The sequence below is a fragment of the Streptomyces sp. NPDC093071 genome, from assembly GCF_044754545.1.
Lineage (GTDB): Bacteria > Actinomycetota > Actinomycetes > Streptomycetales > Streptomycetaceae > Streptomyces.
Genome location: NZ_JBIVPH010000008.1, coordinates 1 through 114,139, shown reverse-complemented (window position 1 = coordinate 114,139; position 114,139 = coordinate 1). Strand labels below are relative to the sequence as shown.

At 73.2% G+C, this 114,139-nt stretch carries 100 protein-coding genes, 2 tRNA genes and 1 pseudogene (1 of these 103 cut by a window edge); 38 read left to right on the top strand and 65 right to left on the bottom strand.

The genetic code is table 11. From position 1 onward, the window contains the following. Nucleotides 1-808 carry the 5' portion of an SMI1/KNR4 family protein gene (locus ACIQD7_RS26305; RefSeq protein ID WP_121833959.1) on the bottom strand. It extends 191 nt beyond the left edge of the window, so 808 of the gene's 999 nt are visible here — the first part of the coding sequence; it begins with the start codon at nt 806-808; its stop codon lies beyond the left edge, outside the window. Between the two features lie 272 nt (nt 809-1,080). On the opposite strand from ACIQD7_RS26305, the gene ACIQD7_RS26300 reads away from it, so the two are divergent. Next, nucleotides 1,081-1,593, top strand: a complete 513-nt coding sequence (locus ACIQD7_RS26300) for a YwqJ-related putative deaminase (protein WP_402444737.1) — start codon at nt 1,081-1,083, stop codon at nt 1,591-1,593. 10 nt (nt 1,594-1,603) lie between these two features. Continuing rightward, a complete protein-coding gene (locus ACIQD7_RS26295) occupies nt 1,604-2,092 on the top strand; it encodes an SUKH-3 domain-containing protein (RefSeq protein WP_121833961.1) in 489 nt (162 codons plus the stop codon). A gap of 116 nt (nt 2,093-2,208) precedes the next feature. Here ACIQD7_RS26295 and ACIQD7_RS26290 read toward each other — a convergent pair whose 3' ends face one another. After that, nucleotides 2,209-3,519 (bottom strand): sensor histidine kinase, encoded by a 1,311-nt coding sequence (locus tag ACIQD7_RS26290; RefSeq protein ID WP_402444734.1) that lies wholly within the window; start codon nt 3,517-3,519, stop codon nt 2,209-2,211. Between the two features lie 130 nt (nt 3,520-3,649). On the opposite strand from ACIQD7_RS26290, the gene ACIQD7_RS26285 reads away from it, so the two are divergent. The 7 genes from ACIQD7_RS26285 (at nt 3,650) to ACIQD7_RS26255 (ending at nt 9,327) form a co-directional block, all read left to right on the top strand. After that, complete coding sequence (locus ACIQD7_RS26285) at nt 3,650-4,522, top strand: helix-turn-helix domain-containing protein (protein WP_402444732.1); 873 nt, start codon at nt 3,650-3,652, stop codon at nt 4,520-4,522. A gap of 11 nt (nt 4,523-4,533) precedes the next feature. After that, a tRNA-Gln gene (locus ACIQD7_RS26280) sits at nt 4,534-4,604 on the top strand. Between the two features lie 109 nt (nt 4,605-4,713). Beyond that, nucleotides 4,714-6,162 (top strand): bifunctional UDP-N-acetylglucosamine diphosphorylase/glucosamine-1-phosphate N-acetyltransferase GlmU, encoded by a 1,449-nt coding sequence (glmU, locus tag ACIQD7_RS26275; protein WP_121831344.1) that lies wholly within the window; start codon nt 4,714-4,716, stop codon nt 6,160-6,162. A gap of 119 nt (nt 6,163-6,281) precedes the next feature. Further along, a complete protein-coding gene (locus tag ACIQD7_RS26270) occupies nt 6,282-7,256 on the top strand; it encodes a ribose-phosphate diphosphokinase (protein WP_030216703.1) in 975 nt (324 codons plus the stop codon). Nucleotides 7,257-7,504: 248 nt separating this feature from the next. Continuing rightward, nucleotides 7,505-8,119 (top strand): 50S ribosomal protein L25/general stress protein Ctc, encoded by a 615-nt coding sequence (locus tag ACIQD7_RS26265; protein ID WP_402444729.1) that lies wholly within the window; start codon nt 7,505-7,507, stop codon nt 8,117-8,119. Nucleotides 8,120-8,231: 112 nt separating this feature from the next. Further along, nucleotides 8,232-8,828: an aminoacyl-tRNA hydrolase gene (pth, locus tag ACIQD7_RS26260; protein WP_383415563.1), complete on the top strand. Its 597-nt coding sequence runs from the start codon at nt 8,232-8,234 to the stop codon at nt 8,826-8,828. A 55-nt stretch (nt 8,829-8,883) separates the two neighbouring features. Beyond that, complete coding sequence (locus tag ACIQD7_RS26255; protein ID WP_121831341.1) at nt 8,884-9,327, top strand: hypothetical protein; 444 nt, start codon at nt 8,884-8,886, stop codon at nt 9,325-9,327. A 120-nt stretch (nt 9,328-9,447) separates the two neighbouring features. Here ACIQD7_RS26255 and ppc read toward each other — a convergent pair whose 3' ends face one another. Continuing rightward, nucleotides 9,448-12,177 (bottom strand): phosphoenolpyruvate carboxylase, encoded by a 2,730-nt coding sequence (ppc, locus tag ACIQD7_RS26250; RefSeq protein ID WP_402444727.1) that lies wholly within the window; start codon nt 12,175-12,177, stop codon nt 9,448-9,450. Nucleotides 12,178-12,429: 252 nt separating this feature from the next. On the opposite strand from ppc, the gene ACIQD7_RS26245 reads away from it, so the two are divergent. The 4 genes from ACIQD7_RS26245 to ACIQD7_RS26230 all read left to right on the top strand — a co-directional run bounded on the left by ACIQD7_RS26245 (nt 12,430) and on the right by ACIQD7_RS26230 (nt 18,169). Beyond that, a complete protein-coding gene (locus ACIQD7_RS26245) occupies nt 12,430-13,422 on the top strand; it encodes an acyl-CoA desaturase (RefSeq protein WP_402444725.1) in 993 nt (330 codons plus the stop codon). Beyond that, a complete protein-coding gene (locus tag ACIQD7_RS26240; RefSeq protein ID WP_062757048.1) occupies nt 13,422-14,114 on the top strand; it encodes a TetR/AcrR family transcriptional regulator in 693 nt (230 codons plus the stop codon). Before ACIQD7_RS26245 ends, ACIQD7_RS26240 begins: the two co-directional genes overlap by 1 nt. A gap of 288 nt (nt 14,115-14,402) precedes the next feature. After that, on the top strand, nt 14,403-16,103 hold the full coding sequence (locus ACIQD7_RS26235) for an FG-GAP repeat domain-containing protein (protein ID WP_402444724.1): 1,701 nt from the start codon (nt 14,403-14,405) through the stop codon (nt 16,101-16,103). A gap of 350 nt (nt 16,104-16,453) precedes the next feature. Continuing rightward, the gene (locus ACIQD7_RS26230) at nt 16,454-18,169 is read left to right on the top strand and encodes an FG-GAP repeat domain-containing protein (RefSeq protein ID WP_402444723.1); all 1,716 of its coding nucleotides are present in this window, start codon (nt 16,454-16,456) and stop codon (nt 18,167-18,169) included. Between the two features lie 77 nt (nt 18,170-18,246). Here the strand turns inward: ACIQD7_RS26230 and ACIQD7_RS26225 are convergent, their stop codons facing one another. Then, entirely contained in the window at nt 18,247-19,080 is an 834-nt protein-coding gene (locus ACIQD7_RS26225; RefSeq protein ID WP_402444721.1) for a trans-aconitate 2-methyltransferase, read from the bottom strand. 163 nt (nt 19,081-19,243) lie between these two features. On the opposite strand from ACIQD7_RS26225, the gene ACIQD7_RS26220 reads away from it, so the two are divergent. Further along, complete coding sequence (locus tag ACIQD7_RS26220; RefSeq protein ID WP_030216727.1) at nt 19,244-19,741, top strand: MarR family winged helix-turn-helix transcriptional regulator; 498 nt, start codon at nt 19,244-19,246, stop codon at nt 19,739-19,741. On the opposite strand, the gene ACIQD7_RS26215 is transcribed toward ACIQD7_RS26220, so the two are convergent. The 16 genes from ACIQD7_RS26215 to rsmI all read right to left on the bottom strand — a co-directional run bounded on the left by ACIQD7_RS26215 (nt 19,700) and on the right by rsmI (nt 40,449). Then, complete coding sequence (locus tag ACIQD7_RS26215) at nt 19,700-20,512, bottom strand: LuxR C-terminal-related transcriptional regulator (protein WP_402444719.1); 813 nt, start codon at nt 20,510-20,512, stop codon at nt 19,700-19,702. The genes ACIQD7_RS26220 and ACIQD7_RS26215 overlap by 42 nt on opposite strands. A 228-nt stretch (nt 20,513-20,740) precedes the next feature. Next, nucleotides 20,741-21,880 (bottom strand): galactokinase, encoded by a 1,140-nt coding sequence (gene galK, locus ACIQD7_RS26210; protein ID WP_402444717.1) that lies wholly within the window; start codon nt 21,878-21,880, stop codon nt 20,741-20,743. Continuing rightward, nucleotides 21,877-22,848: a UDP-glucose 4-epimerase GalE gene (galE, locus tag ACIQD7_RS26205; RefSeq protein WP_402444715.1), complete on the bottom strand. Its 972-nt coding sequence runs from the start codon at nt 22,846-22,848 to the stop codon at nt 21,877-21,879. The genes galK and galE overlap by 4 nt, the downstream gene beginning before the upstream one ends. Next, on the bottom strand, nt 22,845-23,888 hold the full coding sequence (gene galT / locus ACIQD7_RS26200) for a galactose-1-phosphate uridylyltransferase (RefSeq protein WP_402444713.1): 1,044 nt from the start codon (nt 23,886-23,888) through the stop codon (nt 22,845-22,847). Before galT ends, galE begins: the two co-directional genes overlap by 4 nt. Nucleotides 23,889-24,211: 323 nt before the next feature. Beyond that, on the bottom strand, nt 24,212-24,895 hold the full coding sequence (locus ACIQD7_RS26195; RefSeq protein ID WP_121831346.1) for a LuxR C-terminal-related transcriptional regulator: 684 nt from the start codon (nt 24,893-24,895) through the stop codon (nt 24,212-24,214). Nucleotides 24,896-25,051: 156 nt separating this feature from the next. Then, complete coding sequence (locus ACIQD7_RS26190; RefSeq protein WP_402444711.1) at nt 25,052-26,857, bottom strand: PQQ-binding-like beta-propeller repeat protein; 1,806 nt, start codon at nt 26,855-26,857, stop codon at nt 25,052-25,054. A 13-nt stretch (nt 26,858-26,870) separates the two neighbouring features. Continuing rightward, the gene (locus ACIQD7_RS26185) at nt 26,871-28,721 is read right to left on the bottom strand and encodes a PQQ-binding-like beta-propeller repeat protein (RefSeq protein ID WP_402444709.1); all 1,851 of its coding nucleotides are present in this window, start codon (nt 28,719-28,721) and stop codon (nt 26,871-26,873) included. Nucleotides 28,722-28,834: 113 nt separating this feature from the next. Next, the gene (locus tag ACIQD7_RS26180) at nt 28,835-30,640 is read right to left on the bottom strand and encodes an ABC-F family ATP-binding cassette domain-containing protein (protein WP_402444707.1); all 1,806 of its coding nucleotides are present in this window, start codon (nt 30,638-30,640) and stop codon (nt 28,835-28,837) included. A 68-nt stretch (nt 30,641-30,708) separates the two neighbouring features. Then, a complete protein-coding gene (locus ACIQD7_RS26175; protein ID WP_402444706.1) occupies nt 30,709-32,007 on the bottom strand; it encodes an acyltransferase in 1,299 nt (432 codons plus the stop codon). A gap of 101 nt (nt 32,008-32,108) precedes the next feature. Beyond that, a complete protein-coding gene (locus ACIQD7_RS26170; protein ID WP_402444704.1) occupies nt 32,109-33,119 on the bottom strand; it encodes a 4-(cytidine 5'-diphospho)-2-C-methyl-D-erythritol kinase in 1,011 nt (336 codons plus the stop codon). Continuing rightward, nucleotides 33,116-33,988, bottom strand: coding sequence for a 16S rRNA (adenine(1518)-N(6)/adenine(1519)-N(6))-dimethyltransferase RsmA (gene rsmA / locus ACIQD7_RS26165; protein WP_402444702.1), 873 nt, complete (start codon nt 33,986-33,988; stop codon nt 33,116-33,118). The genes ACIQD7_RS26170 and rsmA overlap by 4 nt, the downstream gene beginning before the upstream one ends. Before the next feature lie 39 nt (nt 33,989-34,027). After that, nucleotides 34,028-35,368: a ubiquitin-like domain-containing protein gene (locus ACIQD7_RS26160; RefSeq protein WP_402444902.1), complete on the bottom strand. Its 1,341-nt coding sequence runs from the start codon at nt 35,366-35,368 to the stop codon at nt 34,028-34,030. Nucleotides 35,369-35,584: 216 nt separating this feature from the next. Continuing rightward, on the bottom strand, nt 35,585-36,454 hold the full coding sequence (locus ACIQD7_RS26155; protein ID WP_383414881.1) for a TatD family hydrolase: 870 nt from the start codon (nt 36,452-36,454) through the stop codon (nt 35,585-35,587). A 50-nt stretch (nt 36,455-36,504) separates the two neighbouring features. Further along, nucleotides 36,505-36,921 (bottom strand): hypothetical protein, encoded by a 417-nt coding sequence (locus ACIQD7_RS26150; protein ID WP_121833398.1) that lies wholly within the window; start codon nt 36,919-36,921, stop codon nt 36,505-36,507. Between the two features lie 249 nt (nt 36,922-37,170). Next, nucleotides 37,171-39,378 (bottom strand): FG-GAP-like repeat-containing protein, encoded by a 2,208-nt coding sequence (locus ACIQD7_RS26145; protein ID WP_402444699.1) that lies wholly within the window; start codon nt 39,376-39,378, stop codon nt 37,171-37,173. A 201-nt stretch (nt 39,379-39,579) separates the two neighbouring features. Then, complete coding sequence (rsmI, locus tag ACIQD7_RS26140) at nt 39,580-40,449, bottom strand: 16S rRNA (cytidine(1402)-2'-O)-methyltransferase (protein ID WP_202526808.1); 870 nt, start codon at nt 40,447-40,449, stop codon at nt 39,580-39,582. Between the two features lie 52 nt (nt 40,450-40,501). Here rsmI and ACIQD7_RS26135 point away from each other — a divergent pair, with 52 nt between their 5' ends. After that, the gene (locus ACIQD7_RS26135; RefSeq protein ID WP_402444697.1) at nt 40,502-42,244 is read left to right on the top strand and encodes a dolichyl-phosphate-mannose--protein mannosyltransferase; all 1,743 of its coding nucleotides are present in this window, start codon (nt 40,502-40,504) and stop codon (nt 42,242-42,244) included. Nucleotides 42,245-42,350: 106 nt separating this feature from the next. Here the strand turns inward: ACIQD7_RS26135 and ACIQD7_RS26130 are convergent, their stop codons facing one another. Continuing rightward, entirely contained in the window at nt 42,351-43,694 is a 1,344-nt protein-coding gene (locus tag ACIQD7_RS26130) for a hypothetical protein (protein ID WP_402444695.1), read from the bottom strand. A 241-nt stretch (nt 43,695-43,935) separates the two neighbouring features. On the opposite strand from ACIQD7_RS26130, the gene ACIQD7_RS26125 reads away from it, so the two are divergent. The 4 genes from ACIQD7_RS26125 to ACIQD7_RS26110 all read left to right on the top strand — a co-directional run bounded on the left by ACIQD7_RS26125 (nt 43,936) and on the right by ACIQD7_RS26110 (nt 47,430). Then, nucleotides 43,936-45,579: a penicillin-binding transpeptidase domain-containing protein gene (locus tag ACIQD7_RS26125; protein WP_402444693.1), complete on the top strand. Its 1,644-nt coding sequence runs from the start codon at nt 43,936-43,938 to the stop codon at nt 45,577-45,579. 67 nt (nt 45,580-45,646) lie between these two features. After that, entirely contained in the window at nt 45,647-46,132 is a 486-nt protein-coding gene (locus ACIQD7_RS26120) for a YbaK/EbsC family protein (RefSeq protein WP_402444691.1), read from the top strand. Between the two features lie 95 nt (nt 46,133-46,227). Beyond that, a complete protein-coding gene (locus tag ACIQD7_RS26115) occupies nt 46,228-46,713 on the top strand; it encodes a DUF6896 domain-containing protein (RefSeq protein WP_402444689.1) in 486 nt (161 codons plus the stop codon). A 99-nt stretch (nt 46,714-46,812) separates the two neighbouring features. Beyond that, complete coding sequence (locus ACIQD7_RS26110; RefSeq protein WP_402444688.1) at nt 46,813-47,430, top strand: YdcF family protein; 618 nt, start codon at nt 46,813-46,815, stop codon at nt 47,428-47,430. Nucleotides 47,431-47,442: 12 nt separating this feature from the next. Here ACIQD7_RS26110 and ACIQD7_RS26105 read toward each other — a convergent pair whose 3' ends face one another. The 5 genes from ACIQD7_RS26105 to ACIQD7_RS26085 all read right to left on the bottom strand — a co-directional run bounded on the left by ACIQD7_RS26105 (nt 47,443) and on the right by ACIQD7_RS26085 (nt 50,485). Then, nucleotides 47,443-47,907 carry a hypothetical protein gene (locus ACIQD7_RS26105; RefSeq protein ID WP_402444686.1) on the bottom strand — a complete coding sequence of 155 codons (465 nt, stop codon included), beginning with the start codon at nt 47,905-47,907 and terminating at the stop codon, nt 47,443-47,445. Between the two features lie 67 nt (nt 47,908-47,974). Beyond that, complete coding sequence (locus ACIQD7_RS26100; protein WP_402444684.1) at nt 47,975-48,505, bottom strand: DUF3618 domain-containing protein; 531 nt, start codon at nt 48,503-48,505, stop codon at nt 47,975-47,977. Beyond that, the gene (locus ACIQD7_RS26095; protein ID WP_402444683.1) at nt 48,502-48,921 is read right to left on the bottom strand and encodes a phage holin family protein; all 420 of its coding nucleotides are present in this window, start codon (nt 48,919-48,921) and stop codon (nt 48,502-48,504) included. Before ACIQD7_RS26095 ends, ACIQD7_RS26100 begins: the two co-directional genes overlap by 4 nt. A gap of 65 nt (nt 48,922-48,986) precedes the next feature. Beyond that, nucleotides 48,987-49,565, bottom strand: coding sequence for a DUF4291 domain-containing protein (locus ACIQD7_RS26090; RefSeq protein WP_402444681.1), 579 nt, complete (start codon nt 49,563-49,565; stop codon nt 48,987-48,989). Nucleotides 49,566-49,642: 77 nt separating this feature from the next. Beyond that, nucleotides 49,643-50,485: an SDR family NAD(P)-dependent oxidoreductase gene (locus ACIQD7_RS26085; RefSeq protein ID WP_402444679.1), complete on the bottom strand. Its 843-nt coding sequence runs from the start codon at nt 50,483-50,485 to the stop codon at nt 49,643-49,645. A 165-nt stretch (nt 50,486-50,650) separates the two neighbouring features. Here ACIQD7_RS26085 and ACIQD7_RS26080 point away from each other — a divergent pair, with 165 nt between their 5' ends. Then, nucleotides 50,651-51,268, top strand: a complete 618-nt coding sequence (locus ACIQD7_RS26080) for a LysE family translocator (protein ID WP_402444677.1) — start codon at nt 50,651-50,653, stop codon at nt 51,266-51,268. Nucleotides 51,269-51,286: 18 nt separating this feature from the next. Here ACIQD7_RS26080 and ACIQD7_RS26075 read toward each other — a convergent pair whose 3' ends face one another. The 4 genes from ACIQD7_RS26075 to ACIQD7_RS26060 all read right to left on the bottom strand — a co-directional run bounded on the left by ACIQD7_RS26075 (nt 51,287) and on the right by ACIQD7_RS26060 (nt 55,151). Then, on the bottom strand, nt 51,287-52,459 hold the full coding sequence (locus tag ACIQD7_RS26075; protein ID WP_402444675.1) for a serine hydrolase domain-containing protein: 1,173 nt from the start codon (nt 52,457-52,459) through the stop codon (nt 51,287-51,289). 121 nt (nt 52,460-52,580) lie between these two features. Further along, nucleotides 52,581-53,327 carry an energy-coupling factor ABC transporter ATP-binding protein gene (locus tag ACIQD7_RS26070; RefSeq protein WP_402444673.1) on the bottom strand — a complete coding sequence of 249 codons (747 nt, stop codon included), beginning with the start codon at nt 53,325-53,327 and terminating at the stop codon, nt 52,581-52,583. Nucleotides 53,328-53,347: 20 nt separating this feature from the next. Continuing rightward, complete coding sequence (cbiQ, locus tag ACIQD7_RS26065) at nt 53,348-54,112, bottom strand: cobalt ECF transporter T component CbiQ (protein WP_402444671.1); 765 nt, start codon at nt 54,110-54,112, stop codon at nt 53,348-53,350. A 1-nt stretch (nt 54,113) separates the two neighbouring features. Further along, nucleotides 54,114-55,151 (bottom strand): energy-coupling factor ABC transporter permease, encoded by a 1,038-nt coding sequence (locus ACIQD7_RS26060; RefSeq protein WP_402444669.1) that lies wholly within the window; start codon nt 55,149-55,151, stop codon nt 54,114-54,116. 144 nt (nt 55,152-55,295) lie between these two features. Between ACIQD7_RS26060 and ACIQD7_RS26055 the strand changes: the two genes are divergently transcribed. Then, complete coding sequence (locus ACIQD7_RS26055; protein ID WP_121830966.1) at nt 55,296-55,679, top strand: SsgA family sporulation/cell division regulator; 384 nt, start codon at nt 55,296-55,298, stop codon at nt 55,677-55,679. 36 nt (nt 55,680-55,715) lie between these two features. Here the strand turns inward: ACIQD7_RS26055 and ACIQD7_RS26050 are convergent, their stop codons facing one another. Together ACIQD7_RS26050 and ACIQD7_RS26045 are read right to left on the bottom strand one after the other, a co-directional pair. Continuing rightward, nucleotides 55,716-57,890 (bottom strand): MMPL family transporter, encoded by a 2,175-nt coding sequence (locus ACIQD7_RS26050; RefSeq protein WP_402444667.1) that lies wholly within the window; start codon nt 57,888-57,890, stop codon nt 55,716-55,718. A 120-nt stretch (nt 57,891-58,010) separates the two neighbouring features. Next, a complete protein-coding gene (locus ACIQD7_RS26045; protein WP_402444665.1) occupies nt 58,011-58,583 on the bottom strand; it encodes a TetR/AcrR family transcriptional regulator in 573 nt (190 codons plus the stop codon). 205 nt (nt 58,584-58,788) lie between these two features. Here ACIQD7_RS26045 and ACIQD7_RS26040 point away from each other — a divergent pair, with 205 nt between their 5' ends. Continuing rightward, nucleotides 58,789-62,091 carry a S41 family peptidase gene (locus ACIQD7_RS26040; RefSeq protein ID WP_402444663.1) on the top strand — a complete coding sequence of 1,101 codons (3,303 nt, stop codon included), beginning with the start codon at nt 58,789-58,791 and terminating at the stop codon, nt 62,089-62,091. Between the two features lie 24 nt (nt 62,092-62,115). On the opposite strand, the pseudogene ACIQD7_RS26035 reads toward ACIQD7_RS26040, so the two are convergent. From ACIQD7_RS26035 to ACIQD7_RS26015, 5 genes and pseudogenes are all read right to left on the bottom strand, one after another. Beyond that, a pseudogene (locus ACIQD7_RS26035) lies at nt 62,116-62,211 on the bottom strand (GNAT family N-acetyltransferase); the annotation flags it as partial. Nucleotides 62,212-62,327: 116 nt separating this feature from the next. Beyond that, nucleotides 62,328-62,513, bottom strand: a complete 186-nt coding sequence (locus ACIQD7_RS26030; RefSeq protein ID WP_402444661.1) for a hypothetical protein — start codon at nt 62,511-62,513, stop codon at nt 62,328-62,330. A 143-nt stretch (nt 62,514-62,656) separates the two neighbouring features. Continuing rightward, nucleotides 62,657-63,538, bottom strand: a complete 882-nt coding sequence (locus ACIQD7_RS26025; protein ID WP_121830960.1) for an SDR family oxidoreductase — start codon at nt 63,536-63,538, stop codon at nt 62,657-62,659. Beyond that, nucleotides 63,535-64,446 (bottom strand): alpha/beta fold hydrolase, encoded by a 912-nt coding sequence (locus ACIQD7_RS26020; protein WP_121830982.1) that lies wholly within the window; start codon nt 64,444-64,446, stop codon nt 63,535-63,537. Before ACIQD7_RS26020 ends, ACIQD7_RS26025 begins: the two co-directional genes overlap by 4 nt. A gap of 8 nt (nt 64,447-64,454) precedes the next feature. Beyond that, complete coding sequence (locus tag ACIQD7_RS26015; RefSeq protein ID WP_402444659.1) at nt 64,455-65,978, bottom strand: flavin-containing monooxygenase; 1,524 nt, start codon at nt 65,976-65,978, stop codon at nt 64,455-64,457. 413 nt (nt 65,979-66,391) lie between these two features. On the opposite strand from ACIQD7_RS26015, the gene ACIQD7_RS26010 reads away from it, so the two are divergent. Next, nucleotides 66,392-67,027 (top strand): MerR family transcriptional regulator, encoded by a 636-nt coding sequence (locus ACIQD7_RS26010; protein ID WP_402444900.1) that lies wholly within the window; start codon nt 66,392-66,394, stop codon nt 67,025-67,027. Nucleotides 67,028-67,038: 11 nt separating this feature from the next. Here the strand turns inward: ACIQD7_RS26010 and ACIQD7_RS26005 are convergent, their stop codons facing one another. Then, complete coding sequence (locus ACIQD7_RS26005) at nt 67,039-67,842, bottom strand: exodeoxyribonuclease III (RefSeq protein WP_402444657.1); 804 nt, start codon at nt 67,840-67,842, stop codon at nt 67,039-67,041. A gap of 50 nt (nt 67,843-67,892) precedes the next feature. Between ACIQD7_RS26005 and ACIQD7_RS26000 the strand changes: the two genes are divergently transcribed. Continuing rightward, nucleotides 67,893-68,372, top strand: coding sequence for a GNAT family N-acetyltransferase (locus ACIQD7_RS26000; protein ID WP_402444656.1), 480 nt, complete (start codon nt 67,893-67,895; stop codon nt 68,370-68,372). Between the two features lie 13 nt (nt 68,373-68,385). Here the strand turns inward: ACIQD7_RS26000 and ACIQD7_RS25995 are convergent, their stop codons facing one another. From ACIQD7_RS25995 to galU, 9 genes are all read right to left on the bottom strand, one after another. After that, a complete protein-coding gene (locus ACIQD7_RS25995; protein WP_402444655.1) occupies nt 68,386-68,604 on the bottom strand; it encodes a hypothetical protein in 219 nt (72 codons plus the stop codon). 102 nt (nt 68,605-68,706) lie between these two features. Further along, nucleotides 68,707-68,780, bottom strand: a tRNA-Ala gene (locus ACIQD7_RS25990). A gap of 61 nt (nt 68,781-68,841) precedes the next feature. After that, complete coding sequence (locus ACIQD7_RS25985) at nt 68,842-69,333, bottom strand: HEAT repeat domain-containing protein (RefSeq protein ID WP_402444653.1); 492 nt, start codon at nt 69,331-69,333, stop codon at nt 68,842-68,844. Nucleotides 69,334-69,363: 30 nt separating this feature from the next. Then, nucleotides 69,364-70,482 carry a gephyrin-like molybdotransferase receptor GlpR gene (glpR, locus tag ACIQD7_RS25980; RefSeq protein WP_402444651.1) on the bottom strand — a complete coding sequence of 373 codons (1,119 nt, stop codon included), beginning with the start codon at nt 70,480-70,482 and terminating at the stop codon, nt 69,364-69,366. A 137-nt stretch (nt 70,483-70,619) separates the two neighbouring features. Further along, nucleotides 70,620-71,231 (bottom strand): GNAT family N-acetyltransferase, encoded by a 612-nt coding sequence (locus ACIQD7_RS25975; protein WP_161373234.1) that lies wholly within the window; start codon nt 71,229-71,231, stop codon nt 70,620-70,622. Continuing rightward, complete coding sequence (locus ACIQD7_RS25970) at nt 71,228-71,794, bottom strand: molybdenum cofactor biosynthesis protein B (protein ID WP_402444649.1); 567 nt, start codon at nt 71,792-71,794, stop codon at nt 71,228-71,230. The genes ACIQD7_RS25975 and ACIQD7_RS25970 overlap by 4 nt, the downstream gene beginning before the upstream one ends. Continuing rightward, nucleotides 71,791-72,276: a cyclic pyranopterin monophosphate synthase MoaC gene (gene moaC / locus ACIQD7_RS25965; protein WP_030216918.1), complete on the bottom strand. Its 486-nt coding sequence runs from the start codon at nt 72,274-72,276 to the stop codon at nt 71,791-71,793. The genes ACIQD7_RS25970 and moaC overlap by 4 nt, the downstream gene beginning before the upstream one ends. A 59-nt stretch (nt 72,277-72,335) precedes the next feature. Continuing rightward, nucleotides 72,336-73,697, bottom strand: a complete 1,362-nt coding sequence (glp, locus tag ACIQD7_RS25960; RefSeq protein ID WP_402444647.1) for a gephyrin-like molybdotransferase Glp — start codon at nt 73,695-73,697, stop codon at nt 72,336-72,338. A gap of 3 nt (nt 73,698-73,700) precedes the next feature. After that, a complete protein-coding gene (gene galU / locus ACIQD7_RS25955) occupies nt 73,701-74,612 on the bottom strand; it encodes a UTP--glucose-1-phosphate uridylyltransferase GalU (RefSeq protein ID WP_161373231.1) in 912 nt (303 codons plus the stop codon). Between the two features lie 104 nt (nt 74,613-74,716). On the opposite strand from galU, the gene ACIQD7_RS25950 reads away from it, so the two are divergent. Continuing rightward, nucleotides 74,717-75,328: a 5-formyltetrahydrofolate cyclo-ligase gene (locus ACIQD7_RS25950; protein ID WP_121832773.1), complete on the top strand. Its 612-nt coding sequence runs from the start codon at nt 74,717-74,719 to the stop codon at nt 75,326-75,328. On the opposite strand, the gene ACIQD7_RS25945 is transcribed toward ACIQD7_RS25950, so the two are convergent. After that, nucleotides 75,318-78,062: a penicillin acylase family protein gene (locus ACIQD7_RS25945; RefSeq protein WP_402444645.1), complete on the bottom strand. Its 2,745-nt coding sequence runs from the start codon at nt 78,060-78,062 to the stop codon at nt 75,318-75,320. The two genes, ACIQD7_RS25950 and ACIQD7_RS25945, sit on opposite strands and share 11 nt — an antisense overlap. Before the next feature lie 260 nt (nt 78,063-78,322). Between ACIQD7_RS25945 and ACIQD7_RS25940 the strand changes: the two genes are divergently transcribed. From ACIQD7_RS25940 to mscL, 5 genes are all read left to right on the top strand, one after another. After that, complete coding sequence (locus ACIQD7_RS25940) at nt 78,323-79,861, top strand: potassium/proton antiporter (RefSeq protein WP_402444644.1); 1,539 nt, start codon at nt 78,323-78,325, stop codon at nt 79,859-79,861. Between the two features lie 367 nt (nt 79,862-80,228). After that, complete coding sequence (locus ACIQD7_RS25935) at nt 80,229-81,506, top strand: MFS transporter (RefSeq protein ID WP_402444898.1); 1,278 nt, start codon at nt 80,229-80,231, stop codon at nt 81,504-81,506. A 68-nt stretch (nt 81,507-81,574) separates the two neighbouring features. Further along, the gene (locus ACIQD7_RS25930) at nt 81,575-81,916 is read left to right on the top strand and encodes an FmdB family zinc ribbon protein (protein WP_402444642.1); all 342 of its coding nucleotides are present in this window, start codon (nt 81,575-81,577) and stop codon (nt 81,914-81,916) included. Between the two features lie 187 nt (nt 81,917-82,103). Then, nucleotides 82,104-82,715, top strand: a complete 612-nt coding sequence (locus ACIQD7_RS25925) for a hypothetical protein (protein WP_402444640.1) — start codon at nt 82,104-82,106, stop codon at nt 82,713-82,715. 72 nt (nt 82,716-82,787) lie between these two features. Beyond that, a complete protein-coding gene (gene mscL / locus ACIQD7_RS25920; protein ID WP_402444638.1) occupies nt 82,788-83,366 on the top strand; it encodes a large conductance mechanosensitive channel protein MscL in 579 nt (192 codons plus the stop codon). Nucleotides 83,367-83,385: 19 nt separating this feature from the next. Here mscL and ACIQD7_RS25915 read toward each other — a convergent pair whose 3' ends face one another. The 8 genes from ACIQD7_RS25915 to pflB all read right to left on the bottom strand — a co-directional run bounded on the left by ACIQD7_RS25915 (nt 83,386) and on the right by pflB (nt 92,408). Beyond that, nucleotides 83,386-83,607 carry a hypothetical protein gene (locus ACIQD7_RS25915; RefSeq protein ID WP_161373225.1) on the bottom strand — a complete coding sequence of 74 codons (222 nt, stop codon included), beginning with the start codon at nt 83,605-83,607 and terminating at the stop codon, nt 83,386-83,388. Between the two features lie 138 nt (nt 83,608-83,745). Then, complete coding sequence (locus ACIQD7_RS25910) at nt 83,746-84,150, bottom strand: hypothetical protein (RefSeq protein WP_121832767.1); 405 nt, start codon at nt 84,148-84,150, stop codon at nt 83,746-83,748. Then, complete coding sequence (locus ACIQD7_RS25905) at nt 84,147-84,860, bottom strand: Rieske (2Fe-2S) protein (RefSeq protein WP_402444636.1); 714 nt, start codon at nt 84,858-84,860, stop codon at nt 84,147-84,149. The genes ACIQD7_RS25910 and ACIQD7_RS25905 overlap by 4 nt, the downstream gene beginning before the upstream one ends. Continuing rightward, nucleotides 84,857-85,456, bottom strand: a complete 600-nt coding sequence (locus ACIQD7_RS25900; protein WP_121832765.1) for a 4Fe-4S dicluster domain-containing protein — start codon at nt 85,454-85,456, stop codon at nt 84,857-84,859. The genes ACIQD7_RS25905 and ACIQD7_RS25900 overlap by 4 nt, the downstream gene beginning before the upstream one ends. 7 nt (nt 85,457-85,463) lie before the next feature. Further along, nucleotides 85,464-87,800 carry a molybdopterin oxidoreductase family protein gene (locus ACIQD7_RS25895; RefSeq protein WP_402444633.1) on the bottom strand — a complete coding sequence of 779 codons (2,337 nt, stop codon included), beginning with the start codon at nt 87,798-87,800 and terminating at the stop codon, nt 85,464-85,466. Further along, entirely contained in the window at nt 87,797-88,939 is a 1,143-nt protein-coding gene (locus ACIQD7_RS25890) for an MFS transporter (RefSeq protein WP_402444631.1), read from the bottom strand. Before ACIQD7_RS25890 ends, ACIQD7_RS25895 begins: the two co-directional genes overlap by 4 nt. A gap of 78 nt (nt 88,940-89,017) precedes the next feature. Continuing rightward, entirely contained in the window at nt 89,018-89,761 is a 744-nt protein-coding gene (pflA, locus tag ACIQD7_RS25885) for a pyruvate formate-lyase-activating protein (RefSeq protein WP_402444897.1), read from the bottom strand. Nucleotides 89,762-90,104: 343 nt separating this feature from the next. Beyond that, on the bottom strand, nt 90,105-92,408 hold the full coding sequence (gene pflB / locus ACIQD7_RS25880; protein ID WP_402444630.1) for a formate C-acetyltransferase: 2,304 nt from the start codon (nt 92,406-92,408) through the stop codon (nt 90,105-90,107). 195 nt (nt 92,409-92,603) lie between these two features. Between pflB and ACIQD7_RS25875 the strand changes: the two genes are divergently transcribed. From ACIQD7_RS25875 to ACIQD7_RS25865, 3 genes are all read left to right on the top strand, one after another. Then, nucleotides 92,604-93,779: a low temperature requirement protein A gene (locus tag ACIQD7_RS25875; protein ID WP_402444628.1), complete on the top strand. Its 1,176-nt coding sequence runs from the start codon at nt 92,604-92,606 to the stop codon at nt 93,777-93,779. A gap of 110 nt (nt 93,780-93,889) precedes the next feature. Beyond that, the gene (locus ACIQD7_RS25870) at nt 93,890-94,969 is read left to right on the top strand and encodes a P1 family peptidase (RefSeq protein WP_402444627.1); all 1,080 of its coding nucleotides are present in this window, start codon (nt 93,890-93,892) and stop codon (nt 94,967-94,969) included. A 140-nt stretch (nt 94,970-95,109) separates the two neighbouring features. Next, entirely contained in the window at nt 95,110-95,886 is a 777-nt protein-coding gene (locus ACIQD7_RS25865) for a DUF6227 family protein (protein ID WP_402444625.1), read from the top strand. Nucleotides 95,887-95,970: 84 nt separating this feature from the next. On the opposite strand, the gene ACIQD7_RS25860 is transcribed toward ACIQD7_RS25865, so the two are convergent. After that, nucleotides 95,971-97,596 (bottom strand): MFS transporter, encoded by a 1,626-nt coding sequence (locus tag ACIQD7_RS25860; protein ID WP_402444623.1) that lies wholly within the window; start codon nt 97,594-97,596, stop codon nt 95,971-95,973. 63 nt (nt 97,597-97,659) lie between these two features. On the opposite strand from ACIQD7_RS25860, the gene ACIQD7_RS25855 reads away from it, so the two are divergent. Then, nucleotides 97,660-98,625 (top strand): YafY family protein, encoded by a 966-nt coding sequence (locus ACIQD7_RS25855; protein WP_121828308.1) that lies wholly within the window; start codon nt 97,660-97,662, stop codon nt 98,623-98,625. Nucleotides 98,626-98,683: 58 nt separating this feature from the next. Here the strand turns inward: ACIQD7_RS25855 and ACIQD7_RS25850 are convergent, their stop codons facing one another. After that, on the bottom strand, nt 98,684-99,685 hold the full coding sequence (locus ACIQD7_RS25850; RefSeq protein WP_121828309.1) for an RNA polymerase sigma factor RpoD/SigA: 1,002 nt from the start codon (nt 99,683-99,685) through the stop codon (nt 98,684-98,686). 473 nt (nt 99,686-100,158) lie between these two features. Here ACIQD7_RS25850 and ACIQD7_RS25845 point away from each other — a divergent pair, with 473 nt between their 5' ends. Continuing rightward, entirely contained in the window at nt 100,159-101,175 is a 1,017-nt protein-coding gene (locus tag ACIQD7_RS25845; RefSeq protein ID WP_402444620.1) for a questin oxidase family protein, read from the top strand. Here ACIQD7_RS25845 and ACIQD7_RS25840 read toward each other — a convergent pair whose 3' ends face one another. Beyond that, nucleotides 101,176-101,964 (bottom strand): dioxygenase, encoded by a 789-nt coding sequence (locus ACIQD7_RS25840; RefSeq protein ID WP_402444618.1) that lies wholly within the window; start codon nt 101,962-101,964, stop codon nt 101,176-101,178. It abuts the gene before it with no gap. Nucleotides 101,965-102,068: 104 nt separating this feature from the next. Here ACIQD7_RS25840 and ACIQD7_RS25835 point away from each other — a divergent pair, with 104 nt between their 5' ends. Continuing rightward, entirely contained in the window at nt 102,069-102,575 is a 507-nt protein-coding gene (locus ACIQD7_RS25835; protein WP_121828311.1) for a MarR family winged helix-turn-helix transcriptional regulator, read from the top strand. A gap of 55 nt (nt 102,576-102,630) precedes the next feature. Here the strand turns inward: ACIQD7_RS25835 and ACIQD7_RS25830 are convergent, their stop codons facing one another. Further along, complete coding sequence (locus ACIQD7_RS25830; protein ID WP_402444617.1) at nt 102,631-104,169, bottom strand: MFS transporter; 1,539 nt, start codon at nt 104,167-104,169, stop codon at nt 102,631-102,633. Nucleotides 104,170-104,257: 88 nt separating this feature from the next. Next, nucleotides 104,258-104,923, bottom strand: a complete 666-nt coding sequence (locus ACIQD7_RS25825; protein ID WP_402444615.1) for a TetR/AcrR family transcriptional regulator — start codon at nt 104,921-104,923, stop codon at nt 104,258-104,260. A 305-nt stretch (nt 104,924-105,228) separates the two neighbouring features. On the opposite strand from ACIQD7_RS25825, the gene ACIQD7_RS25820 reads away from it, so the two are divergent. After that, complete coding sequence (locus ACIQD7_RS25820) at nt 105,229-106,500, top strand: M6 family metalloprotease domain-containing protein (protein WP_402444613.1); 1,272 nt, start codon at nt 105,229-105,231, stop codon at nt 106,498-106,500. Between the two features lie 36 nt (nt 106,501-106,536). Here ACIQD7_RS25820 and ACIQD7_RS25815 read toward each other — a convergent pair whose 3' ends face one another. Continuing rightward, nucleotides 106,537-108,171 (bottom strand): class I adenylate-forming enzyme family protein, encoded by a 1,635-nt coding sequence (locus ACIQD7_RS25815; RefSeq protein WP_402444612.1) that lies wholly within the window; start codon nt 108,169-108,171, stop codon nt 106,537-106,539. Between the two features lie 225 nt (nt 108,172-108,396). On the opposite strand from ACIQD7_RS25815, the gene ACIQD7_RS25810 reads away from it, so the two are divergent. After that, nucleotides 108,397-109,107, top strand: coding sequence for a DsbA family oxidoreductase (locus ACIQD7_RS25810; protein ID WP_402444610.1), 711 nt, complete (start codon nt 108,397-108,399; stop codon nt 109,105-109,107). 133 nt (nt 109,108-109,240) lie between these two features. Here ACIQD7_RS25810 and ACIQD7_RS25805 read toward each other — a convergent pair whose 3' ends face one another. From ACIQD7_RS25805 to ACIQD7_RS25795, 3 genes are all read right to left on the bottom strand, one after another. Further along, nucleotides 109,241-110,707, bottom strand: a complete 1,467-nt coding sequence (locus ACIQD7_RS25805; RefSeq protein WP_402444608.1) for a DHA2 family efflux MFS transporter permease subunit — start codon at nt 110,705-110,707, stop codon at nt 109,241-109,243. Nucleotides 110,708-110,826: 119 nt separating this feature from the next. Next, nucleotides 110,827-112,053: a cytochrome P450 gene (locus ACIQD7_RS25800; protein WP_402444606.1), complete on the bottom strand. Its 1,227-nt coding sequence runs from the start codon at nt 112,051-112,053 to the stop codon at nt 110,827-110,829. A gap of 261 nt (nt 112,054-112,314) precedes the next feature. After that, a complete protein-coding gene (locus tag ACIQD7_RS25795; RefSeq protein WP_402444604.1) occupies nt 112,315-114,036 on the bottom strand; it encodes an AMP-binding protein in 1,722 nt (573 codons plus the stop codon). Nucleotides 114,037-114,139: the final 103 nt, after the last annotated feature.

The following is a 114,139-nucleotide window of genomic DNA, read 5'->3' as shown; positions in this document are numbered from 1 at the left end:
CCCGCGCGTCGTCGTACGCGCAGAACCACACCGAACCGACCGCGTCGCCCCGCACCTTCAGGGCGATCAGACCGCCCTGCACGAACGCGACGCCCAGGTAATCCTTCGTCAGGTGGTCGCGGAGGCACTTGTTCACGTACACGAGGTCGTTGATCCCGGCCTCCTCCCGCACCGTGAAGAACGGCTGGTCCACCAGGAGCCCCAGCTCCGCGTCGAGCGCCGCCCCCACCGGGGCGCACCCGCCCGCCGCCCGCAGGAAGGAGCGGTACGCCCCCGGAAGCCGGTAGCCCAGGTCCTCCTCGACGCCCTGGAGCTGCTGCTCCGAGACCGACACCCCGCCCTTCGGCAGCCCGAAGTGCGCGGGGCGGGTCTCCTGGAGCGGACGCGTGCCCCGCTTCGTCTGGTCCACGGCGGCCGTCGCCACCCCGCCGTGGTGCCGCAGCAGCGCCTTCACCTCGACCGGCACCAGCTCCATCCGGCGGCCGTGCGCCACGTGGTGCCAGGTCCAGCCGTGCGGCGTCGCCACCGCCGGGATCGTGTCCCACAGCTCGTGACCGGTCGCGGCCATCGCCGCGTTCGCCGACACGTAGTCCGTGAGCCGCAGCTCGTCGACGCCGAAGCCCTCCGGCGGATCCGCGATCTCCGCCGCCGCGCGCGCGTACGGCGAGAAGTCCGGGTAGCCGCGCCCGTCCACCCGCACACCCCTGGGGTGCCGGGAAGCACGGACCGGATCCGGGAAGTGCACGACCTGCCCGGCGTAGGCCGCGTTCGGTGGCGCGGTGTCCTGCCCGAGCCGACCTGTCGTCATGGCGGTTGCCCCCTGCATGGCGTCGCTGACTGCTGCTACCGACAGCCGGACCGCTGACTGCCGCCGACTGATGCCGCACAGCCTATGCGCTGCCACAAGAGGCCGACCCGGCCCGATCCGACGGTGACCAAACGTCACGGCCCCATGACAGGCGCACCATGATTCCGACACACCGAAAGCGCGTTTCGGCGCCCCAGCTTCCCCATATGGCTCCCCATTTGGCAGGCTGTCCCCGCAACTCGGGGGGATTGCAGGAGGGGAAGACCAGCACCATGCACACAGCAACGACGCCCACACAGGGTGACCCACGCCTCAACTGGAGCAGCAGCGCCGAGGCCGGCCGGGCCCCCTTACTGCGTCACCGCCGCGACGGAATCCTTCCCACCGTCGGGGCCGCCCTCTCCGTCCGCGGCGAGACCCTCACCGGCACCGCGGGCCGCGGCGACCGGCCGCCCGCCCTGCACCCGCTCGTCCAGGACTTCCTGGACACCCTCACCAGCGGCCAGCGGGAACGGTTCACCGGACGATGTCCCGAGGCGATCCTGCTCTCCCGGCACCTCGCCGCCACCGAGGGCGGACGCTCCAAGCGCGCCCAGCGCAAGCCGCTCACCCACGGCGAGGCCCGCCGCTCCCTGAAGCACGCCAAGCTCACCGCCCGGCACATCCGCGAGGACGGCGACCCGCTGCACGGGAGCTACGCGGCACCCTGCCGCTCCTGCACGGCGATGCTCGCCCACTTCGGCGTCCGCGCCGTCGACCCCACCACACCCGTCGAGAACGGCTGACCGCACCCCCATGCCCGACCACAGCACCACCCGCTTCCCGGTCAACGTCGACGCCGCCCTCCGCGAGGCCGGCTGGCAGCCCGGCCGCTGGGACATCAAGCTCGCCGAGGAGTGGGCCGACGCCCTGCGCGCCCACGTCTCCCCCGCCGGACACCGGCACAGCGTCTTCCCCGCCGTCGTCGAGGCCTGGGCCGAGTTCGGCGGCCTGCGGATCACCGCGCCCGGCCACGGCCGGCAGATAGCCCCCGCCGCCGTCCGCTTCGACCCGCTCGCCGGCCTCCACCTCTCCCGCACCCTCGCGGACCTCGGCCGCGCCCTGGAGACCGAGCTCGCCCCCCTCGGCGAGGAGGGCGACCACCAGGCGGTCCTGGCGATGGACGCGGAGGGACGCGTGTACAGCCTCGACCACGCGGGCGACTGGTACCTCGGCAAGGACATCGACGCGGCGCTCGCGGCGCTGGTGACGGGGGCGCAGCCGACCCGGCTGACGGCGGGATAGGGGCAGGCGGAGGGCCACACCGCCTCCGGCGCCCGCACCGGCGGAGGGCCACACCGCCTCCGGCGCCCGCACCGGCGGAGGGCCACACCGTCTCCGGCGTCCGCACCGGCGGAGGGCTACACCGTCTCCGGCGCCCGCACCGGCAGCACCGCCGACACCTTGAAGCCGCCCGCGTCCGTCGGACCGGACACGAACGCGCCGCCCAGCCGGGACACCCGCTCCCGCATCCCGACCAGGCCGTTGCCCCCGCTGGGCAGCCCGGCGTCCGCGGCACCCGCGTCCGAGGGGCACGGCCCGTTCTCCACCTGCATCGCGACCTCCGCCCCGCGGTGCGCGAGCCGCACCACGACCTCGGCGCCCACCGCGTGCTTGTGGACGTTGGTCAGGGCCTCCTGCACCACGCGGTACGCCGTGCGCTCCACCTCCGGCGGGTACGCGCGCACCTCCCCCAGCACCATCAGCTCCACGACCGTCCCCGCGAGCCGCGACTGCTCGCACAGCGCCTCCAGGGCGTCCAGGCGGGGCCCGTCGTCGGCGGCGGCCTCGGCAGCGGCGGCGGCGGCCCGCCCGACGGCGGCCAGCGGCACCGGCGCAGGGGCGGCGGGAACGGCCCCCTCCCTCAGTACGCCGAGCATCTCGCGCAGCTCGGTCAGCGCCTGGCGGCCCATGTCGCCGACCAGGGCGGCGTTCTTCACGGCCTTCTGCGGGTCCTTCAGGGCCACCGCCTGGAGCGCGGCCGCGTGCACCACCATCAGCGACACCCGGTGGGCGACCACGTCGTGCATCTCGCGGGCGATCCGGGTCCGCTCCTCCTGCCGCGCCCACTGGGCCTGCTGCTCGGCCCGGTCGGCGAGGAGCGACAGCTCCTGCTCCAGGCTGTCGGCGCGCTCCCGCAGGCTCTCCATGAGCCGGCGGCGGGCCCCTATGTAGAGGCCGAGGAGGAGCGGCGGCGCGTTGAGCCCGAGGGTCAGCAGGAGCGCCGTGCCCGGCACGTACCACGCGCTCGTCTCCAGACCGGCCCGGGCGATGTCCTGCCGCAGCGAGACCACCGTCACGACGAACACGGCCGTCGTCGACATGGCGGCCAGGACGGCGGTGATCCGGCGGGGGACGTCGGAGGCGGCGAGCGTGTAGAGCCCGACGATCCCCATCAGGAAGCCCATCTCGGCGGGCGCGACGGCGATCGACACGAGCACGACGGCGATGGGCCGGCGGCGGCGCGCGACCAGGACGGAGCCGACGACCAGCCCGAACACCACCCCCACGGGCACGGGCAGCGCGGCCTTCTCCGCGAACCCGATCCCCTCGAGCCCGCACTCCAGCGCGGACACGCCCGCGAGCCCCACGTCGAGAACGGCGCTCCGCCGTTTCCCCCACCACCGGCCCCCGACGCCCGCGGCGTCCCGATCTGCCCCCGTTACGGTCATGCCCACCACCCTACGGGCGGGCCAGGGCCCGACGCCCCTCTCGTCAACGCTGTGCACACCAGTCCCTCGAACTGTTGAATCGACAGGGTTTTCGACTTCAGGCATCCGCATTGCGGACGAGGGTGTGCGTATGACATCCGTTCCGAGCAAGTACGCGGACTTCGAGAACCTGCGCGAGCAGGCGACCGCACTCCGCCGCGAAGGCCTCAGCCGCCGCCAGATCAGAGACCGCCTCCATGTCGACAACAACGACATCCTCAACCGCCTCCTCGAAGGCGAACCCCCGCCGGACTGGACCAAGCGCCCCAACGCCAAGGACGACCTCCGTGCCCGCGCCCGCGAGCTGCGTCTGGAGGGCTGGACGTACGACCGGATCCAGGCCGAGCTCGGCTGCTCGAAGAGCTCGATCTCGCTATGGGTCCGGGATCTGCCGAAGCCGGAACGGAAACGGACCCGGGAGGAGGCGTCCGCGATCGCCCGACGAGGCTGGGAGGCGACGCTGCGGCGGCGCGAGGAGGAGCGGGAAGTGACCAAGCGCACGGCGGCCGAGGAGGTCGGAGCCCTCTCGGAGCGCGAACTCTTCCTGCTGGGCGTGGGGCTCTACTGGGCGGAGGGCTCGAAGGACAAGCCGTACGACCGCCGGGAGCGCGTGGTGTTCGTGAACAGCGATCCCGGCATGATCCGGGTCTTCAGCGCCTGGCTCGACCTCCTCGGGATCGAGCGCGAGCGCCGGAGGTACTGCGTGATGATCCACGAGACCGCCGACGCGGCCAGGGCCGAGCGGTACTGGGGCGACCTCGTCGGCGCCGCCCCCTCGGCCTTCAACAAGACGACCATCAAGCGCCACAATCCCCGGACCAACCGGAAGAACGTGGACGCCGGCTATCACGGCTGCCTCGTGATCCAAATCCTGGGGAGCGTCGATCTGTACCGTCGCATCGAAGGCGCCTGGTGCGGCATAGTAGGGGCCGTCCCGATTCCCTCGCCAGAGAATCGGACGTAGCGGGCGGACCATCCCGGATCGTCTAAGGGCAGGACAAATGGTTTTGGTCCATTGAATGAGGGTTCGAATCCTTCTCCGGGAGCCCCTTGTCGCGGGTCCCGACCTCCACGGTCGGGACCCGCGCTCATGTCCGCTCCCCGACCCCCCGGTATCCTTCGTGCGTCCACCACCCAAAGCCGAAGGGCATTCCCGTGAGCGCCAACCGCCCGGCAGCCGTCGTCGTCCTCGCAGCGGGTGAGGGCACCCGCATGAAGTCGAAGACCCCCAAGGTCCTGCACGAGATCGCCGGACGCTCGCTCGTCGGGCACGTCGTGTCCGCCGCGCGGGAGCTGGAGCCCGAGCACCTCGTCGTGGTCGTCGGGCACGCCCGGGAGCAGGTGCGGGGCCACCTGGAGGAGCACTACGCCGGCACCCGCACCGCCGTCCAGGAGGAGCAGAACGGCACCGGGCACGCGGTGCGGATGGCCCTGGAGGAGCTGGGCGAGGCGCCCGAGGGGACCGTCGTGGTCGTCTGCGGCGACACCCCGCTGCTCTCCGGCGAGACCCTGCGCGCCCTGGCGGACACCCACGCGGCCGACGGCAACGCCGTCACCGTGCTGAGCGCCGAGGTCCCCGACTCCACCGGCTACGGGCGGATCGTGCGGGACGCGGCGACCGGCGCCGTGACCGAGATCGTCGAGCACAAGGACGCCTCCGACGCGCAGCGCGCGATCAAGGAGATCAACTCCGGCGTCTTCGCGTTCGACGGGAAGCTGCTCGCCGAGGCCCTGGGCCAGGTGCGGACCGACAACAGCCAGGGCGAGGAGTACCTCACCGACGTGCTGTCGATCCTGCGCGAGGCCGGGCACCGGGTCGGTGCCTCCGTGGCCGCCGACCACCGCGAGATCCTCGGCATCAACAACCGGGTGCAGCTCGCCGAGGCCCGCGGCCTCCTCAACCTGCGCCTCCTGGAGCGCGCCATGCTCGCCGGCGTGACCGTCGTCGACCCCGCCTCGGTCCTCGTGGACGTGACGGTGACCTTCGAGCCCGACGCCGTGATCCTGCCCGGCACGCAGCTGCTCGGCGCCACGCACGTCGCCGAGGACGCCGTGGTCGGCCCGAACACCCGCCTCAAGGACACCACCGTCGGCGCGGGCGCCCGGGTGGACAACACGGTGGCGGATTCGGCCACCGTCGGCGCGGGCGCCTCCGTGGGCCCGTACGCGTACCTGCGTCCGGGCACGAACCTCGGCCCGAAGGCCAAGGCCGGCACGTACGTCGAGATGAAGAACGCGACGATCGGCGAGGGCACCAAGGTCCCGCACCTGTCGTACGTGGGCGACGCGACGATCGGCGAGTACACGAACATCGGCGCGGCGAGCGTCTTCGTGAACTACGACGGCGAGGCGAAGCACCACACCACGATCGGCTCGCACTGCAAGACCGGCTCGGACAACATGTTTGTGGCACCGGTCACGATCGGGGACGGCGCCTACACGGCCGCCGGGTCCGTGATCACGAAGGACGTGCCGGCCGGCGCCCTGGCCGTGGCCCGGGGCCAGCAGCGGAATATCGAGGGTTGGGTCGCCCGGAAGCGGCCCGGCAGCGCCGCCGCGCAGGCCGCTCAGGCCGGCCCGGAGGGGTCCGCGGTCGAAAGCTGACCGGAAACAGGTACGCCGAACTCGGCGTACCGTGATACGTGCACACAAATTCGGCTGGTTCGCCCACGCGCACGGGAGCGCGGATCGCGGCCAGAGAACACGTCTGAGGAGACAGTGCTGTGACCGGGATCAAGACGACCGGCGAGAAGAAGCTGATGCTCTTCTCCGGCCGCGCCCACCCCGAGCTGGCCGAGGAGGTCGCGCACCAGCTGGGCGTCGGCCTCGTTCCCACCAAGGCGTTCGACTTCGCCAACGGTGAGATCTACGTCCGCTTCCAGGAGTCGGCCCGTGGTGCGGACTGCTTCCTGATCCAGAGCCACACGGCTCCGATCAACAAGTGGATCATGGAGCAGCTGATCATGATCGATGCGCTGAAGCGGGCCTCGGCCCGCAGCATCACCGTGATCATCCCGTCGTACGGCTACGCCCGTCAGGACAAGAAGCACCGCGGCCGCGAGCCGATCTCGGCGCGTCTGGTGGCGGACCTGCTGAAGACGGCGGGCGCGCACCGGATCCTGACCGTGGACCTGCACACGGACCAGATCCAGGGCTTCTTCGACGGCCCGGTGGACCACCTGTCGGCGCTGCCGGTCCTCGCGGACTACGTGGGCGCCAAGGTCGACCGCTCCAAGCTGACGATCGTCTCCCCGGACGCGGGCCGCGTGCGGGTCGCCGACCGCTGGTGCGACCGGCTGGACGCCCCCCTCGCGATCGTGCACAAGCGACGCGACAAGGACGTCGCCAACCAGGTGACCGTGCACGAGGTCGTCGGTGACGTGAAGGGCCGCGTCTGCGTCCTGGTGGACGACATGGTCGACACCGGCGGCACCATCTGCGCCGCCGCCGACGCCCTGTTCGCGCACGGCGCCGAGGACGTCATCGTGACGGCGACGCACGGCATCCTGTCGGGTCCGGCGGCCGACCGCCTGAAGAACTCCAAGGTCAGCGAGTTCGTGTTCACGGACACGCTGCCGGTGCCGGGCGCCCTGGAGCTGGACAAGATCACGGTGCTCTCGATCGCGCCGACGATCGCGCGCGCGGTGCGCGAGGTGTTCGAGGACGGCTCGGTGACGAGCCTCTTCGAGGAGCACTGAGCCCCGGAGAAGTAGGGGAGAGGGCCGTTTCCCCGGTGGGGAGGCGGCCCTCTCCCGCGCTCCCGCCGATCCGTTGATCCATTTGGGCGCTCCGGGAGCGGCGGGTAGACTGCCGAAGTTGCTCGGCGAGGGAGGCCGTACCCGTAGGGGGTCACGGCGGTCCGTTATCGACGCGCTCTTCGTAGCAGGCCATCGCCAGTCGTGGCCGGGTGACTTCGTCTTCCGTCACCTTCTACGAGGAGTGCACCATGTCCGAGGTCAAGATCGCCGCCTCCGTCCGCTCGGAGTTCGGCAAGGGCGCCGCCCGCAAGATCCGCCGTGACAACAAGGTCCCCGTCGTCCTCTACGGCCACGGCACGGACCCGGTCCACCTGACCCTTCCGGGCCACGAGCTGCTGCTCGCCCTGCGTACGCCGAACGTCCTGCTCTCCCTCGACATCGACGGCAAGGGCCAGGAGCTGGCGATCCCGAAGGCCGTGCAGCGCGACCCGCTGAAGGGCTTCCTGGAGCACGTCGACCTGCTCCTCGTGAAGCGCGGCGAGAAGGTCACCGTCGAGGTCCCGGTCCAGGCCGAGGGCGAGCTGGCCGCCGGCGGCAACCTGCTCGAGCACGTGCTGAACACCCTCTCCGTCGAGGCCGAGGCCACCCACCTGCCCGAGTCCTTCACGGTCTCCGTCGAGGGCCTGGAGGCCGGCGCCTCCGTCCTCGCCAAGGACATCGAGCTCCCCAAGGGCACCACCCTGGTGACCGACGCCGACGCCGTCGTCCTCCAGGTCCTGGCCGCCCAGGCCGAGGAGCCGGCCGCCGAGGGCGAGGCCACCGAGGCCGCCGAGGGCGAGACCGCCGAGGGCGCCGAGGCCTGAGCCGTAGGCTCTGCCTGACGTGACGGGGTGACGGGCCGTGCGGCCCGTCACCCCGTTTCCCTTGTACGGGTACGGACACCACGGCTCACGAACACGAGGAGACCTGACGCACATGACGGACGACGCCGACGCCCCCTGGCTGATCGTCGGCCTCGGCAACCCGGGGCCCGAGTACGCGGCCAACCGCCACAACATCGGCTTCATGGTCGCGGACCTGCTCGCGGAGCGGATCCGCGGCTCGTTCAAGCGGGCGCAGAAGGCGCAGGCGCAGGTCGTGGAGGGCCGGATGGGCCCGCCCGGGCCTTCGAGCCGCCGGGTGGTCCTGGCGAAGCCGATGTCGTACATGAACCTGTCGGGCGGTCCGGTGACGGCGCTGCGCGACTTCTACAAGGTGCCGACGGCGCACGTGGTGGCGGTCCACGACGAGCTGGACATCGACTACGGGGTGCTGCGGCTGAAGCTGGGCGGCGGCGACAACGGGCACAACGGCCTGAAGTCGATGACGAAGGCGATGGGCGCCGACTACCACCGGGTGCGGTGCGGGATCGGGCGTCCGCCGGGCCGGATGCAGGTCGCGGACTTCGTCCTGAAGGACTTCTCGTCGACGGAGCGCAAGGACCTGGACTGGTTCGTGGACCGGGCGGCGGACGCGGTGGAGTGCCTGGTGGCCGAGGGCCTGGAGCGGGCCCAGTCCGCGTACAACTCCTGAGGCCGGTCATACGGGCGTACGGGCATACGGCCGTACGACTGTACGATCGCGGGTCATGACGCACGTCCGTAACGCCGCCCTGGCCCTGGTCGCCCTGTTCCTCGTCGTCGCGGGCGTGTGGGCCTCGTGGTCCTCGGCCCAGCACGTGCTGCTGGGCAAGGGGCGCGAGCACGGCACCCTGACGGTGACGGCCTGCGGCGAGGAGACGTGCAGCGGGCGCTACGTCCCGGGCGAGCCGGGTCCGGCGTCCCGGACGCTGTCCATAGGGCGCTCGGTGGCGGCGGGTCCGGGGATGACGATCCCGGTGGTGGTGAAGCCGGGCACGGACGAGGGCGTACGGGCGGGCTGGGGCGGCGGGCTGCACGCCTGGCTGCCGCTGGGCGGGGCGCTGCTCCTGGCGGCGCCGCTGGTCGGCGGGGGGCTGCGGCTGCCGCGGACGGCGTGGTCGCTGGCGGGGCTGGGCGCGGGGCTGCTGGTGGCGACGTTCTTCGCGCTCTGAGCTTCCGGGCCCGTGAGCTTCCGGGCCTCTGAGCTTCTGAGCCGCTGGGCCGTACTCATGGGGAAGCCCCCGTCGGGAGAGATCCCGGCGGGGGCTTCGCCGTGTGCGTGCGGGTGGGGGTCAGCCGGTGTTGCGCAGGCCCGCCGCCACGCCGTTCACCGTGAGGAGCAGGGCCCGGGCGAGCAGCGGGTCCGGGTCCTCCTCGTGCTCGGCGGCCGCGCGCTGGCGGGCGAGGAGGGCGACCTGGAGGTAGGAGATCGGGTCCAGGTAGGCGTCGCGGATGGCGAAGGTCTGCTGGAGGACCGGGTTGGAGTCCAGGAGCTTCTCGCCGCCGGTGACCTTGAGGACCTCGGCGACGGTCAGCTCGTGCTCGGCCTCGATGGCGTCGAAGACGTGCTTGAGGTCGTCGGGGACCAGGGTGTCGACGTAGTGGCGGGCGATCCGCAGGTCCGTCTTCGCGAGCGTCATCTCCACGTTGGAGAGGAAGTTGCGGAAGAAGTGCCAGTGCTCGTACATCTCGCCGAGGACCGGGTCGAGTCCGGCCTCGCGCAGGGCCTTGAGGCCGGAGCCGACGCCGTACCAGCCGGGGACGATCTGGCGGGACTGGGTCCAGCCGAAGACCCACGGGATGGCGCGCAGTCCGTCGAGGGAGACGCCGGAGCCGGGGCGGCGGGAGGGCCGCGAGCCCAGGTGCAGGTCGGCGAGCTGGTCGACGGGGGTGGAGGCGAGGAAGTACGCCGGCAGGCCGGGGTCCTCGACGAGCTTGCGGTAGGCGGTGTGGGCGGCGTCCGAGACGGTGTCCATGGCCGCGTCCCAGCGGGCGAGGGCCTCGTCGGACTGGCGCGGCGCGGTGTGCAGGGCGGAGGCCTGCAGGGTGGCGGCGACGGTCAGTTCGAGGTTCTCGCGGGCCAGGGACGGGATGAGGTACTTGTCGGAGATGACCTCGCCCTGCTCGGTGACCTTGATCTCGCCCTCCAGGGTGCCCCAGGGCTGGGCGAGGATCGCGTCGTGCGAGGGGCCGCCGCCGCGGCCGACGGTGCCGCCGCGGCCGTGGAAGAGGCGGAGGCGGACGCCGTAGCGGTGGGCGACGTCGCGCAGGCGCCGCTGGGCGCGGTGGATCTCCCACTGGGAGGTGGTGATGCCGCCGAACTTGGAGGAGTCCGAGTAGCCGAGCATGACCTCCTGGACGTCGCCGCGGAGCGAGACCAGGCGCCGGTAGGAGGGGTCGGCCAGCATGGCGTCGAGGATGACGTCGGCGGCCTTGAGCTCGTCGGTGGTCTCCAGGAGCGGCACGATGCCGATCTTGGCCCAGCCGGCGTGCAGGTCGATCAGTCCGGCCTCGCGGGCGAGGACGGCGGCGGCGAAGACGTCGTCGGCGCCCTGGCACATCGAGATGATGTACGACTCGATGACCTCGGGGCCGAAGCGCTCGAAGGCCTCCTTGACGGTGTGGAAGACGCCGAGGGTCTTCTCTCCGGCGGCGTCGAGGGGGGCCGGGGTCGGGGCGAGCGGGCGGCGCGAGCGCAGCTCCTTGGCGAGCAGCTTCTGCCGGTAGTCGCGGGGCATGTCCGCGTACCGCCAGGACTCCTCGCCGAGGCGGTCGAAGAGCTGGCCGAGGGCGTGGTGGTGGGCCTCGGCGTGCTCGCGGACGTCCATGGTGGCGAGCTGGAGGCCGAAGGCGGAGAGGGTGCGGATGACCCGGTCCATGCGCCCGTCGGCGAAGAGCGCGCCGCGGTGCTCGCGCAGCGAGGTCTGGATGAGGGTGAGGTCGTGGATCAGCTCGGCGGTGCCGAGGTAGTCGCGGCCGTCCTGGTGCGCGGTGCCGTTGGCGAGGCGCTCGCGGGTGTTGACGAGCTTCTGCCGGACGCAGGTGGCCTTGAGGCGGTACGGCTCCTCGGCGTTGAGGCGCTTGTAGCGGGGGCTGATCTCCGGGAGGAGGTCCAGGTCGCGCTGGAGGGAGTCCAGGAGCTCCTGGGTGGCTCCGGTGTAGCGGATGGAGTTGGAGAGGAGTCCGCGCAGGAAGTCGACCAGTTCGAGGGCGTCGGTGATGCCGTGCTCGTGCTGGAGGATCAGGACGTCGCGGGTGACCTGGGGGGTGACGTTGGGGTTGCCGTCCCGGTCGCCGCCGATCCAGGTGCCGAAGGTGAGCGGGCGGGTTCCGGCGGGCAGCTCGACGCCGACGCGCTCCAGCTCGGCGGCGAGGTCCTCCAGGACGTCGCCGACGGCGCCGGCGTGCAGCTCGTCGAGGTAGTAGATGGCGTTGCGGGCCTCGTCGGCGGGCTCGGGGCGGACCACCCGGAGCTCGTCGGTCTGCCAGATGAGGTCGATGTTCTCGGCGAGGCGCAGGTCGGTGCGGCGCCGGTCGGCCTGGCCGACCGGGGTCTCCAGGAGGGCGGCGATCCGGCGCAGCTTGTTGAGGACGGAGCGGCGGGCGGCCTCGGTGGGGTGCGCGGTGAAGACGGGCCGCACGTTGAGGTTCTTGACGGTCTCGCGGACGTGCTCGGGGTCGCCGTCCTTGAGCATGTCGACGGTGCGGGCGAGGAGGCCGCCCTCGGCGGCGCGCTTCTCGCGGAGTTCGCGGCCGCGGTGGACCTGCTCGGTGACGTTCGCGAGGTGGAAGTAGGTGGAGAAGGCGCGTACGAGCTTGGCGGCCGTCTCGAGTTCGACGCCGCGGAGCAGCTCGGCGGCGGCCTCGCCGTCCTCGCGGGTGAGGCCGCGGACCCGCTCGACGAGGTCGAGGAGTTCGTGGCCCTCCTGCCGGACGAGGGTCTCGCCCAGGAGGTCGCCCAGTCGGCGGATGTCGGCGCGCAGCTCGGCGCTGGCGGTGGAGGTCTGGTCGGCACTGCTCACAGGTGCGGCTCCTTGCAGTGTTTGAGCACGTCTGGAGGTGTTCTGGAGGCTTGCGGACCGCGCTGTCCGACGCACCAAGGATAGGTGGCCGTCCCTCCGGTGGCGGCCGGGCCCCTCTTGTGCCCTCTTGCCGCGCGCCACGACGCTGCCATACTTACGACACCGTAGGTTACGGAGCCGTAGCCACGGCGCTGTTTCCGTGCGCGTTTCCGCGCGCGTCACCCCTTTTTCCCTCACTCCCCAGGGAGACCCATGACCATGAGCCCCGAAGTGACCTCCGCGCCCGAGGCGCCGGACAGTCCGGACGGTGCCGGGCACCTGCCCTCCGCCACGCTGGGCGGCGACAGCAAGGGTTCGGTCGAGCAGGTGGCCCTGCTGCTGTTCATCACGGTGCCGTTCGTGGCGCTGCTCGCGGCGGTGCCGCTGGCGTGGGGCTGGGGGGTGAGCTGGCTGGACCTGGGGCTGATGGTGGCGATGTACTTCATCGGCTGCCACGGGATCACGATCGGTTTCCACCGCTACTTCACGCACGGCTCGTTCAAGGCGAAGCGGCCGCTGCGGCTCGCCCTCGCGGTGATGGGTTCGCTGGCGGTGGAGGGGCCGCTGGTGCGCTGGGTGGCGGACCACCGCAAGCACCACAAGTTCTCGGACGCGGAGGGCGACCCGCATTCGCCGTGGCGGTTCGGCGAGACGGTCCCGGCCCTGATGAAGGGCCTGTGGTGGGCCCACATCGGCTGGATGTTCGACGAGGAGCGGACGCCGCAGCACAAGTACGCGCCGGATCTGATCAAGGATCCGGCCATCCGGGCGATCTCGCGCCAGTTCGTGCTGTGGACGATCGTGTCGCTGGCGATCCCGCCGCTGGTGGGCGGCCTGGTGACGTGGTCGTGGTGGGGCGCGTTCACGGCGTTCTTCTGGGGCTCGCTGGTGCGGGTGGCGCTGCTGCACCACGTGACGTGGTCGATCAACTCGATCTGTCACGCGGTGGGCAAGCGTCCGTTCAAGTCGCGCGACCGCTCGGGCAACGTGTGGTGGCTGGCGGTCCTGTCCTGCGGCGAGTCGTGGCACAACCTGCACCACGCGGACCCGACGTCGGCGCGGCACGGGGTGCTGCGCGGCCAGATCGACTCCAGCGCGCGGCTGATCCGCTGGTTCGAGAAGGCGGGCTGGGCGTACGACGTGCGCTGGCCGGTGAAGTCCCGCGTGGAAGCCCGCCGCCGGGCCGCGTCCGCAGACGCGGCATGATGGAAGACGTGGCGATCGAGGGCAGGACCGGCGGCAGTGGCGGCAGCGGCGGAGAGCAGAAGCCTCCCCGGCGCGGGCGCCGGGTGCGGATGACGGGCGCGGAGCGCCGGGAGCAGTTGCTCGACATCGGCCGCACGCTGTTCGCCGCGAAGGGCTTCGAGGGCACGTCGGTGGAGGAGATCGCGGCGAAGGCCGGGGTCTCCAAGCCGGTGGTGTACGAGCACTTCGGGGGCAAGGAGGGGCTGTACGCGGTGGTGGTCGACCGGGAGATGCGCCAGCTCCTGGACGGGGTGACGGGGGCGCTGACGGCGGGGCATCCGCGGGAGCTCCTGGAGCAGGCGGCGTTCGCGCTGCTCGACTACATCGAGAACTACACGGACGGCTTCCGGATCCTCGTGCGGGATTCGCCGGTGGCGCAGTCGACGGGCACGTTCGCGTCGCTGATCAGCGACATCGCCACGCAGGTGGAGGACATCCTGGGCCTGGAGTTCAAGGCGCGGGGGTTCGATCCGAAGCTGGCGCCGCTGTACGCGCAGGCGCTGGTGGGCAGCGTGGCGCTCACGGGCCAGTGGTGGCTGGACGTGCGCAAGCCGAAGAAGGCGGAGGTCGCGGCGCACCTGGTGAACCTGGCGTGGCACGGCCTGGACGGTCTGGAGCAGAAGCCGCGGCTGATAGGGCACCGGAAGAGCTGAGGGGCGGGGCGCGCGGCGGGCGGCGGGCGGCAGGCGGCAGGCGGCAGGCGGCAGGCGGCGCGGAAACTGACCGGACAGTCGGATTCAGGCCGTAAACCCCTGGCCAGTGGCGCGTCCATGAGTAGAATCGTGTTCAACATCCGGGGGGGTGTTTCGAACCGTCGAACGACGCCGTCTCCGCGTGCCTCCGCGCGCGCTGACGCCGTTCGATGCCCGTGCGAACCCCCCTGTGTGGTTCTGTCGAACTTGCTGGTTCTCTCGAACCTCTGGATCCCTGGGGGGGATCTCTTGCTCTTCACGCGTTCCCGGCGCGCCCGTAGGGTCGCCGCCTGCACCGCCCTCGCCCTCTCCGCGGGCATGTTGCTCGCGGGCACCGCGTCCGCCGACACCCCGGCGCCGCGTCCGGCCACCGAGAAGCCGGCCCCGGCCGCCGAGCCCCTGAAGCGGGTCCTGCCGCCCTACGAGGGCACCGCCCACGCGACCGGCGCCTCGAACGCCGGCACCGCTCCGCGCTCCGACCTCGACGGCGACGGCCGGGGCGACCTCATCTACCGCGTCGGCGGTACGGTCTACACCACCACGACCCAGAACCAGGGCTCCGAGTTCTCGGGGTTCAACGAGTTCGCCCAGGACATCATCCCGCTCGGCGACCAGGACAAGAACGGCAGCGGCCCCGAGGTCCTGACCGTGTCGAAGTTCGGCGTGGCGACCCTCTACGAGGACGCCTCCCCGTCGTACGCCTACCAGCGCTGGTCCGGTGCCGGCTGGCAGATCTACAACAAGGTCTTCTCGCCCGGCGACATCAGCGGCGACGGCCGCGCCGACGTGCTGGCCCGCACGCCCTCCGGCGAGCTGTGGGTCTACGTCTCCACCGGCTCGTACGGTGCCCCGTTCCGCGCCCGCCAGAAGGTCGGCAACGGCTGGGGGGCCTACGACCACCTGATCGGTCTGGGCGACAGCGACGGCGACGGCCGGGGCGACTTCCTGGCCCGCACCCCCTCCGGCCTGCTCTTCTACTACGGGAGCACCGGCAGCCCGTACTCGGTGAAGGCGCGCAAGCAGGTCGGGCACGGCTGGCAGGAGTTCAACCAGGTCGTCGGCATCGACGACGACAACGGCAACGGGATCCCCGACCTCCTCGCGCGCGGCGCCGACGGCAGGCTGTGGGAGTACTTCGGCACCGGAAGCGGCCACTTCACGGCCCGCAAGCAGGTCGGCTCGCAGTGGGGCGGCGCGTACCAGATCGGCGGCGCGGGCAACGTCCCGGCGCACGGCAAGGAGGGGATGCTGGCCCGCGACAAGGCCGGTTCGCTCTACTGGTACAACACCCTGGGCACGGGCAAGCTGGCCCCGCGCGACCAGCTCGGAGAGACCGGCGACGCGCTCGGCGCCACGCTCTACGAGGTCAACTCGCTGGACCGGGACTCGATCTCCGACACCCTGCAGATCTTCCAGGGCGGCCTCTACAGCATGAACGGCTACCTCGGCGCCGGCTGGGGTTCGATCAACCTGATCGTGGGCCCGGGCGACCTGAACGGCGACGGCACCGGCGACTTCGTCGCCCGGGACAAGTCCGGCGTCCTGTGGCTGTACCGGAGCAACCGCGACGGCACGGCGCTCTCCTCGCGCGTCAAGATCGGCGCCGGCTGGAACGCGTACAACGCGATCGTCGGTTCGGGCGACTACACCGGCGACGGCCGGAACGACCTGGTGGCCCGGGACAAGGCCGGCAAGCTGTGGCTGTACCCGGGCACCGGCCAGGCGACCGGCAGCCCGTTCAAGGCCCGCGTCGGGATCGGCAGCGGCTGGAACGGCTACACCAAGCTGGCGGCGCCCGGTGACATCACGGGCGACGGCAAGGGCGACCTGGTCGCGGTGAACTCCGGCGGCGAGCTGTTCCGCTACAGCGGCACCGGCGAGGCGCGCGTCCCGTTCAAGCCGCGCGTCAACATCGGTCACGGCTACCAGATCTACAACACGCTGTACTAGTCGTACGGCGGGCGCCCCGCATCGGAGTTCCGGTGCGGGGCGCCCGCGCGTTCCGGGGTGCCGGGGATGCCGGGGGCGCCGGGCGGAACGGACCGCGCGGTCGGGTTCCGGCCCGGGGCCCGCCCGCGCGGAGGCCTCGCGTAGACTCGCGGCCGACGTCCAGGGGGGTTCCGGCCGCCGGGCGAGGCCGTCTCCGCGCACCCGCGCCGACGCCGCCCGGTCCCGTACGAGCCCCCGGGCCGCTCCTGTCCGTGCCCTTCCGTTCGCGTCCTCCGGTGCGCGCGGCGACCACGTCCGCGCGATCCGTCCGTGTGGTTCCGTCGAACCTCCGATCCCTGGGGGGGGATCCCTTGCTCTTCCCGCACTCCGCGCGCGTCCGGCGCGTCGCCGCCTGCACCGCGCTCGTGCTCTCCGCCGGCACGGTGCTCACGGGCATCGCCTCCGCCGGCACCCCGGCGCCGCGTCCGGCCGCCGAGAAGCCCGTGTCCGGCTTCGTCCCGCCGACCCTGGAGCGGCCCGCCGCCGGCGCGTCCCGCGCGGGCGCCGCGGGCACCGCGGGCGTCGGTGCCTCGCCCCTGCTGTCGGACTTCGACCGCGACGGGCTCGGCGACCTGATCTACCGCGCCTGGGACGGCAACCTCTACACCGCCACGGCCGCGGGACGGGGCGGGCTCTTCCTCGGGAAGACCTCACAGCCCGTGAAGGACGTCATACCGATCGGCAACCAGGACGGGGACGTCAGCGGCCCCGAGGTCCTGACGCTCTCGGCGCACGGCGTGCTCTCGCTGTACCGGAACGCCTCGCCCACCTCCGCCTCGTACGCCTGGCAGGGCCGGGGCTGGCAGATCTACAACAAGCTGGTCGCGCCCGGCGACGTGAACGACGACGGCCGCGCGGACCTGCTCGCCCGCGAGCACAACGGCGACCTGTACCTGTACTACGCCACCGGCGACCGCAACGCGCCGTTCTCCGCGCGCGTGAAGGTCGGCCACGGCTGGAACGGCTACGACCAGGTCGCCGGCATCGGCGACAACAACGGCGACGGCTGGGCCGACCTGATCGCCCGCGACCCCGCCGGCACCCTGTGGTTCTACGCGGGCCGGGGCGACAAGTCCGGCCCGTTCGCCGCGCGCGTCAGGATCGGCGGCGGCTGGAACGCCTACAACCAGTTCTTCCCCGTCGGCGACGACACCGGCGACGGCAACGGCGAGCTGATCGCCCGCGACCAGCAGGGCACCTTCTGGTACTACACCGGGCGGGGCGACGGCACCTTCACGGCCCGGCAGCAGCTCGGCAAGACGGGCGCGTGGAGCGGCATCACGCAGTTCGGCGGCGCGGGCAACATCCCGGTCACCCTCGAGAAGGACGGCGTGATGGCCCGGGACAAGGCCGGCACGCTCTTCTGGTACGGCGGCACCAACACCGGCCGGCTCGACGCCCGCGCCCAGTACGGCGACACGGGCGGCTGGGCGGGGGCCGACTTCACCTACCTGTCCACGCTGGACCCGGACGGCTCGTCCGACCTCGCGCAGCTCCTGCAGAACAAGCTCTACGTCGAGGGCCGCCTCATCGGCTCCGGCTGGGGCGTGTACAACGCGCTCGTGGGCCCGGGCGACCTGACCGGCGACGGCAAGGGCGACCTGCTGGCCCGGGAGAAGTCCGGCGTCCTCTACCTGTACCCGGGCAACGGCGCGGGCACCGGCTTCGCGGCGCGGGTCGGGGTCGGCTCCGGCTGGGGCGCGTACGACAGGATCGTGGGCGCGGGCGACTACACGGGCGACGGGCGCTCCGACATCGTGGCCCGCACCCCGGGCGGCGTCCTGTACCTGTACGCGGGCACCGGCAGCGCGAAGACCCCGTTCAAGACGCGGCAGCAGATCGGCACCGGCTGGCACACCTACTCCAAGGTGATCGCCCCGGGCGACCTGAACGCCGACGGCAAGGGCGACCTGCTCGGCGTGGCCTCCAACGGCGACCTGTACGCCTATCTGAACACCTCGCCGGGCAAGTTCACGCCGCGGGCGCGGATCGGCAACGGCTACGGGATCTACAACGCCATGTCGTGACGGCCTCCGCACGCGCGGGTGCCCCGCACCGGGACCTCCGGTGCGGGGCACCCGCGCGTTCAGGCCCGCCAGCGCGTTCAGGCCGGCTTGCGGGCGACGGCGAAGATCCGCCGGAAGGGGAAGACGGTCCCGTGCGGGCCGGGCGGGTAGGCCTCGCGCAGGAGGTCCCGGTACTGGCCGAGGAAGGCGTCGACCGCCTCCCGGTCGTCGCCCAGGGCGGTGAGGACGGGCCGCAGCGCGGTGCCCTTGACCCAGTCGAGGACGGGGTCCTCGCCCTGGAGGAGCTGGCAGTACGTGGTCTCCCAGACGTCCGCCTCGCAGCCGAGGCCGACGAGGCGGTTCAGGTAGTCGGCGGTGTCGAGGACGTGGACGAAGCGGCGGCCCTGCTCGCCGAGGCGGTCGCGCCACTCGGGGGCGTCGCAGAGGTCGCCGAGCAGGGCGTGGCTGGGCGAGACGAAGTTGCCGGGGACCTGGAAGGCGAAGGTGCCGCCGGGGCGCAGTCCGTCGATCCAGGGGGCGAAGGACTCGGGGTGGTTGGGGACCCACTGGAGGGCCGCGTTGGAGACGATCAGATCGTAGGGCTCGTCCGGGGTCCAGTGGGCGGCGTCGGCGGTCCGGAAGTCGATCCAGCCACCGCCCTGGGTGGTCCCCGCCCAGTCCTTCTCGGCCCGTTCCAGCATCTCGGGCGAGAGGTCGAACCCGGTGATGTGCGCGTCGGTCCACCGGTCGGCGAGGAGGACCGTCACGTTGCCGGGGCCGCAGCCGAGGTCGGCGATCCGGGCGGGCCGGCCTTCGGCCGGCAGCCCCGGTATTCGGGCGAGCAGGTCGAGGAAGGGCCGGGCGCGGTGTCCGGAGTGGCGGAGGTACTGCTGCGGATCCCACGTGGGCGCGGCGGATTCCACGGAATGCATGTTCGAAGCCCCCTTGCTGGAACGAATGACCGAAACGGAACGGTGTTCCGGCCGGGTCCCTTCCCCATAGTCCAGCGAAATATATCTTGGCCAAAAGAATCTTTAGGTAAAGAAACTTGACCTGAAGAGACTTTATGTCAACAGACCCTCTACACTGATCGTCATGGAGGACGAGGTCGACCGACTGGTCGCAGCATGGCGCCGCGAGCGCCCCGACCTCGACGTGGAACCGCTCGAGGTGCTCAGCCGCGTCTCGCGGCTCGCCCGGCACCTCGACCGCGCCCGTCGGCTCGCCTTCTCCGAGCACCAGCTGGAGCCCTGGGAGTTCGACGTCCTCACCTCGCTGCGCCGCGCCGGAGCGCCCTACCAGCTCTCCCCCGGCCAGCTCCTCACCCAGACCCTGGTCACCTCCGGGACCATGACCAACCGCATCGACCGGCTCACCAAGAAGGGCCTGGTCGAGCGGCTGCCCGACCCCAGCGACCGCCGCGGGGTCCTCGTCCGGCTCACCCCCGAGGGCCGCGACCGCGCCGACGAGGCGCTCGCCGGACTCCTCGCCCAGGAGCGCGCCATCCTGGCCCGGCTCTCCGGCGCCCAGCGCGCCGAACTGGCCGCCCTGCTACGCCGGCTGACCGCCCCGTTCGACAACGTCCCCGGCTAGTACGGGCGCCGGCACCGACGCCTTCGCCGGTACGGCCTCCGCCGGGCCGACGCCCGCGCGGCGGGCCAGGGCCACCGCCGCCAGGGTCGAGTGCACGCCCAGCTTCCCCAGCACGTTCTGCATGTGGGTGCGGACGGTGTGCGGGGAGAGGAAGAGGCGCTCGGCGACCGCCTTGCGGCCCAGGCCCGCGACCATGCAGCGCAGCACCTCCCGCTCGCGCGGGGTCAGCGACTCCACCAGGCGCTCGCTGTCCGTACGGTGCTTGCGGGCCGCCGTCAGCTCCCGCAGGACGCCCGTGAGCAGGGCCGGCGGCAGGTGCGTCTCGTCCCTGAGCACCCCCCGGACCACCGCGAGCAGCCGCTGGAGCGAGCAGTCCTTCGCGACCCAGCCCGACGCCCCGGCCTGGAGGGCGAGCGCGGCCCGGTGCGGGTCGTCCCGCTCCGCGAGGACCACGGTCCGGACGGCGGGCTGAATCCGGCGCACCCCGGCGACCAGGGAGATCCCGTCCACCGCGGCCTCGCCGTCGTCGGGCACCGCGCGGGCCGGGACCGCGCCGGACGGGCCCGCGCCCAGCTCGGCGTCGACGAGCAGCACGTCGAACCTGCGTCCCTCCGCCGCGCCGCGCTCCAGACAGCGCAGGGCCGCCGGACCGCTGCCGGCCGCGGCGACGTCGACGTCCGGCTCCGCCGCGAGGGCGGCGGCCAGCGACTCGGCGAAGATCCGGTGGTCGTCCACCACCAGGACACGGATACGTGCCACGGACACCCCCATGCGTCGAGGAACGGACCGGCGCGGGCACGGCGCCGGAGGCGGGTCCGTCGTGGGACACGGCCGCCGCCGTGCGTGGACAGATACCCCCGCTCACGGCGCCGTACCCGGCGGGCCTCGCCCCCTGAACGGCGCCGGCCCCCACCGGCGCTGTCCCTCAGGGTAGGGGCGGGGCGTCACGGCGGGGGCCGAATCGGGGAACTGTCGGGGGCGGAGGCCGGAAAGGGCTCCTCAGAGGCGGCGGGCTCCCGCCGACGGGACGGCCGGGAAGACGCCCGGGGCCGCGTGCCCGGCCAGGGCGAAGGCCTCCTCGACGGCGGCGGCGACCTTCTCCGCCCGGTCGGTCTCGACCAGGACGACGGCCGAGCCGCCGAAGCCGCCGCCGGTCATCCGGGCGCCGAGCGCCCCGGCCGCGTTCGCCGCCGCGACCACCAGGTCCAGTTCGGGGCAGGAGACCCGCAGGTCGTCCCGGAGGGAGGCGTGGCCCTCGGTGAGGACCGGGCCGACCGCCCGGGGGTCCCCGGCGTCCAGCAGCGCGATCACCCGCTCCACGCGCGCGTTGTCCGAGACGACGTGCCGCACGTACCGGCGGACCGTCCCGTCGTCCAGCCGTGCGAGCGCCTCCGGCAGATGCGCGGCCCCGACCTCGCGCAGGGTGCGCACGCCGAGCGCCCGCGCGCCCGCCTCGCACCCGGCGCGCCGCTCGGCGTACGCGCCGTCCCCGAGCGCGTGCTTCACGCGGGTGTCGACGACGAGCAGCGTCAGCCCCTCGGCGGCCGGGTCGAAGGGGACCTGACGGTACGACAGGTCCCGGGTGTCCAGGTGGAGGGCGTGGCCCTCCTCCGCGCAGGCGGACGCCATCTGGTCCATGACCCCGCAGGGCACGCCGACGAAGGCGTTCTCGGCGCGCTGGGCGAGCCGGGCCAGCTCCGGCCGGGAGAGGCCGAGGCCGAACAGGTCGTTCAGGGCGAGCGCGGTGACGACCTCCAGGGCGGCCGAGGAGGAGAGTCCGGCGCCGGTCGGGACGGTGGAGGCGAGGTGCAGGTCGGCTCCCGTCACCGGGTGCCCGGCCTCCCGCAGGGCCCAGACGACCCCGGCCGGGTAGGCCGCCCAGCCGCCGCCGGAGAGCGGCTCCAGGGTGTCCGCGTCGAGCCGGACGATCCCGCCGTCGACGTCGGCCGAGTGCAGCCGCAGGACGCCGTCGTCGCGGCGGGAGACGGCGGCGACGGCGGTGTGCGGCAGGGCGAGCGGCAGCACGAAGCCGTCGTTGAAGTCGGTGTACTCCCCGATGAGGTTGACCCGCCCGGGGGCGGCCCAGACCCCGTCGGGGGCGGTCCCGTAGAGGCTCTGGAATCCGGCGGCGACGTTCACGGGCGCTCTCCTTCTCTGCTCCGGGCGAAGGCCCAGGCGTCGGCGACGACGTCCGCCAGGTCGGGGCGGGAGGGGGTCCAGCCGAGCCGCTCGCGCGCGGTGCCGGCGGAGGCGACGAGGACGGCCGGGTCGCCGGGGCGGCGGGGGGCGACGACCTCGGGGACCGGGTGGCCGGTGACCTTCCGGACGGTCTCGATCACCTCGCGGACGGAGAAGCCGTTGCCGTTGCCCAGGTTGCAGATCAGGTGCTCGCCGGCCGTCACGGCGTCGAGCGCGAGGAGGTGGGCCTCGGCGAGGTCGGCGACGTGGATGTAGTCGCGGACGCAGGTGCCGTCCGGGGTCGGGTAGTCCTCGCCGTACACGGAGATCGCCTCGCGGCGGCCCAGGGCGACCTGGAGGACGAGCGGAATCAGGTGCGACTCGGGCTCGTGGCGCTCGCCGTACGGCCCGTACGCCCCGGCCACGTTGAAGTACCGCAGCGAGACGGCGGCCAGGCCGTGGGCGGTGCACTCGCCGCCGATCATGTGGTCCACGGCGAGCTTGGTGGCCCCGTAGGGGCTGGTGGGGGCGGTGGGCGCGGTCTCGGGAATCGGCACGGTCTCCGGCTCGCCGTAGGTGGCGGCGGTGGAGGAGAAGACGAGGCGGCGGACCCCGGCCGTGCGCATGGCGGCGAGCAGGGCCGTGGTGCCGCCGACGTTGTTCTCCCAGTACTTCTCCGGCTTCTCGACGGACTCGCCGACCTGGGAGGAGGCGGCGAAGTGCAGGACGGCGTCGTAGGAGCCGTCGAGCCACGCCGCGGCGTCCTGGACGCGGCCCTCGACGAACTCGGCGCCCTCCGGGACGGCTTCGGCGAAGCCGGTGGAGAGGTCGTCGAGGACGGTGACCCGGTGGCCCCGCTCCAGGAGGTGGGCGGCGACGACGCTGCCCACGTATCCCGCCCCGCCCGTCACCAGATACCTCTGCGTCATGCGTCTGCCACCTCTCGGAGTCGTCGGGCCGCGCCCTCCGGCCGTACGTCGTTCATGAACGCGCCCATGCCGGATTCCGTGCCCGCGAGGAACTTGAGCTTGCCGGGGGCCCGGCGGACGGTGAAGAGCTCCAGGTGGAGCCCGAAGTCCTCGCGCCGCCCGTCCGTGAACGGCGCCTGGTGCCAGGCGGCGATGTAGGGCGTCGGCGGGGCGTCCGGGCCGAAGATCCGGTCGAAGCGCCTCAAGAGTTCCAGAAGGACCTGTGCGCACTCTGTGCGGGCGTCGCCGTCGAGGGCGAGCAGGTCGGGCACCCGGCGCTTGGGGTGCAGGTGCACCTCGTACGGCCAGTGGGCGGCGTACGGCACGAAGGCGATCCAGTGGTCGGTCTCCAGGACCACCCGCTCGCCGTCCCTCTTCTCCCGGGCGACGACGTCGTCGAAGAGGTTCCGCCCGGTCGCCTCGCGGTGCTCGTCGAGGCGGCGCCGCATGGCGGCCGTCCGGGGGGTCACGTAGGGGAAGGCGTAGATCTGGCCGTGGGCGTGGGGCAGGGTGACGCCGATCTCGGCGCCCCGGTTCTCGAAGCAGTAGACCTGCTCGACGCCGGGGAGGGCGGAGAGCGCGGCGGTGCGGTCGGTCCAGGCGTCGAGGACGAGGGCGGCCCGTTCCTCGGTGAGGTCGGCGAAGGAGTCGGTGTGGTCGTCGGTGAAGCAGACGACCTCGCAGCGGCCGGCGCCGCCGGAGAGGGAGGGGAAGCGGTTCTCGAAGACCGCCACCTCGTAGCCCTTCTCGGGGATCTCGCTCTCGCGGCCGTCCCCCGAGGGACAGAGCGGACAGGCCTCGGCCGGCGGGAGGTAGGTGCGGTCCTGCCGGTGGGAGGCGACGGTGACCGGGTCGCCGGTCAGCTCGTCGTACCGGATCTCGGAGCGGGAGACGACGGGGGCGAGGGGGCGGGGGTCGACGGCGGTGCGGACGGTGTCATCGCGCGCGTCGTAGTAGATGAGCTCGCGCCCGTCGGCGAGCGTGGTGACGGTCTTCTTCACGGGATGCCCTCCGGGCAGAACCAAGCGCGATCAAACAGAACCACGCACAAAGAATCACATTCCAACATCGCCGTCAATGGCGAGGGCCGCTCTGGCGCGGGGCGGGGGCCTCGTGGATTCCGTGGGGCGGGTACGGGGCGGGCGCCTGGCGAGCGCCGTGCGGGTATGGGAGCGGGTGCCTGGCGGGCGCCGGACAAGCCCCGGATAGGCGCCGGACAGACGTCAGGCAGGCGCCGGACAGGCCGGCCGGCGGGTTCCGGGCGGGGGTGTCGACAGGCGGGTGCCGTGCAGGGGGGCGTCGGCAGGTAGGTGCCGGGCGGCCCCTAGGAGGCTCCCCTAGGCCCCGGCAAGGCTCTGTCCAAGAGGCCCGTGCGGGCTGCGAGGGCCGCGGCTTCCAGGCGGGAGCCGACTTCCAGTTTCATCAGGACCCGCTGCACGTGCGTGCGGGCCGTGCTCGGGGCGATGCCCATGCCCAGGGCGATCAGCCGGGTGTCCTCGCCCTCCGCGACCCGCACCAGGACCTCGACCTCACGCCGGGTCAGGAGCCGCAGCAGCCGCTGCCCCTCGTCGTCCGGCTGCTCCGAGGGGTGCAGCAGCTCCGCGAAGGCGCCCTGGAGCAGCTGCGGCGCCACCGCCGACTCCCCGGCCCTGGCCTTCACCAGGGCCCGCTCGACGCCCTCGATGCGCTCGTCGTGACGGACGTACCCGGACGCCCCGGCCGCGAACGCCGCCGCGATCCCGCGCGGCGACGGCACCGGGCCGAGCACCACCACGGCCACCTGCGGCCGCTCCCGCTTGATCCGCACGACCGGGTCGAAGACCCCCGGCCCGTCCGGCGCCGCCGTGCCCAGGAGGCAGACCTCCGGCGCCCGGCTCACCACCAGCTCCGCCGCGCCCGCCACCGGCGCGGCCGCCGCGAGCACCCGGTGCCCGCGCAGCTTCAGCGCCGAGGCGAGCGCCTCCGCGTGCAGCCGGTGGTCGTCGACCACCACGAGGCGTACGCCCATCCCGGTCATTCCCCCTCCTCCGGGCCCGCCGGAGATCCGGGGCGGGCCTGAACCCGGCAAGCTACACGCTCCCCCGCCCCGTATCGCGCCAATCCCGGACACGGCCGCGGGCCCCTCCGGATCACCGGAGGGGCCCGCGGCCGTGCCGATCCGCCGTCAGCGCGGGACGGCGAAGGAGACCAGCAGGTACTCCTTGGGGCCGGTGTCCGACTCCCGGGGCTTGCTGATCAGCCGGTCCGAGATGAAGAACCGGCCGTCCTGGTAGCGGAGTTCGGCACCGGTCAGGCTGAAGCTGCGCTCCGGGTTCTGGACCGACTTGTCCGCCGGGTTCTCCAGGAGCAGCGTCTCCTTCATCGTGGTGCCGTCGATCGAGACGATCCGGCTGCCCTTGTCGTACGGGGCCTCCTTGTAGGCGATGATGTTGGCGCCGTCCATCCGCATCGGGACGAAGGTGTACTTGTCGCCCGCGTCGGCCTTCTCCGGCGCCGTGCGCCCGGTGGCCAGGTCGAAGGCGATGACCTCGTTGGTCTCGGAGCCGTACTCGCCGGTGCTGCCCTCGTGCTCCTCGGTCGGCACGTACAGCTTGCCGTTGCCCACGAGCGCCTGCTCGCAGGACTCGACCTGGGTCGTGCGGCAGCGGGCCGCGTACTGGTCCGCGTCCGCCGTGATCTTCGCCTTCAGCTTCCCGGTCTTCTCGTCGATCGAGAAGAAGTCCGAGATGCCGCTGCCGTCGCCCGCGGTCTCGCCGACGTCGGCCGCGACGACCAGCGGCTTGGTGGAGACGACCGAGGCGTACTTCACGCCGGACGGCATCTTGAACTGCGAGAGCGGCTTGCCCGACACCGGGTCGAGGTTCTGGATCAGCACGCTCGGGTTGTCGTAGGTGCCGCACTTGCGGACCGCGACGAGGGCGGGGCCGCCGCCGTAGCCCAGGTCGTAGCAGCGGTCGTCCTCGGCCTTCGGCTTCCAGCGCGCGTTGCCGCTGTTCAGGTCGAAGGCCGCGCCGCCGTCGGTGCCGCCGGCCGCGACGGTCGCCCCGCTGAGCGTGACCTCGCTGAACCGCGCCTTGTCGTCGCCGGCCGAGACCGCCTCGGACCACACCAGCTTGCCGGTGTTCAGGTCGACCACGCCGACCTGGGTGCACTGCTGGTAGTAGCGCGGCGCGACCCGCTTGGCCGCCTCGAAGAGGATCGGCAGCTTGTTGTCGGCGCTGACGTGCCGCGAGGAGCCGCAGACCTGGCCGGTCAGCGGCAGCGTCCACAGGACGTCGCCCCCGTTCAGGTCATAGGCGACCAGCGAGTTGACGCCCGGCTTCACGAACGCCTTGTCGGTGATCCAGGAGCCGGAGACGTCGGTGACGTCCGGGACCTTCGGCTGCGCGATCTTGTAGGCCACCTTCGCCTGCGGGTCGGCGGGCGCCTTCTCCTTGCCGCCGCCCCCGCCACCGCCCTTGCCGCCGGTGTCGCCGCCGCCGGTGGAGCCCTGCGTGGTGCCGCCCGTGCCCTTGGCCTCGTCGGGGCCGTCGTCACCGGAGTTGGCGTACCAGATGCCGAAGCCGACGATCAGGGCGACCGCGACGGCCGCCGCGATCACGATCTGGAGCTGCGCCGACAGCTTCTTGCCGCCGCCGGGCGCCGGCGGCGGGGCGGGCTGCTGGTACCCGCCGTACTGCGGCTGGGTCGGGTAGCCGTACGGGGACTGCTGCGGCTGCTGGGGCTGCGTCGGGTAGCCGTAGCCCTGGTCGGGCGCGGGCTGCCCGGGGTACCCGTACGGGGCCTGCTGCGGGTATCCGTAGCCCGGCTCCGCCGGGGGCTGCTGCGGATAGCCGTACCCCTGGTCGGCCGGGGGCTGCTGCGGAGGGCCGTAGCCGGGCGCGGGCTGCTGCGGCGGAGGCGTCGGCGCGCCGAAGCCGCCCTGCGGGTCCGGCGGCTGGTTCGGCGGGGGCGGGGGTGGCTGCGTCATCGGTCCGTGTACCTCACTTGCTGAAGGCCATCATCGTCTTGACGAGCTTCTCTTCCTTGTCGTTCGTGGCGGAGACGCGTCCGCTCGCCACGACGAAGGTGCCGTTGCCGTAGGCGTATCCGGCGCTGTAGAAGCTGTTCTCGATCTCGGCGGTGGAGGCCGGGTGCTGGAGCAGGATCTTCGGCGCGCCGCCGGCCGGGGCGATGGTGGCGGTGGCCCCGCCCTTGTCGTACGAGGGCTTCACGTACGTCAGGACCTCGGAGCCCTCGATGCGCAGCGGGATCATGGTCTGCTCGCCGGGGGCCTTGGAGCGCCACTTGGGCTTGCCGGTGTTCAGGTCGAAGGCGACGACCTCGTTGGCCTTGCCGTAGCCGGTGTCGGTCGCCATGTAGAAGGCGTTCGCGTCGGCCGCGACGCCCGTGCAGCCCTGGAGGTTCTTGCCGAAGATGACGAAGCTGCCGCCGCACGAGGGGGCGAACTTGTCCGTGCCGCCCTGGATGGTGGAGCGGAGCTTGCCGTCCGGGCGGAGGGCGAAGACGCCCCACTTCTTCTGCTCGCGCTGGGTGGCCGAGACGACCAGCGGGTCGACCGAGTAGATCTTGTCGACCGTCCAGTCCGCCTGGAGCTGGAAGGTGAACTTCGGCTTGCCGGTGGTGGGGTCGACCTCGCCGACCGCCTCGATCTTCTTGGAGGCGTTGCCCGAGGGGCAGCTCATGGCGGCGATCAGCTTCTTGCCGCCCGCGTAGGCGAAGGGCTTGCAGCCGGTGGTGGCGCCCTTGAAGAGCTGGCGGCCGTCGGTGAGCGAGAAGCCGTACGCGCTGCTGGTGCCGGCGGCGGTGACCGTGTTGCCGCTGATGGTGAGGGTGTTGTCGGAGAAGGCGAAGAGGCCGGTGGCCTTCGGGACGGCCTTCTTCCAGCCGGCCTTGCCGGTCTTGAGGTCGATCTGCTGGAGCTCGGTGCACTTGGCGCCGTCCTTGGCGCTGTCCTCGTACCCGAAGACCATGATCCCGTTCGCGGAGGGCTCCGTCGGGGCCGCGCACAGCTCGAACGGCAGGGGGACGGTCCACTTCACGGCGCCCGTGGTGAGGTCGTAGCCCTCGACGCTCTTGTACATGGCCTTGACGACGGTGTCGCCGACGATCCAGGGGCCCTTGACGTCGGCGCCGTTGCGGGGCAGGTCGACGGTGTTCTTCGTCAGCCAGTTGACCTTGGCCTCGCCGTCCTGGCGGCCGGCGTTGAGGTCCTCCTCGCCGTTGCGCCCGTCGCCGGAGCCGTCGCCCTCGTCGACGGACCCGGAGGGCTTGGGGGCGCCGGAGGTGGGCCCGGAGGTGGCCGTGGCGGTGGGCTGGGCCACCGGGTCCTTCTCGTCGTCACCGCCGCCGACGACGGCCCAGGTGGTGACGGCGGCGACCAGGACGGCCGCGGCGGCCACACCGGCGACGAGCGCGGTCCGGTTCTTGCCGGGACCGCCGCCGGGCGGCGGGGTCGGGGCGCCGGGGTAACCGGGCTGGGTGGGGTAGCCGCCGTAGGGGTTGGGCTGCTGGCCGTACGGGCCGGTCTGCTGGCCCTGCTGCGGGTACCCGTAGGGCGGCGGCACCGGCTGCCCGTAGGGGCCGGGCTGGCCCGGCTGCTGTCCGGGCTGCTGCGGGTAGCCGTACCCGGGCGCGGGCTGCTGCGGGGCCTGCCCGTACGGGCCCGGCGCGGCCGGCGGCGGGCCCTGCGGGGCGGGCGGGACCGGCGGCGCCTGCGGCGGAACCGGCGGTACGGGCGGCTGCCCCGGCTGGGGGGATTGGCCCGAGGGCTGGTTCGGGTCCTGAGGGGCTCCGAAGCCCCCCGGCGGCTGGTTGCTGGGCGGCTGTGTCATCGGCTGGTTCCCCCTAGGCGTGAACGGGTTTTCTTTCTACCACTCACGCAATGGCGCAAAAGCGACCGGTCCACCCCTTGTTCCCAAGGGAGGACCGGCCTGTAATGCCCTCGTTATGCGTCCTCGGCCAGTTCCAGCCAGCGCATCTCCAGCTCCTCACGCTCCGCGACGAGCTCGCGCAGCTCCGCGTCGAGCTTCGCCACCTTCTCGAAGTCGGTGGCGTTGTCCGCGATCCGGGCGTGGAGCTGCGCCTCCTTCCCGGAGACCTTGTCGAGCTGCCGCTCGACCTTCTGGAGCTCCTTCTTCGCGGCGCGCGCGTCGGCGGCCGAGACGCCCGGCTTCGGCTGCGCGGGGGCGGCGGCGGGCGCCGGGACGGACGCCTCGACGGCCCTGCGGCGCCGCTCCAGGTACTCGTCGATGCCGCGCGGCAGCATCCGCAGCGTCCGGTCGCCGAGCAGGGCGAACGTCTTGTCGGTGGTCCGCTCGATGAAGAACCGGTCGTGGGAGATGACGACCATGGAGCCCGGCCAGCCGTCGAGGAGGTCCTCCAGCTGGGTCAGGGTCTCGATGTCGAGGTCGTTGGTGGGCTCGTCGAGGAAGAGGACGTTCGGCTCGTCCATGAGCAGGCGCAGCAGCTGGAGCCTGCGGCGCTCGCCGCCGGAGAGGTCGGCGACCGGCGTCCACTGCTTCTCCTTGGAGAAGCCGAACTGCTCGCAGAGCTGCCCGGCCGTCATCTCGCGGCCCTTGCCGAGGTCGACCCGGTCGCGGATCTGCTGCACGGCCTCCAGGACGCGCAGGGTGCCGGGGAGCTCGGTGACGTCCTGGGAGAGGTAGGCGAGCCGGACGGTCTTGCCGACGACGATCCGCCCGGCGGCGGGCTGGATCTCGCCGCCGCTGCGGGCCGCGTCCGCGAGGGCCCGTAGGAGCGAGGTCTTGCCCGCGCCGTTGACGCCGACCAGGCCGACGCGGTCGCCGGGGCCGAGCTGCCAGGTGAGGTGCCCGAGCAGCTCCTTGGGCCCGGCGGTGACGGTCACGTCCTCCAGGTCGAAGACCGTCTTGCCCAGGCGCGCGTTGGCGAACTTCATCAGCTCGCTGGTATCGCGCGGCGGCGGCACGTCGGCGATCAGCTCGTTGGCCGCCTCGATGCGGTAGCGGGGCTTGGAGGTGCGGGCGGGGGCGCCGCGCCGCAGCCAGGCCAGCTCCTTGCGCATCAGGTTCTGCCGCTTGACCTCCTCCGTGGCCGCGATCCGCTCGCGCTCGGCGCGGGCGAAGACGTAGTCGGAGTAGCCGCCCTCGTACTCGTGCACGTCACCGCGCTGCACGTCCCACATGCGGGTGCAGACCTGGTCGAGGAACCAGCGGTCGTGGGTGACGCAGACGAGCGCCGAGCGCCGGTTCTGCAGGTGCTGGGCGAGCCAGGAGATGCCCTCGACGTCGAGGTGGTTGGTGGGCTCGTCGAGGACGATGAGGTCCTGGTCCTCGATGAGGAGCTTGGCGAGCGCGATCCGGCGCCGCTCGCCGCCGGAGAGCGGGCCGATGACGGTGTCCAGGCCGTTCTCGAAGCCGGGCAGGTCGAGCCCGCCGAAGAGGCCGGTGAGCACGTCGCGGATCTTGGCGCTGCCGGCCCACTCGTGGTCGGCCATGACGCCGATGACCTCGTGCCGGATGGTGGCCTCCGGGTCGAGCGAGTCGTGCTGGGTGAGGACGCCCAGGCGCAGGCCGCCGCTGTGGGTGACGCGGCCGGTGTCGGCCTCCTCCAGGCGGGCGAGCATCCGGATGAGGGTGGTCTTGCCGTCGCCGTTGCGGCCCACGACCCCGATCCGGTCCCCCTCGGAGACGCCGAGCGAGACGCCGTCGAGCAGGGCACGGGTGCCGTACACCTTGCTGACGTTCTCGACATTGACCAGGTTGACGGCCACGTTGACTCCTGACGGGGTGATCGATCGACGTCCAGGGTAGACCGTGGGACCGACGGGCCTCGCGGCGCTCAGCCGGCCCGGCCCGCCCGCTCCACCGCCAGCCATCCCGCCAGGATCAGCGCCACGGCGGCCGGGGCCGTGAGCGGGAGGACGATCAGGGTCGCCGCGTGGCCGTCGAGGAGCCCCGCGAAGCCGGTCAGGGAGAGGCCGAGGACGCCCAGCAGGGCCAGGGTGATGCCGAGCGCGGCGAGCGGGCCGCCCCCGCCGGTCGACGGGGCGGGCGGCACGGGGGCCTCGAAGCGGCGGAAGGCGGCGACGAGCAGGGCGGTGAGCAGGGCCGCCGCCGCGAACCGGAGCGGCACCTGCGCCCACCAGGCGCCGGAGGCGGGGTCGGGCAGCCCCACGCCGGTCCCGAGCAGCGCCCCGTACACCCCGAGCATGGCCGTCAGGTGCCAGAGGAAGGCGGTCATCGCGATCCCGTTGGCGGCGACCACCGCCCGCCAGACCCCGGCGCGGGCGACGAGCCGGGCCCCGGGCCCCTTCAGGAGCTCGACCGCGCCGACCAGCCACAGGCCGTGGCAGAGCAGGGCGAGGGTCGGCGGGGCCATGTTCGAGACCTTCTCGCCGGGCATCCCGACCATGGAGAGGGGGTACGGCCCGAGGGCGACGAGCGCGGCCGCGCCGACGAGGCCCGCACCGGCGAGCAGGGCCGGGCGGCGGATCATGCCGTCGGCGCGCAGGAAGCCGAGCTGGTGGACCGCCAGCCACACGCACGCGAAGTTCAGGAACTCGACGAACGGCACGTGCGCCGCGAACCGCAGGACGTCGACGGCGACCGCGCCGCCCGCGAGCGCGGCGAACGCGCCCCAGCCCCAGCGCTCGTGCAGCCTCAGGAGCGGCGGGGTGAAGGCGACCATCGCCAGGTAGATCCCGATGAACCAGAGCGGCTGGGTGACGAGCCGCAGCGCGACCCCGGTGAGGCCGCCGTCGGCGCCGAGCAGCTGGAGCGCGAGCGCGGCCGCGCCCCACACCGCGACGAACGCCGTGGTGGGCCGCAGCAGCCGCTGGAGCCGGGCCCGCAGGAACTCCGCGTACCGGGGGCGGGAGCGGTGGGCGAGGGCGTGCGAGAAGCCCCCGACGAAGAAGAACACCGGCATGACCTGGAACAGCCAGGTCCCCGCCTGGAGCTCCGGCACAACCGCGAGCAGGTTCCCCACCTGCCCGCCCGGGCCGACCGCCGCCATCAGCCAGTGCCCGAGCACGACGACGGCGAGCGAGGCGACCCGGAGCAGGTCGACGTACCGGTCCCGGGTGGAGGGCGTGGCGGCGGCGAGGTCACGCGCGCGGAGGCGGTTGCTGCTTCCCATGCGGGTACGGTCCCGCGGGCGCCCGGTCCAGGAACAGGGCGCGGGTACTCAGGCGCGTACCCGAGTATCCGCGCCCGTGTGCGGGCCCGTGCTGTCCGTACCTATCCGTACGGGACGAGGCGCGCGCCCGGCGCCGGGGACGTCGCCGTGCGGGCCGTGCGACAGGTGCCGGAGGCGGTCAGGGCGGCGGCGACCGCCGTCGCCGTCTCCGCGTCCTTCACCAGGAACGCGGTCGTCGGGCCCGAGCCGGAGACCAGCGCGGCGAGCGCGCCCGCGTCCGTGCCGGCCGCCAGGGTCGCGGCGAGCGAGGGGCGCAGGGAGAGCGCCGGGGCCTGGAGGTCGTTGGCGAGGGCGCCCGCGAGGGCGGTGGTGTCGCCGGTGCGCAGGGCCTCCAGGAGGGCCGGGGAGGCGGCCGGTTCGGGGATGTCCGTGCCCTCGGTGAGCCGGTCGAACTCGCCGAAGACGACCGGGGTGGAGAGCCCGCCGTCCGCGACGGCGAACACCCAGTGGAAGGCGCCGCCGACCGGCAGCTCCGTCAGCCTCTCGCCGCGTCCGGTGCCGAGCGCCGCCCCGCCGACCAGGCTGAACGGCACGTCGGAGCCCAGCTGGGCGCAGATGTCGAGGAGTTCGGCGCGGGGGGTGTCCAGGCCCCAGAGCGCGTCGCACGCGAGCAGCGCGCCCGCGCCGTCCGCGCTGCCGCCCGCCATGCCGCCGGCGACCGGGATGTCCTTGGCGATGTGCAGGTGCACGTCCGGGGCGATGCCGTGCCGGGCGGCGAGGAGTTCGGCGGCGCGGGCGGCGAGGTTGGTGCGGTCGAGCGGCACCTTGTCGGCGTCCGGGCCCTCGCAGGTGACCGTCAGGGTCCCGGCGGGGGTGGCGGTCACCTCGTCGTACAGGGAGACGGCGAGGAAGACGTTGGCCAGGTCGTGGAAGCCGTCGGGGCGGGCCGCGCCGACCGCGAGCTGGACGTTGACCTTGGCGGGGACGCGGACGGTGACGGACCGCCGCCCCTCGTTCCCGGCACCCGTACCGCCCGTACCGGCGCCGACCGCGTCCGTGCCGCCGCGCACCGGCTCCGTACCGCCGTTCCCCCGCTCCGTACCGCCGCTCACGCCTTCGCCTCCGCGATCCGGGCGAACTCCTCCACCGTCAGGGACTCGCCGCGCGCCTGCGGCGAGATCCCGGCCTTCACCAGGGCCTCCTCGGCCGCCGCCGGGGAGCCCGCCCAGCCCGCGAGGGCCGCGCGGAGGGTCTTGCGGCGCTGGGCGAAGGCCGCGTCGACGACCGCGAAGACCTCCTGCCGGGTGGCGGTGGTCGCGAGCGGCTCGGTGCGGCGGACCAGGGAGACCAGGCCGGAGTCGACGTTCGGCGCGGGCCAGAAGACGTTGCGGCCGATGGCGCCGGCCCGCTTCACCTCGGCGTACCAGTTGGCCTTCACCGACGGCACGCCGTACACCTTGTTTCCGGGGCCGGCGGCGAGCCGGTCCGCGACCTCGGCCTGGACCATGACGAGGGTCCGCTCGATGGTCGGGAAGCGCTCCAGCATGTGCAGCAGGACGGGCACGGCCACGTTGTACGGCAGGTTCGCGACGAGCGCGGTGGGCGCCGGGCCCGGCAGCTCCTCGACCAGCATGGCGTCGGAGTGCACGAGCGCGAAGCGGTCGGCCCGCGCGGGCGTCCGGGCCTGGATGGTGGCGGGCAGCGCGGCGGCGAGCACGTCGTCGATCTCGACGGCGGTCACCCGGTCCGCGGCCTCCAGGAGGGCCAGGGTGAGGGAGCCGAGGCCGGGCCCCACCTCCACGACCACGTCGTCGGGGCGCACCCCGGCCGTGCGGACGATCCGCCGGACGGTGTTGGCGTCGATGACGAAGTTCTGGCCCTTCTGCTTCGTGGGGCGCACGCCGAGGGCGGCGGCCAGCTCACGGATGTCGGCGGGGCCGAGGAGGGCGTCGGAGGTTTCGGGACCGGTGGTGTCGCTCACCAGTACAGACTAGGCCTTACCTGTTGCCCGGCCCGCCGCTCACCCGCCCAGCCGGCGCCCGCAGTGGGGCCACGGGCTCGCCCCGCGCCGGACGTACAGCTTCTTCGCGCGGAAGGTCTGCTCGGCGGCGGGCGCGTCCTGGGCGGTGCCGGTGCCGCCGAGGGAGCGCCAGGTGGCGGGGTCGAACTGGTAGAGCCCGCCGTACGTCCCCGAGGGGTCGACGGCGTCCGGCCGGCCGCCGGACTCGCAGGCGGCGAGCGCGGCCCAGTCGAGGCCGTCGGCGCCGGCGACGGAGGCGGGCGGGCGGCGGGTGCCGACCCGGACCGTGCGGCTGACGGGCTCGCGGACGATCTCCTCGCCGATCCTGCGGGGCCGCCCCTGGGCGCCGTTGACCGAGCGCAGGGCGTACGTGACGCGGCGCAGGCCGTGGACGCCCTGCCGTTCGACGACCTCGGTCCCGGCGAAGAGCTCCGGGTCGCGGACCCGCTCGACGGCGTACGGCACGGTCTCCTCGCGCACCCGCCTGCTGTCGGTGATCCGCAGCACGGTGACCGTCTGGCCGTCGCGGGGGAAGGAGCCGGGGTCCACGGAGAGGGCGTCCTGCCCGGCGAGGGTGATCCCGGTCTCGGCGAGCGCCTCCCCGACGGTGGCGGCGTTGGTGCGGACGGTCCGCTCGCGCCCGTCGGCCAGGAAGGTGACGGCCCGCTCGGTGCGCACGTCGAGGGCGAGGCCGTGCCGGGAGATGGCGGCCGAGCGGGAGACCGAGAGGTACGCGCCCTCCGCCCGGACCCCGAGCTGCCGCAGCGCCTCCTCGACGCTCCGGGCGGTCGTCCACACCCGGTGGCGCCGGCCGTCGAGGGTGAGGGTGACCGGGCGTCCGTAGCGGACCACGACCTCGTCGCCGTCGGCGAGGGCGTGGCCGGGCGCGGGGGCGACGATGTCGTGCCCGTCGACGGCCAGGCCCTCGTCGGCGAGGAGCTCCCCGACGTCGTCGGCGAAGGTGTGCAGGGTGCGGGGGACGCCGTCGACGGAGAGCCGGACGGCCTTGTCGTCGGCGACGAAGGCGGTGGTGCCGCCGGCCAGGAAGGCGACGACGAGGGCCTGCGGGACGAGCCGCCGCAGGCCCTCTCCCACGGCCCCCGCGGGCCGTCCCCCGGATCCCCCGGACGCCCCGGATCCCCCGGAGGCCTTGCGGCGGCGGGCGGCGCGGCGGGCCCCGGCCCGGGTGCCCTGCCCGGGGACGGTGCCGGGGGCTCCTCCGGGCGCTCCCCCGGTGCCGGACGCGGCTCCGGTGCCGGGTGCTCTCCCGGGCGCTCCCCCGGAGGCTCTTCCGGGCGCGACCAGGGGCGCCGCCTGCGTGGGCTGCTCGTGGAGGGGCAGCTCGTGGAGGGGCGGGCCCGGGGGCGCGGAGGGGCCGGGAGGGGCGGGGAGGACGCCGGGAGCCGTGCCGCCGCTCCGGCGACCGGCCCGGTGACTGCCCTGGGAAGTGCTCACGAGGCCGGGACCCTAGCCCCGACCCCGGCCACCCTCCATGACGACCCGACTACTTCCCGTAACCGTTATGGATCGGTGACCGTCGGTGCGGCGCCCTCGCGCTCAGTAGTCGAACGCGCGGGCCGTGTTCACCGCGATGGCCTCCGCCAGCTCGTTCTCCCCGATCCCGCGCACCTCCGCCATGGCCCGGACGGTGACCGGGATCAGGTACGGGGCGTTGGGCCGGCCCCGGAAGGGCGCCGGGGTGAGGAAGGGGGCGTCGGTCTCGACGAGGACGAGCTCCAGGGGGGCGACCGCGAGGGCGTCCCGGAGCGGCTGGGCGTTCTTGAAGGTGACGTTGCCCGCGAAGGACATGTAGTAGCCCTTGGCCGCGCAGATCTCCGCCATCTCGGCGTCGCCGGAGTAGCAGTGGAAGACGGTCCGCTCGGGGGCGCCCTCCTCGTCCAGGACGCGCAGCACGTCGGCGTGGGCCTCGCGGTCGTGGATGACGAGCGCCTTGCCGTGCCGCTTGGCGATCTCGATGTGGGCGCGGAAGGAACGCTCCTGCGCGGCGACGCCCTCCGGTCCGGTGCGGAAGAAGTCGAGGCCGGTCTCGCCGACCCCGCGCACGTACGGCAGGGCGGCGAGCCGGTCGATCTCGGCGAGCGCGTCGTCGAGGGCCGCGTCCCCGCCGCCCTCGCGCGCCCCCTGGCGGGACCAGCCGTCGGGGTCCCCCAGGACGATCCGGGGGGCCTCGTTGGGGTGCAGGGCGACGGCGGCGTGCACGTTCTCGTGGGCGGCGGCCGTCTCGGCGGCCCACCGGGAGCCCTTCACGTCGCAGCCGACCTGCACGACCGTGGTGACGCCGACGGCGGCGGCCTTCACCAGGGCCTCCTCGACGGTCCCGGACTGCATGTCCAGATGGGTGTGCGAGTCCGCGACCTCCACGAGGAGGGGTTCGGGCAGCGGCGGCGGGGCGTCCTTGGCACTCATGGCCCCGATCGTACGAGGGCCGTACGTGCCGACGCCCGCCGCTTTTCCGGCTACCCGCGCTTCCGGAAGGGGTGCAGGAGGTCCGACAGGTGCCAGTGGTGCGGGACGGGCGGGACGTCCGGGCCCTCGGTCAGCTCCTGCCCGATGGGTCCGGCGGGCCCGATCGGCTTGGTCTCCCGGGATCCGTGCCCGTGCTTCTCCGTCGCGGCGATCAGGTCGAGCACCGAGGACACCTGCCCCGCGCGCATGATCCGGACGACGTGGCCGCCGCAGTTCATGCAGGTGGGACGGGACAGCGGGGACGGGACCCGCTCTCCCCCGGCCTTGTAGACGACGAATTCCTGGCCGGCGGCGTCGACGTGGTGCTCTATGTCGTACGCCTGCTCCCAGCCGTATCCGCAGCGCATGCAGGCGAAGGCGTACGCCTCGTGGGCGACGGATGTGCCGGTGCCGGTGATCTCGCTCATGCCAGCTCCTCTCCACTGATCAGTGGACGCCTTTTCGGGCCGGAGCGCATCAGCGGGGGAGGAACCATGGGAGGCTCTTGGCCCTTCCCTTGCCGAGGGCCCGGGGAAAATATCCCGGCGCCGGGTTCGGCTTTACCTTCCAGCGTAAGGCGGGGGAGCGCGGGCCGCGCGGGTCCGCCGGGGCGGATGCTCCGGCGGACCCGCGGGCGGATCCGTCGGCGGACCCGCGGGCGGATCAGTCGGCGGACCCTAGAAGACGTTGTCGAACTTCGTGCCCTCGCCCGCGTACAACGTCGTCGTCCCGCGCGTGAACGGGGCGGTGGGGGAGCCCGTCGAGCGGTAGACGTACGTGCCGCCCGCCCCGTACGCGATCAGGTCCGGGCGCCCGTCGTCGTCGACGTCGCCGGCGCCGACGAGCTGGCTGAAGGCGTTCCAGCCGCCGCCGATCTTCGTGCGGGCGGCGAAGGTGCCGTCACCCTTGCCGAGGTAGAGCCAGAGGACGCCGTCCTTGTCGCGGGCGACGAGGTCTCCGGCGGCCGCTCCCGCGATGTTGCCGACGGCCGTGATCTGGTTGTAGATCCCCCAGCCGAAGCCGATCTTCGTACGGGCCGCGAACGGCGCCGAGGCGTTGCCCGTGCCCTTGTACAGCCACAGGTCACCAGCCTTGTCGGTGGCGACCAGGTCGGCGCGGCCGTCGCCGTTCAGGTCGCTGCCGCCCGCGAGCCGGTCGTAGACCTGCCAGCCGCCGCCGACCTTCGTCCGGGCGGTGAACGTGCCGTCACCCTTGCCGAGGTAGTGCCAGAGCACGCCGGAGCCGTCGACGGCGACCAGGTCGCCGACGCCGCTGCCCGCGATGTCGCCGACGGCCTCGATCTGCGGATAGATCTGCCAGCCCCAGCCCGCCTTGGTGCGCCGGGCGCTCGCGGTGGTGCCGTCCGCGGGCCGGTCCCGCAGGTCGTCGCTCCACACCACGCCGTCCTTGTCACGGGCGAGGATGTCGGTGGAGCCGTTGTTCGTGTAGTCGTGCGGGTTGTACGCGCGGGACACCTTCATGAGCCAGCCCTGGTAGGCGGGCTCGCCGGTGCCGTCGAGCGTCGTCGCCTCGGCCTCCACCCCGTACGAGCCGTTCGGCGCGTCCACGCCGTCGATGGTGCCGTCCCAGGTGAAGGAGAAGCGGGTGCCCTCGGCGGGGGCGTTCACGCGCGTGCGGAACTCCTGGCCCGTGGCGGTGTGGGTGAGCGTGACGTCCAGGAGGGCGTCGGGGCGGGACAGCGTCCAGCCCAGGGTCACCTTGCCGCCGGTCCGGTCGAGGTCCACCGTGTCGGGGACGTGGACCTGGTCGACCGCCAGCTCGGGCAGCGGGGCCTCGTCCGCCACCTTGACGGCCTTCAGGGTGCCGTCCTGCGCGGTGTCGATCCGGAACAGTCCCTTGCCGTCGGCGGCCCGGGCGCCGCGCACCACGGCGGTGCCGTCCGGCGCGGTCAGCGCCGCGGAGCCGGAGTCCAGGAGGTCCTGGACCTCGCCCGTGGCCAGGGAGACGGCCCGGACCGGGGTCTTGGGGTTGCCGTAGACCAGGCGGTCGCCCACGAGCGAGGTGTACCACTCGGCGTTGTGCGGGCCGAGGACGGTCCGCTTCACCTCGCGGGTCCTGCGGTCGACGGACCGGATGATCCCGCCGGTGCCGGACTCGTACTCGTACCAGGCGACGTGCGAGGCGGAGAACTGCAGGCTGCCGAAGCCGCGCCCGGCCTCGGCGGAGGCGTACGTCTCGGTGGCCGTGCCGGCCGCCGTGTCGACCAGGGCGCGGCCGCCGGTCCGGGCGTTCGCCGGGCCCGTCTCGTATCCGACGAGGACGACGCCGTCCCGGACCTCCGAGCCGAAGAACTCGGTGGTGTCCGCGGGGAGCCCCGTGACCTTGCGGGTGTTCGTCGCGGCGCCGTCCTTGGTCACGACGTGCAGCTCCGCCGTACCGTCCGCCTTCTTCAGCTGCGCGAGGACGCTGGTCGGGCTCAGGACGGCCACGAAGGTGCCGTTCAGCGGGCGGAGATCGATGCCGACGGCGGGGGCGGACGGGGTGGCCATGTTCCGCAGGGTGAGCGACTGCATCTCATAGATCCAGTTGTCGTCGCCGAAGACGACCACATCACCGGCGCCCACGGTCCAGCCGCCGCCCTCCGCCACCTCCAGAAGGGTCCTCGGGCCCCCGCCGTACGGCGTCCAGAGCAGCTTCCGGGAGGTGTCGTCGGCGAAGAAGTACGTCAGGAAGCCGGAGGCGCCCACGCCCCCGGGGTCCGTGCCCTCCGGGTAGACGGGCAGATCGGCGGCCTTCTGGGCCGGCGCCGCGACCGGCCCGGCGGCCAGCGCGGCCGGAGCGGTCGCCAGCGTGCCGGCCCCGAGGGCCGTGACGGTGAGGACGGCGGTGACGGCCAGGGCGAGGCGGGTGGAACGGAACTGCAAGGTGAACCCCCACGAGAAGAACGGACACGGGGAGTGCCGTGCCTGTTCAGACTCATGATCGACGCGAGGGGTTGTACGAAAACTTCACCTGTTTGTTCGACCCGCGCACGGCTCCGCACCACGAGGCCCCGGCCCCGCCGCGCCACCTCGGCTCGGCGCCGCGCCGCAAGGCAAGGCCCCGGCCGCACCCCGCACCCCCGCTCAGCCCCGCGCAGCGGCCCCCGCGTTCTTCGCTGCCACCACCGCGTCGAAGACCTCGCGCTTCGGCAGCCCCGCGTCCGCGGCGACCGCCGCGATCGCCTCCTTGCGGCGTTCGCCCGCCTCCTCGCGGATCCGCACGCGGCGGACCAGTTCGTCCGCGTCGAGGGCGGCGGGGCCGGGCTCCGGGGCGCCCTCGACGACGACGGTGATCTCGCCCCGTACGCCCTCGGCCGCCCAGGCCGCGAGGTCGGCGAGCGGGCCCCGCTTGACCTCCTCGTACGTCTTGGTCAGCTCGCGGCAGACGGCGGCCCGGCGGTCGGCGCCGAAGACCTCGGCCATCGCGGCGAGCGTGTCGTCGAGCCGGTGCGGGGCCTCGAAGTAGACGAGGGTCCGCCGCTCGTCCGCGACCTCGCGCAGCCGCCCGAGGCGCTCGCCCGCCTTCCTCGGCAGGAAGCCCTCGAAGCAGAAGCGGTCGACGGGCAGCCCGGAGAGGGCGAGGGCGGTGAGGACGGCGGACGGCCCGGGGACGGCCGTCACCTTGACGCCCTCCTCGACGGCGGCGGCGACGAGCCGGTAGCCGGGGTCCGACACGGACGGCATCCCCGCGTCGGTCACGAGCAGCACCCGCGCCCCGCCGACCAGCGCCTCGACCAGCTCGGGCGTCCGGGCGGACTCGTTGCCCTCGAAGTACGAGACGACGCGCCCGGAGGTGTGGATGCCGAGCGCCCGGGTCAGGCCGCGCAGCCTGCGGGTGTCCTCGGCGGCCACGATGTCCGCGTTCTCCAGCTCGGTGGCGAGCCGGGGCGGGGCGTCCGCGATGTCGCCGATGGGGGTCCCTGCGAGTACCAGCGTTCCTGTCACAGGTGTCATCCTCCCAGCCCGGACAGGCGACGCGCACAGGCGCGTTCCCTACGATGGCGCGGTGACCAGTACCGCACCCGAGACCCTGGAGGGCCGGCAGTCCGTGGCAGAGCCCTCTTCGTGGCAGCAGCGGCTCCGGCGCTTCGGCTACGCGCCCCCCGCCGGAAGCGCCGCCCCCATCGGGCTGCGGGAGCGGCTCGACCCCCCGTACACCCGGCCCTCCGCGCGCGTGTGGTCGCTCCTCGGCGTCGGCCCCGACCGGGCCGAACGGCTGTGGCGGCTGCTCGCCTGGGGCGGCCCGCTCCTGGTCACGGCGGTCGCGGGCGTGCTCCGGTTCTGGAACCTGGGCAAGCCGAACGCGGTGATATTCGACGAGACGTACTACGCCAAGGACTCCTGGGCGCTGATCAACCAGGGGTACGAGGGGGCCTGGCCGAAGGACATCGACAAGACGGTCCTCGCCGACCCGGGCTCGGTGCTCGTGCCGACCGACCCGGGCTACGTCGTCCATCCGCCGATGGGCAAATGGGTGATCGGCCTGGGCGAGAAGCTGATCGGCTTCGAGCCGTTCGGCTGGCGCTTCATGGTGGCCCTGCTGGGCACCCTGTCGGTGCTCATGCTGTGCCGGATCGGGCGGCGCCTGTTCCGCTCGACGCTCCTGGGCTGTCTGGCGGGCCTGCTGCTGGCGGTCGACGGGCTGCACTTCGTGATGAGCCGCACCGCGCTCCTCGACCAGGTGCTGATGTTCTTCGTGCTCGCCTCCTTCGGCTGCTTCGTCCTGGACCGCGACCGGGTCAGGAAGCGGCTGGCGGCGGCGCTCCCGGAGGACGAGGAGGGGGTGCTGCGGCCGGACAGGGAGATCGCGGAGACGCTGCGCCTCGGCTGGCGGCCGTGGCGGATCGCGGCCGGGGTGATGCTGGGGCTCGCGGCGGCGACGAAGTGGAACGGCCTGTACGTCATGGTGGCCTTCGGCCTGATGACGGTCCTGTGGGACGTGGCGGGGCGGCGCACGGCGGGCGCGGTCCAGCCGCACCTGGCGGTGGCGAAGAAGGACCTGGTCCCGGCGTTCGTGTCGGTGGTGCCGGTCGCGATCGTGACGTACCTGGTGACCTGGACCGGCTGGATCGTCAGCGACAAGGGCTACTTCCGCTCCTGGGCCGCCGACCAGGACAAGCTGAACGGCGGCGGGACCTGGAGCTGGCTGCCGGAGTGGCTGCGCAGCCTCTGGCACTACGAGACCGAGGTCTACTCGTTCCACGTGGGCCTGACCTCGCCGCACACGTACGAGTCGAACCCCTGGTCCTGGATCGTCCTCGGCCGCCCCGTCTCGTACTTCTACGAGTCCCCGGCGCCCGGCGCGAAGGGCTGCCCGGCCGACGCGACCGAGAAGTGCGCCCAGGAGGTCCTCGCCCTGGGCACCCCGCTCCTGTGGTGGGCCGCCTGCTTCGCGATCCTGTACGTCCTGTGGCGCTGGGCCTTCCGCCGCGACTGGCGCGCGGGCGCGATCGCCTGCGGCATCGCGGCCGGCTGGCTCCCCTGGTTCCTCTACCAGGAGCGCACCATCTTCCTCTTCTACGCGGTCGTCTTCGTGCCCTTCCTCTGCCTGGCGGTCGCCATGATGCTGGGCGCGCTCATCGGCCCCCGGGGCTCCTCGGAGAAGCGCCGCACCTTCGGCGCGGTGGCGGCGGGCTGCCTCGTCCTGCTCATCGTCTGGAACTTCATCTACTTCTGGCCGATCTACACGGGCACGCCGATTCCGCTGGAGGACTGGCGGGGGCGGATGTGGCTGGACACGTGGGTGTGAGAGCGGTGTGAGACCGGACACGACAGGGCCGCGGGCCCCGGGGATCTGTCTCCCGGGGCCCGCGGCCTTTCGCACGAGAGGGCGTGCGGCCCGGAATCCGTGCGGCTCAGAAGAGGAGGTCGTACGCGTTCCAGCCGTTCCCGACGAGGGTGCGGGCGGGGCCGGGGGCGACGTTCTCGCCGGCGACGCCCTGGTAGAGCCAGAGCTTCCCCTCCTTGTCACGGGCCACCAGGTCGGAGGTCCGGTCGCGGCCGAGGTCGGTCGTGCCGACGACGGCGGTGTAGACGTTCCAGCCGCCGCCCACCCGGAACCGCGGATAGTAGGGCTGGTTGTCGGAGGAGCCCGCGAGGGGCCTCGGGTCGTACTTCCACAGCACGCCGTCCGTGTCCCGGGCCAGGGCGCCGTCCAGGCCCAGGGAGGTGAGCCGGTCGTACGCGTTCCAGCCGCCGCCCACCCGCACGGGGGGCGCGAAGGGGGCGGTGACCTTGCCGGTGGCCCTGTAGAACCAGAGGACTCCGGCCCCGTCCCGGGCGACGAGGTCGCCGGAGCGGCCCACGAGGGCGGTGTAGGCGTTCCAGCCGGCACCCACGCGGACGCGGGGCGCGAAGGGGGCGGCGGGGTCGCCGGTGCCCTTGTAGTACCAGAGGACCCCGGCCTTGTCCCGGGCGACGAGGTCGCCGTGCCCGCTCGCGCGGGTGGTGTCGACCGGAACGACGGCGCTGTAGACGTCCCAGCCGCCGCCGACCCTCTTGGGCTCCGCCAGCGGTCGGGCGGGATCGGCGGTGCCCTCGTAGCGCCAGAGGACACCGGCCTTGTCGCGGGCGTGCACGGCGCCCCGGTTCCAGGAGGCCGGGCGGCCCGGGACGACGTCGAGTCCGGCCTTGCCCTCGGCGACCACGGTGCCGGCGGCGTCCTTCAGCGTGACGGGCGCGTCGAGGGAGCCGATCCACCCGAGCGTCTCGGGCAGGTCGATCGTCACGGCGTAGGTGAGGGTGGTGGCGGCCTCGGTGGCCGGCAGGTCGAGGAGCACCCGGTAGGGGCCGGGCTCGTCGGTGAAGCTCGTTCCGACCCAGTCGCACCGCGCGGGCACGCCCCCGTCGATCGCGCAGGTGGAGTCGATCTGGGCCGCCGTCCGGTGGTCGGTCCAGCCACCGGGCGGCCAGTTGGTGATGGGCAGTTCCACCCGGGCCTTCACGGGACCCGTGACCCCGGCCGGGAGCGAGACCTTCAGCCGCAGCGTGACCGGCCCCTCCTCGCCGGCGGGAACGGTCAGCCGGCCCCCCTCCTGCTCGACCGTCCCCACCTCGGCCACGGCCGCCGGTGCGGCAGCCGGTGCGGTCGCCGGGACGGGAGCCGGTGCGGCGAAGGCGGAGGCCCCGCCCAGTGCCACCGGCCCGAGACCGGCCACCAGTGCCGTCGCGATCACGACGGCCTTGCGTACGCGTGCCATGCAATCCCCCTGTCGCGGCGTGTCTCTCACACATGCCGCGTCGTATGTCCGGAGGCGTGGGTGACGGGTCGTCACCCACGCTGTTCACCCCTTCGACACCTCCAGAAGTCGAAAGGTTGTACGACCGGTCGGGGGATGTGGCGGGCGGCCCGGCGGCCTGACGGACATGACGGAAGTTGCTCGACACACGCAGGAGGCGCTGCTTGACTGGACGGTCGTCTGGGGGAGGGGAAACGCAGCCATGCGCAGTGGAGCCAAGGTCGCGATCGTCGGAGGGGTCTTCGCGGTCGTCGCGGGCGGGGTCGGGTACGGGGGCTACAACCTGTGGAACGGGGTCACGGGCGGCGACTCGACCGTGAACACCCGGAGCGAGGCCGTACCGGAGAGGAGATCGGGGCCGGTCACGCCCGAGGAGACGACGGCCACCGCGAAGGACTTCCTGGCGGCCTGGGCGGCCGGGGAGTCGGACAAGGCCGCTCAGCTCACGAACGACCCGGTCACGGCCGGCCCCGCGCTGCTCGCCTACAAGGAGGGCGCGAAGGTCTCGAAGGCGGTGATCGTCCCGGGGACGCCGGTCGGCACGAAGGTGCCGTTCACGGTGAAGGCGACGGTCTCGTACGAGGGCGTGTCCAAGGAGCTGTCGTACGCCTCCGAGCTGACCGTGGTCCGGGGGACGTCCACCGGCCGGCCGCTGGTGCGGTGGCTGCCGGCCGTCCTCCACCCGAAGCTGACCGCCGGCGCGACGCTGCGCACCGGCACCGCGAAGGTCGCCTCCGTCCGGGCCGTCGACCGGAACGGGGTGGAGCTGACCAAGGAGAAGTACCCCTCGCTCGGCGTGATCATCGACACCCTGCGGCAGCGGTACGGGGCGGAGGCCGGCGGCACGACCGGGGTCGAGACCTGGATCGAGTCGGACGCCGGGACCGTCGCCGACACCACCCTCCTCGTCCTGCGGAAGGGCAAGCCGGGCACGATCGAGACCACCATCGACGCGGGGGTGCAGGCGGCGGCCGAGAAGGCGGTCAAGGCGTACTCCCAGGCCTCGGTGGCGGCGATCGAGCCGTCCACGGGCGCGATACGGGCGGTGGCGAACAGCCCGGCGGAGGGCTTCAACGCGGCCCTGGAGGGGGCGCAGGCCCCCGGCTCGACGATGAAGATCGTGACGGCGGCCATGATGATGCAGCAGGGCGTGGCCATGCCCGGCAGCGCCGTCGCGTGCCCGCCGACCGTGCAGTGGGACGGCTACACGTTCCACAACCTCGAGGACTTCGAGATCAACGGCGGCACCCTCACCGACTCCTTCCGCCGCTCCTGCAACACCGCCTTCATCAAGGCGATCACGCCGCTCAAGGCGAAGGGGATCCACAACACCGCCCTCGGCACGACCGCCCGCGACTCCTTCGGGATCGGGCTCGACTGGCAGGTCGGCGTCACGGCGGGGGACGGCAGCGTCCCCGCGTCGGAGTCGGTGGAGACCGCCGCCTCGTACATCGGCCAGGGCAAGATCACGATGAGCGCCCTGAACGTCGCCTCGCTCTCCGCGACCGTGAAGAACGGCGGGTTCCTCCAGCCGTACCTGGTGGCGAAGAAGTACGGCGACCGCGAGTTCGCCACCGCAGCCCCGCTCTCCCCCGGCGTCGCCAAGGGCCTGCGCGGGATGATGAACGCGGCGGCGACGAACGGCACAGCGGCGGAGGCGATGGCCGGGGTGCCCTCGCCGAAGGGCGCGAAGACCGGCTCGGCGGAGGTGGGGAACCAGGCCACCTCGAACAGCTGGTTCACCGGCTACTCCGGCGACCTCGCGGCGGCGGCCGTCGTCCAGTCCGGCGGGCACGGGGGCGACGCGGCGGGCCCGGTGGTGGCGAGGGTCCTGAAGGCGGGCTGATCCGCGCGGGTTTCCCGAGGGGCGAAACGGGTCGCGTGGCCCGTACACGGACCGCTAGCGTGCGCCCATGACGACCCACAGCACCGCCCACCCCCTGTTCGCCGCCGCGCTCGAAGAGCTGGGGCTCGACGTCGAGGTCCGCCGCTTCCCGGACGAGACCCGCACCGCCCGACAGGCCGCCGACGCGATCGGCTGCGAGGTCGCGGAGATCGTGAAGTCGCTGGTCTTCGCGGCGGACGGGGTGCCGGTGCTCGTCCTGATGGACGGCGCGTCCCGGGTGGACGTCGAGCGGGTACGGGAGGAACTGGGCGCGGAGAAGGTGACCCGGGCCGACGCGAAGCTGGTCCGGGAGACGACGGGGTACGCGATCGGCGGCGTCCCGCCGTTCGGCCACCGCACCCGGACCCGGGTCCTCGCGGACCGGGGGATCCTCGACCACGACGTGGTGTGGGCGGCGGCGGGCACCCCGCACACGGTCTTCGCGATCGACCCGAAGTCGCTGGTCGCGCACGCGGGCGGCGCGCTGGTGGACGTGCGCGAGCCGTCGGAGTGACTCCGCTCGTCACACGCTACGACCGACTGACCGGTTCGGGATGCCGCCCCGTGGGACCACCTCTGCGTCCGCGGGCTCAAGGGAGATGAGGCCGCATGGAACAGGTCGGCGCCGCACATGACCTCGTGCTCGGTCACGCCCGTGCTCTGGACGCGATCGACGAGGCCATGAGGGCGGCGGCCCCCTCGCTGGAGCGGCCGGCGGATGTCCTCGACCGGGCCCGGTCGCGCCGGATCAGCCGGAACGGCCGCATCGGTCCCTACGCGCACACGGTCCATGGAGCGGGGTGCCGCTTCGTGCACGACGACGGCACCGAGATCGATGTGGACTTCTCGACCGACGGGAGTGAAGTCTTCGACCTCTGGCGGCTGCGCCGGTACGGGCTGAGCCTTCCGGAGCCCCTTGAGGTCACGGACGAGAGCCTGCGGGCCGCGGTGCGGTCGCTGCATCCGCTCCTGACCGAGGTACGGCCGGGGTGGTGGGCCGTCAGGCGGCGCTCGGAGCCGGGGCGGGCACGCCCGCCGGGCGAGGGACCGACGTCGCCCTCCCCGTCCTCCCGCCCGGACGGGAGACTCGGGTAATCCTCCGGCGCGAACGCTCATGCTGCGCGCGCCGCTTCGAGACTCCTCAGGTCGATCTGTCTCTCGGCCAAGGCTCCGGGCCCGCCGGGCGAGTGGGTCGTGGAGCCGCGCCGGACCACGTGCACGGCGGACGGCACCGTCGTGGAGTTCGCCGTCGGGCTCGGGAGCCATGACCTCGGCGTGGCCGATGTGGCGGTGGAGCTGTACCGGCGGGGCATGGCGCCGCTGATCGTGTTCACCGGCGCCACCAGCCCGACCACGCGGGACCGGATGCCGCGCGGCGAGGCCGTGCACTACCGGGAGCGGGCGCTGGAGGGCGGAGTGCCCGAGGAGGTCGTACTCGTGGAGACGCGGGCGCGGAACACCGGGGAGAACGTCCGGTTCTCCCGGGAACTGCTCGCGGAGCACGGGGTGGACGTGTCGTCCGTGCTGCTCGTCAGCAAGCCGTACGAGGAGCGGCGGGCGTACGCGACCGCCCGGCGGCTCCGGCCGGAGGTGGAGGTGGTCAGCGCCTCCGCTCCCCGGGCGCTCGGCGCGTACGTCGAGTCCGTCGGGGACGCCCGGCTCGTCCTGGACATGCTCGTGGGGGCCGTCCAGCGGCTGATCGTCTGTCCGGCCCGGGGTTTCATGATCGAGCAGGAGATCCCCGGGGCCGTGGTCGCGGCCTACGAGCGGCTTCGGGACGCGGGGTTCACCGGGCGGCTCGTCCCCGGGTAGGGGCGCGGGTCGTCAGCCCGCGTGCGCGCAGAACGGCCCCGGATCCGCCGTCGGGATGCGCATCCGCCGCAGGAGGTCGCGGGTGGCGCGGAGGGTCAGGGTGCTGCGCCAGGCGGTTCCCGGGTGGCGGGCGCGGAGGTGGGAGAGGGCGCGGGTGCCCAGGCCGCTGCCGTGGAAGCGTTCGTCGAGGGTGACGCCGGTGATGACGCCCCGGGCGCACCGCGCGCACATCCGGTAGTCGATCTCGCCGACGACCTGGCGGTCGTGGACCAGGAGCAGGCACTCCTCGCCGGGGCCCGGGTCGTCGGGATCGTGCGTGGACAGGAACTCGATCGCCCCGTAGACCGCGATGCGGCGGCGGAGGCGGGTGCTGAGCCTGCCCGGTCGTGAGTGCCGGCCCGCGGTCCGGTCGGACGACGGGGCGGAGGTGGAGCCGAACAGAGTGCTGCTGCTGGGGCGCGCATGGTGTCCGTGCATGGACTCCGTGTGCCCCGCGCCCCGGGAGGCATACCCCCGGGGCGGCGGCGACCGGCCGCGACGGGGCTCAGCGGCGGCCGCGGCGGGCCCGGCGCAGGAGCAGGAAGGCCGCCAGGGCGGCGGCCCCGGCGAGCAGCGGGGTGCGATTGGCCTTCGCCTTCTCCGCGACCGCTCCGGCCTTCTCCAGGACCGGGTCGGGGGTCTTCTCCTGGACCAGGTCGGCGGTCTGCGCCGCCTTCTCCCTGACCAGGTCGGCCGACTGGACCGCCTTCTCCTTCACCAGGTCACCGGCGACCACCGCCTTCTCCTTGGCCTTCTCGGACGCCACCGCCGCCTTCTCCCGGGCCAGGTCGGCGGTCTGCGCCGTCTTCTCCTTCACCAGGCCGGCCGACTGCGCCGCCTTCTCCTTGGCCTTCCCGGTCGCGACCGCCGCCTTCTCCCTGGCCTCGGCCACCTTCTCCCCGGCCTGCGCCTTCACGTCCGCCTTGGCCGCCAACGCCTCGACCGTGCGGCCGAGTTCGTCGCGGGTGCGCTCCGCCTGGTCGCGCAGTTCCCCGAGGTCGGCCGCCGTCTTGTCGCGGTGCGGCTGCTGGTTCATCGGTGGGCCCTCTCCTTGATCTCGGCCACGTCGGCCTTGACGTTGTCGATGGTCTGCTCGGGGGCCGGTGCGCCCGCCTCGTCGATCTGCTTCTTGCCCGCCAGGGCCATGCCCGCCGCGCCCGCCGCGAGCAGGACGGCGACGATCAGGGCCGAGGCCCAGACCGGGAGGACCAGGGCGAGGGCCGCGATCACGGCCACCACGAGGGCCTGCGCGGCCAGGACGCCGACCAGGCCGGCGCCGCCGAACAGGCCGCCGCCCACGCCGTACCGCTTGCCCTTCTGGGTCATCTCCGCCCGTGCCAGGCGCATTTCGTCGCGGACCAGCTCCGAGATCTGCTGCGACGCCCGCGAGACGAGGTCGCCCACCGACGCGTCGGCGGCGCTGCCGTGGACCGGTCGTTGGATGGTGCTCATCGCGTCCTCTCTTCGTCCGTCTCCCTTGACTTCCCTTCTCCTCCGCCTGCTCGGTCGGAGCGATTTCACACGGGCCCGTTCGCCCCCGGCGTCAGGCGCGCCTCCAGGTGCCCCGGCAGCGGGTACCGCCGCTCCGGCGGGAAGTGCCGGCGGGCCCGGGCCGCGTCGCCCGCCCGGAGGAGGTCGGCGGCCTTGCGGACGCGGGGCGTGAGGTCCGTGAGAGAGACCGTCCAGTCGTCGGTGAGGGCGCGGACGCGGTGGCGGCCGACGCCGACCTGGATGCTGTAGTGGTTCAGGGCCGCTCCGCGCGGGGAGCGCTCCGGGTCCCACTGGACGTGGACCGGCGCCCGGGACAGGACGTCCGGGTCCGCCGTCGTCAGGACCGCCTCCGCGAGGGCCGCCTCCCAGCCCTCCCGGGTGATCCGCACCGCCAGGATCCTCTCCTGGCCCGGTTTGCGGCCCCAGTTGCTGCGGTGCATCAGCCACAGGAACGACGGCTTGATCCACGTCATCCGGTGGAAGGAGAACGGCGCCACGAAGCGGCCCGCCCGCAGCGCCGCGTCGGCGAGGGCGGGCGGGTACGCCTGGTAGACCACGATCGTGTCCGCGTCGTGGTCCGCGCGGATCTCGTACGGGGATGCCATGCCCCGCACCCTGTCACCGGGCTCCGGAGCGCCGCGAACGTTTTCCCCCGGCGGTCCCCTCCCTCCTCAGTCCCCCCTCAGTCCCCCAGCACCTCCGCGAAGTGCCGGTTCACCGCGAGGAGTCCGCCGTCGACGCGCAGGACCGTGCCGGTGATCCAGGAGGCGTCCGGGGAGGCGAGGAAGGCGACGGCGGCGGCGATGTCCTCGGGGGTGCCGACGCGGCCCAGCGGATAGACCCGCTCGGCCAGGGCGGCGAGCCCGTCCTCCCTGCCCTCCCACGCCCTGGTCGCGATCGTGCCCGGGTTGATCTGGTTGACCCGGACCCCGCGCGCCGCCGCGTCCCCCGCCAGGGTGCGGGTGAAGGAGGCGAGCCCGGCCTTGGCCGCGCTGTACGCGTGGTTGCCGAAGTCCGCCTCCGCGTTGACCGACCCGATGGTGACGATCGCCCCGCGCCCGCCCGCCGCCAGGTGCGGCAGGGCCGCCCGCGAGCAGCGCACCGCCCCCATGAACGTGACCTCGTGCTGGACCGTCCAGACCTCGTCCGGCTCGTCCTCGAAGCGGTCCCGGTCGGGGGCCACGGGCCCGAGCGCGTTGTTCACGAGGACGTCGAGACCCCCGAAGGCCTCCACCGCGTACGCCACGGCCGCGTCCACCGACCCCTGGTCGGACACGTCGCAGCGTACGGACTGCGCCCCCGGCAGCCCGGCCGCCGTCGCCCGGGCCGCCTCCTCGTCCACGTCCGTGACGAGGACCCGCGCGCCCTCCGCCGCGAGGCGCCGCGCGGTCGCCGCGCCGATGCCGCGCGCCGCGCCGGTGATCAGCACCCCGTACCCGCCGAGCCGTTCCCGGAGGTCCGTGCGCTCCGTGCGCTCCGTGCGTTCCCTACGTTCCGTGCGTTCCGTGCGTCCCGTGTGCTCCATGGGGTGATCACAGCACCGGAACCGCCGTCCGCACCAGGCCCGGGCGCGTGGCGGGAAACCGCCTCGCGCGGCGCGCCGGTGATCACCTACTGTCGCAAGCCCTGGCGTCCGGCGCGGATCCGCATCCCGTCCCGGTCCGCACGAGAAGACGGGAACGACCGGATCATGGGTCAGCTCATCGCCGTGGCGGTCATCACCGTCCTGGCCGTCATCAGTCCCGGCGCGGACTTCGCGATGACCGTCCGCAACAGCTATCTGTACGGGCGGACCGCCGGGGTCCTCGCCGCCGTCGGCATCGCGCTGGGCGTCCTCGTCCACGTCACGTACACCATGCTGGGCGTCGGGCTCCTGGTGTCCCGGAGTCCGGCCCTCTTCACGGCGATGAAGCTGGTCGGCGCCGCGTACCTGGTGTACATCGGCTACCGGACCTTCGTCACCAAGGCCCGGGTGGACGTCGACCTGTCGGACGGCGAGGGCCCGTCGAAGGCGGGTGCGCTGCGCACCGGCTTCCTGACGAACGCGCTCAACCCGAAGACGATGCTGTTCGTCCTGAGCACCTACACCCAGGTCGTCAGCGCCGACACCCCCGTCCCCCAGCAGATCGGCTACGGCCTGTTCATGTCGTTCGCGCACCTGGTGTGGTTCGCGCTCGCCGCGCTGCTCTTCTCCCAACAGGCCCTGCGGGACCGGCTGCTGCGACGGCAGACCGTGCTCAACAAGGCCATCGGCACCGTGCTCGTGGGCCTCGGGGTCGTGCTCGCGCTGACGCCGTCGGCGGTCTGATCCGCGACGGCGGGCCCGTCAGGCCGTCACCGCGCGGACCGCCCGGACGAGCGCCTGGGCGCGCGGGTCCGCCGTGACCGTCTTCCGCATTCCGTTGGTGACGTATCCGAAGGCGATCCCGGAGTCGGGGTCCGCGAAGCCCAGGGAGCCGCCCCGGCCCGGGTGGCCGAAGGAGGACGGGCCGAGGAGCGGCGAGGCCGGGCCGTGCAGCATGTGCCCGAGGCCGAAGCGGGTGCCGACGAGCAGCACCCGGTCCGTGCCCGCCGACTCCTCGGTACGGGCGAGGGCGAGCGTCGCCGGGGCGAAGAGGCGCTCGGCGCCGTCGACCGGACCGAGGACGGCGGCGTAGAAGCGGGAGAGCGCGCGGGCGGTCGCGACGCCGGCCGAGCCGGGGAGTTCGGCGGCCCGGTAGACGGGGTCGTTCTCGTCGGGCCGCGGGTCGATGACGCCGAAGGCGCGCCGGGTGAGCGAGTCCGGGTCCCCGTACGCCTCGGTGACCGCGCGCTTGGGGCGGAGCCGGAGCGCCCCGCTCCCGGCCGGTTCGACCTCCTCGACGGGGCCGATGCGGCCGACCCGGTGGGCCTCCGCGTCCGGCAGCCCGATCCACAGGTCGAGGCCGAGCGGTCCGGCGATCTCGTCGGCCACCCAGCGGCCGATGGTCCGGCCGGTGACCCGGTGGACCAGGCCGGAGAGCAGCCAGCTGAAGGTGTGGGCGTGGTAGCCGTGGGCGGTGCCGGGCTCCCAGACGGGGGCCTGGGCGGCGATCGCGGCCGTCGCCGTCGGCAGGTCGGCGGCCTCGGCGAGGGTGAGCGGCCGGTCCAGGACGGGCACGCCGGCCCGGTGCGCGAGCAGGTCCCGTACGGTCGCGCGGTCCTTGCCGGCCGCCTTGAACTCGGGCCAGTACGCGGCGACGGGGGCGTCCAGGTCGAGCAGGCCGCGCTGGTGGAGGAGCAGGGGGACGGCGGCGGCGACGCCCTTGGTGGCCGAGCGGACGACCTGGGCGGTGTCCTCGGTCCAGGGCTCCTCCCCGTCGACGTCCTTGACGCCCGCCCACAGGTCGACGACCTTCACGCCGTCGTGGTGGACGGCGACGGCCGCCCCGCGCTCGCCGCGCTGCTCGAAGACGCGCAGGAACGCGTCCCCGACGGGCTCCCAGCCCGCCGCCACCGTGCCCCGGACGTCCACGTCCACGTTCCCGCTCCTCGCCTTGCCGTGCTCCGACCCCCATGGTGCAACGCGGCACGCGGAGGGCCGATTCCGGGGCCCTCGGGGCAGCGGAGGACGGGACCTCGGACCGCCGGAGGACGGGGCCTCAGGCCACCGACTGCGGTACGAAGCCGAACGGCAGCTCCAGGCGGTGCCGGGCCATCAGCTCCCCGTCCGCGAGGAGTTCGCCGGTCGGGCCGTCGGCGGCGATGACGCCCTCGCTGAGGACCACCGCGCGCGGGCAGAGCTCCAGGGCGTACGGCAGGTCGTGGGTGACCATCAGGACGGTGACGTCCAGGGAGCGCAGGACGTCGGCGAGCTCGCGGCGCGAGGCCGGGTCCAGGTTGGAGGACGGTTCGTCCAGGACGAGGATCTCCGGCTCCATGGCGAGGACGGTCGCCACCGCGACCCGGCGGCGCTGCCCGAAGGAGAGGTGGTGCGGCGGCCGGTCCGCGTACTCCGCCATCCCGACCCGCTCCAGGGCCCGCCGCACCACGGCGTCGAGCTCGGCGCCGCGCAGTCCGGCGGCGGCCGGGCCGAAGGCCACGTCCTCTCGGACGGTCGGCATGAACAGCTGGTCGTCGGGGTCCTGGAAGACGATGCCGACCTTGCGGCGGATCTCGGCCATGTGCTTCCGGCCGACCGGGAGCCCGGCGACGGTGACGGTGCCCGCGCCGCCGGTGAGGATGCCGTTGAGGTGGAGGACCAGGGTGGTCTTGCCGGCGCCGTTGGGGCCGAGGAGGGCGACCCGCTCGCCGCGCCCGACGGTCAGGTTCACCCCGAAGAGGGCCTGGTGGCCGTCGGGGTAGGCGTACGCGAGGCCGCGGACGTCGAGGGAGGCGGGAGCGGTCATGGGAGAGGTCGCAGGAGGGGTCACAGGAAGGTCCGTCCCAGGAGGCAGATCAGGAGGGCGGCGAGCGGCAGCGCGGCGGCGCACGCCCACTGGGCGCGGGTGGCCGCCACCTCGTCGAGGACCGGGATGGTGCCGGTGTAGCCGCGGCTGACCATGGCCAGGTGGACCCGTTCCCCGCGCTCGTACGAGCGGATGAAGAGCGCGCCCGCGGACTTGGCGAGGACGCCCCAGTGGCGCACGCCCCGCGCCTCGAAGCCGCGCGAGCGGCGGGCGACGGACATGCGGCGCATCTCGTCGGTGATGACGTCGCCGTACCGGATCATGAAGGAGGCGATCTGGACGAGCAGCGGCGGCAGCTTGAGCCGCTGGAGGCCGAGGAGCAGGGAGCGCAGTTCGGTCGTGGTGGCGAGGAGTACGGAGGCGGCGACGCCGAGGGTGCCCTTGGCGAGGACGTTCCAGGCGCCCCACAGGCCGGGGACGCTCAGCGAAATCCCGAGGACCCGCGTCTGCTCGCCGGGCACCACGAAGGGCATGAGCAGCGCGAACGCGACGAACGGCACCTCGACGAGGAGCCGCCTCAGCAGGAAGCCGGCCGGGATCCGGGCCTTCGCCGCCACGGCCGCGAGGAGCGCGGCGTAGAGGGCGAAGGCCCAGACGGCCTCGCGGGGCGTCGAGACGACGACCAGGACGAAGCCGAGGACGGCGACGAGCTTGGTGTGCGCGGGCAGCCCGTGGACCGGCGAGTGTCCGTGCCGGTAGAGCTTGTGGGCGTGGCCCGCGCCCACGTCAGGCGCTTTCCGGTGCGGCGGGGCGGCGGCGGCGGACGACCAGGAAGACGCCGGTGCCGACGGCCAGGGTGGTGCCCACGCCGATGACGCCGGCCAGGCCGCCGGAGAGGCGCTCGGCGTCGACGCCCCGGACGCCGTAGTCGGCGAGCGGGGAGTCCGCGGTGGCGTGCTCGTACTCCTCGGCCTTGGCGTCGATGCCCTGGTCGGCGGCGACCTTCTCCAGGCCGTCGGGGCTGGCGGAGGCGTAGAAGGAGACGAAGCCGGCGAGGACGAGGGCGGTGACGACGCCGCCGATCCACAGCTTCTTGGGGGAGCCCTGGGCGGGGGCGGCCGGGGCGGCGGGCGCGGCGTCGACCAGCTCGCCGTCGACCCGGAGCTTGAGCGGGGCGGTCAGGCCGCGCGCGCCGTACACCAGGTCGGGGCGGACGGCGAGGACCGCGCCGACGGTCAGCATGGTGATGACGGCCTCGCCGATCCCGATGAGGACGTGGACGCCGGCCATGGCCGTGAGGACCTTGCCGACGGGGACGTCGGTGGTGCCGCCGACCGCGTAGACCAGGGTGAAGGCGACGGCCGCGGCCGGTACGGAGACGAGCGCGGCGACGAAGGAGGCGGCGGTCACCGAGCGGCGGGTGCGCGGCAGGACCAGGACGAGGCCCCGGAAGAGCGCGTAGGCCACGACGACGGTGACGACGCCCATGACGTCGATGTTCACGCCGAGCGCGGTGAGGCCGCCGTCCGCGAAGAGGACGCCCTGCATGAGCAGGACGACCGATATGCACAGGACGCCGGTCCAGGGGCCGACGAGTATCGCGGCGAGCGCGCCGCCGAGGAGGTGTCCGCTGGTCCCGGCGGCGACCGGGAAGTTCAGCATCTGGACGGCGAAGACGAAGGCCGCGACGAGCCCGGCGAGCGGCGCGGTGCGCTCGTCCAGTTCGCGGCGGGCTCCGCGCAGGCTGACGGCGACGGCGCCGGCGGCGACGACACCGGCGACGGCCGATACGGGGGCGTTGATGAATCCGTCAGGTACATGCACGTCGGAATGATGGGCGCTCCTGCGAAGGGCTTGCAAGAGCGCATGGGTCACATCATGGCCGCACCCTTCCCCGCATGAGCCGTGCGATCACGGGGAAGAAGTGCCACATTGGCCTATAAGAGGACAAAAAGTCAGGAGCCACCGATGGCCACCGCACCCGCCCCCGCCGTCGACGACCGTGCCAAGGGTCGGATCATCACCGACGCCCCGCTCTCCCGACCCGTCCCGGTGGCCCTCCGCTACGACCCCGGATACTCCCCGGCGACCGTCCGCTTCGTCTTCCCCGGCGCCGTCGAGTGGTCCTTCCCGCGCGCCCTCCTGGAGACGGGCCTGCGGAATCCGACCCGGCGCGGCGACATCGGCGTCTGGCCGTGCGGCCGGGTGCAGACGGTGGTCGAGTTCCACACGGAGGAGGGGGTGGAGGTCGTCCAGTTCGACACCGCCGCCCTGGTCCGCTTCCTGCGCCACACGTACTCCTCCGCCCCCTCGGACGTGTCGGGCACGCGGACGCCGTCGGCACGTCGCTGACGGGCGACGTGCCGACGGCGTCGGGCGCTCGGCGGATCAGACCTTCACGAGGTCCGGCTTCTCCTCCGTGCCGGTCCCGCCGACGTGGTCGGCGAGGCCCTCGCCCTCCACGTCCACGTTCGGCAGGGCGCGGTCCAGCCACTTCGGCAGCCACCAGGCCTTGTGGCCGAGCAGCGCCAGGACGGCCGGGACGATCGCCATGCGGACCACGAAGGCGTCGAAGAGGACCGCGACGGCCAGGCCGAAGCCGATCATCTTGATCATCTGGTCGGTCATCCCGATGAAGCCGGAGAAGACCGCGATCATGATCACCGCGGCGGCGGTGACCACCCGGGCGCTGTGCCGGAAGCCGGTCACGATCGCCTCGCCGGGACGCTCGCCGTGGACGTACGCCTCCCGCATCCGGGTGACGAGGAAGACCTCGTAGTCCATCGCGAGGCCGAAGACCACGCCCACCATGAAGATCGGCATCATCGACATGATCGGGCCGGTCTGCTCGACCCCGAAGAGGCCGCCGAGCCAGCCCCACTGGAAGACCGCGACGACCGCGCCGAGGGCCGCGACCACCGAGAGCAGGAAGCCGAGGGCCGCCTTCAGGGGGACGAGGACCGAGCGGAAGACCAGGGTCAGGAGCAGGAAGGCGAGGCCGACGACGAGGGCCAGGTAGGGCACCAGGGCGTCGTTCATCTTCTGCGAGAAGTCGATGTTCATCGCGGTGGCGCCGGTGACGAGGACGTCGTCGCCGGTGGCGTCGCGGATGTCGTGGACGAGGTTCTCGGTGGCGACGGAGGACGGGCGGTCCTTCGGGACCACGGTGATCATCGCGGCGTCGCCGGCCTTGTTCGGGGTCGCCGGGGTGACGGCGGCCCAGCCTTCGAGCTTCTTGATCGTGGAGACCGTCGTGTCGGCGGCGGCCTTGTCGCCGTCGACGACGACGAGCAGCGGGCCGTTGAAGCCGGGACCGAAGCCGTCGGACAGCATGTCGTACGCCCGGCGCTCGGTGGTGGAGACCGGCTTCACGCCGTCGTCCGGCAGGCCCATCTCCAGGGAGGCGGCGGGCACGGCGATCGCGCCGAGGCCGAGGACGCCGACGAGGAGCACGAGCACGGGGCGGCGGATGACGAAGCGGGCCCAGCGGGTGCCGCCGTTCGGCTTCTCCCCCTTCTCGTCGCCCTCGGAGGCCGCGCCCTTGCGCTGCTTGCGGCCGACGACCTTGTCCCCGGCGAAGCCGAGCAGGGCCGGGATCAGGGTGAGCGCGATGAGGACGGCGATGACGACCGTGCCGGCGGCGGCGAAGCCCATCTTCGTCAGCATCGGGATGTTGACGACGGCCAGGCCGACGAGGGCGATGACGACGGTGAGCCCGGCGAAGACGACGGCGGAGCCGGCCGTGCCGGTCGCGCGGCCCGCGGCCTCCTCCTGGTCCCGGCCCTCGGCCAGCTCCGCGCGGTAGCGGGAGACGATGAAGAGGGCGTAGTCGATGCCGACCGCGAGGCCGATCATCATCGCGAGGGTGGAGGTGGTGGAGCCGAGGTCGAGGACGTTCGCGAGCGCCGTGATCGAGGAGACGCCGATGCCGACGCCGATGATCGCGGTGAGCAGCGGGAGTCCGGCGGCGACGAGCGAGCCGAAGGTGATGACGAGCACGATGCCGGCGATGACCACGCCGACGACCTCGCCCGCGCCGGTCTCGGGCATGGTCTGGAGGGCGTCGCCGCCGACCTCGACCGTCAGGCCCTTGCCCTGCGCCTGGTGCCCGGCCTGCTTCAGGGCCTCGCGCGTCTCGTCGGTCAGCTCCATGGCGTTGACCTTGTACGCGACGGAGACGTAGGCGGTGGAGCCGTTCTGCGAGACGGCTTGCGCGGTGTACGGGTCGGCGACCGAGACGATCTGGTCCGAGCCGGACTTGAGCGCGGCGACGGTCTCCTCGACGACGGCCTTGTGCGCCGGGTCGGTGACCTTCTGGCCCTCGGGGGCCTTGAAGACGACGCGGGCGGTGGCCCCGTCGGCTCCGGCGCCCGGGAAGCGCTCTTCGAGCAGGTCGAAGGCGCGCTGGGCCTCGGTGCCGGGGATCGAGAAGGAGCTGGAGGTGGCGGTGGGCGCGGTCGCGGCGCCGACGCCGGCGAGCGCGAGGAGCGCCACCCAGAGGAGGGCGACGAGCCGTCGGCGCCGGAAGGCGGAGCGACCCAGTTTGTACAGGAACGTGGCCACGGGGGCGTACTCCCGGTGTTGAGGGACAAGGGCATGGGGAGCCGGCCCGACGGCGTGAGCGGCGCGACGTCAGGTGGAGAGGGTGGTGCCGGGGCCTCCGGAGAGGCGGCCCCGTGGGGCTCAGACGCCGAGTGAGGGGAGCACGACGGCGTCGACGTAGGCACTGAGGAACGCGTGGTCGACCGGCTGATCCTCGATCAGCGGGCGGGCGACGAACGCGCCGATCAGCATGTGCGGGACGAGCTTCAGCGCCGGGTTGTCGGCGTCGACCTCGCCCCTGCGGACCGCCCGGCGCAGCACTTCCTCGAAACCGTTCATCTCGGGTTCGACGAGCAGTTCGCGCAGCGCCCGGTACAGGTCGGGGTTGTCGTGGACGGCATGGGCCAGACCCCGCATCAGCGCGGAGTCCTTCTCCATCTGGCAGTCGTCGGTCCGTTCGAGCATGGCCCGGAAGTCGCCGCGCAGCGAGCCGGTGTCGATCTCGGCGAAGCCGGCCGGCTTGTTGGCGCGCAGCGCCCGGGCGACCAGCTCGGGCTTGCTCCCCCACTGGCGGTAGAGGGTGGCCTTGCTGGAGTGGGTGCGGGCGGCGACGGCGTCCATGGTGAGGGCGTCGTAGCCGACCTCTCGGAGGAGGTCGAGCACGGCCGCGTACAGCTCGGACTCCCGCTCGGGAGTGAGTCTGCTGCGTGCCATGCCGTGTCTCCTGTCCGGGGATCGCCCGCTCGTGGACCGACGGAGAGCGAACGAAACGGTTTCGTACCGTATGAAGGTACCCCCGTCCCCAGCGAAACGAAACCGTTTCGTACGTGTTCTGGCCCACACCCCGGATCGCCTACCCGAAGACGCCCGCATACACGTACGAGTTGCCACGCCCCCGCCGCCCCGAAAGCATGGGGAGGTGAGTGACGACGTCGCGTATCTCCGTTTTCCGCACCTCCACGACGACCTGCTGTGCTTCGCCGCCGAGGACGACCTCTGGGTCGCCCCGCTCGCGCCCGAGGGCCGAAGTCCCGGCCGGGCCTGGCGGCTCACCGTCGACCGGACCCGGGTCGGGCACCCGCGCTTCTCGCCGGACGGGCGCCACATCGCGTACACGAACTGGCGCAGCCTCGACCCCGAGATCCACCTCGTCCCGGTCGACGGCGGGGCCGCCCGGCGGCTCACCCACTGGGGGTCCACCGACACCCGGGTCTGCGGCTGGACGCCCCCCGACAAGGACGGCCGCTCCGAGATCCTCGCCGTCTCCTCGCACGGACAGCCCTTCTCGTACTACTCCTGGGCCTACACCGTGCCCACCGACGGCACCCCGGGCCGCCGGCTGCCCTGGGGCCCGGTCTCCGACATCACGGTCACGGACGGGATCGCCGCCCCCGGCAACGAGGCCGAGCGGTGCACGCTGCTGCTCACCGGGAAGCCGCCGCACGAGCCCGCCGCCTGGAAGCGGTACCTGGGCGGCGCCACCGGCCGCCTCTGGCTGCACGGCAGGCGGCTGCTGCCCGACATCGGCGGGCACCTGGACTGCCCGATGGCCGTGGGGGGCCGGATCGCGTTCCTCTCCGACCACGAGGGCGTCGGCAACCTGTACTCCTGCCGGCCCGACGGCACCGACCTGCGCCGCCACACCGACCACGCCGACTTCTACGCCCGGCACGCCTCCAGCGACGGCCGGCGGGTGGTCTACCAGTGCGCGGGCGAGCTGTGGATCGTCGACGACCTCACCCCCGACTCCCGCCCCCGCCGTCTGGAGGTGCGGCTCGGCGGCCAGCGCGTCGGCCGGCGGAGCTACCAAGTGCCCGCCGCCCACCACATCGACTCGCTCTCCGTGGACGAGACCGGCCGGGCCAGCGCCGTCTCCGTCCGGGGCAGCCTGTACTGGCTGACGCACCGCGACGGACCGGCCCGCACGATCATCGACTCCCCCGGCGTCCGGGTCCGGCTGCCCGAGATGCTCGGCAGCGGCGGCCAGGTCGCCTACGTCACCGACGCCGACGGCGAGGACGCCGTCGAGGTCGCGCACCTGCCGCGCGCCAGCGGCGACCGGCCGCCGCGCCGGCTCGCCTCCGGGGACCTCGGCCGGGTCGAGGAGCTGGTCGCCGACCCGGACGGCGAGCGGATCGCGCTCGCCTCCCACGACGGTCGGCTCCTCCTCCTGGACGCGAGCGAGGAGTCCAACGGCGAGGTCACCGAGCTGATCAGGTCCGTCAACGGGCCCGTCCGCGACCTCGCCTTCTCCCCCGACGGCGCCTGGCTGACCTGGTCCCACCCCGGCATCGGCCGCTCCCTGCGCTCCATCAAGATGGCCCGGATCTCGGGCCCCGGCGCCCGCACGGTCGTGGACGTCACCAACGGGCGCTTCGAGGACGAGAACCCGGTCTTCACCCGGGACGGGCGCTACCTCGCCTTCCTCTCCTGGCGCGGCTTCGACCCGGTGTACGACGTGCACACCGGCGACCTGTCGTTCCCGCTGGGCTGCCGCCCCTACCTCGTACCGCTCTCCTCCGCGACCCCGTCCCCCTTCGCGCTGCTCCCGGACGGGCGTCCGGCGGCCGGCGGCCTGGACCCGGCCGACGACGACACGGCACCGGCCGAGGGCACGGTGACGGTGGAGATCGAGGGCCTGGCCGAGCGGGTCACGCCCTTCCCGGTGGCCGCCTCCAAGTACTCCGCGCTGCACCCGGTCAGCGGCGGCGGGCTCGTCTGGCTGCGCTGGCCCATCTCGGGCGCGCTCGGCGAGACCTTCGCCAACCCGGCCGACACCTCGGGCCGCCCCACCCTGGAGCACTTCTCCATCACCAAGGCCCGCAAGAGCGAACTCGCCTCCGACCTCGACTGGTTCGCGGTCAGCGGCGACGGCACCCGGCTCGTCGTCGCCGACGAGGGCGAGCTGCGGGCGGTGCCCGCGACCGAGGCAGGGGACGGCGATTCGACCGTCTACCTGGACCTGCGGCGCATCCTGCACGAGGTCGACCCGGGCGCCGAGTGGCGCCAGGCCTTCGACGAGGCCGGGCGGATCGTCCGCGCCTACTTCTGGGAGCCCGGCATGGGCGGGGTCGACTGGACGGCGATCCTCGACCAGTACCGGCCGCTGGTCGAACGGGTCTCCTCCCCCGACGAGTTCGCCGACCTGCTGCGCGAGGTGATGGGCGAGCTGGGCACCTCGCACGCGTACGTCACCCCGGCCCGCCGCAACGAGGGACCGCCGCACTACCAGCGGCCGATGGGCCTGCTCGGCGCCAACCTCGTGCTCCGCGAAGCCGGTTGGACGGTGAAGCGGATCCTGCCCGGCGAGTCCTCCGACTCCAAGGCCCGCTCCCCGCTCGCCGGCACCGGCATCCGCGAGGGTGCCGTCCTCACCCACGTCGACGGGCGGCCGGTGGACCCGGTCACGGGTCCGTACCCGCTGCTCTCCGGCACCGGCGGCACCACCGTCGAGCTGACCTTCACCCCCGCCGAGGGCGAGGGGCGGGCCCGCCGCGTCGCCGTCGTCCCGCTCGTCGACGAGCGCCCGCTGCGCTACCAGGACTGGGTCGCCAAGCGCCGGACCGTGGTCCGCGAGCTCAGCGGCGGGCGCTGCGGCTACCTCCACATCCCCGACCTGGGCGGCTCCGGCTGGGCGCAGTTCAACCGGGACCTGCGCATGGAGGTCTCCCGGCCGGCCCTCATCGTGGACGTGCGGGGCAACGCGGGCGGCAACATCAGCGAGCTGGTCATCGAGAAGCTGACCCGCCGGATCCTCGGCTGGGACCTCACCCGGAACGCCCAGCCCGTCAGCTACGCCTCCAACGCGCCGCGCGGCCCCGTCGTCGCCCTCGCCGACGAGGCCACCTCCTCCGACGGCGACATGATCACCGCCGCCTTCAAGCTCCTGGGCCTCGGGCCGGTCGTCGGCCAGCGCACCTGGGGCGGGGTCGTCGGCATGACCGGCCGCCACCGGCTCGGGGACGGCACCCACATCACGGTGCCGATGAACGCGGCCTGGTTCCCCGAGTACGGCTGGTCCCTGGAGAACCACGGCGTCGAGCCCGACCTCGCGGTCCTGCGCACCCCCCTGGACTGGGCGGAGGGCCGCCACGCCCAGCTGGACGACGCCGTCCACGTCGCCCTCGCGCTCCTGGAGGAGACCCCGGCGGCGAGCCCCCCGGCGTACGAGGAACTGCCGGACCGCTCCCGCCCGAAGCTCCCGCCGAGGCCGCGGGAGTAGCCGCTACCCGCCCCCGTACGCCAGATCGGGCACGTACGCGGCGAAGTAGGCCCGGTTCTCCCGCTCGGACACGAGCAGGGCGAGGGCGTGATCGGAGCGCAGTCGTTCGAGTACGGCCATGGGCGCCACCGTACGGAGATCCGGCGGCGGACGCGCGGGAGTCGCGGGCACCGGCCGGAAACGCGCGGAGGCGCACCCGGTCTTCCGGGTGCGCCTCCGGTGTGAACCGGCGGGCGTCAGGCCTGGCGGTCCTGGTTGCGGCGGTTCTGGACCTCCTGCTGGGCCCGGTCCGTCGCGTCCTGGGAGCGGTCGCGGCCCTGGGAGGCGCGCTCGGACGCTTCGTCCTTCGCCTTGCCCATGGCCTCCTTGGCCTGGTTCTTGATCTGCTCGGCCTTGTCCTTGAACTGGTCCTGCACGCCCATGGAAGTTCACTCCTGTGAGAGGTGTGGGGGAGGTCGGGGACGTGGTGTCCCCGGCCTCGATCAGCCTCGCACGAGCGAACATTCCGCGCATTTCGATCAGTTACGGACGGTGAGACGCGGAGGTCGGGCGCGGGAGCCGGGGGTCAGACCCGCTCGGTCCGCTCCTGCTCGTCGGCCGCGCCGCCCGCGCCCACGAGTCCCTTGGAGACCGTGCCGAGGCGCGGCTCGAAGCGCCTCATCTCGCGCTGGCCCACGGTCGCGATCACGCTCGGCAGGTAGCCGCGGATCGACTGCATCCCGCGCAGCCACCACTGGGCGTAGACGTGCGGCGAGCGCCGCTCGATGCCCGCGACGATCCGGTCGACGGCCGGGCCGAGGGGGTACGTGCGGTTCGACGGCCAGGGCAGCCGCTGGCGCAGCTCCCGCATGACGTCGTCCTCGTCGGCGCCCCGCACCATGTCCGTGTCGGTCCAGGAGAGGTAGCCGACGCCGACCTTCACGCCCTTGTAGGCCACCTCGGCGCGCAGGCTGTGCGCGAAGGCCTCGACGCCCGACTTGGAGGCGCAGTACGCCGTCATCATCGGGGCCGGGGTGATCGCGGCGAGCGAGGCGATCTGGAGGAAGTACCCGCGGGACTCCATGAGGACGGGCAGGAACGCCCGGCCGGTCACGGCGCCGCCGATCAGGTTGACCTCGATGACCCGCCGCCAGGCGACCGGGTCGGAGTCGACGAACGGACCGCCCGACGCCACACCGGCGTTGGCGACGACGATGTCGACCTTCCCGAACCGCTCCTTCACCTCGGCCGCGACCCGGGACATCGCCTCGTGGTCGGTGACGTCGGCGTGCCACCAGTCGGCCTCCGTGTGGAGCCGGCCCGCGACCTCCTTGAGCTGCTCGGGCTCCAGGCCGACGAGCGCGATCTTCGCGCCGCGCGCGGAGAGCTTGCGGGCGAGGAGTTCGCCGACGCCGCGGGCCCCTCCGGTGACGACCGCGACCTGTCCTTCGAGACTCACCCTGCTCATGCGTCCTCCTTGGCGTTCACGGTGGTGTCCTTCACGCCCAGGTACGTGAGGGTCAGTTCGCGGATCTGCGCGGTGACGGCCTCCGGGGCCTCCACCGGGGTCATGTGCCCCATGCCGGTCAGCTCGACGAAGCCCGCGCAGTGCGGCAGCGCCTCGGCCATCGCGCGGGAGTGGGCGGCCGGGGTGAGCCGGTCGGCGGTGCCGACGAGCACGGCGACCGGCAGCCGCAGCGCCCGCACGCCGTGTTCGAGGTCGAGCCCGGCCAGGACCTGCGACCAGCCGTGGCGCGGGCCGCGCGGGCAGGCGTGCACGATCCGGGCGCAGGCGTCGACCTTCTCGGGCGCCGAACCGGGGCCCATCGTCGCGTACTTGAGGACCTTCTTCGAGACGGCGTTGACCGGCCCGAGCGGCGCCTTGGAGCCGAGGACGGCCTTGGTCAGACGGGTGCGCAGCCCGCTCGGCCCCAGCGGTACGACGGTGGCCTCGGCGGTCAGCCGGGAGGGGCCGGTGGAGCAGAGGAGCACGGCGGCGGCGTGGTCGCGCAGCCCGTGGCGCTCGGCGGCGGCCATGATCGTCATGCCGCCCATGGAGTGCCCGGCGATCACGGCCCGCTCGCCGGTGGCGAGGGTGGCGGAGAGCACCGCCTCCAGGTCGTCGGCGAGCGCCGTCGTCGAGTAGCCGCCGGGGCCGGGGTCGGGCGAACGCCCGTGGCCGCGCTGGTCGTAGGCGATGACCCGGTGGTCGGCGGCGAGCGCCCGGATCTGCTCGGCCCAGAAGGCGATGGAGCAGGTCCAGCCGTGGGCCAGGACGACGGCGGGGGCGCCCTCGGGGCCGTACACCTCGACGTGGATGCGGGAGCCGTCGGCGGAGGTGACGGTGAGTTCGCGGGCTCCGGGGAGCGGGGTCAGGTGCCGGCTCACTGGGCGGCCTCCTTCGTGCGGGAGGGACGGGGCGTGACGGGGGCGGTCCTGGGCGCGCGGATCACCTCGTACTCGGAGAGGTCGACCTGCCGGGTCTCGCGCCGGAACTCGCCGGTGGTGCCCGGCCAGAGGGTGGTGTTGCGGCCGTTGGCGTCGAGGTACCAGCTCTCACAGCCGCCCGCCTTCCAGACGGTCCGCTCCATCCGGGCCTGCACCTTGCGGTTCCAGGCGTTCACGGCGGAGGGCCGGACGGCGAGGGCGGCGCGGCCGCCGAGGACGTTGAGCTGGCGCAGGTAGTCGGCCATGTAGTTCAGCTGGGACTCGATCATCAGGATCATCGAGGAGTTCCCGAGGCCGGTGTTGGGGCCGATGATCGTCATCCAGTTGGGGAAGCCGGCGGCGGTGGCGCCGCGCAGCGACTCCATGCCGTCCTTCCAGGCGTCGGCGAGCGAGATCCCGTCGGCCCCGAAGACGCGCTCGGCGATCGGCATGTCGGTGACGTGGAAGCCGGTGCCGAAGACGATCGCGTCGACCTCGGTCTCGGTGCCGTCGGCGCCGACCAGGGTCGAGCCGCGGACCTCGCGCAGCCCGGAGGCGACGACGTCGACGTTGGGCTGCGCGACCGCCGGGTAGTACGCGTTCGACAGCAGGATCCGCTTGCAGCCGATGCGGTACGAGGGGGTCAGCTTGGCCCGCAGCGCCGGGTCCTTGATCGCCCGGGCGATGTTGGCCTTGGCGAGCTTCTCGACGAGGCCCAGCTCGCCGGGGTGCTTGGTGAAGGCGCCGACCTGGAGTTCGCGGATGCCCCAGAGCAGGCCGCGGCGCAGGGTGGCGGTGGCGGGCAGGGTGCGGTGCAGCCATCGCTCGGCGCCGGTGATGTTCCGGTCCATGCGGGGCATGACCCACGGGGGCGTGCGCTGGAAGAGCGTGAGCTTCCGGACCTCCGGCTGGATCGCGGGCACGATCTGGATGGCGGAGGCGCCGGTGCCGATCATGGCGACGCGCTTGCCGGTGAGGTCGTAGTCGTGGTCCCAGCGGGCCGAGTGGAAGACCTTGCCGGGGAAGTCGGCGAGCCCCGGGATGTCGGGGATCTTGGGGTCGGAGAGCGGGCCGGTCGCGGAGACGACGACCTCGGCGCTGAAGGAGCCGGAGGAGGTCTCGATCTCCCACCTCAAGGCGTCGGCGTCCCACTCCATCCGCAGCACCTCGTGGTTCAGGCGCAGGTGCGGCCGGATCCCGAAGGTGTCGGTGACGTGCTCCAGGTACGCGCGGATGTGGCGCTGCCCGGAGAAGGTGCGGGGCCAGTCCGGGTTGGGCGCGAAGGAGAAGGAGTAGAGGTGGGAGGGGACGTCGCAGGCGCACCCGGGGTAGCTGTTGTCGCGCCAGGTGCCGCCCACGGAGTCGGCCCGCTCCAGGACGACGAAATCGGTGATCCCCTCGCGGCGCAGCCGGACGGCGGCCCCGAGGCCGCCGAATCCCGATCCGATCACCGCCACCCGTACGTTCTCGTGCTTCGCCATGCCGCCTCCCGTGCGCCCGGCTGATTCCGCCAGCAATCACTGGCATGGTGGGGACTGTAGAGCAGCTCCCTACCGAGCGGTAGGGGTACGACAAGGGAAAGTTACCGGCGGTACAACATAGGCTGGCGACCGTGGCAGAAGGATCGAGCCCCGGGAGGGGCGCGGGTACGGACGACGTGGCGGGCGCGGGCACGGGCGCGGACGCGGGCGACGTGGCGGGCACGGGCATAGGCGCGGGCGGCGCGACGGGTACGGGTACGACGGGCACGGGCGGCGGCCCGGCGGACGCGGGCGGCGCGGGTACGACGGGTACGAGCGGCGCGGGTACGGGCTCGGGCACGACCGGCCCGGCAGCCGCACCGAGCACGCACGCCGGCGCCCCGGCACCCGCCCCCGCCCCCGCCCCGGAGGGCATCCGCGAGTACCGCGTGGAGGAACTGGCGGCCGCCGCCGGCATCACCGTGCGCACCCTGCGCTTCTACCGCGAGCGCGGCCTGATCCCGCCGCCCCGCCGCGAGGGCCGGATCGCCTGGTACGACGAGCAGCACCTGGCCCGGCTGCGGACGATCGCCGCCCTCCTGGAGCGCGGCCACACGCTCAACGGCATCGCCGACCTGACCACGGCCTTCGAGAGCGGCCGGAACGTGCGCGAGGTCCTGGCCATCGACGTCCCCAGCGAGGAGGAGCCGGTCCGGCTGACCCCCGAGGAGCTGGCCGACCACTTCGCGGGCGAGGTGACGCCCGAGAACCTGGCCGCCGCCCTCGACCTGGGCTACCTCGTCACCGACGGCGAGGAGATCGTCCACATCAGCCGCCGGCTGCTCGACGTCTCCGCCGCGCTCGTCCGCGAGGGCGTGCCGCTCGCGGAGGTCCTCAAGGCGGGGGCCAGGGTCCGCGAGCACGCCGACGCGCTCGCGGAGCTCTTCACCGAACTGCTCCGCGCCCACGCCGCCGAGGACGACCTGTGGCGGCTGCGCCCGCTCGCCAAGAGCGTGGTGGAGGCGGAGCTGTCGATGGCCCTGGACCGCCGCCTGCGCGACAAGCCCTGAGGGGGCCGGGCCTACAGGTCGTAGACGGCGGTGACGGGCGCGTGGTCGCTCCACCGCTCGTCGTGGGTGGCGGCCCGCTCGACGTACGCCTTCACGGCCTTGGCGGCGAGCCCGGGCGTGGCGATCTGGTAGTCGATGCGCCAGCCGCTGTCGTTGTCGAAGGCGCGCCCGCGGTAGGACCACCAGGAGTAGGGGCCCTCCATGTCGGGGTGGAGCTGCCGCACGACGTCCACGTACCCGCCGTCGTCCTCGCCGAGGACCCGGGTCAGCCACTCCCGCTCGTCGGGCAGGAAGCCGGCCTTCTTCTGGTTGAGCTTCCAGTTCTTGAGGTCGGCCCGCTGGTGGGCGATGTTCCAGTCGCCGCAGACGACGACCTCGCGCCCGCCGGCGGCGGCCCGGACGCGGAGCTCCTTCAGGTAGGGCAGGAACTCGTCCATGAAGCGGTACTTCTCGTCCTGGCGCTCGGTGCCGACCTCGCCGGAGGGCAGGTAGAGGCTGGCGACGGTGACGCCGGGCAGGTCGGCCTCGACGTACCGGCCGCTGGTGGCGAACTCGGCGCACCCGAAGCCGACCCGGACGGCGTCGGGCTCGCGCCGGGTGTAGAGGGAGACGCCGGCGCGGCCCTTGGCGGCGGCGGGGGCGTGCACGGCGAACCAGCCCTCGGGCGCCCGCACCTCCGGAGGCAGCTGGGCCTCCTCGGCGCGCACCTCCTGGAGGCAGAGGACGTCGGCGGAGGTCCCGGCCAGCCACTCGACGAAGCCCTTCTTGGCGGCGGCGCGAAGACCATTGACATTCGCTGTCGTGACAGTGAGCATCCCGGGAGAATACCGACACCCACGACCCGTACACACGTACGATGAAACGCATGAACATCCGTCCCACCCCCTATGACCATCCCGACGCCGTCAAACTCAACGACGCGGTCCAGGCGGAGTACGCCGTCCGCTACGGCGACGAGGGCGACGTCACGCCGCTGGACGCCGGGATGTTCGTCCCGCCCCGCGGCCTGTACCTGCTCGCGTACCACCCCGAGGGGCAGCCCCTCGCCACGGGCGGCTGGCGCACGCAGGACGCGAACGACCGGGGGTACGCGGACGGCGACGCCGAGCTGAAGCGCATGTACGTGGTCCCCGAGGCCCGCGGCCTGGGCCTGGCCCGCCGCATCCTGGCGGCCCTGGAAGCCGACGCCCGCGCCGCCGGCCGCACCCGCATGGTCCTCGAAACGGGCACCGCCCAGCCGGAGGCCATCGCCCTCTACGCGTCCAGCGGCTACGCCCCGTGCGTCAAGTTCGGCCACTACCGCGACCACCCGGAGAGCCGCTGCTACGCGAAGTCCCTGGTCTGACGCGCCGGGCCCGTCAGCCGCCGCTCCCGCCCGCGGCGCGGCGGCGACGGTAGGCCCGGGCGGTGCCGAGCCCGATGAGGACGCTGGGGAGGACGACGAGGACCCCGTTGACGGTCGGGTCCTGATCGGCGATCAGGAGATCCGCCAGGGAGGACAGGGCGAAGACGCCGACACCCGTCACCACCAGGAACAGCGCGAGCTCGTTCCACCGGTTCTTCGAGCTGTGGGTCACGCTCCGCATAGTGCCCCGGCCCGGCGCGCGGCGCTGTTCCGCCTCGCCGGAAAAGCGGGAATCCCGCCCGATCTTCCGATCGGGCGGGATTCCCTTTGTCTGTGGACCTGTGGGGATTTGAACCCCAGACCCCCTCGATGCGAACGAGGTGCGCTACCAGACTGCGCCACAGGCCCTTGCGACGTGTGAAACATTAGCACCCCGATCGGCGAGAACAAAAATCGCTTCCGCCGCAGGTCAGTCGGGGGCGTCGGGGAAGGCTCCCCGGATCGGCTCGTGCCGGTACTGCCACCTGATCTCGGTCAGCGCGTCCTCCGCCTCCCGGCGGATCTCCGGGTGGGGATGGCCGAGGAACCGCTTGGCGAGCGGTATCGCCGCCTTGTCGTACGTGGAGCCGAGGGCCGCCAGGACGTAGGCCAGGAGCGGGGGGTCGAAGCGGTCCGCCGCGTCGGCGAGCGGCCCGATCAGCGGGAGGGGGAGCGTGTAGCGCGTGCCCGCCGTGCAGATCGCGTGCAGGGCGGCTTCCACGACGTCCCTGGCCTCGTCGTCGGACAGGGCGATCCGGGCCATGCGTCCGACGACCCGTTCGGTGTCCTCCTGCGTCAGCAGGGCCGACTCCAGGAGGTCGCTGATCTCGTCCAGGCGGAAGTGCCGGTGCGGCGTGGCCGGGTCGTCGAAGTCCTTCCAGGCCTTCTCGACCCGGGCCGTGAGGCGCTCGTAGCCGTCCATGGGCGGGAGCTTAGGGCCCGCCCCCCGGGGTCACTCGTTGGCGGCCCGGGGGCGGTCCTCGTCCGCGTACTGGTCGAAGAGCGGGGTGCGGCCGTGGTCGTGGTCGCGGCGCGGGGCTGCGGGGCGGCGGCGGGGGGCCGGGGCGGGGGCCGGGTCGGCCGCCGTGGAGGAGCGGGCCGCGCTCCAGGTCTCCGGGTCCGTGACGTCGACGCCGCTCGACGCGCGCGGGGCGACCGGGGCGGTGACGTACGTGGGGAGCGGGACCGGGACCGGGTCCCAGCTGTCGCCGCGGGCCGGGCCGCGGTCGCGCTGCTGGTCCACCCACTCGGCGTGGTCGGTCTGTTCGACCAGGGCGCGCCGGTCCGCCTCCTGCGGGGAGACCGCCGGGGCCGTCGCGGGCGCCTGGTCGGCCTCCGGTTCGGGCGTCGGGGCGGGGCGGCGGCTCTCGCGCAGCCGGGCGGCCGCCGCCTCGGCGCGGCGCCGGTCCATCACGTACACGAAGCGGCGCCGCTCCTGGACCCGCAGGTGGACGATGTACGCGCTGAGGAGCAGGGCGGGGGCGGCCGGCGCCCACAGGAAGGGGACGCCGCCGACGGCCGCGACGATCGCGCCGAGCGTGAAGGCCAGGAAGAGGACGATCGTGGTGCGGCGGCGCCGGGCGAGGACCTTGCCGCGGCGGGCGCGCTCGGCCGCGCCCGGGGCGGCGGGGCGGGGCGGGGCGGACGCGGACCCCGGCTCGCGCTCCGGGTCGTGAGCCGGCGCGCGGTCACGGTCCGCCGCGCGGTCGCGGTCGCGGTCGCGGTCGCGGTCCGGCGTACGGTCGCGGTCGCGGTCCGGGAGTTCCAGCCGCGCCTCCGTCCTGGCCGCGGGCGCGGAGAAGGCCCGGACGTCGACCGAGCTGAGGTGCTCGGTCGCCGCGTCCGGGTCCACGTCGGGCGTCGGGCCCTGTGCCGTCCGGTCCCGCTCCTTCAGCTCCTTGGCGTAACGGCGTTCCATGCCCGCCCGTCCGGAAAGCAGCCGGATGGCGGTGCTGAAGCGTTCCGTCGGACGGGCTTCGTTCAGCTCGTCCTGCCTGCGGAGCCACATCGGTACCAAGTAGGCGGCCCAGGCCCCGACGATGACTGCGTAGATGAGGCCGCTGCTGCTCACGCTTCACACGGTAGAGGGGTTCGCGGGAGGCCATAGGCCAATTGGCCCGGTGTGTCGCACGATCTGGCTGATATCACTGAACTTTTTTGTGATTGTTCAGATCGATTGACTGCCGACTCCCGATTGAATTCGAACACTTATTTCATTCTCGCCTGGCGCCAGCGCCGCAGCAGCCCTTCCGGCACCTCTTCCGCCGTGAGCGCGAACACCAGATGGTCCCGCCACGCCCCGTCGATGTGCAGATAGCGCGGCCGCAGCCCCTCCTCGCGGAAGCCCAGCTTCTCCACGACCCGGCGCGAAGGGCCGTTCTCCGGGCGGATGCACACCTCCACGCGGTGCAGGCCGACCGTGCGGAAGCAGTGGTCGACGGCGAGCGCGACCGCCGTCGGCATCACCCCGCGCCCGGCCACCGCGCTGTCCACCCAGTACCCCACGTGCCCCGAGCACATCGAGCCCCAGGTGATCCCGGCCACCGTCAACTGGCCGACCAGCCGCCCCTGGTACTCGATCACGAACGGCAGCATCCGGCCCGCGTTCGCCTCCGACCGCAGGTGGCGCACCATCTGACGGTAGGTCGGGCGCTGGGCGGCCGGGCCGCCCGGGGGCGGCGGCGGGACCGTCGCCTCCCACGGCCGCAGCCACTCGCGGTTGCGCCGGTTCACCTCGCGCCAGGCCGCGTGGTCCCGCATCCTTATCGGCCGCAGGACGACGTCGCCGTCGACCAGGACCGCGGGCCAGGACGGGATCACGACGGTCTCGGATGGTCGCCGCCGCGGATCTGGTCGACGGCGTGCCTCAGGAGCGGCTCCAGGACGGCCAGGCCGTCCCGCACCCCGCCGGTCGAGCCGGGCAGGTTCACGATCAGGGTGCGGCCCGCGACCCCGGCGAGGCCCCGGGAGAGCGCCGCCGTCGGCACCTTCTCCCGGCCGTAGGCGCGGATGGCCTCGGGGATGCCCGGGATCTCCCGCTCCAGGACCCGGCGGGTCGCCTCGGGGGTCAGGTCGGTGGGCGAGACGCCCGTGCCGCCGGTGGTCACCACCAGGTCGTACCCGGCGTCCACGGCCGCCCGGAGCGCCGCCTCGACGGGGTCGCCGTCCGGGACGACCTGCGGGCCCTCGACCGCGAACCGCAGCGCGGTCAGGGCCTCGGCGATCAGCGGGCCGCCCTTGTCCTCGTACACCCCGGCCGACGCCCGGTTGGAGGCGGTGACGACCAGGGCCGCGTAGACCTCCGCCGGGGTCTCCCCCGGCGCGGCGGCCCCGGCGGGCTCCGGGTGCCCGTGCGTCCCCGCCGCCCGGCCGGCGCGCGTCACGACTCGCCCCGCGCCCAGCGGCCGGACTTGCCGCCCGTCTTCTCCTCCACCCGCACGTCGGAGATGACCGCGCCCTTGTCGACCGCCTTCACCATGTCGACGACCGTCAGGGCCGCCACCGAGACCGCCGTCAGGGCCTCCATCTCGACGCCCGTGCGGTCCGTGGTCTTCACGGTCGCCAGGATCTCGACCGCGTCGTCCGCGACCGACAGGTCGAGCGTCACGCCCGAGACGGCGAGCGGGTGGCAGAGCGGGATGAGGTCGGGCGTCCTCTTCGCGCCCATGATCCCGGCGATCCGCGCGGTCGCGAGCGCGTCGCCCTTGGGGACGCCCTCGCCGCGCAGCAGCTCGATCACGCGCGGCGAGACGAGGACCCGTCCGCTGGCACGCGCCGTGCGGGCCGTGACGTCCTTCGCGGAGACGTCGACCATGCGGGCCGCCCCCGCCTCGTCGATGTGGGTGAGACCTTGCTGCGTGCTCATGGCCGTGACACTCCCGGTCGCTGTGTGGGACGAGACACCGTACCCCCACCCCGGCCCCCTCAGCCGAGGAGGACCACTTCCAGCTCGGCGCCCGGAGCCACGGCCTCCGTCTCCTCCGGGACCACGATCAGGCAGTCCGCGTGCGCGAGGGCCGCGATCAGGTGGGAACCGGCACCGCCCACGGGAGTGACGGCGCCGGTCCCCCGGTCGTACACCCCGCGCAGGAACTGGCGGCGGCCCGCCGGGGACCTCAGCGGGCCGTCCGCGTCCAGGACCGCCCGCACCCGGGGCCGGTGCAGGTCCTCGACGCCCATCAGGGCGCGGATCGCGGGCCGGACGAACAGCTCGAAGGAGACGTACGAGGAGACCGGGTTGCCCGGGAGGGCGAGCAGCGGGATCCGGTCGGCGCCGATCGCGCCGAAGCCCTGCGGCTTGCCCGGCTGCATGGCCAGCTTGCGGAAGTCGACCTCGCCGTCGGCGGTCAGCGCCTCCTTGACCACGTCGTACGCGCCGACGCTCACCCCGCCCGTGGTGACGATCAGGTCCGCCCGGATGAGCTGGTCCTCGATGGCCGAGCGCAGCGACTCCGCGTCGTCGGCGACGGCCCCCACCCGGTAGGCGAGGGCTCCGGCGTCCCGGGCGGCGGCGGCGAGCGCGAAGCTGTTGGAGTCGTGGATCTGCCCCGGGCCCAGCGGCTCGCCCGGCTGGACCAGCTCGCTGCCGGTGGAGAGGACGACGACCCGGGGGCGCGGCCGCACCCGGACCGTGCCGCGCCCGATCGCGGCGAGGAGCCCGATCTGCGGCGGCCCGAGGACGGTGCCGGCGGCGAGGGCGAGCTCTCCGGCGCGGACGTCGCTGCCCTGCGCGCGCACATGGGCGCGGGCCTCGGCGGCGCGGTGCACCCGGACCTCGCCGGCCGCGCCCTCGGGGGCGGTGCTCGCGGCGCTCATGCCGGTGGCCGCGCCCCCGCCCGTACCGCCGTCGGTCCACTCGACGGGGACGACGGCCTCGGCGCCGGGCGGCAGCGGGGCGCCGGTCATGATCCGGGCGGCCTGGCCGGGGCCGACCTCGGGCAGACCGTCCGCGCCGGCCGCGACGTCGCCGATCACCGTGAGGACGGCGGGGAACTCCTCGGTGGCCCCGGCGACGTCGGCGACCCGGACCGCGTAGCCGTCCATGGAGCTGTTGTCGAAGGGGGGCAGCGCGACCGGCACCGTCACGTCCTCGACGAGGACGCAGCCCTGGGCGTCGAGGAGTTGCAGCTCGATGGGTTCGAGCGGGGAGACGGACGCGAGGACGTCGGCCAGGTGCTCGTCGACCGTCCACAGGTCGCGGGCCGGGCCCGCGCAGGGGTCGGGCGTCTCCCCGGAGTCGCCCTCGTGGTCGCCGGGGGACGGCGACGGTGCCGTGCTGCTGCTCAAGGCCTACATCTCCTCGCTGACGTATCTCCGGAGCCAGGCCCGGAAGTCCGGTCCCAGATCTTCACGTTCGCACGCGAGTCTGACAATGGCACGCAGATAGTCCCCGCGGTCGCCGGTGTCATAGCGGCGTCCCTTGAACACGACGCCGTGCACCGGTCCGCCGATCTTCTCGTCCGAGGCGAGCTTCTGCAGGGCGTCGGTCAGCTGGATCTCGCCGCCGCGGCCCGGCTCGGTCTCCCGCAGGGTGCCGAAGACGGCCGGGTCCAGGACGTAGCGGCCGATGATGGCGTAATTGCTGGGCGCCTCGCCCGGGCCGGGCTTCTCGACCAGGTCCGTCACCTTGACGACGTCCGCGTCCACGGTGGCCTCGACCGCCGCGCAGCCGTACTGGTGGATCTGCGAGGGCTCGACCTCCATGAGGGCGATCACGCTGCCGCCCTCGCGCTCCTGGACCTCCACCATCCGCGCGAGCAGCGGGTCGCGCGGGTCGATCAGGTCGTCGCCGAGGAGCACCGCGAAGGGCTGGTCGCCGACGTGCGGGGCGGCGCACAGGACGGCGTGGCCGAGGCCGCGCGGGGCGCCCTGGCGGACGTAGTGCATGGTGGCGAGGTCGCTGGGCTCCTGGACCTTGGAGAGGCGCTCCGCGTCGCCCTTCCGGCTCAGGGCCTCCTCCAGCTCGTAGTTCCGGTCGAAGTGGTCCTCCAGGGGACGCTTGTTCCGTCCGGTGATCATCAGCACGTCGGAGAGGCCGGCCGCGACGGCCTCCTCGACGACGTACTGGATGGCCGGCTTGTCGACGACCGGCAGCATCTCCTTCGGCGTCGCCTTGGTCGCCGGGAGGAAGCGGGTGCCGAGGCCGGCGGCCGGGATGACAGCCTTGCTGATCCGGCCGAGCCTGGGGAGCGACTGATTCATGCGGTGCACCCTAACGGTTCGGAATGAGAGAAAGATGTGGCTCCGATTAACTTCCTCCACATAAAGGCAGTTAGAGGAGCTTCGCGCATTCACGGAGGACCGCCATGACATCGGAAATGTCCGAAAAAAGCTTGCTGCGCAGCCGACTTCTGGGTGCCCGCGCCGCACTGACCCCCGCGTTCCTCGCGGAGTCGGCCGGTTCCTTCGCCCGCCAGGGGGTGGAACTGCCCGAGCTCGCCGGGGCGTCCACCGTCGCCGCGTACGTGTCCGTGGGCCGCGAGCCGGGCACGCGCGCGCTGCTCGACGCGCTCCACGCGCGCGGGGTGCGGGTCCTGCTCCCGGTGCTGCTCCCCGACAACGACCTGGACTGGGCCGCGTACGAGGGTCCGGACCGGCTCGCGCGGGCGGGCCGGGGGCTCCTCGAACCGGTCGGGCCCCGGCTCGGCCCGGAGGCCGTGTGCGCGGCGGACGCGGTGCTGCTTCCGGGGCTCGCGGTGGACGCGCGCGGGATGCGGCTCGGGCGGGGCGGCGGCTCGTACGACCGGGTCCTCGCCCGGCTCGTACGGGACGGGCGGGATCCCGCCCTGGTGGTCCTCCTCTACGCGGACGAGGTGGTCGGGCGGGTCCCGGAGGAACCGCACGACCACCCCGTCCACGCGGTGGTGACCCCGGAGGCGGTGATCCGCTTCCGGGCCGCCCCCGCGGCTACGGCTTGAGGACCAGCGTGTCCTTCGTCGCCGCGTCGACCGCCGCCTTGCCGTACGCCCAGTCGTAGAGCTCGCCCTTCGCCCAGGCGTCCGTCTGGTCGGTGTAGTGCGTGTGGAAGGCGTGGCCGGAGGCCCCGGTCAGGTTGATCCACCGGGACTTGTCCCAGTCGCCGACGTTGACGACCATCCGCATCGACGGGACCCAGATGACCTCGTAGCCGCCGGCCGCGTTCCAGCCGGTGGCGTCGACGGCCGCCTCGCCGCCGCCCAGGTTCCACGGGCCGCGGTTGAGGAGCTGCTGGACGACGCCGGGGCCGGCGGTGCCGAGGGTCTGGTTCTTCAGGGTCAGCTGGTGCAGCCGGCCCCAGCTCCAGGTGGAGACGTCCTTGCCGAGCTTGGCGGTCAGCTCCCAGCGCGCGTCCTTCATGGCGCGGGCGAGCAGCTGGTCACGGGTCTCGGTGGCCTGGTCGGTGCGGCTGCCCGGAGTGGTCCACCACTCGCTCTTCTCCTGCTTGAGGAGCGGACGGACGACCTCGTACCAGCGGTCGCCGCCGTCCGGCTGCGCCGAGTCGGGGTCGCGCTGGCCGCACTCGCGGACGAGCTTGTTCTGCTCGTCGACCGGGCCGGTGGCGTCGGCCGGGCGCACGTTGATGCAGTCGCCCTCGGCGCGCACCTCCTTGGGCAGCTTGTTGCCGAAGGAGAGCTTGAGGACGTTGCGCCAGACCGCGTTGAAGTAGGCGGCGGCGGCCGAGTCGGGCTCCTGGGTGTAGTCCCAGCCCTCCAGGAGCTTCTGCGCCTCGCGGACGTGCGGGTCGGCGATGTCGATCTTGAGCAGGAGCGGGTTGAGCAGGGTCGCGATCTCGCTGCGGTTGTCCGTCTGCATGGTCCGCATGTCGTCCGGCGAGATCTTCCCGCCGTCCTTGGTCTTCGACTCGATGAGGTCGTTGATCCGCTGGCTGCGCGAGCCGTAGCCCCAGTCCTTGGTGAGCAGGTCGGGGTAGTTCTTCGGGTCGATCACGGCCTGGTTGGCGGTGACGATGTAGCCGCGCTCCGGGTTGTACTCGTAGGGCAGCCTCTCGAAGGGGATGTAGCCCTTCCACCGGTACTTCGAGTCCCAGCCGGGCGCCGGGAGGGTGCCGTCGCCGGTGGCGCGCTGCGGGATCTTGCCCGGCGACTGGTAGCCGATGTTGCCCTCGGTGTCGGCGTAGATCAGGTTCTGCGAGGGGACCTCGAAGTTCCTGGCGGCGGCCCGGAAGCTGTCGAAGTCCTTGGCGCGGTCGATGGCGAAGATCGCGTCCATCGACTTGCCGGGCTGGAGGGCGGTCCACTGGAGGGAGACGCCGTAGCCGGTGCCGCGGTCGGGGGCGGCGTTGCCGACGGGGGCCTTCTGGCCGACCGTCTCCAGTTCGGAGGAGCGGTCGGAGACCAGCGGGCCGTGCTCGGTGGAGCGGACGGTGATCTTGCGGTCGGCGCCGCCGGCGACCTTGATGGTCTCCTCGCGGACGGTGAAGGGCTTGACCTTGCCGTCGACGAGGTAGCCGTCGGGGCCGATCTTCTCCAGGTAGAGGTCGGTGACGTCGGCGCCGAGGTTGGTGAGGCCCCAGGCGATCTTGTCGTTGTGTCCGATGATCACACCGGGCATACCGGAGAAGGTGTAGCCGGAGACGTCGTAGCGGCAGGTGGCCGAGACCGAGCGGCAGTGCAGGCCCATCTGGTACCAGAGGGACGGCAGCTGCGGCGCGAGGTGCGGGTCGTTGGCGAGCAGCGGCTTGCCGGAGGTCGTGTAGTCGCCGGAGACGACCCAGGAGTTCGAGCCGATGCCGTTGCCGTTGGGGCCGAGCAGGGCCGGGACGCCGTCCAGGACCTCGGAGAGGGCGGCGAGCTGGGACGCCATCCCCTGCGAGGAGTCGCCGGAGCCGTCGGTACCGGCCGGGTTGGTGCCCGGGGTCTCACCCGTGCCCAGGTCGTCGCCGCCCTCGGGACCGAACTTCCCGGTGGACTCGTCGACCTTCCCGCCGTCCACGATCGGCTGGTGGAGCGCGTACGGGTACTCCGGGTAGAGCTGCTTGATCTGCGCCGGGGTCAGCCGGCTGGTGAGCAGCGAGCGGTCGATCTCGTCCTGCATGTTGCCGCGCAGGTCCCAGGCCATGGCCTTGAGCCAGGCCACCGAGTCGACCGGGGTCCACGGCTCGATCGCGTAGTCGTTGGTGAGGGCCAGGGCCGCGTACTCCACGGAGACGTCCCCGGGCTCGCGGTCCTTCAGATAGGCGTTGACGCCCTCCGCGTACGCCTGGAGGTACTTCTTCGTCTCCGCCGACAGGACCTTGTCGTACTCCTCCTGCGCGACCCGGCGCCAGCCGAGGGTGCGCAGGAAGGAGTCCGTCTCGACCTGGCCCTCGCCGAACATCTCGGAGAGGCGGCCCGCGGTCACGTGGCGGCGGACGTCCATCTCGTAGAACCGGTCCTGCGCCTGGACGTAGCCCTGCGCGCGGAAGAGGTCCGTCTCGTTGTCGGCGTAGATCTGCGGAATGCCCTGGGCGTCCCGCTTCACCTCGACCTGGCCGGAGAGGCTGTCGAGGCGGATCTCGCCGGTCGTCTGCGGGAACGAGCCCCGGACGGTGCTGACACCCCAGTACCCGCCGGCCCCGACGCCCGCGACCAGCACGAGGACCAGGAGGACGAGGAGCAGGCGGGCACGCCGCCCTTTCTTCTTGGCGGGGGGCGCGGACGTGTTGGAGGGCATCGCTGTCCTTCGAGGGGCAGGGTGATCCTGGAGTACGGGAGCCACCTTAGGCGCAGCGTCCGGACGGCTCGGACGCGGTGTCAGGAAGAGAACCGTACTGGTGAGCGGGTGAGCCACCGGGAAGGCGTCAAGAAAACGTTAAAGATTAGGTAAGGTAACGAAGTGTCGCTTGCTGGAGGAACGATCCAGCCGCATATGAGGGGAAGGATCGGCCACTGACTGTCCACCAGCTCAACGAACTCCTGCTCGTCAGCTCGCTCGTGCTGCTGATCGCCGTCGCGGCCGTGCGGATCTCCTCCCGGAGCGGCCTCCCCAGCCTCCTGCTGTACCTGGGGATCGGCGTCGCCATCGGGCAGGACGGCATCGGCAACATCGCCTTCGACAACGCCGAGCTCACGCAGGTCATCGGCTACGCGGCCCTCGTCGTGATCCTCGCCGAGGGCGGCCTCGGCACGAAGTGGAAGGAGGTCAAGCCGGCCCTTCCGGCCGCCGTCGTCCTCTCCACCGTCGGCGTCGCGGTCAGCGTCGGCGTCACCGCCGCCGGCGCCCACTACCTCGTCGGCCTGGAATGGCGGCAGGCCCTGATCATCGGCGCCGTCGTCTCCTCCACCGACGCCGCCGCGGTCTTCTCCGTGCTGCGCAAGGTGCCCCTGCCCTCGCGGGTCACCGGCGTCCTGGAGGCCGAGTCCGGCTTCAACGACGCCCCCGTGGTCATCCTCGTCGTCGCCTTCTCCACCGCCGGACCGATCGAGCACTGGTACGTGCTCCTCGGCGAGATCGCCCTGGAACTGGCCATCGGCGCGGCCCTCGGCATCGCGGTCGGCTTCGTCGGCGCCTACGGGCTGCGGCACGTCGCCCTGCCCGCCTCCGGCCTCTACCCGATCGCCGTCATGGCCATCGCCGTCGTCGCGTACGCCGCCGGCGCCCTGGCCCACGGCTCCGGCTTCCTCGCCGTCTACCTGGCCTCGATGATCCTCGGCAACGCCAAGCTGCCGCACGCGCCCGCGAACCGCGGCTTCGCCGAGGGTCTCGGCTGGATCGCGCAGATCGGCATGTTCGTCCTGCTCGGCCTGCTGGTCACCCCGCACGACCTGGTCAACGACTTCTGGCCCGCCGTCGTCATCGGCCTGGTCCTGACGATGGTCGCGCGGCCCCTGGAGGTCCTGGTCAGCCTGCTGCCGTTCCGCATCCCCTGGCAGGAGCAGGCCCTGATGTCCTGGGCCGGCCTGCGCGGGGCCGTCCCCATCATCCTCGCCACCATCCCGATGGTGGCGAAGGTCGAGGGCAGCGAGCGGATCTTCAACATCGTCTTCGTCCTGGTCGTCGTCTACACCCTCGTCCAGGGCCCGACGCTGCCCTGGCTGGCGAAGGCGCTCAAGCTCGGCGCCTCCTCGGACGCCTCCGACCTCGGCGTCGAGTCCGCCCCGCTGGAGCGGCTGCGCGGCCACCTGCTCTCCGTCGCCATCCCGGAGGGCTCCCGGATGCACGGCGTGGAGGTCGCCGAACTGCGCCTCCCGGCCGGAGCGGCGGTCACCCTCGTCGTACGGGAGGAGAAGAGCTTCGTACCGGGGCCCGCGACCGTCCTGCGGCACGGCGACGAGCTGCTTGTCGTCGCCACCGACCCGGTGCGGGACGCCACGGAACGGCGCCTGCGGGCGGTCGGCCAGGGCGGCAAGCTCGCCGGCTGGCTCGGCACGGGGGGCGGCTCGACGGCCCTCGGCCCGCCGCCGGGGACGGAGACGCGGTTCCACCGGGCCGGGCAGCGGGATGCGCAGCGGCAGAAGAAGCCGACCGGCTGAGACGCCGACTGGCACGGCGACTGACACGGCGACCGACACGGCGACTGAGACATGGGGCACACGATCCCCGTGATCGCAGGAATCGATTCGGGGGAGGGAGCGTTTCCCAGGCGGGAGGACGCTCCCTCCCTGTACCATGAAGGCACACCTGATCGAACCAACTCTGCCTGACGCAGAGCTGGCGCGACCGTATGGCGGCCGTGGCGCCCCTCCGCAGTGGGGCCGGCCCGGTATCTACCGCAGTTCCGCGCATGAGGACAGCTCTCGGCGACACCCGCACCACCGTGCACGGGGCGCGCTACCAGGCGGCGGAAAGGCAAGGACCGTGGCGTCCACGGTCAACACGGGCACGGTCGACGCGGAGAAGATCCACGCGGACGGACGGCCCGGCACGGACGAGCGGCCCGGTTACGGGCAGCTGCTGCGCACCCCCGGTGCGCTGTCCTTCCTGCTCCCCGGCTTCGCCGCCCGGCAGCCCTTCGCGATGCTGACCATCGGCATCGTCCTGCTCGTCCAGCACACCACCGGCTCCTTCGGCAGCGCCGGCGCGGTCGCCGCCGTCACCGGCGTCTCCATGGCGCTCTTCGCGCCGCAGAGCGGCAAGCTCGCCGACCGCTTCGGCCAGCGCGCCGTCCTGATCCCCGGCGTCCTCGTCCACACCGCCTCCGTCTCGCTGCTCGTGGTCCTCGCCCTGGCCGGCGCCCCGCTCTGGGCGCTGTTCCTGGCGGCCGTGCCCGCCGGCGCCTCCGTGCCGCAGGTCGGGCCGATGGTCCGGGCCCGCTGGGCGGCCAAGCTGGACGGCACCCCGCTGATGCCGACGGCCGCGGCCTTCGAGTCCGTCACGGACGAGTTCACCTTCGTCGTCGGCCCCGTCCTCGCGACCGCCCTGTGCACCGGCGTCCACCCGGCCGCCGGTCTGATCGCCGAGGCCGGCCTCACCCTCGTCGGCGGCCTGTTCTTCGCCGCACAGCGCGCCACCCAGCCCGCGCACGGCCTGGCCGCGTCCCACGCCGCCGAGCCCCACCGCTCGGCGCTCTCCGTGCCCGGCGTCCGCGTCCTGATCGTCGCCTTCCTCGGCATCGGCTCCGTCTTCGGCGGTATGCAGGTCTCCCTCACCGCCTTCAGCGAGGAGATCGGCAACCCCGGCGCCAACGGCCTGCTGTACGGGGTCTTCGCCGCCGGCAACATGCTCGCGGGCATCGCCATGGGCGCCGTCGCCTGGAAGACCGGTCCCCGCCGCCGCCTGCTCCTGGGCTACGCGGGCCTCACCGTCGCCGCGTCCCTGCTCTGGTCCGTGCACTCGGTGCTGCTCCTCGGCGCCCTGGGCCTGGTCGTGGGCCTGTGCATCGCCCCCGCCCTGATCACCGGCTACACCATCGTCGAGACCCTGATCCCGGCCTCGGCCCGCACGGAGGCCTTCACCTGGCTCACCGGCGCCGTCGCGCTGGGCCAGGCGGCGGCCGTCACGGTCGCCGGACGCCTCGCCGACGCGCACGGCGCGAGCACCGGATTCCTGGTGCCGATGGCGGGCACGGCGCTGGCCCTGACCACGCTGGTGCTGCTGCGGTCGCGGCTGAAGCCGCGCGAGGCGGGCCGGGTCGCGGCGCGTGGTATCGGTCACCGCGTGCCGGTGGCGGTGGACTGAGGCCCCGGAATGCGTCACTATGGATCGTCGTTAGCACTCGATGAGTGTGAGTGCCAGGAGGAAGTCAAGTGCCGACCTACCAGTACCAGTGCACCGAGTGCGGCGAAGGCCTCGAGGCGGTGCAGAAGTTCACCGATGACGCGCTGACCGAGTGCCCCAGCTGCAAGGGCCGCCTGAAGAAGGTGTTCTCGGCCGTCGGCATCGTCTTCAAGGGATCCGGCTTCTACCGGAACGACAGCCGCGGCTCGTCGTCCAGCAGCTCGCCCGCCTCGTCGTCGAAGTCCTCGACGTCGACGGCCTCGTCGGGCTCGTCGAACTCGTCGTCGGACGCCAAGCCCGCCGCTTCGACCGCTTCATCGTCTTCCTCCTCCTCGGCGTCCTCGTCGAGCACCGGAAGCTCGGCCGCCTGATCCGTTCTTCCCCGAGGGCCCCGTCACATGCGACGGGGCCCTCGGGCGTACCCGGAGTTCCCTCCGGGGAGTGAGGGAGTTCTCCACAGGCGCCGGGTGATCCCCAGGCCGGAGCGGGGCGGGGACGGGACGGGGAGAGTGGGAGCCGCTTTCCCACCCTTTCCTCTGCCCGGACAGGCGGTGTCCCGTGACGACCACGAGTAGTTCCCCCTCCTTCTCCTCTTCTTCCTCCTCCGTCTCCGTGCCGGCGCCGTGCGTGGTGCCGGCCTTCGAGCCGGTACGGGTACGGGGTGCCCGGCTCCGGCTGCGCGGGGCCCTGCGGCGGAGGCGACGGGTGCCGGTGGTGCTCCTGGCCCTGACGGCGGCGGCGCTGGCCGTGGCGGGGTCGGGCGCTTGGCCGGGCTCCGGATGGGGTGCCCGGCCGGGCTCCGGATCGGCCGTGGGGCCGGGCTCCGGTGGTGGGCCGGCTCCCGGGAGCGCGCGGGCGGCCGCCGTCCGCGCACGGCCCGCGGCGGTCGTTCCCCTGGTGTCCGCTCCGGTGCGGATCGCCGACGCCGCGACCGTACGGCTGCTGCGGCCCGGGGACCGGGTGGACGTGATCGCCGCGCCCCACGCGCCGCCGGGCGGGGAGGGCGGGGCCCGGGTGGTCGCGTCGGGGGCCCGGGTCGCCGAGGTGCCCCGGGCGGACGGGGACTCCCCGGACGCGGGGGCGCTCGTCGTCCTCTCCGTGCCCCGGGCGACGGCCGCGACGCTGGCGGGTGCCGGTGTCACGTCCCGGCTGGCGGTGACGGTGTGCTGATTCGCACGGACAGGCTGTCGAGTAACCGTCCCGTGTGTACGGATTGGACGCCCGTGCGGCGGGCACGGCGTAATGGCACGGCACGCAGCACGAGTGACGGAGACGAAAGGCACCTCGGTGGCGAAGAAGGAAACCGTGCTGGGAGGCTTCAAGGCCTTCCTGATGCGCGGGAATGTGATCGACCTGGCGGTGGCGGTCGTCATCGGCGCCGCGTTCACGAACATCGTGAACTCGGTGGTCAAGGGCATCATCAACCCGGTCGTGGGCGCCTTCGGCACGAAGGACCTGGAGAGCTACTCGACCTGCATCAAGGACCCCTGCAAGGTGGTCGACGGCGAGATGCAGGGCATCGAGCTCCAGTGGGGCCTGGTGCTCAGCGCGGTGCTGAGCTTCCTGATCACCGCGGCCGTCGTCTACTTCCTGATGGTCCTGCCGATGGCGAAGATCCTCGCGAAGCGCGCCGCGCACGACAAGGCGAAGGAGGGCGTCCAGGAGACGATGGAGGTCAGCGAGCTGGAGGTGCTCAAGGAGATCCGCGACCACCTGGTCGCCCAGCGCGGCCCCTCGGCGGGGACGGGAACGGGTCCCGGTTCGGGCCCGGGAACCGGTTCGGGTTCCGCTGGCGGCACGGGGGCACACCCCACCTCCTGACCGGCGTCGTCCGCCGGGTTCAGAGGTGGTGCGGCGGCTTCTCGTCGAGGAAGCGCGCGAGGTCGGCGGCGCTGTCGCCACCGGTAGGAGGCCGCTCGCCCCACCCGCGGTCCGTGTCGTCCGCGGACTGGCGGTCCAGCGGATCGTCGAAGACGATGGCCGGCCGGGGCCTGCCCTCGGGGCGGGAAGGCGTGCCGGGTCGCTCCGTGTCTCGCGGGCCGTGGGCGGGGGCGGTGCTCATCCCTTCAGAGTACGCCCGCCGCCCCGCTCCGCGCCTGCCGATCGTTCCGGACCGGTCCGCTCCGCGCCTGCCGATCGTTCCGGACCGGTCCGTTCCGTACCGGTCCGTTCCGGGGCTTCCGTTCGGCGGGGCTTCCGCTCAGCGGTCCTTCGGGTCGAGCAGCCAGAGGCCGAGCACCACGAGGAACGACAGGACGAGGAAGCCCGCCCCCCACCAGGCGGTGCCGGTGTCGCCCGACATCCACTCGTCCACCACGATCGTCAGGCCCCAGAGCTGGCCGACGACGACCGAGAGCGCCAGGGCGAGACGGGCGTTCAGCTTCGAGGAGCGCTCGGGCTCCTGCTCCGCGCCGGCTCCCGGCCCCGGCCCGGTGTGCCGGATCCGGGGATCGCCGTAGCCGCTGGTGGGCCGGATCTGCGGATAGCGCTCGTGCAGGGGCCGGTTCAGCCGCGGCTGCGCACTGCCCGGGGTGTACGCGGGGGGCCGGGGCGGCTCCGTCGGCCCCGGGGCCTCCGGGTCGCGGGGGAAGGCGCTCTCGCTCATGTCCGCTCGCTCCTCTGCGCCGCGCCCGCCCCCGTACCCGCGCCCGTCCTCTCCGGCGCCGGGCCCGTCCCCGCGCCCGCGCCTTCGGTGGAGGCGCCGGGGCAGCCCAGGCGGGCGGCGAGGTCCGGGCGGTCCGGGCCGAGTTCGCGGCAGAGGCCGTCGCGGGCGGTCTCGCCCGAGCGGGCGGTGCCGACCGCCCAGACGCTGCCGTCGGCCTCCTCCACGAGGAGCACCTTCGGCAGTCCCCGGGGCGGCGGGCCGGCGGTGACCTCTCCCGTACGGGCGCTGAAGACGCCCTCGTGGCAGGGGCAGTACAGCTCGCCCTCGCTCCCCCGGTCCTTGCGCCAGAGGACGGCGCAGGCGAGGTGGGTGCAGACGGCGGAGTAGCCGGCGAGGGTGCCGTCCTCCAGGCGGACGGCGACCGCGCGGTCGTCGGCGCCGGGGTAGCGGAAGGCGAGGGAGTCGCCGGGCAGGATCCGGTCGGCGATCCGCTTCGGTTCGGGGGCGCCGTCGCTGTCGCCGTGCCGGTGCAGGATGCCGGAGGCGACGCCGATCCCGCCGACGGCGAGGCCGCCGGAGACGGTGGCGACGATCCGCAGGTAGTCGCGGCGGGTGGTGAGGGAGTCGGCGGCGATCCGGTCGTGGAGCGCGTCCTGGGCGGCGTCGGTGCGGGGGTCCGGTGCGGGCGGCTGGGGGTCGGTGACGCTCAACGGACGTCCTTTCCGTTGATCTCCACGACGGGGAGCCCGCCGGGCACCGGCCACTGGACCTTGTCGGCGGGGACGACCATCGCGACCCCGGTGGAGACGGTGGTGGTGCCGAAGGTGAAGGAGTCGGCGACCTGGACGCCGGGGCGCTCGGCCCGCAGCTCCTCGACGGTGCCGTAGAAGAGGGCGCCGGTGGGGCAGACGGTGGCGCACATGGGGGCGAGGCCGTAGGCGGTGCGGTCGTAGCAGAGGTTGCACTTCATCTGGAGCTTGGCCTGGAGGTCGATCTTGGGCACGCCGAAGGGGCAGGCGTTGACGCAGTTGGCGCAGCCGATGCAGCGGGTGGTGTCGGCCTGCTGCACGACGCCGTCGGGGGTGACGAGGATGGCGTCGGCGGGGCAGACCTCGGCGCAGGGGGCGACGGGGTCCTCGCAGTGCATACAGACGGTGGGGAGGGAGGCGACGGAGTGGCCCTCGTCGGGGTAGTCGAGGTGGATCATCGACTTGCCGCGGTGGGAGTCGCATTCGCGGCAGGCGGAGACGCAGGCCTGGCAGCCGATGCAGCGGCCGGGGTCGATGAAGATCGTGCGGCCCATCATGTGCGGGTCAGCTCCTCTCGGCGGTGCCCCGGCCCTGGGGGGAGGTGGGGGGCAGCGGGTCGGTGCGGGAGACCTGGGCCTCGGGGTAGGCCGGGCGGCCGGGGGGCGTGGGCGGGGCGGGGACCTCGTCGATGCGTTCGGCGGCCTCGACGCGGGCGGCGCACACCTTGTACTCGGGGATCTTGGAGCGCGGGTCGAGGGCGTCGATGGTGAGGGCGTTGGCCGCGGTGGGGACGGGCCAGTGGTAGGGCACGAAGACGGTGTCGGGGCGGATGGCGTCGGTGACGAGGGCGGGGAAGACCTCGCTGCCGCGGCGGGTGACGACGCGGACGGGGTCGCCGTTGCGGAAGCCGTGGGAGGGGTGGACCTCGACCCAGGGGCGGGGGGTCTGTTCGACGAGTCCGGCGAGGCGGCGGGTCTGGTTGCCGGAGAGGAAGTGGGCGACGGTCCGGCCGGTGGTGAGCGAGAGGGGGAACTCCTCGCTGTACGGGTCCATGGGCGGGTGCCATTCGACGGTCTGGAGGTGGATCTTGCCGTCGGGGTGGTAGGAGCGGCCGTCCTCGAAGAGCCGGGGGGTGCCGGGGTGGTCGGTGGTGGGGCAGGGCCAGGCGATGCCGCCGGTCTCCTCCAGGCGCTCGTAGGTGATGCCGTAGTAGTCGTTGACGGTCCCGGCGGAGGCGACGCGGAGCTCCTCGAAGACGGAGCGGGAGTCGGTGAAGTCGAACTTGTCCCCGGCGCCGAGGCGGCGGGCGAGTTCGCACAGGACCCAGGTGTCGGTGCGGACGCCGGCGGGGGGCTCCTGGGCCTTGTTGTGCTTGACGACGCGGGCCTCGGCGTTGGCCATGACGCCGTCGTCCTCGGCCCAGACGGTGACGGGGAAGACGACGTGGGCGTTGGCGGCGGTCTCGGAGAGGAAGAAGTCGAACTGGGCGTGGAACTGGAGGGTGTCGTAGCCGTTCTTGACGGTGGCGTAGTTGGGGAGGGAGACGAAGGGGTTGTTGCAGACGCCGATGAGGCCGCGGATCTCCTCTCGCTGCATCTGCCAGACCATCTCCATCATGGAGGTTCCGGCGGAGGGGAGTTCGGTCTCGTCGATGCCCCAGATCTCGCAGATCTGGCGGCGGTGCTCGGGGTTGGTGATGGAGCGGCCGCCGGGCAGGAGGTCGGACTTCTGGCCGTGTTCGCGGCCGCCCTGGCCGTTGCCCTGGCCGGTGATGGTGCCGTATCCGGCGCCGAGCCTGCCGATGTTGCCGGTGGCGACGCAGAGGTTGATGACGGTGAGGCAGTTCTCGACGCCCTGGGAGTGGTGTTCGATGCCCCGGGCGTGCCAGGCCATGGCCCGTCCTGCGCCGGCGAACATGCGGGCGACCTGGACGATCTGCTCCTCGGGGACGCCGCAGATCCGCGCGGAGCGGGACGGCGGGTACTCGGCGACGGTCCGCTTGACCTCGTCCCAGCCGGTGGTGTGGGCGGCGAGGTAGGCCTCGTCGGTGAGGCCCTCGGCGACGACGACGTTGAGGACGGCGTTGAAGAAGGCGGAGTCGGTGCCGGGCTTGAGGGCGACGTGGATGTCGGCGGTGCGGGCGATCGCGGTCTCGCGGGGGTCGATCACGATCAGGGTGGCGCCCCGGTCGCGGGCTCCCCACACGTACTGGGTCATGACGGGGAAGCACTCGCCGACGTTGGATCCGGCGATGAGGAGGCAGTCGGTGAGGAGGATGTCGGAGAAGGGGTTGCCGGCGCGGTCGATGCCGAAGGCGAGCTTGTTGGCCCCGGCGGCGGAGACCATGCAGAGGCGTCCGTTGTAGTCGACGTGCTTGGTCTTGAGGGCGACCCGGGCGAACTTGCCGACGAGGTAGGTCTTCTCGGAGAAGAGGCTGGCACCGCCGAGGAGGCCGAAGGCGTCGTTGCCGTACTCGGCCTGGATGCGGCGGATCTCGGCGACGGTGCGGTCGAGCGCCTCCTCCCAGCTGGCCTCCCGGAACTCCTGGTCGCGGTTGTCGCGCAGGAGCGGGGTGGTGAGCCGGTCGGGGTGGTTGACCTGCTGGTAGGCGTTGATGCCCTTGGGGCAGAGCCGCATCCGGTTGATGTCGTGGTTGCGGGGTTCGACGCCGAAGACCTTCCCGTGGTGGTCGACGCGCAGGTACATGCCGCACTGGACGCCGCAGAAGCAGCAGTGGGTGGGGACGAGGGTCTCCTCGTTCTGGTCGGCGTGCCAGCGGTCGGCGGGGATGCCTCCGGCGTCGCGGAAGTTGCGGGAGCCGGGCGGGGCGAGGGAGGGGTCGAGCGACAGCGGCCGCCCGGGGACGGTCCCGGGGACGGCCGCGGGGTCGGTGGCGCTCACTTGAAGCCCTTCTTCACGTGGTCGAGGTAGGCGGTGCCGCGCAGGACGCGCTTGCAGCGGGGGCAGTACTCGGCCCAGCCCTCGAAGCCGAGGTCGAGGTCGCGCATGGTGCCCTGGAGGTTCTCCACGTACGGAGCGGTGTCGATGGGCTGGTGGCAGCGGCGGCAGGCGAAGACCTCGCCCCCCTCCTCGTCCTTGCGGCGGGAGGTGTACTTGAAGAGCTGCATCCCGACGGCGGCGGGCCGCTGGACGATGTGGAAGAACTTCCCGAAGGGGATGTAGATCAGGGTGAAGACGACGGACACCATGTGGAGGATGGCGAGGAACTCGTAGCCGCCGCCGTGCAGGAAGATCGACGAGAAGGTCAGCAGCAGCCCGGTCACGGAGATGACGATCAGGGCGAGCAGGGGCACCAGGTCGTAGGCGAAGCGCTGGCCGGTGATGGCGCCCCGGTCCTTCATGCGGCGCCAGAGGAAGTAGCCGGCGCCGGGGATGACGAGGACGGCGGCGATGTCGAGGCCGTGGAACATGAGCCAGCCGAGGACGCTGAGGGAGTCGAAGCCGAGGACCTTGAAGCCCCAGATCCGCATCTCGTAGCCGGGTCCCGCGCCGGTGGAGGAGGTGAAGGTGAACCAGCCCCAGGTGAGCGGGAAGGTGATCGCGGCGGCGAGCAGACAGCCCCAGAAGATGAGCTGGTGGGCGGCCCAGCGGGCGTGGGAGCGGGCGCCGAGGAACTTCTGGAAGCCGAGATAGGTGGCGATCATCCGGGGCAGCGCGGTGGGCGCCTCGCGGAAGTTCGCGACGGAGAAGAAGGAGCCCCAGCCCTTGCGGAAGAGGCGGCGGGCGCCGGGGGCGGAGATCCAGACGGTGTAGCGGTAGGCGACGCCGAAGGCGAGGAAGACGGTGGCGACGGCGTAGGGCAGGAGGGCCGAGTCGAAGTCGCGGAGCAGACGGCTGCCGAGGACGATCGCGACGATCAGCAGGGCGGAGACGACCGCGCCGACCAGGGAGGCGCGGCGCCGCACGGCGCCGGGGCTCTGCGGCGGGGGCTCTGCCGCGGCCGGGTCGGTGGCGCCGGAGGCGGGGGCGGGCCCGCCCGGCGGAGGGGTCGGCTCGGCGGTCTGCGGTGGCTCGGTCACGCGGCCACGTTAAGGCCGAATAGCCCCTTTCGCCCCTTTTTGCGGGGTGGCGTGGTGCGGACGTCGCTCGGACGGCGTTCAGACGGCGTTCAGGCCGTGGGAGCGGAAGACCTCACGGACCCCGGCGAGCTGATCGGGGGTCGGGGACGGGGTGTCGTGCAGGGTGAACGGCATGGCGAGTGCCCGCCACTTCGCTTCGCCCAGCTTGTGGAAGGGAAGGACGTCCACGCGGGAGACGTTGCCGAGACCCCCGGCGAAGGCGGCGACTCCCTCCACGTTCGCGGGGTCGTCGGTGAGGCCCGGGACGAGGACGAAGCGGACGTGGGCCTCCCGGCCGAGGTCGGCGAGGCGCCGGGCGAAGTCCAGGGTGGGTCCCGGTGGGCGTCCGGTGACCTTCCGGTACGTGGCGGGGTCCCAGGACTTGATGTCCAGGAGCACCAGGTCGGTGTCGCGCAGCAGGGCGTCGGTGGCGCGGGCGCCGAGGAAGCCCGAGGTGTCGAGGGCCGTGTGGAGGCCGAGCTCGTGCTTCAGGCGGTGCAGCAGCTCGCCCGTGAAGACCGGCTGGAGGAGGGGCTCGCCGCCGGAGACGGTGGCGCCGCCGCCGGAGGCGGAGATGAAGCGGACGTACTTGGCGGCCTCGGCGATCACGTCGTCGGCGGAGGTGCGCCGGCCGGACCGCATCCGCCAGGTGTCGGGGTTGTGGCAGTAGAGACAGGTGAGGGGGCAGCCGGAGAGGAAGGCGACGAAGCGGGTGCCGGGCCCGTCGACACCGGTGGACAGGTCCCAGGAGTGGAGCGCCCCCTCGGCGGGCCGCCGGGTCACCGCGGCGGCGGGGGTGGCGGCGGAGGGACGGGGACCGGCCGGATCGGCGCCCGGGGTCACGCTCGGAGCGGCGCCCGGAGTCACGCTCGGAGCGGCGTCCGGAGCGGCGGGCGTGCGGGGGGCGGTCCGGGCGGTGTCCGGAGCGGCGGGCGTGCAGGGGGCGGTCCCGGTGGTGTCCGGGGGCGGGGCGAGGCTGGGCACGGCGGGGCTGGGCACGGCGGGGGCCCCTTTCGGTGGTGGTCGGGTCGGTGCGTCCCGGGGCCGGGGTGGGGTCCGGCCGGCCCCGGGACGCGGTCTGGGAGTCAGGCGGTCGCCGAGGGGCAGGCGGTCGCCGGGAGCCCGGTCACAGGGAGCCGTGGAAGGTGCGGTTCAGGACGTCGAGCTGCTGCTCGCGGGTGAGCCGGACGAAGTTCACCGCGTACCCGGAGACCCGGATGGTCAGCTGCGGATGGTTCTCCGGGTGCTCCATGGCGTCCTCCAGGACGGCGCGGTTCAGGACGTTGACGTTCATGTGGAAGCCGTCGCTCGCCGTGTAGCCGTCGAGGAGGCCCGCGAGGTTCGCGATCCGCTCCTCGGGGGTGCGGCCCAGGCCGTCGGGGGTGACGGTGCTGGTCAGCGAGATGCCGTCCTCGGCGTCCGCGTACGGGAGCTTGGCGACCGACAGGGCCGAGGCGACGTAGCCGTGGGTGTCGCGGCCGTTCATCGGGTTGGCGCCCGGCGAGAAGGGCTCGCCCGCGCGGCGCCCGTCGGGGGTGTTGCCGGTCTTCTTGCCGTAGACGACGTTGGAGGTGATGGTCAGGACGGACTGGGTGTGCTCGGCGTTCCGGTAGGTCGGGTGCCCGCGCACCTTCCGCATGAACTCCTCGACCAGGTGGACCGCGATCGCGTCCGCGCGGTCGTCGTTGTTGCCGTAGGCCGGGTGGTCGCCCTCGATCAGGTAGTCGGTGGCGAGGCCGGTCGCGTCCCGGACCGGGACGACCTTCGCGTACTTGATCGCGGCCAGGGAGTCGGCGGCGACGGAGAGGCCGGCGATGCCGCAGGCCATGGTGCGGCGCACGTCCCGGTCGTGGAGCGCCATCTCGATCCGCTCGTACGCGTACTTGTCGTGCATGTGGTGGATGACGTTCAGGGCGTGGACGTAGACGCCCGCGAGCCACTCCATCTGCTCGTCGAAACGGGCCATGACCTCGTCGTAGTCGAGGACATCGGAGGTGAGGGCGCCGGTCGCGGGCCCGACCTGGGCGCCGGACCGCTCGTCTCGGCCGCCGTTGATCGCGTACAGCAGGGTCTTGGCGAGGTTCACGCGGGCGCCGAAGAACTGCATCTGCCTGCCGACGGGCATCGCGGAGACGCAGCAGGCGATGGCGGTGTCGTCGCCGAAGCGGGGGCGCATCAGCTCGTCCGACTCGTACTGGACGGAGGAGGTGTCGATGGAGACCTTCGCGCAGAACTCCTTGAAGCCCCGGGGAAGGGCGGGCGACCAGAAGACGGTCATGTTCGGCTCGGGGGCCGGGCCGAGGTTGTAGAGGGTCTGGAGGTAGCGGAAGGAGGTCTTCGTGACCAGCGGCCGCCCGTCCTCGCCCATGCCGCCGATGGACTCGGTGACCCAGGTCGGGTCGCCGGAGAACAGCTCGTCGTACTCGGGGGTGCGCAGGAAGCGGACGATGCGGAGCTTGATGACGAAGTCGTCGATCAGCTCCTGGGCCCGCTCCTCGGTGAGGACGCCGGAGTCGATGTCCCGCTGGAGGTAGACGTCGAGGAAGGTGGAGGTGCGGCCGAGGGACATCGCGGCCCCGTTCTGCTCCTTCACGGCGGCCAGGTAGGCGAAGTACAGCCACTGGACGGCCTCGTGACCGTCGGCGGCGGGCCCGGAGAGGTCGTGGCCGTAGGAGGCGGCCATCGCCTTCAGCTCCCCGAGGGCGCGGATCTGCTCGGCCAGCTCCTCGCGCAGCCGGAGGGTCTCTTCGAGGGAGCGGTCCCCGGCGGGCAGGGAGTTCAGCTCCTCCTTCTCGGCCTTCTTCGCCTCGACGAGCCGGTCGACGCCGTAGAGGGCGACGCGGCGGTAGTCGCCGATGATCCGGCCCCGGCCGTAGGCGTCGGGCAGCCCGGTGACGACCCCGGCCCTGCGGGCGGCGCGGATCTCGGGGGTGTACGCGTCGAAGACCGCGGCATTGTGGGTCTTGCGGTACTCGGTGAAGACCTTCTCCAGCTCCTCCGACACCGGGTAGCCGTAGGTCTCCAGGGCGCCGGCGACCATGCGCCAGCCGCCGTACGGCATGATCGCGCGCTTGAGCGGGGCGTCGGTCTGGAGGCCGACGATCAGCTCCCGGTCGCGGTCGATCCAGCCGGGGGCGTGGGCGGTGATGGTGGAGGGCACGTCGTACGAGACGTCGTACACCCCCCTGGCGCGCTCCTCGGGGAAGCGGTCGGTGATCGCCTTCCACACGGCGGCGGTCCGCTCGGTGGGGCCGGCGAGGAAGGAGTCGTCGCCCTCGTACGGCGTGTAGTTGCGCTGAATGAAGTCGCGGACGTCGACGGCGTCGCACCAGGGCCCGCCCTCGAAGCCCTTCCAGGCCCGCTCCCGTGCCGTCCCGCCCCCCGTCGTCCCCGCAGGGTTCGCAGTCGCTTCCGCGGAAGTCGCAGTCACTGCCCGCACCGCCTTCTCGATTCGTTCGACAGCCTCGTCGCCTGCCTCCCATTCCACTCCTCCCGAGCGGCCGTTCCGGGCGCCGTTGGTCCCCTTCCGGCGGCCACAGGTCCCGTCCCGGACGGGCGGAAGGCCCCGGCCGGTGTCACGCGTGGCACGTGGCCGGGGAGCGCCGGTCCCTGGTGTGCTGTGCCCATGACCAGACCCTTCCTGCCGCTCACGTCCCGCTCCCGCGAGGAGGCCCACCGGGCCGCCACGCCCCTGGAGCTCTTCTTCGACCTGTGTTTCGTCGTCGCCGTCGCCCAGGCAGGCGCCGAGCTCGTCCACGCGGTCGCCGAGGGCCACGCCGGCACGGGCGTCGCGAACTACGCGATGGTCTTCTTCGCGATCTGGTGGGCCTGGATGAACTTCACCTGGTTCGCCTCCGCGTACGACAACGACGACGTCCTCTACCGGGTCGTCACCCTCGTGCAGATCGCCGGCGTCCTGATCCTCGCCGCCGGTGTCTCGCGGGCCTTCGAGGAGCACGACTTCCTCGTCGTCTACCTCGGTTACGCCGTGATGCGGCTCGCCCTCGTCTTCCAGTGGCTGCGCGCCGCCCGCCACGCGGCCGACCCGGCCGAGCGGAGGATGTGCCGCCGGTACGCGGGCGGGGTCCTCCTCTGCCAGGTCGGCTGGCTCGGCCTGGTCCTCGCGCCCGAGCCCGCCCGCCCGTGGGTCTTCGTCGTCATGGCGCTGGCCGAACTGTCCGTGCCCCTGTACGCGGAGCGGGCCGGGACCAGCGCCTGGCACGCGCACCACATCGCCGAGCGGTACGGCCTGTTCACCCTCATCGTCCTCGGCGAGACCGTCGCCGCCGCGACCGTCGCGGTGAAGTCCGGCGTCGTCGAGAACGACGCCCTGGACGAGCTGCTGCCGATCGCCGCCGGCGGTCTGCTCCTGGTCTTCGCCGCCTGGTGGGTCTACTTCGTCGTGCCCGCCCACGACCGGCTGACCTCCAGCCGCCAGGCCTTCCTGTGGGGGTACGGGCACTACCTGATCCTCATGTCGGCCGCCGCCATCGGGGCGGGCCTGGAGATCGCCGTCGAGCAGGCCGTGGGCGAGGCCCACATCTCCACGCTCTCCGCCTCGGCCGCCGTGACGATCCCGTCGGCCCTCTTCCTGCTCCTCGTGTGGCTGCTGCACGCCCGCTACTTCAAGGTCGGCACCGCCCAGCAGCTCGTCCTGCCGGTCGCGGCGCTCGCGATCCTGATGTGCTCGTTCGCGGGCCGCTGGGCCGTCCTCGCGGCCGGGCTCGTCGCGGCGGCGGCCGTCGCGACCGGCGTCACCCTGACCGCCCGGAACCCGGCGACGCGGGACTCCGGGGCCTGAGCGCCACGACGGGGCCTGAGCGCCACGACGGGGTCCGAACGCCGTGCCGGGGTCCGGGTGGCGCGCCGGGGTCCGGGCGCCGCGCCCGGGCCGCGTGGTAGGCAGGGCGCATGACGGAGCCCGGGAAGACGACGGACGGCCAGGACGGGATCACCGATGTGGGCGGGCTGCGCGTGGGGCACGCGCGCGTGGCCGGTCCGGGGGCGCTGAGCGGCACCACGGTGGTGCTCGCCCCGGAGGGCGGGATGACCGCCGCCGTGGACGTACGGGGCGGGGGGCCGGGCACGCGCGAGACGGACGCCCTGGACCCGAGGAACGTGGTGCGGCGGATCGACGCGGTCGTCCTGACCGGCGGCAGCGCGTACGGCCTAGACTCCGCCTCCGGCGTGACGGCCTGGCTGGCGGAGCGGCACCGGGGCGTCCGGGTGGGCCCCGACCCGTCCCACGTGGTGCCGGTGGTGCCCGCCGCCTGCGTCTTCGACCTGGGCCGGGGCGGCGACTTCACCGCCCGGCCGGACGCGGCGACGGGCCGGGCGGCGGCGGAGGCGGCCGACGCGAGCGGCGACCGCGCGCGCGTGGAAACGGGCGCGGTCGGCGCGGGCACCGGGGCCGTGGTCGGCGGCCTGCGGGGCGGCGTCGGGACGGCGAGCGCGGTCCTGGCGTCCGGGATCACGGTCGGGGCGCTGGTGGTGGTGAACGCGGTGGGCTCGGCCGTGGACCCGACGACGGGCGTGCCCTACGGCGCCTACTTCGAGGACGGCAGGACCGCCTTCCCCGACCCGGAGGTCCACGCGGCGGCGCTGCGGCGGCTCGCGGAGGCACGGGCGGCGGCCGTCCCTCCCCCGCTGAACACCACGCTCGCCGTGGTCGCGACGGACGCGGCGCTGACCCGCGCGCAGGCGCGCAAGGTGGCGGGCACGGCGCACGACGGCATCGCGCGCGCCGTGCGGCCGGTGCACCTGATGAACGACGGGGACACGGTCTTCGCCCTCGCCACCGGGGCCCGGGAGCTGCCGGAGGGGCCGGGGCCGCTCGCCCTGAACGAGATCCTGGCGGCGGGCGCGGACCTGGTGACCCGGGCGATCGTCCGCGCGCTGCTCGCGGCCCCCGGCGGGCTGCGCGGCCCGGGCGGGGACTTCCCCTCGTACCGGGAGCTGTACGGGACGCAGGCGGACCCGTACTCCCGGTAATGGATGGGGAGTTGGAGGGAAGACGGCGGGAACTTCCCGCATACGCCCTTCGTTTTACCGGAACACCGGACACGATGTCAGACCCAGGGACTACGTTAAGCAAGCATCAAGTGACATGCGGCGACGGCCTGGAGATCCCCTTGAACGATCCGCAGGATCACCCCGATCCGTACGAGACGACCGAGGCGCACGTCGAACGGCTCCTCGGCCGGGCGCTCAACTCCTTCGACCTGCCCGACTCGACCGTCGAGCGCCTCGCCACGGCGCTCGCCCACTCCAGCGCGCTGCACTCCTCGCACCACAGCGCGTCGCTGCACCGCACGACCCACCGCCACACCTATCTGCTCGCCGACGGCGGCACCCTCAGCCTCTGGGAGCTGGTGCACGACGCCGGGCGGGACGGCGCCGAGCAGCACGAGCTGTACGCGGAGGAGGCGGAGGCCCGGCTCGCCGCCTCCCGACTGCCCTCCGGGCCGCCGACGCGCTGGTCGGCCGAGCGCTCCGACGGGCGCGTCCCCGACGAGGACGACGACTTCGAGCTGCTGAGCGCCCTGCTCGCCCGCCCGATACCCACCCAGCCCCGGATGTACGTGCCGGACAACTCCGCCGACCACGCCCGCCGCGTCCTGCGGCGCGCGGAGAACGCGGACCGGCCGGGCGAGGAGACGGCCCGCCGCCTCCGGCTCGCCTTCGCGCACCACATCACGCAGGCCTTCGGCCGCCACTGCCCCGTGGGGGGCGGCCGGGACGCCGGCTTCACCCTCTACGAGCACCAGTTCCTGCTGCTCGACGGCAGCGAGGTCAGCCTCTGGGAGGTCGAGCACACGGCGACCCCCGACGGACGTCACATGTGCGAGGTGTACGAGGACGAGGACACGGCCCGGGGAGCGATGGAGACCCGCGCCCGGGTGCGCTGAGCCCCGCCCGTACGACCGCGCACGCGGAAGGGCCCTCGCCCCGGGAGACCGTCCCGGGGCGAGGGCCCTTCGGCGGGGCCGCGCTCAGCGGGTGAGCGCCGACTCCTTCTCGACGCCGGCACGGGAGTCGACACCGGCACCCGCGTCGGCACCCGCACCGGCCTCCGAACCCACCCCGGCCTCCGGGCCGGTCTCGTCGCCGTCGCCGCCGCCCTCCAGGTGCTGCTTCGGCTTCGCGGGCAGCGCGAACATCACCAGGAAGATCACGACGAGCACGCCCGCCACCCAGCCCAGGGAGTTCTGGAAGGCGTCCGCGAAGGCCGCGCCCGTCTCCGCCGGGGCCTTCCTGAGGCGGTCGTCGTCGATGAGGCCGAAGAAGACGACCGACACCATGCCGAGGCCGAGCGCGGTGCCCATCTGTGTGGTCGTGTTGATCAGGCCCGAGGCCGAACCGGCGTGCTCGCGCGGCACCTCCGAGAGGACCGCGTCCGTCAGCGGCGCCACGATCAGGCCCATGCCGAGACCCATGACGACCAGCGGCGGGACCATCTGCCAGGAGGTGATCGCCGTCCCGTAGCGGTCCGCCTCGAAGAGGTAGAGCAGGACGCCCGCCGTCATCGTCAGGGCGCCCGCCTGGAGCACCTTGCGGCCGAAGCGCGGCACCAGCTTCTGCACCGACAGCCCGGCGGCCACCGAGACCGCGATCGAGAACGGCACCCCGGTGAGGCCCGCCCGCAGCGGGGTCCAGCCGAGCCCGACCTGCATGTAGAGCGTCCAGACCAGGAAGAAGATGCCCATCACGACGCCGAAGGTGAGCTGGACGGCGATGCCGGCCGCGAAGCTCTTCACCTTGAACAGCGACAGCTCGACGAGCGGCGACCCGTCCTTGCGCGTCTTGTACCCCTCGTACGCGACGAGGAGGCCGAAGACGGGCAGGCTGCCGGCCATCATCAGGTGGCCCCACAGCGGCCAGTCCAGCTCGCGGCCGCGCGTCAGCGGGTAGATCAGCAGGAGCAGCGCGGTCGTCACCAGGAGCACGCCGACCAGGTCGAGGCGGAGCGCCTTCGGGGCCTTGGACTCGGTGATGAACTTCCGGCCCAGGAGCAGGCCCGCGATGCCGACCGGCAGGTTGATGAGGAAGATCGGGCGCCACTCCAGGCCCGCGATGTTCCACTGGGTGAGCAGCGCGCCGAGCAGCGGCCCGGAGACCGCGCCCAGGCCGACGATCGCGCCGAAGAGCCCGAAGACCTTGCCGCGCTCGTGGGCCGGGAAGGTGGCGTGGACGATCGACAGGACCTGCGGCACCATCATCGCGGCCGCCACGCCCTGGAGGAGGCGGGAGGCGATCAGCATCTCCTGGTTGGCCGCGAAGCCGCAGAGCGCCGAGGCGAGCGTGAAGCCGGCGGTGCCGAGGAGGAAGAGCCGCTTGCGGCCGTAGATGTCGCCGAGCCGCCCGCCGGTGATCAGGCCGGCGGCGAACGCGAGCGCGTACCCGGCGGTGATCCACTGGATGGCCCCGATGGTGGCGCCGAGGTCCCGCTCGATGCTGGGGATCGCGATGTTGACGATGGTGGCGTCGACCAGGTCCATGAAGGCGGCGGTCATGACGATGGCGAGGGCGATCCAGCGTCGCTTGTCGCCGGGATCGGCGGGTGCAGGGTGCGTGTCGGCGGGGGCCGCCGCGTCCGTGACGGCGTCGTGTGAACTCATACGAAGAAAGATAGGAGTCATATAGGTCGGGTCATGTCCTAGATCGGCCTCATCCTGGACGGCATGACGGACACTCCGGCACGACTCCTGCATCTGCTCTCGCTCCTCCAGACCCCCCGCGAGTGGCCCGGAAGCGAGCTCGCCGAACGCCTCTCGGTCTCCCCGCGCACCATCCGCCGGGACATCGACCGGCTCCGTGACCTCGGCTATCCGGTCGAGGCGACCCTGGGCGCGGTGGGCGGCTACCGCCTCGTCGCCGGGACGGCCATGCCGCCGCTGCTCCTCGACGACGAGGAGGCCGTCGCCATCGCGGTCGGCCTGCGCGCCGGGGCCGGGCACGCCATCGAGGGCGTCGAGGAGGCGTCCGTACGGGCCCTGGCGAAGCTGGAGCAGGTGCTGCCCGCCCGGCTCCGGCACCGGGTCTCCACCCTCCAGAACGCGACGATCCCGCTGACCCGGGGCGACGGCGCCACGGTGGCGCCCGCGACCCTGACCGCGCTCGCGGGCGCGGTCACCGGGCGGGAGAAGTTGCGCTTCGGCTACCGGGCGGGCGACGGCGCCGAGACGAAGCGCCTGGTCGAGCCCTACCGGCTGGTCTCCACCGGGCACCGCTGGTACCTCGTCGCGTACGACCTGGGGCGCGAGGACTGGCGCACCTTCCGGGTCGACCGGGTGAGCGACCCGCTGGCCACCGGGGCCCGCTTCGCGCCGCGCGAACTGCCGGCGGGCGACGCGGCGCAGCTGCTCGCCCGCTCGATGGCCCGGTCGCAGCAGGAGCTGGACCTGGACGTCTCCTTCGAGGCCCCGGCCGACTTCGTGACGGCCCGCCTCCCGTCCCATCTGGCCCCGGCCCCGGCGGGGCCCGCCGCCTGCCGGCTGCGCGCCCGCACCGCCGACTCGGTCGAGTGGCTGGCGCTCCGCCTGGCCCTGGTCGACGCCCCGTTCACCGTCCACGGCCCGGAGCCCCTGCGGGCGTACGTGGAGGACCTGGCGGGGCGCCTGGCGGCGGCGGTCCCCGCACGGGGATAGGAACGCGGCCGGGGGCCCGGGGACGGTGACCGTCCCCGGGCCCCCGGGCGGACGCGGCTCAGGCCACCGCGTCGAAGCCCGTGTCGCGGGCCATCTTCTTCAGTTCCAGGAGGGCGTGCTTCTCGATCTGGCGGATCCGCTCGCGGGTGAGGCCGTGCTCCTTGCCGACCTCGGTCAGCGTCCGCTCGCGCCCGTCCTCGATGCCGTACCTCATGCGGATGATCGAGGCCGTCCGGTGGTCCAGCTTGTCGATGAGGTCGTCGAGCTCCTCGCTGCGCAGCAGCGTGAGCACCGACTGCTCCGGCGAGACCGCCGAGGTGTCTTCGAGGAGGTCGCCGAACTGGGTCTCGCCCTCGTCGTCCACCGACATGTTCAGCGAGACGGGGTCCCGCGCCCAGTCCATGACGTCGACGATCCGCTCCGGCGTCGAGCCGAGCTCGGCGGCGATCTCCGCGGGCTCGGGCTCGCGCCCGTGCTCCCGGTTGAACTCGCGCTGCACGCGCCGGATCCGGCCGAGCTCCTCCACCAGGTGGACGGGGAGCCGGATGGTGCGGGACTGGTCGGCGATGGAGCGGGTGATGGCCTGCCGGATCCACCAGGTGGCGTACGTGGAGAACTTGAAGCCCTTCGCGTAGTCGAACTTCTCGACCGCGCGCACCAGGCCCGCGTTCCCCTCCTGGATCAGATCGAGCAGGGGGAGCCCGCTGCGCGGGTAGCGCCGGGCGACGGCCACCACGAGCCGCAGGTTGGACTTGATGAAGAGGTCCTTGGCACGCTCGCCCTCGGCGACCAGCGCCTCGAGCTCCTCGCGGGACGCGCCGCCCGCCTCGCTGTCCACCTCTCCGTCGAGTATCTGCCGGGCGTACACGCCGGCCTCGATGGTCTGGGAGAGCTCGACCTCCTTGGCGGCGTCGAGCAGGGGCGTGCGCGCGATCTCGTCGAGGTACATGCCGACCAGGTCGCGGTCGGCGATCTCCCCGCCCACGGCGCGAACGCTGCTCGCCCGGCCGGCCCCGCTCCGGGCGGAGGTCTGACGGCGGGCGACGGCACGGGTTGCCATGCGTGCTCCCTTGCTGAGTAGGTCACGACACCCTTTCGGGTGCCCTGCATCCGACGGAAACAACGACTGGAATCAGGACAGAATTCCCACCCGGCACATGGATTTTCGCGATCATGCAGTATCCTGCGCGGCTCCCGCCCCTGCGAGCACGCCGCCGGAACCCACGGAGGCGCAGGTCAGACCGGGCACGGAGGGTGGTGCGGCGCCCCTCGCGGGGGCCCTCGACCACACTGTCGGTGAGACCGCGATCACATGCGGCGCCACCCCTTCAGACGCGGGGCGGGGCCGGGCGGTTGCCTGCGCGACGACGGACGCGGGCGGCCGGGGGCCATGGACCCGAGGGCCGGAAGCCGAGGACCCGACGGCAGAGAAGCAGTGACCCCGGCGGCCGGGGTCCTAGGTCCCCGCAGCCCCTCGGGCCTAGGTCCGCAGCCCGTTCCGCCGCGTCCCTCCCCCGCCCTACCGTCGGCCCCATGACCGACACCACCGGAACCCTGGACGAGGCCCTCGAACGGCTCCACGACAGCGGGCCCGAGCGCCACGGCTGGCTTAGCAACCACGCCCCGATGGCCGTCGAGGCGCTGGTCCGCCACGGGCAGGCCGCCACCGTGCACCGCTGGCTGGACCGGTACGCGGACAAGCTGGAGGAGCCGCCGCCCCCGTACGCCCCCGTCACGGCGGACGGCTGGCGCGAGGCGCTGGGCGATCCGGCCCGGAGCACCGACTGGACCCGCTTCTTCGCCCGGGAGCTGGCGGAGCGCCCCTGGCGGGCGGTCCTCGCCGCGTGGTGGCCCCGACTGCTCCCGGGGATCGCGGCCGGGGCGACGCACCCGGTGATCCGCACGGGCCACGCCGTACGGACCCTGCTCGCGTCCCCGGAGGGCGCGACGGCCCCGCGCCTGGCCGAGCTGGCGCACGCCCTCGGCTACTGGGCGGCCCGCCACCAGCCGCTCCCGCCGCTCACCGCGCTGGCCGTCGCGCCGACGGCGGCGGCCGCGCTGGACGCCGTACCCCCGGTTCCGGACCAGGACGGCGGGATCCGGCACCGGCTCGCGCAGCTGACGGCGTTCCCCGTGTGGGGCGGGGCGCGGGACCCGGAGGCGGCGAGGGCGCTGCTCACCGAGCTGGTGGCGGCGGCGACGCACCGGTACGCGACCCACGGGTACGGCGAGCCGGTCATGCTGGTACACGCGGCGACCGCGCCGAACGCGGTCCTGCGCGTCCTGCCCGCGCTCCCCCGCGCGCTGTGGGCGCCGAGCCTGTCGGCGGCCTGGGCGGCGTCGGCCGCGGTGACCGCCGCGTACACCCCGGTGGAGTCCGCCCCGTACGAGGCGACCCCGCTGACCCCCGAGGAGGTCTTCGCGCGGGCGGCGGCGCACGGCGACGACCACACGATCAAGTTCACGGACACGGCGCTCGACGTGGGCGGTCCGCTCGCGCTCGCGGCGGCCGTCCGCTCGGTCGAGCTGAACGCGCCCGCGTTCCCGTGACTAGCCGAACTGGACCGACCGCTTGGCGAGGCCCATCCAGAAGCCGTCGATCACCGACCGTCCCGCGCCGAGGTCCCCGGCCGCGTCCGCCGCGCCCAGGGTGACGAAGAGCGGCGCGAAGTGTTCGGTGCGGGGGTGGGCGAGGCGTCCGGCGGGCGACTTGTGCGCGAAGTCGAGGAGGGCGTCGACGTCCCGCGCGGCGAGGGCCTCGTGTCCCCAGGCGTCGAACTCGGCGGACCAGCCCGGCACTCCGCCCCCGGGGTGCCGGAGCGCGGCCAGGTTGTGGGTGAAGAAGCCGCTGCCGACGACGAGGACGCCCTCGTCGCGCAGCGGGGCGAGCCGGCGCCCGACGTCCATGAGCCGGCGCGGGTCGAGGGTGGGCAGGGAGATCTGGAGCACGGGGACGTCGGCGTCCGGGAACATCTCGACGAGCGGCACGTACGCGCCGTGGTCGAGGCCCCGGTCGGGGATGTCCTGCACGGGCGTGCCGGGCGCGCGGAGCAGCTTGCGGACGCTCTCGGCGAGCGCGGGCGCGCCGGGGGCGGCGTACTCCACCCGGTAGTAGTGCTCGGGGAAGCCCCAGAAGTCGTACACGAGGGGCACGGACTCGGTGGCGCCGAGCGCGAGCGGGGCCTCCTCCCAGTGGGCGGAGACCATCAGGATCGCCTTCGGTCGCGGCAGCTCCGCAGACCAGGCGGCCAGCTCGCCGGGCCAGACGGGGTCGTCGGCGAGCGGCGGGGCGCCGTGGGACAGGTAGAGGGCGGGCATCCGTGCCTGCACGGGGTCCATGGCGGCCACCTCCGGCTTCCTTCGCGAACCAAGGTTCTTGAAACTTCAAGCGTGTCCGGCCAGCATAAGCCGACTTAGTTCAACTTTCAAGAATGAGTCGTACGATGGGAACCATGGGAGACATGACCGAACCGCGCTGGCTCACCGACGAGGAACACCAGGTCTGGCGCGCCTACCTCCACGCCACCACGCTCCTGGAGGACCACCTCGACCGCCAGTTGCAGCGCGACGCCGGGATGCCGCACATCTACTACGGCCTGCTCGTCCAGCTCTCCCAGGCGCCCCGCCGCCGTATGCGGATGACCGAACTGGCCAAGGACGCCAAGATCACCCGCTCCCGGCTCTCCCACGCCGTGGCCCGCCTGGAGAAGAACGGCTGGGTGCGGCGCGAGAACTGCCCCTCCGACAAGCGCGGCCAGTTCGCCCGGCTCACGGACGAGGGCATGGAGGTCCTGCGGCGGAACGCGCCGGGTCACGTGGCGGCCGTGCGCCAGGCCCTGTTCGACCGGCTCTCCGAGGAGCAGGTGCGGCAGCTCGGCACGATCATGCGGGTGATGGCCGAGGGCCTCGAACCGACGGACCCGGACGCGGACCTGCCCTGGCTCCGCTGAGGACGCGAGTGCGCGCGTACGCGGGGCCGGGGCAGGGGTACGGGGGTTCCGGCGGTCAGTGCGCGACGACCGGGATCCTCACCTCGTCGTCCGCGCCGGTGCCGGACCCGGCGACCACGCCGGTCTCCGGCTTCCCGGTGTTGATGAGCGCGAAGGCGATGGCGGCCGAGACGGCCAGGATGCCGACCGCCCACCAGATGGCCGCCGCGTACCCCTCGACCATGCCCTGGAGCTGGAGCAGCTTCTGGGCGGCCGGGGTGGTGGCGCCCGCCGCGTGGTCGGCCAGGTAGGCGGTGGTGGCCGAGGCGGCGATCGTGTTCAGGAGGGCCGTGCCGATGGCGCCGCCGACCTGCTGCGAGGTGTTGACCATCGCGGAGGCCACACCGGCGTCCCGCGGGTCCACGCCGTGCGTCGCGAGCGACATGGCCGGCATGAACGCCGTGCCCATGCCCAGGCCGAGCAGCAGCTGCGCGGGCAGGATCAGACCGGCGTACGAGGTGCCGATCTCCAGCTGGGTCAGGAGCGACATGCCGACGGCGGCGGTCAGGAAGCCGGGGGCCATCAGCAGGCGTGGCGGGACGCGGGTCATCAGGCGCGCGCCGATCTGGGTCGAGCCCGCGATCATGCCCACGATCATCGGCAGGAACGCGAAGCCCGTCTTGACCGGCGAGTACCCCTTCACGACCTGGAGGTAGTACGTCAGGAAGAGGAACAGGCCGAACATCGCGATGACGGCGAGGCCGAGCGACAGGTAGACGCCGCCGCGGTTGCGGTCGGCCAGGACGCGCAGCGGGAGCAGCGGGGACTTCACGCGCGCCTCGGTGGCCACGAAGGCCAGGAGCAGCACGGCGGAGCCGACGAAGAGGCCGATCGTGCCGGCGTCGCTCCAGCCCTCGGACTCGGCGCGGGTGAAGCCGTACACCAGGGCGACCAGGCCCAGGGTCGACAGGACGACGCCGGGGATGTCGAGCGGGGAGCGGTTGCGGCCCTCCGCCGGCTCGCGGACGACGAGGTACGCGCCGACGGCGGCGACCACGGCGAACGGGATGTTGACGAAGAAGGTCCAGCGCCAGTTCAGGTACTCGGTGAGGAAGCCGCCGAGGATCAGGCCCACGGCGCCGCCGCCGCCGGCGATCGCGCCGTAGATGCCGAAGGCCTTGGCCCGCTCCTTGGCGTCGGTGAAGGTCACGGCGAGCAGCGAGAGCGCGGCGGGCGCGAGGAGCGCGCCGAAGGCGCCCTGGAGCGCGCGGGCGCCCAGCATCATGGCCTCGCCGGTCGCGGCCCCGCCGAGGGCGGAGGCGGCGGCGAAGCCGGCCAGGCCGACGATGAAGGTGCGCTTGCGGCCCCACAGGTCGGCGATCCGGCCGCCGAAGAGGAGGAGCCCGCCGAAGGCGAGGGCGTAGGCGGTGATGACCCACTGCCGGTTGCCGTCCGAGATCCCGAGGTCCTGCTGGGCGGAGGGCAGGGCGATGTTCACGATCGTCGCGTCGAGGACGACCATCAGCTGGGCGAGGGCGATGAAGACGAGCGCCTTCCAGCGCCCGGGGTCGGGCGTGAGCGCGCCGCTCGCGGGGTTGTCGGCGATTTTCGGCATGGGTGGGGCCACCTCTTGGTGCGTACTGGCGGAAAAGGGACTCAAGGCTGTGGCGGGCGGCCGGGCACGACGGCGCCCGGGACCGGGGTCACGACGGGCAGGTGTCGCGTCTCAGGTCCTCCAGGGTGACGGCCGTCCCGGGCAGCTCGGAGCGCGCGGGCGCCTCCAGGCCGTCGAGGAACAGCTGCAGATGACGGCGTACGAACGGGGCGAAGGCCGCGCAGGCGGTGCCCGGCAGCGGGCGGGTCAGCTGCGACACCGCCACCATCAGGTCCCCGACGCCGACGTCGGGGCGGAGCCGGCCGGCCCGCCGCGCCCGGTCGACGAGGCCCTGGACGACCTCCTCCAGGCGGTCGCGTTCGGCCACCAGGTCGGGGTGGTCCTTGTCGAAGGCGCCGTCGAGCATCGGGCAGAGGGCGCCGACGCGCTCGTCGGCGGCGCCGTGGACGAAGCGGCGGAGGGCGGCGAAGGTGTCGTCCTCCTCCTCGGCGGCCCGCTCGGCGAGCTCGGTGACGCGGGCCATGAGCGAGAGGACGACCTCGCGGACGAGGTCGGCGCGCTCGGGGAAGTTCCGGTAGAGCGTGGCGTTCCCGACGCCCGCGCGGCGGGCGACCTCGTCGTACGGCACCTGGGAGCCGAACTCGACGAACATCTCGCGGGCCGCCGTCACGATCCGCTCGCGGTTGCGCAGGGCGTCGGCGCGCGGCCGGGGTGCGCGGCGGGCGGGCGCGGCGGTGTCGGCTTTGCCGTTCACGTCGGGTCCTCCTCGAACAACGGGGTCACGGGGCCGTCCGGCCGTCGGTGGGCCGGGTCGGACGCATCCGGGGAAAGGTTCCCCACTTCTCTCGACACAGGCGTAAACGGGGACGCGCTCCCCGGTTATTTCCGGCCATCCTTGTGACCCCGGTCACACAATCCTCGTTTCACGGAATACCCACGATCGGGCCACCCGGCGCGCGCGGCCGAACCACCCGTCACAGGCTGATCGCACAGCGCGGATCCCGCCCGCACGCGGAGCCGGTTCCGTCCGCCGACCTGCCCCCACCGGAGAGGCGACGTATGCAGCACCCCCGCCGACGGATACGCAGACCCGTCGCCCTGGCGGCGACCGCGACCCTCTCCCTGACCCTGCTCGCCTCCGCGAGCACCACCCTCCACGGGCCCGTCCCGGCCTCGGCGGGGCCCGTGGCCGCCGCGCCCGACAACGCCCGGCTGGCGCCGTGCCGCATCGCCACGACGCTCGGCGTGCAGATGTCGGAGGGGCTGCCCACCGCCCCGGGATACGTGCGCTCCACGGGCCTCGTCAGGGCCCTCAACCTGATGATCGACTTCCCGGACGCCGTCGGGGACGGCACGGCGATGGGCCGCTTCCGCGAGTTCTTCCCGCAGACCGCCGACTGGTTCCGCGTCAGCTCGTACGGCCGTCTGCACTACCGGGCCGAGGCCCCGATACCGGACTGGCTGCGGATGCCCCGGGCGTTCTCCGCGTACGGGATCGAGCGCGGCTCCCCGTACGAGCCGGGCTACCGCTCCCTGGTCGAGGACATCGTGAAGGCGGCCGACGAGCGCGTGGACTTCAGCGCGTACGACCTGGTCAACGTGCTCGTGACGCCGAACGCCGGGCCCTCGGCCCTCGACACCGTCCTGTCCGTGACCTTCTCCGGCAACGACGACGCCCCGTACGCCGACGGCGTGCCGCTCGCCAACACGTCCTTCGTCTACAGCCGCCAGGACGACGGCTCCGGCAGCTTCGCGGAGACCGGCTACCGGGTCCTGCCGCACGAGAACGGGCACGTCTTCGGGCTGCCCGACCTCTACACCGCCGACGGCGGCGGCTCCGTCGGGCACTGGGACATCATGTCCGAGGACTGGGGGGCCAACAACGACCTGCTCGGCTGGCACAAGTGGAAGCTGGGCTGGCTCGACAACGAGCAGGTCGGCTGCGCCTCGGGCGCCGGCACCACCGAGTACGACCTCACCCCGCTCGCGGAGCCCGGCGGCCCAAAGCTCGCCTTCGTCCCGCTCTCCGGCACCTCCGGGTACGCGATCGAGGTGCGCGGCCAGGGCGGCAACGACGAGGCCGTGTGCGAGCGGGGCGTCCTCGTCTACCGGGTCGAGTCCGACGTCGACACCGGGCACGGCCCGGTGACCGTCGCCGACAGCGAGCGGGCGAGCGGCGGCTGCACGCGCCGCGCCAACGTCCACGCGGAGCTGTCGGACGCGCCGTACGGGCCGGGCGAGAGCTTCACGGACCGCGCGAACGGCGTCCGGATCACGGTCCTGGACGAGCGCGAGGACGGCACGTACCGGGTGCGCGTCACCCGGAACTGAGCGCGCCCGGAACCGAGCGCCCCGGAGACGGGGGCGTCACCCGGAAACGGGCGTCTCCCGCTCTTCGAACAGCCCGCGCAGCTCCCGCTTGAGGACCTTCCCCGTCGGGTTCCGGGGCAGCTCCTCCTCCCGTACGAGGACGCGGGCGGGCACCTTGAAGGCGGCGAGGCTCCCGCCGACGTGCGCCCGCAGAGCCTCCGGGTCCGGCGCCGCCCCGGGCCGCCGCCGCACGACGGCCACGACCTCCTCGCCGAGGAGGGGATGGGGGACGCCGAGGACGGCGGCGTCGAGGACGTCGGGGTGGGCGTGCAGGGCGGCCTCGACCTCGACGCAGTACACGTTCTCGCCGCCGCGGATCACCATGTCGGTGAGCCGGTCGACGACCGAGACCCGCCCGTCCGCGTCCACGCGCGCGAGGTCCCCGGTCCGGAACCAGCCGTCGTCGGTGAAGGCGGCGCGGGTGGCCTCCTCGTCCCCCCAGTACCCCCGGACCAGGGACTGGCCGCGCAGCAGCAGCTCGCCCACGCCGTCCGCGTCGGGCCGGTCGATCCGCACCTCGGTGACGGGCGAGGGCCGGCCGGCGCTGCCGGGGTGGGCGCGGTACTCGGCGCCGAAGTTCGCCAGGACCCCGCCGCAGGTCTCGGTGAGCCCGTAGCCGTTGCGGGGCTCGACGCGCTCCCCGTACGCCTCCGTGAGCCCGGCGACGATCCCGGGCGGGGCGGGGGCGCCGCCGGTGCTGAGCAGGGTGAGGCTCTCCAGCGGGTCGCCCTCGCTCCGGGCGCGTTCGAGGAGCTGGAGGGCGGTGGTGGGCACGCCCGCGTAGTGGGTGACGCGGTGCTCCCGGATCAGCCGGAGGGCCTCTCCCGCGTCCCACTTGCGCAGGGTGACGAGGGTGCCGCCGGCCGCGATGACGCCGTAGAAGGAGGTGAAGGCGGCGACGTGGAAGAAGGGGAAGGTGGTGAGCGACACGGGCGCGGGCCCGGTCCCGGGGACGTCCCCGCGCGCGAGGGCCGCGGCGGCGGCGAAGTACCGGGGGTTCGTCGCGGCCCCGGCCTGCGCGAGGTGGGTGGCGACGGCGCCCTTGGGACGGCCGGTGGTGCCGGAGGTGTAGACGATGGTGGAGTCGTGCTCGGGGAGCACGTCGACGGGCGGCGGCCCGAGGTACGGGTCGCGGTCGGGCACGTACGCGTCGAACCCCTCCCCGGCGGGGGCCCGGAAGACGATCCCGGGCACCTTCCGCTCCCGGGCCCACGCCCGCGTCCGCCCGGCCCGCTCCCCGTCGACCAGCAGCACGCGGGGCGCGCAGTCGTCGAGCGCGTACGCGAACTCGCCCTCGGTCCACCAGGCGTTGAGCGGCACGGCGACGAGCCCGGCGAGCTGGGCGGCCCAGAAGGCGACCTGCCACTCGGGCAGGTTCCGCATGGCGACGACGACCCGGTCCCCGGGCACGAGCCCGTACTCCCCGACGAGCCGCCGGGCGAGCCCGCAGGCCTCGTCGAAGAACTCCCGGTAGCCCGTCCGGACGCCCTCGTGCACGAGGAACGTCCGGTCCCCGTAGCCCCAGGTCGCCTCCACGAACTCCCGCAGGGTCCGCGGCCCGTGCGCGTACGCCCCGCCCTCGACGGCGAAGGGCGCCCCGCCGGCCGTCAGCCTCCCGGTCCCGTCGGCCACCGGCCACCTCCCACGCGTTCGCTCCGTCGGACGGCCGACGCTAGGCGGAGCCGATCCGGGAGGTCAACCGCGGGCGGGGGCCGTCGGCGGCGCCCCCGCCGGGGCGACGCGGCGCCGAGGCGATTTCGGGGCGTCCGAACCGGAAGGACGGGGCGGTTCTTCCCGTTTGACTCGGCAGAACTGTCCGTGGTCGACGTTCGTCGTCCCCGCAGAGAGGCAACCGCCGTGAAGGTAGAGATCTGGTCGGACATCACCTGCCCCTGGTGCTACGTCGCCCAGGCCCGGTTCGAGAAGGCGCTGGCCGTCTTCCCGCACCGGGAGAGCGTCGAAGTGGTGCACAAGTCGTACGAGCTGGAGCCGGGACGGGCCAAGGGGGACGTGGAGCCCATCATCAAGGTCCTCATGAAGGGGAAGGGGTGGACCGAGTCGCAGGCGCTCGCCAACGAGCGCAACCTCACGGCCCAGTCCGCCGGCGAGGGGCTGCCGTACGTCGCCGGGCGCGACCACGGGAGCACCTTCCACATCCACCGGCTGCTGCACTTCGCCAAGGCGCGCGGCAGGCAGCACGAGCTCGTGAAGGCGCTCTACCGGGCCAACTTCGCCGAGGAGGAGTCGATCTTCACCGACGACGAGCGGCTCGTCGCGCTCGCCGTGGAGGTCGGGCTCGACGGCGACGACGCCCGGAGCGTGCTCGCCGCCCCGAACGCCTACGCCGACGAGGTCCGCGCCGACGAGCGCGAGGGCAACCAGCTGGGGGTCGCCGGGGTGCCGTTCTTCGTCTTCGACCGGCAGTACGGCGTCTCCGGCGCCCAGTCCGCCGAGGCCTTCACCCAGGCCCTCACCCAGGCCTGGGGCGACCGCACTCCGCTCCGGTCCGTCGCCGGTGCCGACGACGCCCACGCGTGCGGGCCGGACGGGTGCCCCGTTCCCCACTGAGCCGCGGGACGTGCTCGGGGGCGGCCTTCCCGCGGGAAGGCCGCCCCTCGGCGTCCGCGGCGGAACGACGGACGGCGCCGTGCTCCGGAAGGGAGGAACACGGCGCCGTCTGCGACGCACGGGGCGGCCCCGCTCAGCCGATCACGGGCTGCGACGTCTTCTCGGACTCGGACAGGTCGCTGCCCTCGACCTTGACGGTGGCCGACGGCGAGTCCTTCTTCAGGGCCAGGGCGAGCAGGCCGCCCAGGACCAGGAGGCCGGCGCCGACGTAACCGGCCAGGTGCAGGCCCGACAGGATGTCCGCCTTCGCGGCCTCCGCGTAGGTGCCGGAGAAGGTGGAGTTGGCGATCGCGACCAGGAAGGCGAGGCCCACCGCGCCGCCGACCTGCTGCGAGGTCGAGGCCATCGCGCTCGCCACGCCCTGCTCCTCCGGGCCGACGCCCGAGCTGGCGGAGGCGAAGACGGAGACGAAGACGAGACCGCCGCCGATGCCCCAGATGATGGAACCGGGCAGCAGGGCGTAGAAGGAACCGCCGACGGACATGCCGAGGACGGTCGCCGCGATGCCGATGCCGTTGACGACCATGCCGGTCGACAGCGTGGCGCGCATGCCGTACCGCTCCATGAACTTCGGCGCGAGCTTGCCCGAGCCGATGATCGAGACCAACGTGAGCGGCAGGAAGGCCAGGCCGGCCTGGATCGCGGTGTACTCCAGGATCGGCTGCACGTAGGTGGTGAAGGTGTAGTACGCGCCGGCCAGTGCCGTCTGGAAGACGAAGAGGACGGCCATGGCGACGACCAGCGGCCGGTTCTTCAGGAGCCGGAGCGGCATGAGCGGGTTCGCGGTCTTCGCCTCGGTGACGAAGAAGGCGATGAGCAGGACGGCGCCGACGATCAGGGAGCCGAGGGCGAGGCCGGAGGACCAGCCCTCCTCGGGCCCGGTCACCAGGCCGGTGACGATCGCGGAGACGCCGACCGTGGAGAGCAGCGCGGCCGGGATGTCGAAGCCCTTGGAGAGGTTCGCCGGACCGTCCGGACGGATGGCGCCGGGAGCCGGGAGCAGGGCGATGAGCGCCAGCGGGATGTTGATGAAGAAGATCCAGCGCCATGAGACCAGGTCGGTCAGCACACCGCCGAGCAGCGCGCCGGCCGCGAGGCCGAGCGAGCCGGCGGCGCCCCAGACGGCGAACGCCTTGTTGCGCTGGGTGCCCTCGAAGGAGGTGGCGATCAGGGCGAGCACCGCCGGGAAGAGCAGCGCGCCGCCGACGCCCTGGAAGAGGCGGGCGCCGATGAGGACGCCCTGGGTGGTGGCGAGGCCGCCGACGAGCGAGGAGACCGCGTAGAAGGTGAGGCCGGTCATGAAGAGCCGGCGGGCACCGATGCGGTCGACGGCGCGGCCGCCGAAGAGCAGCAGACCGCCGAAGGCCACCGCGTAGGCGGAGACGACCCATTGCAGTGACTGGGCCGAGAAGCCGAGGGCGGTGCCGATGTCGGGCAGCGCGACGTAGACGATGTTGAGGTCGACGCTGATGATGAACTGGGAGAAGGCCAGCAGGAACAGGACGAGTCCTGTCTTCTTGGCTGGTGCCGACGTGGTCACAAGACCTCCATGGTCTTCGTGGACTTTCTTTTCGGTGGGGGTTCGCACACGGCGGGCGGGGCGCCGCCGCGCAGTCGAGCGGTCTGCGCGGCGACACCCGGGGCGTCCGTGCCGAGGGATCAGCCGAAGCGCAGCTGAAGTTCGTTGGGGCCGGTGATGCCGATCGCCGGGCGCCAGGTGACGTCACCGACGACCTTCGGCGTACCGAGACGGCGGGCGAGCGCGGGCAGCGCCTCCGTGATCTCCATCCGGGCGAGGGGGGCGCCCAGGCAGTAGTGCGGGCCGCCGCCGAACTGCATCACGGCCGTCTTGCGCTCCGCCGCGATGTCGAAGACGTCGCCGCCGGGGTAGGCGAGCGGGTCGCGCTGCACCGCCTGCACGCCGATCATGAACATCGTGCCCTCGGGGATCCGCTGCCCGCGGAACTCGATGTCCTCGGCCGCGTACCGGTACACGGCGTTGGAGGAGGGGCGCCAGCGCATGACCTCCTCGACCGCCCGCGGGGCGAGCTCGGGGCGCTCGCGGAGCAGGGCCCACTGGTCGGGGTGCTCGGAGAAGGTGACCATGGCGTTGGCCAGCTGGAGGCGCGTGGTGTCGTGCGCGGCGAACACCATGGTGACGACGAGGTTGCGGAGTTCCTCCAGGCTGACCCGGTTGCCGTCGACGTCCTCCTTCTGGGCGGTGACGAGGGCGGAGATGAGGTCGTCGGTCGGCGCCTCGGCCTTCGCGGCCATGAGGGCGTCCACGTACGCGTACAGGCCGACGACGGCGGCCTCGACGCGGCCCGGTATGTCGCCGCCGAGGGCGAGGCTGAAGACGAGGCCGATCTCCGAGCTCCAGTTGCTGAAGCGCGGGTAGTCCTCGGCCGGCACGCCGAGCAGTTCGGACATGACCGTCAGCGGCAGCGCGTCGGCGAACGCCTCGAAGAAGTCGACCTCTTCCTTGACGGAGATCTCCTCGGCGAGGCGCTCGGCGGCCTGCTTGATGACCGGGCGCAGGTTCTCCAGCATGCGCGGGGTGAACGCGCGGCCGACGAGGCCGCGCAGCCGACGGTGGCTGTCGCCGTCCTGGTTCACCAGGCCGTTGACGAACCAGTCGTAGACGGGGCCGCCGCTGATGCCGTTCTGCTCCATGAAGCCGGTGCCGTTGTGGGTCAGCCGGCCGTCCCGGACCAGCTCCGACGCCTCGGCGTGGCGCAGGACGAGCATGCCGAGCGGGGTCTCGGCGTACCAGCCCGCCGCCTGGGCCCGGGCGACCTCGGGCAGGTCGAAACGGAACTCGGGGTCGATGACGTTGATGAACGGGACCTCGGAGGACTCCGGCACGGACAGGGTTTCCGCTGACATGTCTTGACCGTCCTTGAGATGGATCAGAGGGGAAGAAGGGGCTCGGAACTCGGATCTCACGGCTCGCTTATCGCGAGATTACATAGCTACCGTTCGGTAACCCTTGTCGGGCAGGGCGCCCGGGAGCAGGTTTGGCAACTTGCCAAACCCTCCTCGAATCGGCCGACTTGACTTGTGCGGGACCGGCCCGGCCCGGTCGGTTCCGGGCCGGCCGGCACCGGGTCGGTCGGCGGTCAGTGGTGGGCGATCAGTGGTCGGCGGTCAGCGGAAGTCGCTGTCGCGGTACTCCGCCGGGGAGCCGCCCGTGGCCGCCGCCCGCAGCTCGACGCGGCGGATCTTGCCCGACACCGTCTTCGGCAGCGGGGCGAACTCGATGCGCCGGATCCGTTTGTACGGGGCCAGTGCCTCCCGCGCGTACGCGAAGAGGCTCTCGGCCGTGCCCGGCCCCGGCTCGAAGCCGTCGGCGAGCACCACGTACGCCTTGGGGACGGCGAGCCGCAGCGGGTCCGGGGCCGGGACGACGGCGGCCTCCGCGACCGCCTCGTGCTCCAGGAGCACGCTCTCCAGCTCGAACGGGCTGATCTTGTAGTCGGACGCCTTGAAGACGTCGTCCGAGCGCCCGACGTAGGTGATCCGGCCGTCCGTCTCGCGGCGGCCGATGTCACCGGTGCGGTAGAAGCCTCCCGACATGGCCTCGCCCGTGCGCTCCCAGTCGCCGTGGTAGCCGGTCGTCAGGCCCACCGGGCGGTCCCGGCCCGACAGGACGAGGCAGATCTCGCCCTCGTCGGCCGGTGCGCCCGACGGGTCGAGCAGCGTCACCGCGAAGCCGGGCGCGGGGTGGCCCATGGAGCCGGGGACGAGGTCCTGGCCGGGGAAGTTGCCGATGGCCAGGCTCATCTCGGTCTGCCCGAAGCCGTCCCGGACGGTCACCCCCCAGGCGGCCCGGACCCTCTCGATCACCTCGGGGTTGAGCGGCTCCCCCGCCCCCACCGCCTCGCGCGGCGGTGTCCGCAGCCGGCCGAGGTCGGACTGGATGAGCATCCGCCACACGGTGGGCGGGGCGCAGAAGGAGGTGACCCCCACCCGGTCCATCTCGAACATCAGCCGGGTCGCGTCGAACCGCTCGTAGTTGAGGACGAAGACGGTCGCCTCCGCGTTCCACGGTGCGAAGAGGCTGGACCAGGCGTGCTTGGCCCAGCCCGGCGAGGAGATGTTCAGGTGCACGTCCCCGGGGCGCAGCCCGATCCAGTACATGGTCGACAGGTGGCCGACGGGGTACGAGAGATGGGTGTGCTCCACCAGTTTCGGTGCCGAGGTCGTCCCGGAGGTGAAGTAGAGCATCAGCAGGTCGTCGGCGCGGGTCGGCCCGTCGGGCTCGAACCCGCCCCCGTACGTCTCGAAGTCCTCGTACGGAAGCCAGCCCGCGGCCGCGTCGGCCGGGGTGCCGCCGGCCAGGATCCGGGTGTACGGGCCCGGCACCCCGTCGAACTTCGCCCGGTCCGCCGCCCGGACGACGACGTGCGCCACCCGGGCCCGCTCGATCCGGTCGCGCAGGTCCACCGGGCCGAGCTGCGGGGTCGCCGGGGTGAGGACGGCCCCCAGCTTCATCGCCGCGAGGGCGGTCTCCCACAGCTCCACCTGGTTGCCGAGCACGACGAGGATCCGGTCGCCGGCCCGGACGCCCCGGGCGCGCAGCCATCCCGCGAGCCGCGAGGAGCGGGCGGAGAGGCGGGCGAAGGAGTACCGGGACTCGCGGCCGTCCTCCTCCACGATGTGCAGGGCGGTGCGCTCGTTGCCCTCGGCGATCACGTCGAACCAGTCGAGCGCCCAGTTGAAGTGCTCGGGCCGGGGCCAGACGAAGCCCTCGTACGCGGCCCGGTAGTCGCCGTGCCGGTCGAGGAGGAAGTCGCGGGCCGCCCGGAACGCGGCGGTGGCGCCGGCCGCTCCGGGACCGGCCCCGACCGTGGCGCCGGAGGCGGTCACGCGGCCTTCTCCTCGTCGTTCACCCAGCTCATGAGCTTGCGCAGCTCCTTGCCGGTGGTCTCCAGGAGGTGCTGCTCGTCCTGGGTCTTGTACGCGTTGTACT

Bases quoted from the DNA above. Each gene is read 5' to 3' on its own strand.
- ACIQD7_RS26295 (WP_121833961.1), top strand. From the start codon at position 1,604: ATGCCCGACCACAGCACCACCCGCTTCCCGGTCAACGTCGACGCCGCC.
- ACIQD7_RS25870 (WP_402444627.1), top strand. From the start codon at position 93,890: ATGACGGAGCCCGGGAAGACGACGGACGGCCAGGACGGGATCACCGAT.
- ACIQD7_RS26070 (WP_402444673.1), bottom strand. From the start codon at position 53,327: ATGACCGCTCCCGCCTCCCTCGACGTCCGCGGCCTCGCGTACGCCTAC.
- ACIQD7_RS26155 (WP_383414881.1), bottom strand. From the start codon at position 36,454: ATGAGTGCCAAGGACGCCCCGCCGCCGCTGCCCGAACCCCTCCTCGTG.
- ACIQD7_RS26015 (WP_402444659.1), bottom strand. From the start codon at position 65,978: ATGGCGAAGCACGAGAACGTACGGGTGGCGGTGATCGGATCGGGATTC.
- ACIQD7_RS26005 (WP_402444657.1), bottom strand. From the start codon at position 67,842: ATGCTCACTGTCACGACAGCGAATGTCAATGGTCTTCGCGCCGCCGCC.
- ACIQD7_RS26105 (WP_402444686.1), bottom strand. From the start codon at position 47,907: ATGCACGGACACCATGCGCGCCCCAGCAGCAGCACTCTGTTCGGCTCC.
- ACIQD7_RS26255 (WP_121831341.1), top strand. From the start codon at position 8,884: ATGACGCACGTCCGTAACGCCGCCCTGGCCCTGGTCGCCCTGTTCCTC.
- ACIQD7_RS26225 (WP_402444721.1), bottom strand. From the start codon at position 19,080: ATGCATTCCGTGGAATCCGCCGCGCCCACGTGGGATCCGCAGCAGTAC.
- ACIQD7_RS25900 (WP_121832765.1), bottom strand. From the start codon at position 85,456: ATGATGGGCCGCACGATCTTCATCGACCCCGGCCGCTGCATCGGCTGC.
- ACIQD7_RS25910 (WP_121832767.1), bottom strand. From the start codon at position 84,150: ATGAGCGAGAGCGCCTTCCCCCGCGACCCGGAGGCCCCGGGGCCGACG.
- ACIQD7_RS26195 (WP_121831346.1), bottom strand. From the start codon at position 24,895: ATGGGCGTACGCCTCGTGGTGGTCGACGACCACCGGCTGCACGCGGAG.
- ACIQD7_RS26045 (WP_402444665.1), bottom strand. From the start codon at position 58,583: ATGGCACGCAGCAGACTCACTCCCGAGCGGGAGTCCGAGCTGTACGCG.
- ACIQD7_RS26080 (WP_402444677.1), top strand. From the start codon at position 50,651: ATGGGTCAGCTCATCGCCGTGGCGGTCATCACCGTCCTGGCCGTCATC.
- ACIQD7_RS25840 (WP_402444618.1), bottom strand. From the start codon at position 101,964: ATGGACCCCGTGCAGGCACGGATGCCCGCCCTCTACCTGTCCCACGGC.
- ACIQD7_RS25875 (WP_402444628.1), top strand. From the start codon at position 92,604: ATGACCAGACCCTTCCTGCCGCTCACGTCCCGCTCCCGCGAGGAGGCC.
- ACIQD7_RS26285 (WP_402444732.1), top strand. From the start codon at position 3,650: ATGACATCCGTTCCGAGCAAGTACGCGGACTTCGAGAACCTGCGCGAG.
- ACIQD7_RS26100 (WP_402444684.1), bottom strand. From the start codon at position 48,505: ATGAACCAGCAGCCGCACCGCGACAAGACGGCGGCCGACCTCGGGGAA.
- ACIQD7_RS25800 (WP_402444606.1), bottom strand. From the start codon at position 112,053: ATGTCAGCGGAAACCCTGTCCGTGCCGGAGTCCTCCGAGGTCCCGTTC.
- ACIQD7_RS26245 (WP_402444725.1), top strand. From the start codon at position 12,430: ATGACCATGAGCCCCGAAGTGACCTCCGCGCCCGAGGCGCCGGACAGT.
- ACIQD7_RS26115 (WP_402444689.1), top strand. From the start codon at position 46,228: ATGGAACAGGTCGGCGCCGCACATGACCTCGTGCTCGGTCACGCCCGT.
- galE (WP_402444715.1), bottom strand. From the start codon at position 22,848: ATGACGCAGAGGTATCTGGTGACGGGCGGGGCGGGATACGTGGGCAGC.
- ACIQD7_RS25855 (WP_121828308.1), top strand. From the start codon at position 97,660: ATGACGGACACTCCGGCACGACTCCTGCATCTGCTCTCGCTCCTCCAG.
- ACIQD7_RS26000 (WP_402444656.1), top strand. From the start codon at position 67,893: ATGAACATCCGTCCCACCCCCTATGACCATCCCGACGCCGTCAAACTC.
- ACIQD7_RS25950 (WP_121832773.1), top strand. From the start codon at position 74,717: ATGACATCGGAAATGTCCGAAAAAAGCTTGCTGCGCAGCCGACTTCTG.
- ACIQD7_RS25835 (WP_121828311.1), top strand. From the start codon at position 102,069: ATGGGAACCATGGGAGACATGACCGAACCGCGCTGGCTCACCGACGAG.
- ACIQD7_RS25850 (WP_121828309.1), bottom strand. From the start codon at position 99,685: ATGGCAACCCGTGCCGTCGCCCGCCGTCAGACCTCCGCCCGGAGCGGG.
- ACIQD7_RS26030 (WP_402444661.1), bottom strand. From the start codon at position 62,513: ATGGGCGTGCAGGACCAGTTCAAGGACAAGGCCGAGCAGATCAAGAAC.
- ACIQD7_RS25985 (WP_402444653.1), bottom strand. From the start codon at position 69,333: ATGGACGGCTACGAGCGCCTCACGGCCCGGGTCGAGAAGGCCTGGAAG.
- rsmI (WP_202526808.1), bottom strand. From the start codon at position 40,449: ATGACACCTGTGACAGGAACGCTGGTACTCGCAGGGACCCCCATCGGC.
- ACIQD7_RS26190 (WP_402444711.1), bottom strand. From the start codon at position 26,857: ATGACGCAGCCACCCCCGCCCCCGCCGAACCAGCCGCCGGACCCGCAG.
- ACIQD7_RS26125 (WP_402444693.1), top strand. From the start codon at position 43,936: ATGCGCAGTGGAGCCAAGGTCGCGATCGTCGGAGGGGTCTTCGCGGTC.
- ACIQD7_RS25860 (WP_402444623.1), bottom strand. From the start codon at position 97,596: ATGAGTTCACACGACGCCGTCACGGACGCGGCGGCCCCCGCCGACACG.
- ACIQD7_RS26150 (WP_121833398.1), bottom strand. From the start codon at position 36,921: ATGAGCGAGATCACCGGCACCGGCACATCCGTCGCCCACGAGGCGTAC.
- ACIQD7_RS25845 (WP_402444620.1), top strand. From the start codon at position 100,159: ATGACCGACACCACCGGAACCCTGGACGAGGCCCTCGAACGGCTCCAC.
- ACIQD7_RS26220 (WP_030216727.1), top strand. From the start codon at position 19,244: ATGGAGGACGAGGTCGACCGACTGGTCGCAGCATGGCGCCGCGAGCGC.
- ACIQD7_RS26090 (WP_402444681.1), bottom strand. From the start codon at position 49,565: ATGGCATCCCCGTACGAGATCCGCGCGGACCACGACGCGGACACGATC.
- pth (WP_383415563.1), top strand. From the start codon at position 8,232: ATGACGGACGACGCCGACGCCCCCTGGCTGATCGTCGGCCTCGGCAAC.
- ACIQD7_RS25945 (WP_402444645.1), bottom strand. From the start codon at position 78,062: ATGCCCTCCAACACGTCCGCGCCCCCCGCCAAGAAGAAAGGGCGGCGT.
- moaC (WP_030216918.1), bottom strand. From the start codon at position 72,276: ATGAGCACGCAGCAAGGTCTCACCCACATCGACGAGGCGGGGGCGGCC.
- ACIQD7_RS26215 (WP_402444719.1), bottom strand. From the start codon at position 20,512: ATGGGGGTGTCCGTGGCACGTATCCGTGTCCTGGTGGTGGACGACCAC.
- ACIQD7_RS26175 (WP_402444706.1), bottom strand. From the start codon at position 32,007: ATGGGAAGCAGCAACCGCCTCCGCGCGCGTGACCTCGCCGCCGCCACG.
- ACIQD7_RS25820 (WP_402444613.1), top strand. From the start codon at position 105,229: ATGCAGCACCCCCGCCGACGGATACGCAGACCCGTCGCCCTGGCGGCG.
- ACIQD7_RS26290 (WP_402444734.1), bottom strand. From the start codon at position 3,519: ATGACCGTAACGGGGGCAGATCGGGACGCCGCGGGCGTCGGGGGCCGG.
- ACIQD7_RS26265 (WP_402444729.1), top strand. From the start codon at position 7,505: ATGTCCGAGGTCAAGATCGCCGCCTCCGTCCGCTCGGAGTTCGGCAAG.
- ACIQD7_RS26240 (WP_062757048.1), top strand. From the start codon at position 13,422: ATGGAAGACGTGGCGATCGAGGGCAGGACCGGCGGCAGTGGCGGCAGC.
- ACIQD7_RS26185 (WP_402444709.1), bottom strand. From the start codon at position 28,721: ATGACACAGCCGCCCAGCAACCAGCCGCCGGGGGGCTTCGGAGCCCCT.
- ACIQD7_RS26085 (WP_402444679.1), bottom strand. From the start codon at position 50,485: ATGGAGCACACGGGACGCACGGAACGCACGGAACGTAGGGAACGCACG.
- ACIQD7_RS26120 (WP_402444691.1), top strand. From the start codon at position 45,647: ATGACGACCCACAGCACCGCCCACCCCCTGTTCGCCGCCGCGCTCGAA.
- ACIQD7_RS26055 (WP_121830966.1), top strand. From the start codon at position 55,296: ATGGCCACCGCACCCGCCCCCGCCGTCGACGACCGTGCCAAGGGTCGG.
- mscL (WP_402444638.1), top strand. From the start codon at position 82,788: ATGGCACGGCACGCAGCACGAGTGACGGAGACGAAAGGCACCTCGGTG.
- ACIQD7_RS26025 (WP_121830960.1), bottom strand. From the start codon at position 63,538: ATGAGCAGGGTGAGTCTCGAAGGACAGGTCGCGGTCGTCACCGGAGGG.
- ACIQD7_RS25830 (WP_402444617.1), bottom strand. From the start codon at position 104,169: ATGCCGAAAATCGCCGACAACCCCGCGAGCGGCGCGCTCACGCCCGAC.
- ACIQD7_RS26095 (WP_402444683.1), bottom strand. From the start codon at position 48,921: ATGAGCACCATCCAACGACCGGTCCACGGCAGCGCCGCCGACGCGTCG.
- galU (WP_161373231.1), bottom strand. From the start codon at position 74,612: ATGAATCAGTCGCTCCCCAGGCTCGGCCGGATCAGCAAGGCTGTCATC.
- ACIQD7_RS25915 (WP_161373225.1), bottom strand. From the start codon at position 83,607: ATGAGCACCGCCCCCGCCCACGGCCCGCGAGACACGGAGCGACCCGGC.
- ACIQD7_RS26300 (WP_402444737.1), top strand. From the start codon at position 1,081: ATGCACACAGCAACGACGCCCACACAGGGTGACCCACGCCTCAACTGG.
- ACIQD7_RS26130 (WP_402444695.1), bottom strand. From the start codon at position 43,694: ATGGCACGCGTACGCAAGGCCGTCGTGATCGCGACGGCACTGGTGGCC.